The following is a 113318-nucleotide window of genomic DNA, read 5'->3' as shown; positions in this document are numbered from 1 at the left end:
ACAAGGAGAAGCCCGACCTGCTGGTGATTGCCCGTCACAGCCACCAGCCCGACCCCAGCTTCATCGCCAAGTCACTGAATGCCATCTTCGATGAATTCGACTACATGACCTTCGGCAGCGTCAGCTCCTTCCTGACGCGCCGTGCCGAGTGTCCCCTGTTGATTCTTCCCACCGGCGATTCGGCAGCACAGGAATAAACGACCATGAAAGTCTCTTCCGTCTTCAAGGTGAAGAGTCCCGAGATCCGGGCCCTGCACCTGACCTGGATCGCCTTCTTCATCACCTTCTACGTCTGGTTCAACATGGCGCCGCTCGCCTCGAGCATGCTCAAGAGCGTCGACTGGTTGACTGCGGACGACCTCAAGCTGTTCGCCATCTGCAACGTGGCCCTGACCATCCCGGCCCGCATCATCGTCGGCATGGCACTGGACCGCTTTGGCCCGCGGCGGGTGTTCTCGATACTGATGGTCTCCATGTCGGTCCCGGCCCTGGCCTTCGCCTTCGGCGATACCATGACCCAGCTGCTGGTCTCGCGGCTGGTGCTCAGCTCCATCGGCGCCAGCTTCGTGGTCGGTATCCACATGACCGCCCTGTGGTTCAAGCCCAGGGACATCGGGTTCGCCGAGGGCTTCTATGCCGGCTGGGGCAACTTCGGCTCCGCTGCTGCCGCCATGTCGCTGCCGACCATCGCCATCACCATGTACGGCGGCGCTGACGGCTGGCGCTGGGCCATCGCCCAGAGCGCCATCGTGATGGCCGCCTACGGCGTCTACTACTGGTTCGCCATCACCGATGGCCCGGACGCCAAGGCCCACCGCAAGCCGCGCAAGGCCGCCGCCATGGAGGTCAGCAGCTGGGCCGACATGATCAAGCTCATCCTCTGGACCATCCCGCTGGTCGGCGTGCTGGGGATCCTGGTGTGGCGCATCCAGAACATGGGCTACCTCTCCACCACAGGCGCCGTCATCGCCTACCTGGCGATCGTGGCGGTGGTCATCTACCAGATCGTGCAGATCCTGCGCGTCAACGTGCCGATCCTCAAGCAGGGGGTCCCCGAGGACGACAAGTATCCCTTCAGCAGCGTGGCGGCGCTGAATAGCACCTACTTTGCCAACTTCGGTGCCGAGCTGGCGGTCGTCTCCATGCTGCCGATGTTCTTCGAGGAGACCTGGGGGCTGAACGCGGCCACCGCCGGCCTGATCGCGGCCTCCTTCGCCTTCGTCAACCTGGTGGCACGCCCCATGGGCGGGCTGGTCTCCGACCGCATGGGCAACCGCCGCTTCGTGATGCTCAGCTACATGTTCGGCATCGGCATCGGCTTCGTGCTGATGGCCATGCTCGACGCCAGCTGGCCGCTGATCGTGGCCATCGCCATCACCATCTTTACCTCCTTCTTCGTGCAGGGGGCGGAAGGCGCCACCTTCGGCATCATCCCGTCGATCAAGCGCCGCATCACCGGCCAGATCTCCGGCATGGCCGGTGCCTACGGCAACGTGGGGGCAGTGGTCTACCTGACCATCTTCACCTTCGTCACGCCGACCCAGTTCTTCTACATCATTGCCACCGGGGCCTTCCTCAGTTGGCTGATCTGCCTCATCTGGCTGAAGGAGCCCGAGGGCGCCTTCGACGAGGAGTATCACGTCTCGTCGGTGGATCGCATGATCGAGGAGCAGGCGGCGCTGAAGGCCGGCCAGGCCGCCCGCTGAGGCACACCCACCCCGGGCGGCACGACGACCGCCCGGACCATCCGAAAGCCGCAGGAAGTCAGAAGGGGGACGCAATATGGCCTCGCAACGCTTCAAGCAGTATTCGGTGCTGATCGCCAATACCTTCGCCTTCACCATGTGCTTCATGGTGTGGACGATGTTCGGCGAGATCGGCGTGCCCATCGCCGAGCAGCTGGATCTCAACGGCACTCAGTTCGGCATCCTCACGGCGGTGCCCATTCTCACCGGCTCCCTGACCCGCCTGCCGCTGGGTGCCATGACCGACCGCCATGGCGGTCGCCCGGTGTTCTTTGCGATCCTGGTCTGCGTGGTGCCGGCGATCTGGCTGGTACAGTTCGCCACCCAGTACTGGCAACTGCTGGTGCTCGGCGCCTTCATCGGCCTGGCCGGCGGCGCCTTCTCGGTGGGCATCACCTACACCGCCAAGTGGTTCGAGAAGGATCGCCAGGGTCTGGCCATGGGCATCTTCGGGGCCGGCAACGCCGGGGCCGCGGTGACCAAGTTCGTCGCCCCCACGGTGATCGTGATGCTGGGCTGGCAGGCCGTGCCCAACATCTATGCGGCAATCATGCTGATCACCGCCATCCTGTTCTGGTTCTTCACCTACTCCAACCCGGCCCATCGCAGTACCAGCAGGATCTCGCTGCGCGAACAGGCCAGGGTGCTCAATGACCCCAGGGTGTGGAAGTACTGCCAGTACTACTCGGTGGTGTTCGGCGGCTACGTGGGCGTCTCGCTGTGGCTGACCCGCTATTACATGACGGAGTACGGCATGGGCATCCAGCTCGCTGCCCTGATCGCCACCATCTTCGTGCTGCCCTCCGGGGTGATCCGCGCCTTCGGCGGCTGGCTCTCCGATCGCTTCGGCGCCCACACTGTCACCTGGACCTGCATGTGGGCCAGCCTGATCGCGCTGTTCATCATGTCCTATCCGGAGACCCAGTACCGAATCGCCGGGGCCGGCGGCAAGGGTGTCGTCGAGTTCGGCTTCGGCATCCCCATCTGGCTGTTCACCACCGCACTGTTCGTGGTGGGTATCGCCTGGGGCATCGGCAAGGCCTCGGTGTTCAAGTACCTCTCCAACGAGTACCACGAGAACCTGGGCCTGGTCTCCGGCATCGTGGGCCTGGCCGGGGGGCTCGGTGGCTTCCTGCTGCCGATCATGTTCGGCGCCCTGGTCGACCTCACCGGCGTGGCCACCACCGTCTGGATGCTGTGCTTCGGGGTGACCCTGGTCTCCATCATCTGGATGTGGTGGACCGAACGCCGCGTGCCGATGCTCACCCGCGACGAGACCCATGGCGGCAAGCCGGCCGAGACTTGATCCAGGCCAGGAAAATCCGCCGCGCCTCGCGCTATAGTGGTATCTGAAATACATCAATAGGCCGGAACCCCCGATGCGGGCTCCGGTCGACTGCCGGATGCGAGGTGTCCCCCCATGTCCCACACCCTGGCCCATGAAGGTTCCGCCAACCCCGACAAGGCCGTCCGCGGCCGCGGTGCCGCCATCGTCGTCTACATGCTCTTCCTGGGCAGCGTGCTCGCCGTGGTCACCGCGCCTGTCGGCGTGCTGATCGCCCACCTCAAGCGCCGAGGCGCCGAGCCCTGGGTGCAGAGCCACCTGCAGTTTCAGATCCGCACCTTCTGGCTGGGCATGCTGGGCGGCGGCCTCTTCGTCGCCACCTGGCATCTGCTGGGGCTGGTGGGCGCCCCTGCCGTGGCGCCCTGGGCGCTGGGCTATGTCTACTTCACCGCCTGCCTGATCTGGATGGTGGCGCGCTGCGGCGTGGGCATCAGCCGCCTGACCTCCAACCAGCCGGTGACCCACCCGCGCAGCCTGGCCTTCGGCGGCGCCCGGGTAACCCTGGCGGACGGATGAACGAGCGGGCACTTCCCAACCCCGGGTGGGGCCCTCTCTCGGCGCTGCCCGGCAACCCGCTGATGTGGGTGCTGATCCTCAGCGAGATGCTGGTCTTCAGCGCCTTCTTCGCCCTCTACGCCGCGGAACGGGTGGCGGCGACGGCACTCTTCGACGCCTCCCAGCGCGAGCTCGACCCGCTGATGGGTGGGCTCAACACCCTGGTGCTGCTGACCAGCGGGCTCTGCGTAGCCCTGGCCGTGGAGGCCGTGAGCGCCGGACGGATCCGTCGGACCCGCCAGTGGCTGGGCGCCTCCATGGCGCTGGGCGTGCTGTTCGGCGTGATCAAGGGAGTCGAGTATGCCGGCAAGTTCGCGGTCGGCATCACCCCGGAGACCAACACCTTCTTCGGCTTCTACTACGGGCTCACCGCCTTCCACTTCGCCCATGTGCTGTTCGGCCTGGCACTGCTGGCGCTGGTGACCTGGCGCACCTCCACCGAAAACGTGGAGACTGCCGCCGCCTTCTGGCACATGGTCGACCTGATCTGGATCCTGCTCTACCCGCTGCTTTATCTATTGCGCTGAAGGCTCCCTCCCGAGGTGACCATGACCGCCCTGCCCGGCACCCGCCGCCTGCTCATCACCTGGGCCACGCTGATGGCCCTGACGGTGCTCTCGATGGTCTCGGCGCGGCTGGACCAGGGCAGCTGGCAGGCGCTGCCGCTGTGGTCGGCGGGCCTGGTGGTCGCCGCCACCGGCTTCAAGGCCCAGCGGCTGCTGATGGTCTATCTCAACCTGCGCGCCGCCACCCCGGCCTGGAAGGGTACCTTCGTGGGCCTGATGGTGCTGACGCTGGCGCTCATCGCCGGCGGCTACCTGGCGGCACGGCTGAGCGGCTGACGCCGACTCCGGCCGCAAGCTTCCCTGCCGCGGATCGAACACGAGAGTCCCCCCCTGGCGCCGCCTCCTGGCAAGCCGCGGGATCGCGTCGCCTCTTGCCGCTGCTCCCCAGCCAGCGAGAACGTGCCCCGCGTCGGGATGCCTGTTATAAGTGGAAGTGCAGGCGGCAAGCATCCTGCCATTCGGTAAGTGACTCACGCGAACGTGGCTTCTGCGTTGGCTCAAAAGCGTCGCTGGGCGACGAAAGGATTATGACCTCGCCACCCTCCTCAACATCCGGCCCTCTCGTGGCCATCGGCGGTGCCGAGGACAGAACCTCCGATCTGGAGATCCTCAACCGGGTTTTTGCCCTGGCCCCCGAGGGCAACCTCGAGGTTGCGGTCATCGCCACCGCGAGCAGCATTCCCGACGAGGTGCTGCCCGACTACGAAGCGGCCTTTGAACGCCTGGGGGCCAGTCGCGTCCATTTGCTGGGTATCCGCGACCGCCGTCAGGCGGCCGACACCGATGCGGTGCGCCGGATCGAGCAGAGCGGCGTCATCTTCTTCACCGGCGGAGACCAGCTTCGCCTGACCAATGTCCTGGGCGGCTCCCCGGTGCTGACTGCCATCCGCGAACGCCTCGACAGCGGCGCCGTGGTGGCCGGGACCAGTGCCGGTGCGGCGGCCATGCCGGGCACCATGATCTATAACGGTGCCGCCACCGACGCCCTGCGCAAGGGCGGGGTCAACATGACCTTCGGCCTCGGCTTCGTCGATGGCCTGATCATCGACAGCCACTTCCTCGAGCGCGGGCGTTTCACGCGGCTGATGGAGGTCGGGGCGAGCAATCCCGAGCACCTGGGGGTAGGCCTTGGCGAGGATGCCGGCGTGATCATCCACCCCCACGGCATCCTCGAGGCCATCGGCTCGGGGCATGTCATCCTCATCGACAGCCGGGACCTGGCGAGCTCGAATATCGCCGACCTCTCCATGGGCGAACCGGTGGCCATCGAGAACATGATCCTCCATGCGATGGTCAGCGGCCACGGGTTCGACGTCGAGGCGCGGCGCTATCTCGTCCCCCACGAACTCGGCGCCATTCTCGCGGAGGGACGATGAACATTCTCGAGCACCGGGCCCTGCGTGGCCCGAACTACTACAGCCGCTACCCGGCCATCTTCTTGCGCCTGGACATCGGCGACCTCGAAGAAAAGCCAAGCGATCTCGTCCCCGGCATCGTCGAGCGGATGACCGCCCTGCTGCCGACCCTGCAGGAGCACCGCTGCTCGGTGGGCCGCCCCGGCGGCTTCCTCGAGCGGCTGGAGCGCGGCACCTGGGCCGGTCATGTCGTCGAGCATGTCGCCATCGAGTTGCAGAACCTGATCGGCTTTTCGGTGGGCTACGGCAAGACCATCGACAGCTATGACACCGGCATCTACAACGTCGTCTACCGCTACCGGGACGAGGCCTGCGGCCTGGCCGCCGGGATCGAGGCCGTCGACCTCGTCGAGCGGCTTTTCGCCGGCGAGGCGATCGACATGCCGGCTATCATCGACCGCCTCAAGCAGGTGCGCGACGCCCACATGCTGGGTCCCTCCACGGCCGCCATCGTCGACGCCGCCAACCAGCGTGGCATTCCCCATACCCGCTTGAGCGAGGAGAACAGCTACATCCAGTTCGGCCATGGCCATCGGCAGCAACGCATCCAGGCGACGGTGACCGGCCACACGGACCTGATTGGCTACGGCATCGCCGACGACAAGGAGTGGACCAAGCAGGTGCTCGGCGATGCCGGCATTCCGGTACCCCAGGGGCGGGTGTGCGGCTCCTTCGATGAGGCGCTCGACGCCGTCCGTGACATCGGCTATCCCGTCGCGGTGAAGCCGGTCATCGGCAACCATGGCCGCGGCGTGAGCACCAACATCGAGGACGACACCTCGCTGCGTGATGCCTTCGATATCGCCGCCCATCGCAACCCCTCGGTGATCGTCGAGCAGTACATCCGGGGCGAGGACCATCGCCTGCTGGTCATCGATAACAAGCTCGTGGCCGCGGCCCGGCGCCGCCCGGCGCATGTGGTCGGCGATGGGGTCGCCACCCTGCAGGCCCTGGTCGACGCGGAGAACCGGGACCCACGTCGCGGCGTCGGGCACGAGAACCTGCTGACCCAGATCCAGCTGGACGAGCAGTCGCTGCGGCTGATCGGCCAGCAGAATCTGACCCTGCAGAGCGTCATCCCGGCCGGCGAGATGGTCTTCCTCAAGCCCACGGCGAACCTCAGCACCGGGGGGACGGCCACGGACGTGACCGACGATGTCCATCCGGAAGTGCGTTACGTGGCGGAGCGCATCGCACGGCTGGTGGGGCTGGACATCATCGGCATCGACCTCCTGGCCGAGACCCTCACCCGCCCCCTGGAGGAGCAGTCCGCTGCCGTGGTCGAGGTCAACGCCGGGCCCGGCTTTCGCATGCACCTGTCGCCCACCCACGGGGAGGGCCGCGAAGTCGGTCGCCCGGTGATCGACATGCTGTTCCCCGACACCGAGGCCACGGGGCGCATCCCCGTCGCGGCGGTCACCGGCACCAACGGCAAGACCACCACCGTGCGACTGCTCTCTCACCTGCTGCGCCAGTCGGGACGCAATGTCGGCATGGCCTGCACCGGTGCCATCGAGGTCGACAACCATGTGATCCTGCGCGGTGACTACAGCGGCCCCCAGGCGGCCGCGATCGTGCTGCGCGAGCCTACGGTCGAGTGCGCCGTGCTCGAGGTCGCCCGCGGCGGCATCATGCGCCGCGGCCTGGGGTTCGACGAGTGCGACGTGGGCGTATTGCTCAACATCGCCAGCGATCACCTGGGTGAGCATGATATCCACACCCTCGACGAGCTGGCGCGCTGCAAGACCGTGGTCATCGATGCCGTGCGCCAGGGCGGGACGGCCGTGCTCAATGCCGACGACCCGCGGGTGCTGGCCGGCCAGGAGTGGGCCCGAGGCGATATCATCTTCTTCACGTTGGACCCCGACTCACGTCCCGTCCGTCGGCATGTCCGCGACCAGGGTGTCGCCTTTACCGTCCACAACGAACGCATCGTGATGCGCCAGGGCCATGTCGAAGCCGAGGTGATACCGGTCGTGGACGTGCCGATCACCTTCGAGGGCCATGCCCGCTTCAATGTCGCCAATGCCCTGGCCGCCAGCGCGGCCGCCTATGCCCTGGGGCTCTCCATCGCCGATATCCAGATGGGCCTGCAGACCTTCCATCCCACCCCCGGACAGAATCCCGGACGCACCAACCTCATCGACGCCAACGGCATGAAGGTGCTGATCGACTACGGGCACAACGTGCCGGCGCTCGAGGCCTTGAGTGAACTGGTCGGCTGCATTCCGGCCCGGCGACGCATCAGTGTGGCCAGCGCTCCGGGGAATCGCCGTGACGAGGACCTGTTCACGCTGGGCACCCTGCTCGCCAGGATGCACGACGTCGTCTTCATCTACGAGACCGACGCCCGCGGGCGCGCTCCCGGTGACGCCGCTCGCCTGCTGCGCGACGGCGCCGAATCGTTGTCGGGAGCCTGCCGGGTGGAGGTCATCATGGACGAAACCCAGGCCGTCGACAGGGCCTTCGATGAGGCAGGTGAAGGCGACCTGCTGGTGCTGCTGATCGATGATGTCGAGGGCGCCATCGAGCGCCTGAAGGGCCGCCGCTTCTCGCCCCCGGCCTCGACTGACCCCACCGATGAGTCGCCATGATGCCCCTCGATGATCGGGATGCCCCCCTGCTGACCCTGCTGCGCGTCGGACGCATCTTCGCGCCGGCCCCCCTCGAGGCCACCGAGATCCTGATCGCCGACGGCCGGATCGCGGCGCTGGGGCGCGATCTCGCCGTGCCGGAAGGGTGGCCCGTGCGCCTGGTGGAGGCTCGCGATCTCACCGCCGTCCCCGCCTTCATCGACCAGCACGTGCATGTGACCGGTGGCGGCGGCGAAGGCGGCTGCGGTACCCGCTGCCCGGAGATCACCGCCCGGGAGATCGCCGCCATGGGCATCGGCACCGTGGTGGGGGTGCTGGGCACCGACGGCATCAGTCGATCGCCGGCGGACCTTCTCGCCAAGGTACGCGGGCTCAGGGCCGAGGGCATCGCGGCCTACATGTACACGGGGTCCTATCGGGTGCCACCCCCGACCCTTACCGGCGACGTGCAGCGCGACCTGGCCTGGATCCCGGAGGTCATCGGCCTGGGCGAGATCGCCATCTCGGACCATCGTTCGAGCCAGCCGCGACAGGACGAGATCGAGCGACTGGTCAGCGAGGTGCGCGTCGGTGCCATGCTGGCCGGCAAGCTGGGCATCTGTCATTTTCACGTCGGCGATGGCAAGCGGGGACTGGAACCGTTGCGCCGCCTGCTCGCCGAGACCGAGATTCCCGCCAAGCAGGTGATTCCGACTCACGTCAACCGCCATCGCGACCTGCTCGAGGAGGCCGCCGACTATGCGCTGACCTTCGATGCCAACCTGGATGTGACCGCCTTCGACGACGCCGACGAGGACGACCTGAGCGGCTTCGGTGCGGTATCGCGGCTGTTGCAGCGCGGCGTCCCGGTCGAGCGCATCACCATGAGTTCGGACTGCAATGGCAGCCTGCCCGAGTTCGACGCCCGGGGCGCCTATATCGGCATGCGGGTGGCGGGCAACACCACCCTGATCGCGGACTGGCAGCGCCTGGTACGCGAAGAGGTGCTGCCACTCGATGAGGCCCTCGGCCTGATCTCGGGAAACGTGGCGCGAGTGCTCGGACTCGATGGCCGGAAAGGCCGCCTGACCGTCGGCCACGACGCCGACGTGACCCTGCTCGACGACGACCTCCAGCCGCAACAGACCTTCGTGGCAGGGAAGCGTCTCTACGCCAGGGACGCCCCGTTGTAGCGCCCTGGATGCGTCACTCTCGAGAGCCCTGAGGACTCGGTGGAGGCGTCGCCCGTGCCCAGCCCTCCAGGACACGCCCCAGGCGCATCAGGCCATAGACAACGAAGGGCACCAGCAGCATCAGCCCGATACCCCAGTCGCGGTTGTTGATCAGCCACACCAGCGGCAGCACCAGCGCAACGGCGACCAGGCACCAGGCCGCCACGGCGAGGATCAGTCGGGTACGGATGGTCATGGCGCGTCTCCTCGATGACAGGCTCAGGTGGCGATGATCTGGCGATAGATGCCCGGCAGCGCCAGGGAGAGGTGTTCGGGGCGCTGCACGATGGCATAGCCACCGCGGCCGAACAGGTGCGGGATATACTGTCCCGCCTCGCGGTCGATGGTCACCCCGAACACCCGCACCTCCTGGCGGCGCGCCTCGAGCACTGCCTTGCGGGTATCCTCGATGCCGTAGCGCCCCTCGTAGTAGTCATTGTCGTTGGGCTTGCCGTCGGTGAGCATCAGCAGCAGCCGATGCCGGTTGGGGCGCTCGCTCAACTGCTTGGTCAGGTGGCGGATAGCCGGCCCCATGCGGGTGTAGCTGCCAGGCTTGAGCGCCGAGATGCGCCGCGACACCCGATCCCCCATGGGCTCATCGAACGCCTTCAGGGTGTTGACCCACACCTTGTGGCGACGCTGGGAGGTGAAGCTGTGGATCGAGTAGTCGTCGCCACAGCCGGCCAGGCCATGGCCCAGCACCAGTAGCGCCTCCTTGGCCACATCGAGCACCCGGCGATCCTGCAGCCACGCCTCGGTGGAGAGCGAGACATCCACCAGGATCGATACCGCCAGGTCGCGGGCCTGGGTGCGGCTGGCCATGTAGAGGCGGTCGCTGGCCTCGCCGGTGGCGGCCAGGTCGCAGCGCGAGCGGATCACCGCGTCCATGTCGAGCTCGCTGCCATCCAGCTGCCCCCGCAGGATCTCGCGCCGCGGGCGCAGCGCCTCGAACTCACGCTGCACCCGGCGGATGCGCCGGCGGGTCGCCTCGTCGGGCGCCCAGTCCTCTCCCTCCTCGCTCTGCACGTCGCTGAGCACCACGCAGTGGTCGGGCAGGTAGGCCTGCTTGCGGTGGTTCCATTCGGGATAGAGATGCCTTCCCTTGAGGCGGCCGCCAACGGCCTCGTCGGGGGCCAGGTCGAGGTCGAGCTTGAGCCGGGAGGCGGCCTTCTTGCGGTTGGAGCTGAGCACGATCTCGTCCATCTGATCGGCCGCCTGACGCGCCTCGTCTTCTTCCTCGTCCTCCACGTGGCGATTGAGATTCACCATCTCCGCCCAGGAGAGCATCTTCTCCATGTTGTTGAGCATCAGCGGGTCGTCACGATCGGCCTGGTCCTGCTCGCGGCGGTCGGCCTTGCGCTTGCCGTGGTCATCGTCGGGCGAGGCGGCGGCGCTGGCCAGTTCCTCGTCGTCGTCCACGCTCTCCTCGCGAGCGCCGTGGCGGGTGCCCAGGGTCACCGCCTGCCCCCACAGCGGCACCGGCAGCGGCGGGCGGTAGCCGCGCGGCGCACGGAATTCGTCCAGCGGAAAGTCCTCCTCGCGGATAGCGCGCTGCATGGCGAGCGCCCAGGCCTCCTCGGGGTCGGGAGCCCCCAGCTCGGCGCATAGCGCCGCCTCCAGGGCCGCCTCCCTGGGCGGCAGGCCCTTGCGCCGGGGGCGGATGGCGAGCAGCTCGCCGCACAGGCGCACGTAGCGCTCGCTCAGCCCGGGGAAGCGCGCCAGGGCGGCACGGGCGGTGCGCCGCGCCTCGCGCAGGCGGGCGAGGTCGGCCTGCAGGGGATCGTCGGGAAGGGCGAGCGGGCGCGCCTCGGCCAGATAGGCGGTCAGCCACAGATAGAGGTCGCGATTGAGGGCGGCCTCGGGAAACAGCGCCAGGCGCGGTGGCAGCAGCAGGTTCTCCTCGTCCCGGCGGGCCTGGTCGAGAGCCTCCTCGTCGAGGCCCAGTCGCTGGCGCAGGCTCAGCCGGTGGGCCGAGGCGCGACGGGCGATGGCCGCCACCTCGATACCCTGTTCCCCACCGCCGGCACGGAAGAAGACGCCGAGCATGGGCCGCAGGCTCTCCAGGCTGACCGCCGCCTCGGGATGATCGGGGTAGCTCGCCGCCCCGGCGGCCCAGCGGTGCCAGAAACGGCCGACGGTCTCCTCGACCTCAAGAAAGTCCAGCATGTACGCGCTCCTGCATGGTAATGGTGGCTATTGTGGGAGCCCTCGGTTCAATGCCTCGACTTGCACGGCGATGTTTACCCTCCGCCTTTCGCGGTGCGAGCACCACTCCTGCACGTTAAGCGGGCCTACCGCCTTGCCGCCGTTCAGCCAAACGTGGCGTGAATGGCCTCCATCAGTCCCTCCTGGACGTCCGCGTCGTCGGAGAGCGGCTCCACCAGGGTGGCGCGGGCGGCATCGAGGATCGGCATGCCGGCCTGGATCAGGGTCGCGCAGTAGACCAGCAGGCGGGTGGAGACCCCCTCCTCCAGGTCCTGGCCCTTCATGTCGCGCAGGCTGGCTGCCAGGTTGACGAGTGCCGCACAGCGCTCCGGCGCGAGGCCGCTCTCGCGGGCCACGATGTCACGCTCCACCTGGGGGGGCGGGAAGTCGAAGGACATCGCCACGAAGCGCTGGCGGGTGCTCGGTTTCAGGGACTTGAGGATGTGCTGGTAGCCGGGGTTGTAGGAGACCACCAGCATGAAGTCGTCCGGCGCCTCGAGCAGCTCGCCGGTGCGTTCCAGCGGCAGCAGTCGCCGATCGTCGGTGAGGGGGTGCATCACCACGGTAACGTCCTTGCGGGCCTCCACCACCTCGTCGAGGTAGCAGATGCCGCCCTCGCGCACGGCGCGGGTCAGGGGGCCGTCGACCCAGCGGGTCTCGCCGCCCTGAAGCAGGTAGCGCCCGGTGAGGTCGGCGGCGGTCAGGTCATCGTGGCAGGAGACGGTGAACAGGGGCTTGCCGAGCTTGGCCGCCATATGGCTGACGAAGCGGGTCTTGCCACAGCCGGTCGGCCCCTTGAGCAGCAGCGGCAGGCGCTGCTGGAACGCCTGCTCGAACATGGCGCACTCGTTGCCGACGCTCTGGTAGTAGGGAATCTCTTGCTCGCTGGCGTTGGCGGCCACGGAGGAAAGGGGCATGGGGTCACTCCCGTCAGGGTGAACGAAAGAGGGCCCCGACCGGGGCCCTCGGGTGGTCAGGCGCGCTCGGGGCCTGCGGTCAGCTGGGTGCCACCGGCCGGTACCTGTTCGCGGGCGGGGCCGAAGAAGGCATAGAGCAGCATCACCGCCCCCACGGCCACGGCGACACCGGCGCCCAGGCGCATCATGTAGAAGAGGCCGAGCTGGTCCTGTACTTCCATGTAGTTCATCCCCAGCACGCGCTGCAGGTGCGTCTGGACGACACCGGCGAAGGTCAGCGTGAAGGTCATGAAGCACATGGCACCGGTCATGATCCAGAAGCCCCACATGTTCAGCACCTGGTTGTAGGGCTGGACGCGGCGCAGCTGCGGCATGGCGAAGGTGATGATGCCGAGGATCAGCATCACGTAGGCCCCGTAGAAGGCCAGGTGGCCATGGGCGGCGGTGACCTGGGTACCGTGACTGTAGTAGTTGACCCAGTGCAGGGTATGCATGAAGCCCCACACGCCGGCGCCGAAGAAGGCCACGGTCGGGCAACCCAGGGCCCACAGCATGGCGGCCTTGTTGGGGTGGTTACGGCTGCCCTTCCAGAACATGGTGAAGGCGAACACCACCATGGCGAAGAAGGGGATCACCTCCAGGGTGGAGAAGATGCTGCCGATGGGCTGCCAGTAGCTCGGCGCGCCGATCCAGTAGTAGTGGTGGCCGGTGCCCAGAAGGCCCGAGAAGAGCGACAGGCCGACGATGATATAGAGCCACTTCTCGATCACCTCGCGATCGACACCGGTCATCTTGATCAGCAGGTAGCCCAGCAGTGCCGCCATGATCAGCTCCCAGACGCCCTCGACCCAGAGGTGCACCACCCACCACCAGTAGAGCTTGTCCACGGCGAGGTTGGTGGGGTTGTAGAAGGCGAACAGCCAGAACACCGCGGCCAGCCACAGGCCCAGCATCAGCACCAGGTTGATCGCGGTCCGGCGGCCCTTGAGCAGGGTCATGCTGGTGTTGAACAGGAACATCAGGAAGGAGATGGTGATCAGCACCTTGACCCAGAACGGCTGCTCCAGGAACTCGCGCCCCTCGTGGATCCCGAACTGGTAGCCGACCAGCGCCGCGGCCCCGGCGAAAGCGAAGATGGCCAACTGGATATAGGCGATGGTGGGACTGTGGATCTCACGCTCGGCCTCTTCCGGCATCAGGTAGTAGGTGGAGCCCATGAAGCCGATCAGCAGCCAGACGATCAGCAGGTTGGTATGGCTGACCCGCATGATGTGGAAAGGCATGACCTCGGCCATGAAGTTGGGCCAGGCATAGACGGTGGCGGCCAGCAGCCCGAAGACGACCTGCAGCGCGAAGAGGGCCATGGCCACCATGAAGAATGGCAGCGCCACCTTCTGGGTTTCGTATTTCATCGGTGTCGTTCTCCTTGATTTATCCGCGGTCCGGCGTTCCGAGGGCTCAGCCGGCGGGGTGCGGCGGCCAATCCTGGTCGTCGATGCCGTCGGTCCACTCCAGGAAATCGATCAGCGATTGCATGTCCTCGTCGCTGAAGTCGTAGGCCGGCATCTGGCGGCGCCCCTCGGCCCCCAGCGGCTGGGCACGGATCCAGGCCTCGAGGCCCGCCCGGGCCGCCTCCGGATTCTGGTGACCCCCGTAGCGCTCCCAGACGTTACCCAGTTCCGGCGCGAAGTAGGCGCCCTCGCCCATGATGCTGTGGCAGTTGATGCACATGTTCTTTTCCCACACTTCCTTGCCGTGCTTGACGGACTCGGTGAGCCCCTCGCTGTCGGTGGACGTGTTGACCATGTACCAGTGGCTGTGGGCCGTCAGCGCGGCAAACAGCAGAAAGAAGAACAGCGACCCGCCGTAGAAGATGTTGCGGGCCGCCGACTTGGTGAGACCGTCGGCCATGGACCATACCCCCCTTGCTCGTGTGGCAGTGCCGCCGCCCTTAGCGGCATGCAGCCCTGCATCCCTTTTAAGATGTATCGCAGATACATGTTAAGCGTAGCAGCAGAGCACGGGGTGGGGCTTTGACGCCGATCAATTTCCGGGGAAGGAAGGCGGGCGACAGCCGAACAGGCTGCCGCCGGGGAGGGGCTCAGTGACTTTCGGTGATGTCCTCGATCCAGGTCAGGGCCGCGACGCCGCTGGGCAAGCCCAGGGTGGGGATGGCCAGCATGGCCACCTGCTTGAGGGCCTCGGCGGACTCGCCCTCCTCCAGGCCGCGACGCACGTGGGAGTGCACGGCCCCCTCGGAGCGCGCACCCACGGCCAGCGCCAGCTTGACCAGGCGACGCGTGCGCGCGTCCAGCGGGCCGGACTCGGCACAGGCGCGGCCCAGCTCGGCGTAGGCCTCCCAGATCTCGGGATACTGCTCGGCTACCTGGCCGGCACCGGCGGGAAGTTCCTGTTTCGTCATGAGTTCATCCTTCTGCACGAGAGTGGCGGGCTCAGTATAGGCCAGCACGCAGGCCCCCTGCGTCACGCCAGCCAGGAAAGCGGGCTGTGGCGGATCGCCGCGCCCAGCATGTAGGCGAAGGTGGCCACCGCGGCCAGGGCGGCGACGGCCCTCGCCCGCGGCGTCCGGCCGCGCTTGATCGCCACCGTGCCCAGGCCGATATAGGCCAGCAGGGCGATCAGCTTGGCCGCCAGCCAGGGATGCTGGTGGGGCCAGGCGGAGAGCATGATCATCAGTACCACGCCCAGTACCAGCAGGGTGGTATCGATGACGTGGGGTGCCACCCTCACCCAGCGTGCCTTCAGCACCGCCGCCTCGCGCACCGACCACCACGCCCTCAGCATGAAGAAGAGGATGCTCAGGGTGGCGGCGGTGACATGCAGGTGCTTGATCAGGGCATAGTGTTCGATCATGGTGCGCTCCCCAGGCCGAGGCTAGCCGTCCTTGCCGTCGGCCCGGGCCGACAGCAGCGGCCCCGTATAGTGGACGAGGAAGATGCCGTAGGCCAGGCACCAGGAGATGATGCCCAGGTTGTAGGTCCAGTGGGTGATCTGCGGAAAGAGCGCCAGCACTGGCGAGCGCAGCAGGGCCGCGACCACCATCAGCCCCAGGGCCACCCCGATGCCCGGCAGGGTACGGATGGGTCGCGCCGTATGGCCCAGCGAGACCCGCGACATCATCGCCAGCATCATGGTGCCCATGCCGCCGATGGTCAGGGCATGCAGTGCGGCATCGGCGCGGCTGCCGGCAAGCAGCGCCAGGGCCCACATCGCCAGGCCCACGGGGATGAAGGCGTAGCTCAGGTGCAGTCCCCACAGCAAGGGCTCGCGCCAGCTGTAAAGGCCTCCCCAGCGCGACAGCCGCAAGGCGTTGGCCAGGGCGGCAAGCCCCATCAGGACCGCCAGCAGGACGTCAGGGATCGCCACGCCGAGCATCACCAGCAGCTGGCCCAGCACCACCGCCATCACGCTGCCGAGGCTGGCGTACTCGAGTATCGGGATCGGAGGCCTGCGGATCAGCCCCAGGCGGTTGGCCGTGAACATGGCGATCACCCGGCCGCCCACCACCACCATCAGCAGGGAGAACAGCAGTACCGCCAGGTAGGCGGCCTGGCGGATCAGCTCGGCGTCGCCGGTCAACACGCCCAGGTGCATGGCCAGGTTGGCGAGGGTCAGCAGCCCCAGGGCCGGCAGGAAGACCAGGTTGCGCCAGCGCTTCGCGGCGATCACCAGCCGGGCCATGACTCCCGCCACCACCGGCAGGAACAGCAGGTCGGCCAGCACCGGCAGCCAGGGCGGCAGGCCCAGGGGAAAGGCCATCAGTACCCGACCGGCCAGCCAGACCCCGACCAGGGCCAGCAGCGGGCCACCCTTGAGGCTGGGCAGCCCGGTCCAGTTCTGCACCGCGGTGAGCAGGAAGCCCGCCACCACGGCGGCGGCGAAGCCGAACAGCATCTCGTGCTGGTGCCAGAACATCAGCCCACCGAAGGGTCGCAGCAGGATGTCGCCATGCCAGAAGGCGAACCACACGCCCAGGGAGAGCACGCTGAACAGCGCCGCCAGCAGGAAGAAGGGCCGGAAGGCCAGGCGCGCCACCGGCAGGCGGGACAGCGTGGAGGAGCGAACGGAAGAGGAGGAGGTCGATTGCATGGCGCCATACCCGACTGAAACGCTTGGTTATGGCCATTGTGCCCCACTCCCGGCGCGCCTTCCATGACAGGTATCAATAATACTTCTTATGAGAAAAGTCGTTCATTCCTGTCGCGAGCGAAGAGAGGCTGGCCGCCGCCGGAGCGGAGCAACCGGAGTTGACTGGCGGCTCAATGAGGATTGTGAGCACCGCCGGTGGCCAGGATATCGAGCGCAGCAAGGAATGACGGCTTTTCGACTCAGTGGCTGGTGCCCTCCTCATACCGCGTCTTGTTCCAGACGTTGTACTTGCCGGAGGGCTTGCTCATGGGAATGCGCTTCTCCTCCTCCAGGGTATCGCCGTCATAGACGATCACGGCGCCGTCCTCTTCCCACAGGCTGAGCAGCAGCTTCTCGCCGTAGCGGTCGAACTCCACGTGGGCGGCGGTCTTGCCGGGTTCGGGAATCAGCGTCTCGACGATCTCCAGCGTGGCCTTATCGATGACGTGGACCCGGTCACGATGGGGGCCGAAGAAGACGTCCACCCAGACATAGGGGGAGTTGGCATGGCTGCGCATGAAGAAGCCGGGGCCATCGGTCTCGAGGGTCTTGATCATCGTCCAGTCCGTCATGTCGATGATCGAGACTGCCGCCCGGGTGAGGTGGGGCGTGGCCATCACGCGGCGCCCCTCGTGCTCCCAGGTGATGCCGGAGCCCAGGTGGGGCATCCCTTCCAGGGGCAGGTCGGCCACCTTCTCGCCACTGTCGAGGTTCACCACCATGCCGCCCTGGCCGTCACTCTCCCCACCTCGGGAGGCGCCGATGACGTGCTCGTAGTCGAGGTCGAAGAAGAAGTCGTCCAGGTAGTCGGGCACCGGGATGCGACGCACCTGGAAGTTGGGCGTATCGTGGCCGCGTTGCTGCTCGAGCGGGGTGGCCATATGGCCGGTGGACACCACCGGCTCGGTGGGCAGCGGCCAGGGAATCTCCCACACCTCCTCGAGGTCCTTGAGGGCGGCGATGAAACTGCCCCGCGGCGGCGCCGCATAGACCGCGCTGACCCGGGAGCTCTCGCCCTCCTCGCCCACCACCGGATAGACCTTCATCAGGTCGAGGTTGTGGGCATCGAACAGCACCAGGCTGTGGGGCAGGTAGTTGGCGGCCATCACGTAGCGGCCGTCGGCGGAGACGGCGATGTTGCGCATGTTGATGCCGGCGCGCACCTCGGCCACCACCTCCATGTTGTAGATGTCGTACTTGGTGATCCAGCCGTCCCGGGAACCGAAGAAGACATGGCGCCCGTCGGGGGTGTACTTGGGCCCACCGTGCAGGGCGTAGCGGGTCTCGAAGCGGTGGATCGGCTCGAAGGTGTCGCCGTCCAGCAGGCTGGCATGGTGATCGCCGGTCTCCACCACGATGAAGAGGTTGAGCGGGTCGGCGTCGAAGCGCGGCACATCCGGCAGGGTTCCATCCGGATGGATGACCTCGTGGCTGGCGAGGATCTCGTCGCGCCCCCAGGTGGGCTCCACCTCGGGCGCACGGTAGATCCATTCGGCCAGGGAGCGGACCTGGCCGTCGTCGAGCTGCCCGCCGAAGCCCGGCATCTGGCTGGCCGGTCGCCCGTCACGGATCACCGCCTCGGCGGCCTGCGGCTTGAGCCGCGAGAGGTTGCCCGGCAGCAGCGCCGGGCCGATGCCGCCCAGGCGCTCCTCGCCATGGCAGGCGGCGCACTGGGCCTGGTAGAGCGCGCGGGTGTCGTCGGCACCGGCCGGCACCATGGCCGTGACCAGCATCGCGGCGGCCAGGGGCGGCAGGCACTTCCGGAGGGAGACGATGCGTTTCACAGGGCAATCCGCTCCCGCACCAGTTCCAGGGTCTCGCCCTCGGCGAAGGTCGCCTCCCTGGGGGCGGGTTGGGCCAGGGTGTCGGCCAGGCGCACCACCTCGCCCACCACGATCAGGGTGGGCGGCTTCAGCTCTTCCCGCGCGATGGTCTCGACCAGCTCGCCCAGGCAGGTGATCACCTGGCGCTGTTCGGGGGTGGTGCCCCGCTCCACCAGTGCCACCGGATGGTCCGCAGGCAGGCCGTGGTCCTGCAGTTTCCGGCTGATCAGCTCGGCGTTGGCCAACCCCATGTAGAAGACCGCCGTATGATGGGGCACCGCCAGGGAGGACCAGTCCAGGGCCAGGTCGCCGTCACCCTTGCAGTGCCCGGTGACGAAGGTGACGCTCTGGGCATGGTCGCGGTGGGTCAGCGGGAAGCCGCCATAGGCGGCACACCCCTGGGCGGAGGTGATCCCCGGCACCACCCGGAAATGGATGCCGTGCTCGATCAGCACCTCGGCCTCCTCGCCCCCCCGGCCGAAGATGTAGGGATCGCCGCCCTTGAGCCGCACGACCCGCTTGCCCTCCCCGGCCAGGCGCACCAGCAGGGCGTTGGTCTCCTCCTGGGTCAGGGCGTGGCAGCGCGAGGCCTTGCCCACGTAGAAGCGCCGGGCCCGGGGGCTCGCCAGGGCCAGCACCTCACGGGAGACCAGGCGGTCGAAGACCAGACAGTCGGCCTGCTCGAGCAGCGACAGGGCCCGCAGGGTCAGAAGCCCCGGGTCACCGGGCCCGGCACCGACGATGGCCACCTCACCGGGCGCCAGCGGCGATTCGGCGAGATCATAGGAAACGCGACGTGACGGCATGGCGGAATTCCTCGCAAGCCTACTGGATTTCGACGGCCTGGATGACCTCATAGGGTGGGGAGACGTAGGGGGCAGAGATACGGCGCTCGCCCGCGTCGGCGACCCCGATCTCGCCGTTGGTCAGGTAGCAGCCGGGATCCTCCTCCCAGGGGTCGCCGGTGACCTTCCAGGCCCGCACCCGGGTGTTGCCGTTGCAGATCGACAGGTAGCGGCACTCGGCGCAGCGCCCCTTGAGCGGACGCGGGCGCTGGCGGAAGCCGACCATCAGCGGGTCCTGCGTATCGCGCCAGATCGCGGAGAAGGGGCGCTCGCGGACGCTGCCCAGGTCGTGGTCCCACCAGAAGGTGTCCGGGTGGACGTGGCCCAGGTTGTCGATGTTGGCGATGTGCTCGCCGGAGGCGTTGCCCCCCCAGTTGAGCAGGCGCTGCTCCAGGGCCTCGGCCTGCTCGGGGAAGTGCTCCCGGGCCCACATCAGCAGGAAGGGGCCGTCGGCGTCGTTGTTGCCGGTGACGTACTCGCGCTCCACGCCGCGCTCGAGCTCCTCGCGGCAGTGGTCGAAGAGCCGGGTCATGGCGTCGCGGGTCATGCGGTACCAGGCGTCCTGCTTGCTGTGGCGCCGGCCCCGGCCGCCGTAGTTGAGGTGCGAGAGGTAGAACTTGTCGACATCGTGTTCGTCGAGCAGCGCCAGGATGTCGCCGAGCTGCTCGTAGTTCTCGCGGGTCAGGGTGAAGCGCAGGCCCACCTTGATGCCGCGCTCCTTGCACAGCCTCACCGCATGCATGGACTCGCGGAAGGCGCCCTGGCGCTGGCGGATGACGTCGTGGGTGGCCTCGAGGCCGTCGATGCTGATGCCCACGTAGTCGTAGCCCACGTCGGCAATGGCGTCGATATTCTCCTCGGTGATCAGGGTGCCGTTGGTGGAGAGCCCGGTGTAGATCCCCAGTGCCCGGGAGCGACGCGACAGCTCGAAGATGTCGGGCCGCATCAGCGGCTCGCCCCCGGAGAGGATCAGCGCCGGCACCCGGAAGGCGTGCAGGTCGTCGAGGACCGCGTGGGCCTCGGCGGTGGAGAGTTCGCCTGCGAAGTCGATGTCCGCCGAGGTGGTGTAGCAGTGCTTGCAGGTCAGGTTGCAGCGGCGGATCAGGTTCCAGATCACCACCGGACCGGGCGGCTTGCGTGCCGGCGGCACCGGGGCCGGCTCCATCAGGCTCTTGATATAGCGGGTGACGCGGAACATGGCGTTCTCCTGCCTTGGTTACCCTTGCCCGGCGCGGCGCGACAGGCGCAGCCCGGTCTTCTTGAGGATGCGCGAGCTGTAGAGGATGCGATGGTCGCGGCACGCCTCGCCCAGGCGCTCGCGCAGTACCGCGGCCTGGCGCTCGACCTCCTCCCGGCTGTGGCCGTGGAGCATGGCGAACAGGTTGTAGGGCCAGTGGGGCAGGTGGCGCGGGCGGCGATAGCAGTGGCTGACGCCCTCGATGGCGGCCACCTCGCGGCCAAGGCGCTCGATCTGGGCGTCGTCGACGTCCCACACCGTCATGCCGTTGGCCACGTAGCCGAGGCGATAGTGGTTGGGCACCGCGGCGACGCGGCGGACCACTCCCCTCGCCTGCATGGCCTGCATGCGCTCGAGCACCGCCTCGCCGCTCATGCCCACCTCGCGACCCACCGCGCCCCAGGGGTCGGGGACCAGCGGCAGGCCGGCCTGGGTGGCCAGCACGATGGCACGGTCGGCAGCGTCGAGTCCTTGAGCGTCGCGATGCTGTTCGTCACGATTCGGGGCCGACCTAGACGGGCAGGTGGAGACGGACATGGAACTCCTCCTCCTTGGGCATGTTGAAGACGCGCAGGCCCGTGGCCGCCTCGATGCCGGCGATGGCCGCGTCGATGGCCTCGGGCGTCTCGGTGGCCAGCACGAACCACATGTTGAGTGCGTGCTCGCGGCGGTAGTTATGGGCCACCTCGGGGAAGGCGTTGACCGCATCACTGACACGATCGAAGTCGGCCTCGGGCACCGCCAGCGCCGCCAGGGTCAGCCCGCCGCCCAGCCGCTCGGCGTGGTACATGGGGCCGAAGCGACTGAGCAAGCCGCCCTCGCGCAGGCGATCGAGGCGGTAGAGCAGGTCGCCCTCGGCGATGCCCAGTTCCTCGGCCACTGCCGCATAGGGCCGTGTTACCAGCGGCAGGCCGTCCTGCAGGCGGTTGATCAGGCGACGATCGACGCCGTCCAGGTCGTCGAGGATCATGCCGCGCCCTCCCGCACGTAGCGGCCGCCGCACTGGCGGTAGGCGTGAGTGCTGAACAGCACCCGGTGCTCCAGCTCGCCCAGCCCCAGGCGCTCGACGATGGCGGCGAGCTCCGCCAGCACCCGCTCGCGACGGGCGCCGTGGATCATGCAGAAGAGGTTGTAGGGCCAGTCGGGCAGGCCCCGCGGGCGACGGTAGCAGAGCGTCACCGCGGTCTCCCGTGCGAGCCGACGGCCCACCAGGGTGACCCGCTCGTCCGGCACGTCCCACACCACCATGGCATTGGCCTGGATCCCCAGGCGACGATGGCGTACCACCAGCCCCAGGCGCTTGATCAGCCCCTCGGCCTGCCAGCGACGCACGCAGGCCATCACTTCATCTTCGGCGAGGCCGGCCTGCTCGGCCAGGGTCTGCCAGGGCCTGGGGGTAAGCGGCAAGCCCTGCTCGAGCAGGGCGCGCAGGCGACGATGGGCGTCCGGCTCGCCGGGCGAGCGGGCGGCATCGAGGGAGAGCGGGGTCGCGGTGCTCATGTGCGCTCCAGTTCGGCCCAGGGAATGGGAAAGGAGAGGTCGATATGGAAGCCCTCCAGCATCGGCAGGCGCAGGATCGGCACGCCCAGCCGCGCCTCCAGGGCCGCGAGCCGCGCCTCGAGCTCGGGCTCGTCCGGCGCGGTCATCACGAACCAGAGGTTGAAGTCGTGTTCGCGGGCATAGTTGTGGTTGACGCCGGGGGCGGCGTTGATGAGCTCTGCGAAGGCATCGCGCTCGACCTCGGGCACGGCCACGGCGGCGAGCAGGCTGGCGCCGGCTCGGGCGTGATCGAAGACCGGCCCCACGCGGCTGAGCACACCCAGCGACTGCAGTCGCTCCAGGCGTGAGATCACCTCGGCCTCAGAGGTGCCAAGGCGCTCGGCCACGCTGTGGAAGGGGCGGGTGCAGACCGGCAGGCCGCGCTGGTAGCTGTCAATCAGGCGGCGATCCAGGGTATCGAAGTCTCGGGCTTGGCAATGCATCGGCACAGCTCACTCGCGTCGGGATTGGCGGCGGGCTTGCGCCCGCCGCCGGTTCCCGATCAGTAGATGTCTTTCTGGGTGTTGATCACGTTGAACTTGCCGGTCGGGGTGACCAGACGCTCGTCCTTGATCACATGCTTCAGCTCGCGGGTCTCGTCATCCACGATCACCAGCGCGGAGGTCTCGTCCATGGTGTTCCAGACGGAGAACCACACCTCGTCGCCGGCCTGGTTGTACTCCGGCTGCACGACACGCTTGACCCCCTCGCCCACGTCGGCCCATTCGGCGATCGGGAGGACCTCATAGCCGGCCTCCAGGTCGTTGATGTCGAAGACCGCCACGCTCTGGCTGGGCCCCTCGCCCGGGTTGAGGGCGGTGTCGACGTAGAGGTTGTCGGACTCCGGATGGGTCTTGATGAACAGCGAGCCGCCGCCCTGGCCTTCCAGGGTACGCACCACCTTCCAGGCGTTATCGGGATGCCCTTCCGGATCCGTGCCGATCAGCTGGATGGTGGCGTCACCCAGGTGGCTGGTGGCCCACACCGGACCATGCTCGGAGTCGACGAAGTTGGCGCCACGACCCGGATGCGGAATCTTGCCCACATCGACGATGGCCTCGAGCTCACGCTCCTGGGCATCGATGACCACGATCTGGTTGGACTCGTTGGCCGCGGTGAGGAAGTAGCGGCCCGAGGCGTCCCAGCCGCCGTCGTGCAGGTAACGGGAGGTGTCGATCTCGACGGTGGAGAGGGCGTCCAGGTTCTCGTAATTCACCAGGCGGACCTTGCCGGTCTCCTTGATGTTGACGATGAACTCCGGGTGCCGGTGGGAGGCCACGATGGCCGCCACGCGGGGCTCCGGGTGGTACTCCTGGGTGTCGACGGTCATGCCGCGGGTCGCCACGATCTTCTTCGGCTCCAGAGTCTCGCCGTCCATGATCACGTACTGGGGCGGCCAGTAGGCGCCGGCGATGGCCAGGTCGTCCTCGTAGCCCTCGAACTTGGAGGTCTCGACGGAGCGCGCCTCCATGCCGATCTTGATGGTGGCGACGATCTCCGGCTCCTCCATCCACAGGTCGATCATGTCAACCTTGGCGTCACGGCCGATGACGAACAGGTAGCGACCCGAGGCGGACATGCGCGAGATGTGCACCGCATAGCCGGTGTCGAGGACCTTGACGATCTCCTTGGACTCTCCGTCGATCAGGGCGATCTGGCCGGCGTCCCGAAGGGTGACCGAGAAGAGGTTCTCGATCGCCAGGTCGTTCATCTGCTCGGTGGGACGATCCTCGGGCGCCACCCGCACCTCCCAGGTGTCCATCATCTCGGGCATGCCGAATTCCGGCGGCGTCGGCGGCTCATGCATGATGTACTTGGCCATCAGCTCGATCTCATCATCGGTGAGATCGCCCGAGGTGCCCCAGTTGGGCATGCCGGCCGCGGAGCCGTAGTTGATGAAGGCCTTGAGGTACTCCAGGCCGCGCTCCTGGGTGATATCGGTGGTCAGCGGCTTGCCGGTGGCCCCCTTGCGCAGCACGCCGTGGCAGCCGGCGCAGCGCTGGAAGTAGATCTCCTTGGCCGTCTCGAACTCGGCCTCGGTCAGGTCCGGCGCCCCGGGGGTGCGCACCGCCTTGGCAGAGCCCGGATCCACGGAGGACTCGGTGCCCTGGTAGGCGCTTTGGGACTCGTCGACGTCCTTGTGACCATCCTGAGCCTGGGCCGCACTGATCCCCAGGGCGACGGTGGTCACCGCCACGGCCAGGGGCTTGAGATACCAGTCTTTCTTCATCATCGTTCCACCTCTGTCATGATCCTTGAATGCGCTGTCGCCAGGTCATGGGCGAGTCGTTGTTGTCGTTCGCCGGATGGCCACCCGAAGCTGTACGGCCGATGACCTTCCTGCGCCAGAGATTGGCCCATTAACGCGTATAATTCATGCATCTTTAACGGGTCCCGCGCCGCTTTCCCCGGCAAGATTGACCTGTGTCAAAGGGGCTCCGGCCTACCTCCAAAGAGACATTGCGAGGCCGAAGGGATCATGCTTCATAAGCCCTGCAGGGCGGCGCTTTGACCCCCGTCAAGGCACGCCCGGCCACCAGCAGAGACACTGCCACCAGCCACGACACCGGGTCCCGCCCCTGAGGAGATGCCATGCCACTGCCCGCTCCCCGCCGTTTGTTGCTGCTGGCGCTCTGCTGGCTGCCGGCGGCCGCCCTGGCCGATGGCTCGCTCTCCGCCGAGCGGCAGCAGGAGCTCGAGACCCTGCTCTACCAGGATTGCGGCTCCTGCCACGGCATGACCCTGCGCGGCGGCCTCGGCCCCGCGCTGCCCGAGTCACGCATGAACGCCTACAGCCGCGACGGCCTGGCCGCGCTGATCCTCAACGGCGTTGCCGGCACCGCCATGCCCGGCTGGGCCGGCCTGCTGACCGAGGAGGAGGCGCGCTGGCTCGCCGACCACCTGCAGAACGACAACCCCCTGGATGAGTGAGGTTTCCATGCCCATGATGCCCCCGGCCCTTCGCAAGCCCCTCGCCGCCGCCTCGCTGCTCGCCCTGCTGGCCGGCTGCCAGGCCACTCCAAACGCGGAACTGCGCGGTACCGGCGACCTCGGCGTGGTGGTGGAGCGCGCTACCGGCAGCCTGGCGGTGGTGGATACCAGCCACCAGCGGATCCTCGAGCGGGTGGAGGGGCTGGGCGACCTGTCCCACGCCTCGGTGAAGTTCTCCCGGGATGCCCGCTACGCCTTCGTTTTCGGCCGCGACGGCGGGCTGAGCCGAGTCGACCTGCTCACCGGCGAGATCACCCACCGGGTGATGCAGTCCGGCAACAGTATTGGCGGCGCCATCTCCCAGGATGGCTCGCTGGTGGCGGTGGCCAACTACGAGCCGGGCGGCGTGAAGATCTTCGATAGCGAGACCCTGGAGGAAGTCGCGGAGATTCCGGCGACCTACCGGGACGAGAACGGCCAGGCGCAGCGCTCCAAGGTGGTGGGTCTGGTGGATGCCCCCGGCAACCGCTTCGTCTACAGCCTGTTCGAGGCCGGCGAGATCCACATGGTGGACATGAGCGAGGGCGCCCCCGAGGTGACCCGCTTCAGCGATATCGGCGAGGCGCCCTACGACGCCCTGATCGGCCCCAGCGGGCGCTACTACATCGCCGGGCTGTTCGGGGAGGACGGCCTGGCACTGCTCGACCTCTGGCATCCGGAGGCGGGGGTGCAGCGCATCCTGCCCGACTACGGCCGCGGCGAGGAGCGCCTGCCGGTCTACAAGATGCCCCACCTGGAGGGCTGGGCGATGGCCGGCGACGAGGCCTGGCTGCCGGCGGTCGGCCGCCACGAGGTGCTGGTCGCCGATAGCGACGACTGGTCGCTGGTGGAGCGCATTGCCGTCCATGGCCAACCGATCTTCGTGATGACCCGCCCCGACGAGCGCCAGGTGTGGGTCAATTTCGCCCATCCCGACAACAGTGTGGTGCAGGTGATCGACACCGAGTCCCGCGAGGTGGTGGCCACCCTGGAGCCCGGCGAGGCGGTGCTGCACATGGAGTTCACCCCCCGGGGCGAGCAAGTATGGATCTCGGCCCGCGACAGTGACCGGGTGGTGGTCTACGACACCCGCACCCTGGAGGAGGTCGCCCGCCTCGACAGCGAATCGCCCAGCGGCATCTTCTTTACCGACCGGGCCCATCGCATCGGGTTGTAAGAGGTCAGCGGCGCACTTGCAGCGGCACTTCGGAGTAGCCACCGGCGGGAATAGAGGGCGCGTAACGCGGGGCGGCCGGGCAGCAGGCCAGGGTAGGCGCGCAGGGGACACGGAAGCTCGGGGTGGCCCGCCAGGTAGCGCATCAGGATGCCGATGCTTGCCGCCCGGCTCCTCGCCGTGTCGATCATGCGTCGGGTAGGGGGGCCATCCGACCACACTTCGACCAAAGGCGCATTGATGCATGTCATCCACTTCAATCACGCGGACGCGACTTGAGACCCAGGCGGCGGGCCTGGCGGTGCAGGTTGCCGGGGTCCAGCGCCAGGTCTCGGGCGGCGGCCGCCCAGTTGCCGCCATGCGCGGCCAGGGCATCACGGATCAGCCGCCGCTGGAAGGCCTCGGTGGCCTCCCGCAGGCCGAAGCCGGCCTCTGTCTCATCGCCGACGATGCCGGGAGCCGCTGAGGTGTCGGCCGCCACGGGGGCGTCCCCGCGCGGCAGCTGGAGATGGCCCGGGTCGATACGCAGGACCGCCGCCCGCTGGCCCGGCACGGTGAGGGCCTCCTGTTCGCCGAGGGCCCGCAGGGCGGCACGGGCCAGCACATGCTCCAGCTCGCGCACGTTGCCGGGCCAGTGCCAGCCGAGCAGGGCCGCCTGGGCCTCGGGAGCGAAGCGCAGGTTGGCCACCCCGAGGCGCACCCGGTTGTCCTCCAGGAAGTGGCCGGCCAGCAGCGGGATATCCTCGGGGCGCTCACGAAGCGGCGGCACCTCAAGCGGGAAGACGCCGAGCCGGTGATAGAGGTCCTCCCGGAAGCGCCCGGCCCCGACCTCGGCGGCCAGGTCGCGGTTGGTCACGGCGATCACCCGGACATCCACCCGCCGCGCCTGCTCGCTGCCCAGCGGCTGGATCTCCCCCTCCTGCATCACCCGCAGCAGCTTGGGCTGCAGTGCCAGCGGCAGTTCGCCCACCTCGTCGAGCATCAGGGTACCGCCATCGGCCATCTCGAAGTGTCCGCGGTGATCCTTCACCGCTCCGGAGAAGGCGCCACGCCGATGGCCGAACAGGGCGCTCTCGATCAGGCTCTCGGGCAGGGCGGCGCAATTGACCTGCACCAGGGGGCCACCACGCCGTGCGGAACGCCGGTGCAGTTCACGGGCCACTCGCTCCTTGCCCACCCCGGTCTCGCCATGCAGCAGCACGTTCATCCCGGTGGGCGCCACCAGATCAACGGCCGTCATCAGCCGTTGCATGGCAGGGCTGCTCCAGTGCTGCAGCCCGCTGCCGGAGGCCTCGCCTCCCAGCACCTCGCTGAGCCGCGAGCGGGTCTCCGCCAGGCGTTCTGCCAGGCGCAGGCAGACGGCCAGCAGCTCGGCGGCGGCCAGCAGCTCCGCCTCCTCCAGATCCCGCAGTGCCCCGGCAGACAGGGCGTCCAGGGTCAGCAGGCCAATCAGTCGCCCCTCGTCGCACAGGGCCACTCCCAGGCAGTCGTGCACCTGATTGAGGTCCTCGTCGAGCAGGCCGTCGAAGGGGTCCGGGAGGTCGCTGTCCGTCGGGAAGCGGCACACGCCGGGATGGGCGGCGATGGCGGCGAGCCGGGGGTGCTGCGCCGGCTCGAAGCGTCGTCCGCGCACCTCGTCGGGCAGGCCCAGTACGGCCACCGGCTGCAAGGCGCCGTCCTCCATCACCATCAGGGTGGCGGCATCCAGCGGATAGCGCCCCACCAGGGCCTGGAGCAGGGCATCCCACTCGCCGGCCAGGGAGGCGTCCGGCGCCCGCTCAGTCAGGCAAGCCAGCAGTTCGCGCAGGGCGCGCAGGAAGTCGGTCATGGCACTGTGTTTTCGACAATGAGGGACATAATGACAACAGAGATCGTGTCAATTTGCCACTATCTCGCTGTCTGGCGTGCCGTGCCCACGTCAGTGCTCCCTGGCGACGGAGGCCTTCATGCTGCACTGCGACATGTTGTCCGGGGACGGGGTGGCACGACTCTTGCTTACGGGGAGGGGCCAATCCAAGAATACCCCCTGACAGAAGGATTCCCATGCTGACGACAGAGCAGGAGCAGTTGATCGCGGCCACCGCCCCCGTGGTGGCCGACCATCTCGATGCCATCACCCAGCGCTTCTACCCGCTGATGTTCGAGCGCTATCCGCAAGTGAAGCCGCTCTTCAACCAGGCCCACCAGCAGGATGGCGGCCAGCCGCGGGCCCTGGCCGGTGCCGTGCTGGCCTATGTGGGGCTGCGCCAGGATCCCCAGCAGGCACGCGGCGTGCTGTCCACCGTGGTCAGCAAGCACGTCTCCCTGGGTATCCAGCCCGACCAGTATCCCATCGTCGGCGAGTGCCTGATGGCCGCCATCGGCGAGGTGCTGGGCGAGGCGGTGACCCCGGAGGTCGCCGCGGCCTGGAGCGGCCTCTACGAGGAGCTCGCCGGCCTGCTCATCGAACTGGAGGACCACCGCTACCGGGAGTTCGAGGGACGCCCCGGCGGCTGGCGCGGCACGCGCCGCTTCCGCATCGCCGACATCCGCCAGGAGAGCGCGGTGATCCGCTCCTTCGTGCTGGAACCCGAGGACGGCGGCCCGGTGGCCGACCACCAGCCGGGCCAGTTCATCGGCGTGAGGCTGACCATCGACGGCGAGCCGGTCTATCGGCACTACAGCCTCTCGGACGTGCCGAACGGCAGCCACTACCGGATCTCGGTGAAGCGCGAGCCGGAGGGGCGCGCCAGCCGTCACCTGCACGATGCCTTGGGCGTCGGCGACACCCTGGAGTTGCTGCCCCCCGCCGGCGACCTGACCCTGGAAGACGGTGACGAGCCCCTGCTGCTGGCCAGCGGCGGCGTCGGCCAGACCCCGATGCTGCCCATGGCCCGCCATGCCCTGACCCAGGGGCGCCGGGTGGTCTACCTGCACGCCGCCCTGGACGCCGAGCATCACGCCTTCCGCGATGAGGTCGCGACCCTGGCCGAGGCCCACCCGGAGCGGCTTCGGGCCGTGAGCATCCACGAGCGCGGCGACGATGCCGACCATGCTGGTCGGATCGACCGCGAGCTGCTAGCCCGCCTGGTTCCCGAAGGGGCCCGCTGCTACTTCGTGGGCCCCCAGGGCTTCATGACGGCCGTGGACCGGGCCCTCGCCGAACTGGGCGTGCCCGGCGAGCGTCGCCACTACGAGCACTTCGGCCCCTCGCGCCCCCTCGGCGCGGCCTGACATTCCTCCTCCTCTCCTACCAAGAGCGCCCCGGCACCGCCGGGGCGTTTGCTTTACTGCTTAGCCTGTTGTCTGAACACGTCGGCAAGGACGACTTCACAGATTGTGATTTTGGTTATATAATTTGTTTTTGCTATTCTATTTAATTATATATCGTCATTCCGGGAGCTCATATGCAGCTGCATTTCGAGCGCGTCGCCAAGTCTTTCGGCGATCTGCAGGTCATCGAGACCTTCGACGACACCATCGCCGACGGCGAGATCGTCGCGCTAGTGGGTCCCTCGGGTTGCGGCAAGTCGACCCTGCTGCACATGGTGGCGGGCCTCCAGCAGGCCAGCGCCGGCGAGGTGCGCGCCGACGGCCAGCCGGTGAGCCATCCGGCGCCCGAGCGCACCCTGGTGTTCCAGGAGCATGCCCTCTATCCCTGGATGACGCTGGAGGCAAATGTCGCCCTGGCCCTGGAGTTCCAGGACCAGCCGGCGCGCGAGGCCCGTAAGCAGGCCAGCGAGTGGCTGGCGCGGGTCAAGCTCGACGGCTTCGAGGGCTACTATCCCCACCAGGTCTCGGGGGGCATGCGCCAGCGCTGCGCCCTGGCCCGGGCCTTCATCGCCCGGCCCAAGGTACTGCTGCTCGACGAACCCTTCGGCGCCCTGGACGCCCTGACCCGCATGACCCTGCAGAGCGTGCTGCGAGACCTCATCGAGGAGGAGCGCCCGACGGTGGTCCTGGTCACCCATGACGTCGACGAGGCGCTCTACCTGGCCGACCGAGTGCTGGTATTCAGCCAGCGACCGGCTCGTGTCCTCGAGTCGTTCACCCTGGGGCATATCCCCAAGACCCACGACCTCACGGCCTTCGCGGACATCCGTCGCGAGGTGCTGACCCTGCTGGGCATCGACACCGACACCCCGAGCGCCGAACCGCGTCGGGTAGAGAGAGGAGAAACCGCATGATCCGTCGCCTGTTCATCCCCCTGCTGGCCCTCGGCCTGGCCGGCCCCGCGATAGCCGAAAATGAGGAGTTCCGCGTCGGCTATGTCCGCGTGATGGACGACGCCCAGGTGATGCTCGCCTACGAGGCCGGCCTCTACGCCAAGCACGGCCTCGACGCCGAGCTGATCGAGTTCAGTTCCGGCACCGACCTGATCAAGGGCATCGTTGGCGGGCAGCTCGACATCGGCGTGCTGGGCTTCTCCAACGCCTTCACCTGGGCCGGCCGCGGCGCCGACCTGAGGATCGTCGGCGGCGCCCAGCGCGGCTATCATGCCCTGCTCGCCCATGACGACGCCGGCATCGACGAGGTGGCCGACCTGGCCGGCAAGGACCTCGCCTCCCAGAAGCAGGGCAGCACCGCCGACATCGTGCTCAAGGGCGTGACCCTGGCCGAGGCGGGCCTGTCCGACGACGACCTCAACATCATGGGCGTGGCGCCCTCGGTGGCGGTTCAGTCGCTGGCGGGCGGCCGCGTCGACGCGGCCTTCCTGTTCGAGCCCTACGCCAGCATCGCCAAGCTGCAGGCCCCGGTGACCGAGATCTACGAGATCGGTGAGGTGTGGCCCTTTCCGTGCATGGTGGTGATTACCGCCGAGGAGACCCTCGAGGAACGCCGAGAGGTACTGTGGGCCGCCCTGGACGCCCAGCGCGAGGCGATAGAGATGCTCGAGAGCGACCCCGAGGAGGCCGCCGGCTACATCACTTCCTACTTCGTCAAGGAGGACGTGATCGAGACCCGCGACCAGGGCGAGATCGCCAGCGAGAAGGTGATTGCCGACGCCATCGCCACCAACGACTTCAGCGCCGAGCTCACCGAGGCGGACATCGAGCGCATGAAAGAACTGGCCGGCATCATGCACGAGCAGGGCATCCTCGAGCAGGCCGACTTCGACGTCGACGCCCTGCTGGATCTCGGCTGGCAAAAAGAGCGCGAGCTGTAAGCCATGAGCACCACCTCCTCCACCGGCGTGGCCAGCAAGAAGGCCTATGTGCTGGCCATCCTCTTCATCCTGTTCTTCTGGCAGGTGGCCGCCTGGTTCCTGCCCGACTTCCTGATGCCCGACGTCCACGTGGCACTCGGCCGGCTGTGGCAGGAACTGGGCAGCGGCGAGTTCTACCAGGGGCTCGGCAACAGCATGGGCCGGCTCGGTGCCGGCTATGGCGCCGCCCTGGTGGCCGGGGTAGTGCTCGGGCTCGTGGGGGGCACTCTCAACGCGGTGCGCAGCACCCTGAAGGCGGCCATCATCATCCTGCAGTCGATCCCCTCGATCGCCTGGGTGCCGCTGTTCCTGATCCTGATGGGTTTCGGCAACCTGCCGATCATCGTGGTGGTGGCGGTAGGCGCCTTCTTCCCCACCGCGCTCAGCGTGATGAACGCCACCGAGAGCGTCGAGCGGGTACACATCGACGCGGCGCGGGTGATGGGGGCCTCGCGCGCCCAGATGCTCAAGCGGGTCTACTTCCCGGCGGTCACCCCCGAGCTGATCACCGGCGCCCAACTCGCCTTCGGCAACGCCTGGCGGGCGCTGATCTCCGCGGAGATGATCGTCGGCTTCAGCGCCGGGCTCGGCAAGTCGCTGGCCTACTCCGGCGAGATCGCCGACATGACCGGGGTGATGACCAACATCCTGGTCATCGCCGTACTGGCGGCGGTGATCGACCAGGTGCTGCTGGAGCGCGTCAAGCATCGGCTGCTGCGCTACCAGTACCTCTGAGCCGGCCCGGCACACGGCCATGACGCCCCGTCCTTGGCGGGGCGTCACCAGTCCCTATCCAACCGGGCCGAATCATGGGGCTGCAGCCACGCCTCGGCCCCCTGCTGCCCGACCGGCTGCGCATGGACATCATGGATCCAGCCAAGCAGGGGAAACGCCATGGTACACCTCATGGCGGTCGTCATGGTTTTTAGCTGCCACGCGCCAGCAGCATCGCCTTGATCTGGCCGATGGCGCGCATCGGGTTGAGCCCCTTGGGACACACCCAGGTGCAGTTGGCGATCTGTCGGCAGCGGAACACGCTGAAGGGGTCGTCGAGCTCGGCCAGCCGCTCGTCGGTGGCGGTGTCCCGGCTGTCGATCAGGAAGCGGTAGGCCTGGATGAGGCCGGCCGGGCCGATGTACTTGTCCGGGTTCCACCACCAGGAGGGGCAGGCCGAGCTGCAGCAGGCGCACAGGATGCATTCGTAGAGGCCATCGAGCTTCTCGCGGTCCGCCGGGCTCTGGCGTCGCTCGGTGGCGGTGGGCGGCTGGTCGTTGATCAGCCAGGGGCGGATCTTCTCGAACTGGCGAAAGAACAGCGTCTGATCGACGACCAGGTCGCGGATCACCGGCATGCCGGGAAGCGGACGCAGGGTCAGGGTATCGCCGCTGCCCAGCACCTCCTCCACCGGCGTGATGCAGGCCAGGCCATTCTTGCCATTGATGTTCATGCCATCGGAGCCGCACACCCCCTCACGGCAGGAACGCCGAAAGGCCAGGGTGGCATCGCGCTGCTTCAGGTGCTCGAGGACATCGAGCACCATCGCCTTGCGGAAACGCTCCTCCACGTCCAGCGTCTCGAGGCGTGGCCGGTCATCCTCATCGGGATGGTAGCGATAGAGCCGTACCTTGATCATGGGTATCTCCTCGCCGGGCCATGGCGTGCCATGGGGCCATGGGCCATATGCCGCCACCTTCGCGTTTCGCGTCACTCCAGCCAGTAGTCATTGGCCGCGGCGACGGTCTGGAAGTGGGTGGCGATGACGTGGGAGGCCGCGATCAGGCTGTCGGGATCCTCCGCGTATTCGGGTCGCTGCGCCTTGCGCACCTCGGCATCCGGCTGGGTGGTGCCCACCCCCTTCTGGGAGAGCGTCACCGCCAGGGCGAAGCCCTCCTGGGGCGTGTCGGTGATCAGGCTCGGCAGCCATACATCGCCGGAATCCATGGCTTCATGGTCATCGGCCAGGGCGGCACTGCCCAGCAGCAGCGAGGCCGCCAGCAGCAGGGCGCCTGCGACCTTGCCTGGCGAAGGTGATACTCGATGATGCGTCGACATGATGGCCTCCTGCGTTGACAAGCGCGAGCCCCGTGGGCCCGCCATTAACAAGCATAAAAGATACTTCTTTAAAGTTAGCCAAGGGCGCAGCGGCGTCAAGGCGGTCCCGGCTGGCCCCGCCCCATGTCGCTACGCCTCGGCGGGCGCCCTGCGCGCCCAGCCCCAGTCGTCGAACAGCACGTAGAGCGCCGGGATCACCAGCAGCACCAGCAGGGTGGCGCTGAGCAGGCCGAACACCACGGCGATTACCAGCGGCTTGATGGCATCCGCCTGGCTGCTGGTCTCGGCCAGCAGCGGCGCCAGGCCCGCGATAGTCGTGGTGGAGGAGATCAGGATGGCACGCAGCCGGTCGCGGCAGGCCTGACCGGCGGCCGCTGCCGCGTCCAGGCCCCGCTCGCGGTGCGTCTTGATGAAGTGGATCAGCAGGATGGCATTGTTGACCACGATGCCGGCCAGCGAGGCGGCGCCGATCAGCGAGGGCATGGAGAGGTAGTAGCCCATGATCACGTGCCCCCAGAGGGCGCCGATGAAGGCCAGCGGGATCGAGAGCATGACGATCAGCGGCTCCACGTAGCTGCGGAACTGGAAGGAGAGGATCAAGAAGATCCCCACCAGGCCGATCAGCAGCCCACGGGCGATGGAGCCGCCGGTCTCGGCGGAGCTGGCCACCTGCCCCTCGAAGGTGACCGCCACCTCGGGATGGCGCGCCTCGAAGTCGGCCAGCCAGCCGCTGCCGACGAGGTCGTCGACGATGGCCTGGCCGCTGGCCTGGCGGGCGTCCACGTTGGCCTCCACGGTGACGGTACGCCGCCCGTCGATGCGGGTGATACGCGCCCACTCGCGGCGCTCGGCGACCTCGGTCACCACCGAGAGCGGCACCCGGCTGCCGTCGGGGAGCATCAGGGTCTGGTCGGCCAGGTCGTCGAGACCGTCGCGGTCGGCCTCGGCCTGGCGCACCAGTACCTCGATCTCCTGCTCGCCGATGCGCTGGGTATCGGCGATCTCACCGAGCAGGCCGGCACGCAGCTGACTCGCCACCTCCTCGGCGGTGAGCCCCAGGCCGTGGGCGCCCGATGCCAGGGAGTAGGCGCGCTGGGGCTTGCCCAGGCGCTGGTCCTCCATGACGTTGTAGACCGCCGAATAGCCCTCGAGGCGCTCGGTCAGCTCGAGCGCCGCCGCCTTCATGGCCTCGAGGTCCTCGCCGGTCAGGCGCACCTCCACGGGCACCCCGGCGGGGCCGAACCCCGGTTCCTGGATGATCAGGCGCTGCACCCCCGCGATCTCGCCGATCGCCTCCCGCCACTCGGCGGTCAGCGCATCCAGGGTCAGGGTGCGCCGCTCGGCGGTGAGCAGGTCGACGCTGACCGTGGCCACGTGGGGACCGGCCTCCCGGGCGCTGAGATTGTGGTTGAAGCGCACCTGGATCGCCTCGACCAGCGCCGCGCCTTCGGGCTGCCCGGGCGAATGGCGTGCATCGAGCTCGCCCATGGCCGCCTCGACCCGCTCGGCCACCGCCTCGGTGCGCTCGAGCGGCGTGCCCTGGGGCATCAGGATGCGTGCCTCCAGGACGTCACCGTCGATATCGGGCATCGCCTCGCTGCCGACGTGACCACCGGCCATAAAGCCGACAGACGCTAATAGCAGGGTAACTACGAGCCCCAATACCGCATGACGGAAACGGATCGCCCGGTCGGCCAGCCGCCCCACGCCCTCGCGGAAGCGCTCGAAGCCGCGGTCGAAGGCGCTGCGAAAGCGGGAATCATGGCCCTGCTGCAGGTGCGTCACACTGCCCTTGAGATGGTGGGGCAGGATCCAGAACGCCTCGACGAGGCTCGCCGCCAGGGCGGCGATCAGCACCACCGGCAGCACCTCCAGTACCGCCCCCAGCTCGCCGGCCAGGAAGGAGAGCGGCACGAAGACCGAGGCGGTGGTCAGGAACGACGACAGCACGCCGGGCAGCACCTGACGGGTCCCCGCCACCACCGCCTCCAGCGGCGTGGCACCCTCCCTGGCGTGGACGGCGATGTTGTCGGTGATCACGATGGCGTCGTCCATGACGATGCCGATGGCCATCAGCAGGGCCACCAGGGTGATCATGTTCAGGGAGAGGCCGGCGAGCCCCATCACCAGGAAGGCCCCCATGAAGGCCGCGGGCAGCCCCAGCACCGCCCACAGCGCCAGCCGCGGGCGGAAGAACAGGCTCATCACCAGCACCACCAGCGCCAGCCCCATGACGCCGTTGCCCACCAGCATCTGCAGGCGGTCGCGGACGATGCGGGTCATGTCCTGGGTCAGGGTCAGCGTGATGCCACCATCGAAGCGGCGGTGCTCTGCCTCGATCAGCCCCTCGAGGCGCTCCTTCACCGCCAGGGCGTCGTCGCGCAGGCTCTTGCTCACCTCCAGCACCACCGCCGGTTCGCCGTTGAAGCGAATCTTCTCCTCCTCGCGTTCGCCGGACTCGGTCAGGCTGGCGATGTCGCCCAGGGTGAGCTCACCGCCGGCCGGATCGGACATCACCACCAGGCGCGAAAGCTCGGCAAGCGAGCGGCGCTGGTCGGTGAAGCGCAGCAGGATATCCTGCTCGGGGGTTTCCAGGGTGCCCAGCGGCAGGTCCAGGCTCTGGGCCGAGATCCGCCGCGCCAGCTCGCGGGCCGAGAGGCCGTGCTGGCCGAGCACCTCGCCGGGCACCTCCACCTGCCACTGGCGCTGGGACATGCCGTGGATCGCCACGTCCGCCACGCCGGGCAGCGCCATGATGCGCTCCTCCAGGCGCAGGGCGTACTCCTCGAGCTGGCCGGCGGGCATGTCGGATGACACCGCGACCGCCGCCACCAGGTCGCTGCGGTGCAGCTCGCGCACCACCGGTGGGTCGGCCCGGGCTGGAAACTCGCTGATGGCACCGACCTCGGTGTCGATCTCGCCGAGAAAGCGCAGGGGATCGCCGCCGGCCTGCATGGTGGCGGTGGCGCTGGCCAGGTTGTCCTGGGCCACGCAGACGAACTCGTCGAGGAACTCCACCCCCTTCACCGCCTCATGCAGGCGGCGGCACACGGCGTCCTCCACGTCCGCGGCGCTGGCCCCGCGATAGACCACCTCGACGCTCGCCTCCACCGGGCGGTAGTCGGGGAAGGTCTCGCGCTTGAGCGACGGGGCGGTGAAGAGCCCGGCGGCGAGCAGCAGCACCAGCAGCAGGTTGGCGGCAGTGGGGTGGGCGGCGAACCAGCGGATCATGGCTGCGCTTCCCTGTGTCCTTCACCCAGCGCCTGCTCGGCGATACGTGTCTCCAGGGCCTCATCGCGACGCGGGGCGAGGGCCATCCCGGCGATCGCCGCGGGCAGGTCATCGACCACCACCCTCTCGCCCGGGGCAAGGCCGGTCGCGATCACCGCCAGGTTGCCCAGCTCGAAGGCCACGCTCACCGCGCGCCGTTCGAGGCGCGCCTCGGCGTCCACCAGCCACACCTCACCCTGATGCACCGCACTGGCCGGTATCACCAGCCGAGGCTCAGGGCTGGGCGCGGACAGCCGCGTACGCACGTACATGTCGCGCTGTAGCGGAGGGCGATCCGGCGGCCGAGCATCGCGGTAGGGATGATCGACCCGCACCACCACGCGTACCGTACGGGTGGCAGGATCCAGCCCGCTGGCCACGCGCACCAGTTCCCCCGACCAGCCCACGCCCTCGGCGCCGGCCAGGAAGAGTTCGGCCTGCACCGCCGAGAAGTCCATTCGCTCGTCCAGGTCCAGCCCCTGGCCGACGGGTTCATCGGGCAGGATCGCGGCCATCAGGCGACGCATCATGGCGATGGGAATATGCGCCTCCACCTCGGCGGCGGCCAGGCTCTCGGCCTGGAACAGCCGCTGCCCGGTGCCGACGAACTGGTGCAGCTCCACCTCCACCTCGGCCAGGCGCAGGTCATAGGGCGCCTCGAAGCGAGTGTCGGCCAGGTCCTGCCGGGCGTGGGCCAGGCGCACCGCGGCGCGCTCACGCTGCGCCTCGAGCACCTCGCGCCGTGCGGGCAAGAGCGCCAGGCTGTTCTCCAGGGAAGCCACCGCCTGGCGCTGGCCCAGGGTGCTGCGGCGCTGCTCGTCGCGTCGTGAGCTGGAGACCGAGCCGCTGGCCGCCAGGCGCTCGATGCGCCCCAGCTCCTGCTCGGCCAGGGCGAGCGCCTGCTGTTCCAGCTCCAGCAGGCGGCGGGTGTTCTCCTCCTCGGCCTCGAGCTGGGCCAGCTCGCCGGCCAGGCTGGCCAGTTCCGCCTCGGCTTCGGCAATGGCCAGCTCATAGCGGCTGGGATCCAGTGCCACCAGCAGGGTGCCCTCGGGCAGCAGGGTGCCGCTCTCCAGTTCCGGATGGCGCTCGACGACGCGCCCCGCCACGTTGGCCGTCGCCTGCCAGGTCTCGGCGGGACGCGCCACGCCGTGGCCGCGCGCTTCCAGGCGCACGTCCAGGGGGCGGACCTCGACGATCCTGACCGGGGTGGCGGAGGCCGCCGCCTCCTGGCGTTCGGGGGCCTGCCGGTTGGCCACGAAGACGACCAGCAACGCCACGCCCATGACGACGCCGATCAGCACCGCCAGCCCCCGCCCCAGCCGCCGTATCGAGGGCCTCATGGATCACCTCCCGCATCCGCGCGAATGCCGTGTCGGTAGAGCTCGAAGGCCGCCGGCGCCCGGTCGACGATGCCTGCCACGTCGTCAGCGATCAGCGACTGCAGCACCAGTCCCTGGACGCAGCCGATGAACTGGGTCGCCGCCGCATCCAGGTCGAGCCCGGGGCGCAGCTGCCCTCGACGCCGGGCCTCCTCGAGCAGGCCCAGCAGGCGCCGGCGATAGCGTTCCAGCAGTTCGCGCACCAGTCGACTGGCGGCCGTGGGCCGCGGGTGCTGCAGCTGGCCCATCAGCAGCCGCGGCACCCCCGGGTGCTCGGCGATGAAGGCCACGTGGGCGAGGAACATCGCCTCTAGGGCAAGCAGAGGGTCCTCGACGCCCTCGGCGGCGGCGGCGATCCTCGCCATCACCCGCTCGGCGACCCAGGCCACCGCCGCCTCCCAGATGGCCTCCTTGCTGGCGAAGTGGCGAAACAGCGCCCCCTGGGTGACGCCCATGCGTCGGGCGATACGCCCGGTGGTCAGGGTGGCGGGTTCCTCACGGCCGCATAGCTCGATGACGGCCTCCACGGTGCGCTCCCGACGCTCGTTGGCGGGGAGATGCTGGCGCTGCGACATGCTCGAGCCTCAAAAGATAGTAATCAGTTACTATCTAGCACTGGGTCGATGCCTCCGCCAGCGGAAAGCCGCCGCGGGATGACCTCGATCAAAGGGCAGTGGAAAGGCTCAGCCCCCCGGTTTCAGCCCCAGTCGCCTGGCCAGCTTGTGCAGGTTAGAGGGGTCCAGCGCCAGGCGCCGAGCCGCTGCCGCCCAGCGGCCGTCGCAGGCGTCCAGCGCCTCGCGGATCGCCCGGCGCTGGGCCCGTTCCACGCTCTCGCGCAGGCTCGATGCGGCGACCTCAGCGGCGTGCTCCGACGCTTCCGGTGCTCCCCCGCCTCCCCCCTCGGGGACGGGCAGGTCGAGCCAGGCTGGCGCCAGGGTGATGATCTCGTCGCGCCGCGCGCCGTGGCTCAGGGCCTTGATCGCAGCGCGGCTGATCACATGCTCCAGTTCGCGCACGTTGCCAGGCCACGCATAGGCCAGCAGCATCTCCTCGGCGTCCGCCGAGAGGCGCAGGCTGCGCACCCCGAGCCGGGTGCGGTTGATCTCCAGGAAGTGGCCGGCCAGTACCAGCACGTCGCTGCCCCGCTCGCGCAGCGGCGGAATGGCCACCGGATAGACCGACAGGCGGTGATAGAGGTCGGCGCGGAAGCTGCCGTCGCGTACCGCCTCGGCCAGTTGCCGGTTGGTGGCAGCGATGATGCGCACGTCGACACGCCGCGGGACATCCTCGCCCAGGCGCTGCACCTCGCCCTCCTGCAGGGCGCGCAGCAGCTTGGCCTGGACCGGCAGCGACAGCTCGCCCACCTCGTCGAGCAACAGGGTGCCACCGTCGGCCGCCTCGAAGCGCCCGGCGCGCTCGGCGGTGGCGCCGGAGAAGGCCCCCTTCACATGGCCGAACAGCTCGCTCTCGGCCAGCGACTCCGGCAGGGCGGCGCAGTTGACCTGCACCAGCGGGGCGGCGTGTCGAGTAGAGCGACGGTGGAGACGGCGGGCAAAGAGCTCCTTGCCCACCCCGGTCTCGCCACTGAGCAGCACCGGCAGGTCCACTCCCGCCACCACATCGAGCTCGCGCAGCAGCCGCTGGAGTTCTGCGCTGTGGCCGAGGATATCGCGCGCCTCGGGGGCCGCCAGCGGCAGGCCGCTCTCCTGCTGGGCCATGCGCAGGGCGCGCAGGTCACGCTCCAGGCGGCTGACCCGCACCGCCGCCTCGACCAGCAGCGCATAGCGTTCCAGGGCCGCCCGGTCGGCGGTACCGAAGGTCCCCGCCTCCAGCGCATCAAGGGTCAGTGCCCCCCAGGGCTCGCCCTCCACGTGCAGGCTGATCCCCATGCAGTCGTGGACATGCAGCGGCTGGCCGGGCTGCTGCTCCACCAGGCCATCGTAGGGGTCGGGCAGGCTGGCATCGGGCGGGAAGAGGGTGGTGCGCCGACTGGCGAGGATGGTGGCGAGGCGTGGATGCTGGGCCACCTCGAAGCGCCGTCCCAGCGCCTCGCGCACCAGGCCGTCCACGGCCAGTGGCACCAGGCTGCCCTCCTCCAGGCGCAGCAGGCAGACGGCGCCGCAGCGAAAGCCTTCGCGCAGGGTCCGTACCAGGCGCTGCAGGCGCACCGCGCTGGGCAGGTCGGCGACCAGGTCCGCCAGCAGGGTCTCGTCGAGCATGGTGATATTCACCTTCAAGGGTTCTATCTACCCTAATCGATTCGGGTATTTTTCACCATCATGGCCGCAAGGCCCCATAAAACAGGCCGCTGGAAAATGGCACGCCGCTTGCTCCATGTAGACCGTCACCTCTCTGACCAAGGAGCTCCTGCCATGAGCCTGATCGAACAGACCGTCGGCCGCACCGCCCTGACCCTGCCGGGTGCCACCCGGGTGTTTCGCGACCACAATATCGACTTCTGCTGCGGTGGCCGCATCAGCCTGCGCGAGGCCGCCGAGCGCATCGGCCTGGCCCCCGAGGCGCTGGTGGACGCGCTCGAGGCGTTGCCGTCCGGGGCCAGCGACGAGCGCGACTGGCAGTCGGCCAGCAACGACGAGCTGATCGACCATATCCTGACCCGCTACCACGACGTCCACCGCCAGCAGCTACCCGAACTGGTGCGCATGGCCCGTCGCGTCGAGCAGGTCCACGGCGAGCGTGACACCTGCCCCAACGGCCTGGCCGACCTGCTCACCACGATCTACCAGGAGATGGAGAGCCACATGCAGAAGGAGGAGCAGATCCTCTTCCCGATGCTGCGCCGGGGCATGGGCGCCCAGGCCCGGGGGCCCATCGCGGTGATGCGCCACGAGCACGACGACCACGGCGAACATCTCGAGCAGCTGGCGACGCTCACCGACGACATCACCCCACCCAAGGGCGCCTGCACCACCTGGCGCGCGCTCTACACCGGGCTGCACGAGTTCCGTGACGACCTGATGCAGCACATCCACCTGGAGAACAACCTGCTCTTCGAACGCGCCGGCTGAGCGCCAGGCGCACCCAACCGCGACGCGTCGCCATGCCGGTGGCGCGTCAGGGAGGCCACCATGAAAGCCATCGTTCTCGAACGCCTGCACGCCGACCACCATCGCTATGCGGCGCTGCTCTGCATCCTCGACCGCCAGCTGCATATCGCGGCCTGCGACGAGTTCCCCGACTACCGACTGCTGGCCAGGCTATGCCACTACCTGACCCACCAGCCCGAGGAGTGGCACCATCCGGTAGAGGATGTCCTCTTCGCCCGTCTGGCCGGCTGCCATGCGCAGAGCGGCGAGCTGCTGGCGGTGCTCAGCGAGGAGCACCGGCGGATCACCCGCGATGGAAACGAACTCGAGGCGAGCTTCCGCCGCCAGGCGGATGAGGTACCGGAGGATGAGCTCGACCCCGGCCGACTCAACCTGGCTCGCGCCTTCAGCGAGCTCTATCACCATCACCTGCACAGCGAGAACCGCCACCTCTATCCGCTCATCGAGCGCTGTATCCCCGCCGCCGAGTTGGATGAGATGTCGCCCCGCATCCCGCTTGCGAGCCCCGCCGAGGGCAGCCCCGGCTTCCAGAAGCTCTACCGGCAGATCGCCGATCACCACACCGGGCTGCGTCTGGGCCACAGTGAACAGGCCGACTTCTGCCCGCTCTGCGACGCCAGGCCGGCGACCGCTTCCTGATTCGCCAATCTGCTGATTCCATGGTATCGGCCCCCATGGACATCCGCCCATGGGGGCTCGTTGCACCGGCCTAGTCGCAACGGGTGCCGCGGTCGTAATGGAAGGTCATGAAGACGATGCCCGGCGTCATCACCAGCCGCCAGGCCAGCTCCACCTCGTCATCGAACTGCTCGTCGAAGGTGCGAACCGTGTCGATCAGGGTCTCGAGCCAGAGGTCATAGAGCGCCGGGGCGATGTCGAGGTGGGCGCGATCGTGGCTGATCGCCACCTGCTGCAGGTAGTAGTCGGCATGGCTCGACGCGTAGAACGCCAGCAGGTGATAGAAGGCCTTCTTGAGCATGGCCCGCTGGCGCGCCATGTCGGTATGGCGAAACTTCACCGCCACCTCCGGGGAGGCCGCAAGAAAGCGCTCATAGAAGGCCTCGAAGAACGCCTGTCCCTCGACCTCCCGGCTCAGGACCCGCACGTAACTCGCATCGAACAGCCGTTCAATGTCCATGACCACCCCGCCTGATGAGCAGGCCTGACCCAAGACTAGGTCAGACACTCGCGCCAGGCCTTGCCGGATGTCGGTCGCATGGCCCCGGCATGACCTGCATCACGCCACCGGCGAATGCCGCCTCGCCATGACGCCAGTCAAGGGCCCGGCTGGGATGGTCGACTAGCATGGTCGGGTTTTCATCGAGAGGAGTCTCGCCATGGAGCTCGTCTGCCCCGCCGGCAACCTGCCCGCCCTGAAGCGTGCCGTGGACGAGGGCGCCGATGCCGTCTACTTCGGCTTTCAGAACACCACCAACGCCCGTCAGTTCGCCGGCCTCAACTTCACCGACAGGCGCGCCCGGGAGGGCATCGACTACGCTCACGCCCGCGGCAAGCGGGTGTTCAGCGCCATCAACACCTATCCCCAGCCGGACGGCTGGGCGATGTGGACTCGCGCCGTGGACCAGGCCGCCGAGCTGGGCGTCGACGCCCTGATCATGGCCGACATGGGGCTGCTCGACTACGCCGCCCGCCGCCATCCGGACCTCGCCCGCCACCTCTCGGTGCAGGGCTCGGCGACGAGCTTTGAGGCGCTGCGCTTCTACCACGAGCAGTTCGGCATCAGGCGCGCCGTGCTGCCCCGCGTGCTCTCCATCACCCAGGTACGCGACCTGGCGAAGCAGAGCCCGGTGGAGCTCGAAGTGTTCGCCTTCGGCAGCCTCTGCATCATGGCCGAGGGGCGCTGCTACCTATCGTCGTACCTCACCGGCGAGTCCCCCAACACTCGCGGCGTCTGCTCGCCGGCGGCCCATGTGCGCTGGGAGGAGACCCCACGGGGCCTGGAGTCACGCCTCAACGGCGTGCTGATCGACCGCTACGCCGAGGGCGAGCGCGCCGGCTACCCGACCCTGTGCAAGGGGCGCTTCGAGGTGGGGGGCGAGACCTACCACGCCATCGAGGAGCCCACCAGCCTCAACACCCTGGAGCTGCTCCCGGAGCTTCGCGAGCTGGGCATCAGCGCGGTGAAGATCGAGGGCCGCCAGCGCAGCCCCGCCTACGTCTCGAAGGTCGCCGGCATCTGGCGCCAGGCACTGGATCGTGTCGGCCGGGCCCCCGGGCACTTCCACCCCGACCCCACCTGGATGGCCGGTCTCGGCGAGCTCTCCGAGGGCGCCACCACCACCCTGGGTGCCTACGAGCGCCGCTGGAAATAGCGTCACCTCACAGGAGCCACCATGCCGACTTCCTCCTCTCCCTCGTCTTCCCTGCAGCTCGCCCTGGGCCCGGTGCTCTTCTACTGGACCCGCGAGCACTATGCCGACTTCTACCGCGAGGCCGCCGACTGGCCCGTGGAGACCGTCACCCTGGGCGAGACGGTCTGCTCCCGGCGTCGCGACATGAAGCTCGACGACTGGCTGGGGCTGGGCCGCGAACTGGCCCAGAGCGGCAAGCGGGTCGTGCTGGCCAGCCAGACCCTGATCGAGTCCGAGGCGGACCTGCGCGACCTGCGCAAGCTGTGCGACAACGGCGAGTTCACCGTCGAGGCCAACGACCAGAGTGCGGTGCAGCGCCTCTCGGCGGCAGGCCTGCCCTTCGTCGCCGGCGCAGCGCTCAACCTCTACAACCCGGCCACGCTCGCGGTGCTCTCCCGTGCCGGCATGCAGGGCTGGCAGGCCCCGGTGGAGATGTCCCGCACCGATCTAGCCCGGCTGCTGGCCGACTGCCGCGAGCAGGGGATTGAGGCCCCCTGCGAGGTGTTCGCCTACGGCCACCTGCCGCTGGCCTGGTCGTCGCGCTGCTTCACCGCGCGGCGCCACCAGAAGCCCAAGGACCGCTGCCGGTTCGTCTGCCAGAAGTACCCCCAGGGCCTGGCACTGCGCTCCCAGGAGTCGAGGGAGGTCTTCACCCTCAACGGCATCCAGACCCTCTCCGGCGCCTGCCAGGACCTGCGCCACGAGGTGGGCGACATGGCTGAGATGGGCGTCGGGATCGCCCGGCTGAGCCCGCGGCCCGAGGGCATGGCCGAGGTGGTCAGCGCCTTCGATGCGGCCCGGCGCGGCGCGCTGCCCGCCCCCGACCCGCTGGCCCTGGTGGACGCCGAGGTCTGCGACGGCTACTGGCACGGGCGGCCCGGCATGGACAACACCCGCGGGGGGGCCGCGCCATGATCGGGCCGCTCCTGCGCCTTGAGCCGGCCGAGGCAACCGACATCCGCCTGCCGGTGGCGAGCCTGACCGCGTCGAGCATGGCGGACTTCCCGGGCCGGCGCGCCGCCGTGATCCATCTCCAGGGCTGTCCCCTGCAGTGCGGCTACTGCGAGGTCAGCGAGATGGCCAGTCCCCGCCGCGGCGAGCCCGGCGAGTGGGAGGCGATGCGCGCCTTCCTGGAGGCCCGGCCCGACGGGCTCGACGCCGTGGTGTTCAGCGGCGGCGAGCCCAGCCTGCATGCCGACCTCCCCCGTGCCATCGCGCAGGCGCGCGAGATGGGACTGGCCGTGGGTCTGCATACTGCTGGCCCCTACCCGGAGCGCCTGGCCGCCCTGCTGCCGCAATTGGACTGGGTGGCCCTGGACGTCAAGGGCCGCGGGCGGGACTTCGACCGGGTCTGCGGTCGCCGCGGCATCTGGCAGCAGCATGCCCGCAGCCTCTCGCTGCTGCTGGAGGGCGACACTCCCTTCGAGTGCCGCACCACGGTGCACTGGCAGGACTTCTCCCTGGAGGACCTGGAGCGCCTGGCCATGACACTCGCCGACTGCGGCGTGCATCGCTATGCCCTGCAGGTGGCCCGCGTGGAGCGCTGCCGCGACCCCGACTACTGCCTGCCGGTGGCCGGCGCCCCGTCCCGTGAGGCCCTGGAGGCACTGGCCCGCCGTCTACGCCCCCACTTTGCCCGGCTTACGCTGCGTCATTGAATGGGCCGAGGCCAGTGATCAGGGAACTCCTCGTCTCCCGTCGCTGCCCACTGTGAGGCGAGCCGTCACCCCAGGCCCCGGGGACGGAACAGACGGCTCGGACACACTTACCGCCAACGCAGCAAGGAGCGATGCATGGAAATCATCATCGAGAACGTCAGCATGGCCGACGAGGAATTTCACCAACTCATCAGCGGTGAGACCGGCGATGCCCTTCGACAGACGGCCAAGAACTACCTGGGGAGCCAGGGTCACACCGAGAACGAACTGGCCCGGCTAAAGGCGGCCGGTGGCGCGGAGTATGAAGAGTTGCGTCGGGCCATGACCGATCACGCCATCGAGGTGGTCAGCCTGCCGCCGACAGACTGGCACATCCGTATGGATATCGACTTCGACGGAGGCAAGAAGGCCTAAACGAGGGCGGGCCTCGCCAGGGGACCGACAACGACCGGCTCCCCGGGGCCGCCAAGGCGGCTCCAAGGGGCGGCCGTGATACCGGGATCCGGCTAACCACACTTGGACCAGCCGCACCCGGAGTAGCAGGTGGGGCAGCCGTCCATCATGATCAGCTCGCCGTTGCACTCGGGGCAGTGGCCCACCACGGTAGGGCCATCACCCTTGGCACGGGAGGCCTCCTGGGCCTTGCGCTCGGCCTGCTCGATCTCCTCCGCAGTGGGCGGCTGCCAGGGATGGCCGCTGGCCAGGCGCTGGGCATAGCGGCTGACCAGTTCCTCCACCGGCACCTGATTGCCGTCCTGGTCGAGGAAGCCGCGGCGAAAGAGGATCTGCTGGATCGACCAGGCGATGGCCGCGACCTCGGAGTCATGGAACATCGGCTTGCCCCAGCGATTCATGCCGCAGCGCACCAGCCCCTTGTCCCAGGCCACCTTGCGCAGGTCGGCCACCGCCTGGGTGACGTAGCCGCCGCGGGCGGCCAGCGACAGGCTGCGCATGGTGGCGGTGATCCACTGGTGCTCGCTGGAGAGCTGGCCGGAGGGGAAGAAGAACTCCACCGGGCGCTCGATCACCACCCGCTTGCCGTTGAGCACGCCTTCCACGGGCATGAACGACACCAGCAGGTAGACCTTCTTGCGCCCCTCGGCGCCGACGTAGGAGATCTTCTCCGACACGGCCTCCAGGGTGCCCTCGGGGCGCGAGGGGATGCGCACCGTGAGCGGGTTCTCCTCGGCCAGGGGCGGCTCTTCCACCGCCTTCTTGACGCTGTAGGACACGATCTTGGAATTGATCTCGACGGCCATCAGGGGGCTCCTCCGGAAAGTTGGTGGTTGACGCTGGGCATCAGGCAGATCGGCTTACCACTTGCCATAGGTGCCTTCCTTCAGCGCGTCGTAGAGGTTTGCCGCGTTGTGCTCCTCGCCGTCATAGATGACCTTCTCGTCGCCGGCCAGCTCCACGGTCTCGCCGTTCTCCAGCTCGAAGACGTAGGTGGTGTTCTTGAGGTCGTCCTCGCGCACCAGCACGCCCTGGAAGGCCTCCGGGTTGAAGCGGAAGGTGGTGCAGCCCTTGAGCTTGCTGGCGTAGGCGTCGAGGTAGAGGTCCTTGAACTCCTCGAAGGGGAACTCGGTGGGCACGTTGACCGTCTTGGAGATGGCCGAGTCGACCCACACCTGGGCCGCCGCCTGCACCGCCACGTGCTGCTTGGGGCTCACCGCGTCGGCGGTGATGAAGTAGTCGGGCAGGTCGCTCTCCACAGCGTCGGCGGCGATGAAGTGGCGATAGGCGGCCAGCTCGAAGGAGACCACCTCGACCTGCTCCTTGGTCTTCTTGCCCGACTGGATGACATTGCGGAAGTAGCGGTGCGAGAAGGAGGGTTCGATGCCGTTGGAGGCGTTGTTGCCCAGCGACAGCGAGATGGTGCCGGTGGGCGCGATGGAGCTGTGGTGGGTGAAGCGCGCGCCGTGCTCGGCGAGTTGCGCGACCAGTTCCGGCTCCACCTCGGCGACCTTCTGCATGTAGCGGCTGTACCGCGCATGCAGGATGCGGCCGGGTACCTTGTCGCCCACCTCGTAGCCGTCCTGCTTGAGCTCGGGGCGCTCGCGCATCATCCGCGGGGTGATCTCGTAGTCCTCGGCCAGGGCCGGCGCCACGCCCTTCTCGCGGGAGAGTTCGAGCGCCTGCTTCCAGCCCTCCAGGGCCAGGTTGCGGCTTACCTCCTCGGTGAAGGCCAGCGACTCGGGGGAGCCGTAGGGGATCTTGAGCATGGTCAGGGTGGAGCCCAGGCCCAGGAAGCCCATGCCGTGGCGGCGCTTGGCCTCGATCTCCTTGCGCTGCCCTTCCAGGGGCAGGCCGCTGATCTCCACCACGTTGTCGAGCATGCGGGTGAAGATCGCCACCACCTGGCGGTAGCGCTCCCAGTCGAAGCGGGGCTTCCTGCCGAAGGGGTCGATGACGAAGCGGGTCAGGTTCACCGAGCCGAGCAGGCAGGCGCCCTCCGGCGGCAGCGGCTGCTCGCCGCAGGGGTTGGTGGCGCGGATCTCCTCGCAGAACCAGTTGTTGTTCATGCGGTTGACCTGGTCGATCAGGATGAAGCCCGGCTCGGCGAAGTCGTAGGTCGAGGCCATGATGGTGTCCCACAGCTCGCGGGCCTTGATCACCTCGACGATGCGGCAGGCCACGCGCCCCTCGGCGTCGACGGTATAGCCCTCCTCGATCACCGGCCAGTCGCGGTAGATCAGCTCGCCCTCCTCGACATCGTCCTTCTCGCCCTCGTGGAGCGGGAAGGCCAGCGGCCAGTCGGCGTCCTGCTTCACCGCCTCCATGAATTCGTCGGTGATCAGCAGGCTGAGGTTGAACTGGCGCAGTCGGCCCGCCTCGCGCTTGGCCTCGATGAACTGACGGACGTCGGGATGGCCGACGTCGAAGGTGCCCATCTGGGCGCCGCGGCGCCCGCCCGCCGAGGCCACCGTGAAGCACATCTTGTCGTAGATATCCATGAACGCCAGCGGGCCGTTGGTGCCGGCGCCGGCGCCGAACACGAAGGCCCCCTTGTGGCGCAGGGTGGAGAACTCGTAGCCGATGCCGCAGCCCGCCTTGAGGGTCATGCCGGCATCCACCACCGAGTCGAGGATGTCGTGCATGGAGTCACGGATGGTGCGCGAGACGGTGCAGTTGATCAGGCTCACCGCCGGCTTGTAGGCCTCGGCGCCGGCATTGGACATGATCCGCCCGGCCGGGATGGCCCCGTTCTCCAGCGCCCAGCGGAATCGGGGCAGCCACTCCTCCGCCTTGTCGCCCTCCACGGCCGCCAGGGCCCGTGCCACGCGATCCCAGGTGGCGGTGACGTCCTTGTCCACGGGGTGGCCGTGACGGTCCTTGAGGCGGTACTTGGCATCCCAGATGTCGCGGGAGGGCAACTGCAGGGGCACCTCGTTGGAGGTCTTGACGGCCTTGGCGGATGTGCTCATGCGGGGGTCTCCAGAGCGGTTTCGTCGTTTTCGGTGTAACGCTTTCGGTCTTCGGATGCCGCGGGCGGCGGGTCAGTGATCGCGGGCCGCGAGGCGCTCCAGGCGGTGGAGCCAGTCGCCGAGGCGGCCCTGGGCCAGGCCCTCCTCGCGTCCGTCGAGGAGGTTCTTGACCATCAGGCCCAGCTCGGTGTCGCCCTCGATCAGCAGGCGACGCTGGAAGAACAGGCTGTCGGGATCCTCGCGCCGGGTGGCCAGGCAGAGGAACTCGCGCCAGCCGCCACGGATGGTGGCCTCGCCTGGCGCGTGGCAAAGCACCAGGCGCTGCGCCTCGAGACTCAGTGTCAGCGTCACGCCGAGATCGTCGATGGCCAGGCTGATCCGGCGCCCCTCCAGGGCATCGAACTCGCCCTCCGCCAGCGGCTCGGCGAAGGTGCGGTTGAGCACCGGCTCCACCAGTCGGCGCTTGGCGGCCAGGGGCACACAGGGGTCCAGGGTGCGGATCAGACGGCTCGGGACGGGCGGGCGCGGAAGCGATAGGGACGGTAGGGGCAGGGACATGGGAGTTCTCCTGATGACGTCGACGCGGCTGGGCCGCCGAACCGCTCATCCTAGGGGCCATCTAAACCGCCTGCACTGACATGCGTCAAGCCGTCGCCAGCACCGTGGATCCCGATGGCTCAGTACCATATATAGACCACTGGCCGGACTCAAGCACAAGATGTGCAAGAACTGTCACCACCGCTCCAAGGCCGGCGCCGGACCCATGACGCCCCGCACCTTCCCCTTGCAGAACGCCGGCATGGCGGGCCGCCTCCAGGGGGCGCGCGCCCCCGTTCGCCCCATCGGCAGAGACAGCTTCGTTGAAACACCATCTATGAAGTTATTTTAATGCATTAATCTGGTGCATAGATTTCCGCGCTTTTGAAGGTATTTCGACTCAATAACCTACCTAATCGCCGCATAGCCCATGCATTTGCTGCATAATGGTGCATTGCCTTATAGTGCTGCCGACCCGTTTCGACCGCACAGGAATCTTCCCATGCCCTACGTCCACGACACCCTCGAGGCCCTGCGCAGGAGCAGCCCGGCCCAGACCGAGTTCTACCAGGCCGCAGAAGAAGTACTGGAATGCCTGCGCCCGCTCTTCGAGCGCAGCCCCCACTACCTCGACCACAGCATCATCGAGCGCATCGTCGAGCCGGAGCGCCAGATCATGTTCCGCGTCTGCTGGACCGACGACGCCGGCAAGGTGCAGGTCAACAAGGGCTACCGCGTCCAGTTCAACTCCGCCCTCGGCCCTTACAAGGGCGGGCTGCGTTTCCACCCCAGCGTCACCTCGGGCACCATCAAGTTCCTGGGCTTCGAACAGATCTTCAAGAACGCCCTGACCGGACTGCCCATCGGCGGCGGCAAGGGCGGCTCGGACTTCGAGCCCAAGGGCCGGTCGGACGGCGAGATCATGCGCTTCTGCCAGGCCTTCATGAGCGAGCTCTATCGCCACATCGGCCCGAACAGCGACGTGCCGGCCGGCGACATCGGCGTGGGGGCCCGCGAGATCGGCTTCCTCTACGGCCAGTACAAGCGCCTGACCGGCCGCTACGAGGGCGTGCTGACGGGCAAGAGCCTCAACTGGGGCGGCTCCATCGGGCGCAAGGAGGCCACCGGCTACGGCGCCGTCTACTTCGCCGAGAACATGCTCGAGGCACGCGGCGAGACCCTGGAAGGCAAGACCTGCCTGGTCTCCGGCGCGGGCAACGTGGCCATCTACACCATCGAGAAGCTCCATGAGCTCGGCGCGATCCCCGTCACCTGCTCCGATTCCCGGGGCACTATCCATCACGCCGGCGGCATCGACCTGGACCTGCTCAAGGAGCTCAAGGAGGTCAACCGCGCCTCGCTGGAGGCCTACCTGGAGACGCACCCCGAGGCCCGCTACCTTCCGGCCGGCGACTACCCGGCCGACGGTCATGCGGTGTGGCGCCTCGAGGGCGACGTGGCCTTCCCTTGCGCGACGCAGAACGAGCTGACCGAGGCCGATGCCGAAGCCCTGCTGGGCAACGGCGTGACCTGCATCAGTGAGGGAGCCAACATGCCTTCCACCGCCGCGGCCGTGGATCGCTTCCTGGCCGCGAAGGTCGCCTACGGGCCCGGCAAGGCGGCCAATGCCGGCGGCGTGGCCACCAGCCAGCTGGAGATGGCCCAGAACAGCAGCATGGAGCAGTGGCCGCTGGAGAAGGTCGACGCCAGGCTCAAGGAGATCATGGCCAACATCCACCGCCAGTGCGCCGAGACCGCCGCCGAGTTCGACGAGCCCACCAACCTGGTACTGGGCGCCAACATCGCCGGCTTCCGCAGGGTGGCCGATGCCATGATCGAGCAGGGCGTCGTCTGAGCCCAGCCCGTTCGGTTTCCATCGAATGCATCACGGCGCCCCACGGGGCGCCGTGTCGTGTCGGCAAGTAATCGAGGATCAGACGGTGCGCGAGTAGCGCCCCGGGCCGTGACTCAGGTAGGCATCGAAGGCCATGGCGGCGTTGCGCATCATCAGCCGCCCGGCCGGCAGCACCTCGATGCTCCCCTCATCGATCGCCAGCAGGCCGTCGTCCGCCATCTCCTCCAGCTCGGCGAGCGCGTCGGCGAAATGGTCGCGAAAGTCGATGTCGTGGTCCGCCTCGATCGCGGCGAAGTCGATGCGGCCATGGCACATCAGGGCGTTGATCACATCACGTCGCAGCAGATCATCGGCGTTCAGGCGGTAACCGCGCATCACCGGCAGCCGTCCCGCCTCGAGGCGCGCCTGGTACTGGGCGGTCTCCTTGACGTTCTGGCTGTAGCTGTCGCCCACCTTGCCGATGGCGGTATTCCCCAGGCCGATCAGGTCGCAGTCGGCATGGGTCGAGTAGCCCTGGAAGTTGCGCTGCAGGGTGCCGTTCTCCTTCGCCAGCGAGAGCTCGTCCTCGGGCAGGGCGAAATGGTCCATGCCGATATAGACATAGCCGGCCTCGGTGAGCCGACGGATGGTCAGCTCCAGCAGCTCGATCTTGCGCTCCGGCGGCGGCATGTCCTCGGGGCGGATCAGGCGCTGGGCCTTGAACAGCTCCGGCAGATGGGCGTAGCTGTAGGCGGCGATGCGGTCGGGACGCAGGGCGATGATCTTGTCCAGGGTGGCATCGAAGCTCGCCACGGTCTGCAGCGGCAGGCCGTAGATCAGGTCGACGCTCACCGACTGGAAGCCGGCCTCGCGGGCCGCGGCCACCAGCTCCACCACCTGGGCCTCGCTCTGGATGCGGTTGACCGCCTCCTGGACCCTGGCATCGAAGTCCTGTACGCCGAAGCTCAGGCGGTTGAACCCCAGGGCATGGAGCTCGTGGATCTGCTCGGGGGTGACGGTGCGGGGATCCACCTCCAGGGAAAACTCCCGCGCCTCGGGCTCGGCGAAGTGGAAGGCATCATCCAGCGCCGCCATCAGCTCGCCGAGCTGGTCGTTGCTCAGGTAGGTAGGGGTGCCACCCCCCAGGTGCAGCTGGGTCATGCGCCGCGAATCGTCGAACAGTGCCCCCTGGAGTTCGACCTCGCGCTTGAGCCAGGCGAGGTACTCCGCGGCGCGCTCGCGGTTGTGGGTGATGATCTTGTTGCAGGCGCAGTAGTAGCAGAGGCTCTCGCAGAACGGGATGTGCACGTAGGCCGACAGCGGCTTGGGCGTCGCAGCCCGGTTGCTGCGCTCGGCGGCGGCACGATAGTCGTCCTCGGCGAAGGCCGCCTGGAACTGCGGCGCCGTGGGATAGGAGGTGTAGCGCGGCCCCGGGCGGTCGTACTTCTCGACCAGGGGGCGGATGAACAACAGCGTGTCTTGCATGATCGAATCGAGCCTCTGGAACCGTAAGGCGGCGGCCGGGGCCGCCACCGCATGGGCGAAGTATGCCAGCCAAGACCGGGCGCGTCGGTACCCTTCAAGGGGTAGCTGACCCAGATCAAGCAGAGGTAGACGGCACCGTGGCGACGGCCGTCCCCCGGCGGCGCCAGTGCACCAGGCGCCACGCCACCAGCAGCCAGGCCAGGCTCCAGGCACCGGCGGCGCCCCAAAGTGCCGGGAGGCCGGCCAGGGGCAGCGCGAGTCGCAGCCCCGCCGCCAGGGTGAAGAGCAGGGCCAGGGGCGTCAGCCACCGCTCCTCCCCGGGGCGACCCCTGGCCCTCAGGATCGCCTGGCGCAGCATGATGCCGCTGGCCAGGGTGCCGAGCGCCCCCACGGTGATCGCGTGGAGCCGGCCCGCCGGCGAGCCCCCCGCCAGGAGATCGCCCGCCACCAGCAGGGCCCCCACGCCCAGCCAGGCATAGCCGAGCAGCAGGCCGAGCAGGTCCGGTCGATCCCGGAGCCTCCAGGGCGACCAGCGCCAGAGTCGCACCAGGATCACCATCCCGGCCAGCGCCAGCAACACGCCGGCCAACGGCCAAAGCGGCGGCCAGATCGCCAGCAGCCCGGCGGCGCCCAGCAGGCCAATCAGGGTCGCCTCGATCCGCGGCTGGACACCGGCCCCTGCCACCCGGTCGCGCGCCATCAGGTGCCCGTTCACCGCCGGGGCGATCACCCGTCCGCCCATGAAGGCCATCAGCAGCAGCAGCCAGAGCACCCCCTGGTGGAGAAGGGGCGAGAGCAGACCCGGGAAGGCCGGACGCGCCGCCAGGCTGGCCACCGCCAGCAGGCAGAGCAGCCCGAGCAGCGGCGAGAGCAGGCGATTGCGCCACTTCTTGGCCGCCAGGAAGCGCGACACCAGCCGGGCGGCGAGCAGCAGGGCGAAGGCGGCATCGGCCAGCAGCAGGGGCCAGGCCGGGTAGCCCGCCAGACCACCGAGCCGCCCGACCAGCCACAACCCCGCCAGGAGCGACAACCGGCGGGGCGGCAGCGGTCCCAGCAGGTAACCCGCAATCACCGCCAGGGCGAAGCCGAACAGCAGTTCGCGACCATGGGCTGCCGGCGTCGCCAGCGCCGGCAGTCCACCGAACATCGCCGCCAGCGACAGCGGCACCGCCAGGGCCGCATGAAGGGCGGCGAGCGGAAAGAACAGCGACCAGGCGGGACGCCGGTCGGCGCGGCGGGTGTGGTCGGTTTGACCTGTGTCATTGGCAACGAACCATAACATGCATATAAATTACATCTTAGGGGTAACCATGCCAATCGTGCGCCAACGGTCACCACGCGACCGAATGCCACAGTCGCGAATCAAACCTAACAGGCATGATGTTAGAATCGCCCGTTTTCTCACCACGCCTTGCGAGGCGTTCGACGCGCCGGGACACCCATGCATCTGACCCGATTCACCGACTATTCACTGCGCGTGCTGATCTACCTGGCCGTAAAGGGCGAGCAGCGCTCGACCATCACCGAGATCGCCGAGCGCTTCGAGATCTCCCGCAACCACCTTATGAAGGTGGTGCAGGACCTCAACCACCGCGGCTACATCACCTCCATCCGTGGCAAGAACGGCGGCCTGCTGCTCAAGCGCGCCCCGGAGACGATCCCGTTGGGCGAGCTGGTCCGCGACACCGAGCGTGACCTGCACCTGGTGGAGTGCTTCGGCGACGACAACGAGTGCGTGATCACCCCCGCCTGCCGGCTAAAGCCGATCCTGGCCGAGGCACTCGCCGCCTTTCTTGCCGTGCTCGACCATTACACCCTGGCCGACCTGCTCGGCCCACAGCGTCCCAGGCTGGTGCGGTTGCTGCAGCTCGACGACGCCCCGCCCGACGCCTGAGCCGCCCTGGCACCTCTGCATTAGCACCCTCTTTTACCTTTTGGGCCTCCGGGTCTAGGCTGAACATGACGCACGTCAAGCCTCGCCCGGGCGACGGCTGGCATCATGACCTCGATCGCCCGGTGCGGCCGTTGCCCGATCCGGGCTTTTTCAAGAACTTAAAGATGCATTTCGGAGGTATGTTATGAAGTCACTGCTCGTTGCCGCCCTGCTGGGCGGGGCCTTCCTGGCCATGGACGCCCAGGCTGCCGGTGACCCGGAGGCCGGTGAAGGCAAGATCGGCACCTGTGTGGCCTGCCACGGCAAAGACGGCATGGGCACCGCGCCGATCTATCCCAACCTGGCCGGCCAGTCCGCCGAATACCTGGTGAGCGCCATGAAGGCGTACCGCGAAGGCCAGCGCGGCGGTGGCATGTCCGCGATCATGGCGCCCCAGGCCCAGGGCCTCTCCGATGAGGACATCGCCGACATGTCCGCCTACTACGCCAACCTCGAGCCCTGATCCCCTGGCCGGCCCGAGGGCCGGCCCCCTGAAGGCTGGCGGCCGGGGTGACGACCGCGCCGCCAGGATTGATGCCCCGCAAGGACTCCGCCATGCCCGCACGACACCCTCGGCCAGTCGGCATTGCCGGACTGCTGTTTGGCCTGTTCCTGCTGCTGATCGCCCCGGCGCTCCACGCCCTGGAGCTGGAACAGGTCCGCGAGGGCTTCCCCACCGCCGATCGCATCGAAACGGCCGAGTCCCAGTGGCCGGTGAGCGAGGTGCGCGGCGGTGACGAGCTGCTGGGCTATGCCTTCGAGAGCGTCGACATCGCACCGATCCCGGCCTACTCGGGCAAGCCGGTCAACCTCCTGGTGGGCATCGACCTGGAAGGCAAGATCGTCCAGGCCGACATCCTCGGCCACGAGGAGCCCATCATGCTGGTGGGCATCCCCGAGTCGAAGCTCGAGGAGTTCGCCGACGACCACGTCCCCGCCCACGTCAACGACCGCATGAAGGTCGGCGATAACCTGGATGCCATCTCGGGTGCCACCGTCACGGTCATCGTGGTCAGCGACACCATCATGCGCGCCGCCCGCCAGGTGGCCGCCGAGCAGGGCCTGATCGCCGACCCCTCCATCGCCCCGCCGGCCCGAGTCCGGGAGGACGTCTTCGCGCCCGGCGACTGGGAGACGCTCACCGGCGACGGCACCATCCGTCGCCTGCACCTGACCCACGGCGAGGTGGATGAGGCCTTCGCCGGCACCCCCGCCGAGGACTACCTGCACTCCCCGCAGCCGGCCGACCGGACCTTCATCGAGCTCTTCTACACTTACCTGAACCCGCCCTCCGCCGGCCGCAACCTGCTGGGCGACACCGGTTACGACCAGCTGATGGCCGAGCTCGACGAAGGCGAGCACGCCATCGCCGTGATGGGCCGCGGCGACTACTCCTTCAAGGGCTCGGGCTACGTGCGCGGCGGCATCTTCGACCGCATCGAGCTCTCCCAGGGCAACGCCACCGTCAGCTTCCACGACCGCGACCATATCCGCCTGGGCGGCCTGGGCATCGAGGGGGCGCCGCCGTTCGACGAGCGAGACATCTTCATCGTTCGCGAAGACGCCGCCTTCGATCCCGGCCAGCCCTGGCAATTGGAACTGCTGGTACGCCGTGCCTCGGGCCCACTGGACACCGAGTTCAGCCGCTTCAGCGCCGACTATAGCGTCCCCGAGGCATATATCGAGCGTCCCGAGCCGCCGGTGGAAGAGCCGATCTGGGTACAGGTATGGCGCGACAAGGCCTTCCAGATCGGCGTGCTGGTGGCCGGCCTGCTGGTGCTGACCGGGATCATGCTGTTCCAGGACGTGCTGGCGCGTCACCCGAGGATCCTGCGTCCCCTGCGCCTGGGCTTTCTGGTCTACACCCTGGTGTTCATTGGCTGGTACTCCCTGGCCCAGCTCTCGGTGGTCAATATCCTGACCTTCACCAATTCGCTGATCAGCGGCTTCAGCTGGAGCTCCTTCCTGATCGACCCGATGATGTTCATCCTCTGGTCCTTCGTGGCGGTGACCCTGCTGCTTTGGGGCCGCGGCGTCTTCTGCGGCTGGCTGTGCCCCTTCGGCGCCCTGCAGGACCTGGTCAACAAGGCCGCCCGCAGGCTCGGGGTGAAGCAGATCGAGGTGCCCTTCGGCCTCCACGAGCGGCTCTGGGCCATCAAGTACATCATCCTGCTGGGGCTGTTCGCCGTCTCCCTGCACTCGCTGGGCACCGCCGAGCGCTACGCCGAGGTGGAGCCCTTCAAGACCGCCATCACCCTGCGCTTCCAGCGTGAATGGGCCTTCCTGCTCTATGCCCTGGGCCTGGTGGCGATCTCGGCCTTCAACCACAAGTTCTACTGCCGCTACGTCTGCCCGCTGGGCGCCGGCCTGGCGATTCCCGCCCGCCTGCGCCTGTTTGACTGGCTGAAGCGGCACCGCGGCGACTGTGGCACCCCGTGCCAGATCTGCGCCAACGAATGCGAAGTGGCCGCCATTCACCCCGATGGCCGCATCAATGCCAACGAGTGCCACTACTGTCTCGATTGCCAGATCACCTACCACGATGACCAGCGCTGTCCGCCGGTGATCAAGCGTCGCAAGCGCTACGAGAAGGCGGCCCGCCTGGTTGCGGGACAGGAAGGCGTCGAGACCCATGACCCCGGCAGCGCCGGACAACACAAGCTGCAGCGAATCCCGACCCATCAGGAGGAGTGAAACCATGAGTGACAAGAAGAAAGCGATCGAGAACCTCGGCCGCCGCCACTTCCTGCGCAACAGCGCGGTGACCGGTGTCGCCGGTGCCGGTCTGGCCGGCGGCTTCGGTGCCGGGGCGCTGATGAGCAGCCACGACGCCCGGGCCGCCGAGAACGGCATCGAGGTCTCGCCCGGCGAGCTCGACGAGTACTACGGCTTCTGGAGTGGCGGCCACCAGGGGGAGGTGCGGGTGCTGGGCATTCCCTCGATGCGCGAGCTGATGCGCATCCCGGTGTTCAACATCGACAGCGCCACCGGCTGGGGCATCACCAACGAGTCGAAGCGCATCATGGGCGACTCGGCGCGCTTCCTCAATGGCGACTGCCACCACCCGCACGTCTCCATGACCGACGGCCACTACGACGGCAAGTACCTGTTCATCAACGACAAAGCCAACACCCGGGTGGCGCGCATCCGTCTCGACATCATGAAGACGGACAAGATCACCACCATCCCCAACGTCCAGGCGATCCATGGCCTGCGCCTGCAGAAGGTGCCGCACACCAAGTACGTCTTCGCCAACGCCGAGCTGCCGATTCCCCAGGTCAACGACGGCCGCGACCTGGAGACCCCGGACAACTACTTCACCATGTTCAACGCCATCGATGCCGAGAGCATGGAGGTGGCCTGGCAGGTGATCGTCGACGGCAACCTCGACAACACCGATGCCGACTACACCGGCCGCTTCGTGGCCTCGACCTGCTACAACTCCGAGAAGGGCATGACGCTGGCCGACACCATGCGCGCCGAGCGCGACTGGGTGGTGGTATTCGACGTCGAGGCCATCGAGGCCGCCGTGGCAGCCGGTGACCACGAGACCCTGGGCGACAGCGAGGTGCCGGTGCTCGACGGCCGCAAGGGCTCCAAGCTGACCCGCTACATTCCGGTGCCCAAGAACCCCCACGGCCTCAACACCTCGCCGGACGGCAAGTACTTCATCGCCAACGGCAAGCTCTCGCCGACCTGCACCATCCTCGCCATCGACAAGCTCCCCGAACTGTTCGACGACGCCATCGAGCCCCGCGACACCGTGGTCGGCGAACCGGAACTGGGCCTGGGGCCGCTGCACACCACCTACGACGGCCGCGGCAACGCCTACACCACCCTGTTCATCGACAGCCAGGTGGCCAAGTGGAACATCGAGGACGCCATCCGCGCCTACAACGGCGAGGAGGTGAACTACCTGCGCCAGAAACTCGACGTCCACTACCAGCCGGGCCACAACCACGCCAGCCTCACCGAGTCCCGGGACGCCGACGGCAAGTGGCTGGTGGTGCTCTCCAAGTTCTCCAAGGACCGCTTCCTGCCAGTGGGTCCGCTGCACCCGGAGAACGACCAGCTGATCGACATCTCCGGCGAGGAGATGAAGCTGGTCCACGACGGCCCCACCTTCGCCGAACCCCACGACTGCATCCTGCTGCGCGCCGACCAGCTCAACCCCTCGCGGACCTGGACGCGTGACGACCCCTTCTTCGCCGAGACGCGTGACATGGCAGAAGCTGACGGTGTCACCCTGGAAAGCGACAACACGGTGATCCGCGACGGCAACAAGGTGCGGGTCTACATGACCTCCATCGCCCCGCAGTTCGGCCTCACCGAGTTCAAGGTCAAGCAGGGCGACGAGGTGACCGTGGTGGTGACCAACCTCGACCAGGTGGAGGACCTGACCCACGGCTTCGTCATGGTCAATCACGGCGCCTCCATGGAGATCGGCCCGCAGCAGACCTCCAGCGTCACCTTCACCGCCGACAGGCCCGGGGTGTACTGGTACTACTGCTCCTGGTTCTGCCATGCCATGCACATGGAGATGACCGGCCGCATGCTGGTCGAGAAGGCCTGATAGCACCCATCGGGGCCGGGCAGACGCCCGGCCCCGCTTCTTCCTGGAGAGACGCATGACCCGACGACTGCCTCGCGTCGTCCCCCGACTATTTCTTGTCGCCTGGTGGCTCGCGTGGCTGCCGGGCGACCTGCTGGCCGCCGAGTGGACGGCCAGCCCCGGCGAGCCGCTGCAGCCGCTGATCGACCAGGCCGACGACGGCGACCGCCTGAAGCTGCCCGAGGGCCGCTATCCCGGACCGCTGACCATCGACCGCACGCTCACCCTGCAGGGCGTGCCGGGCGCCGTGATCGACGGCGGCGGCGACGGACACGCCGTCATGCTCGAGGCCCCCGACATCGTGCTGGACGGCCTCACCATCGAGAACTGGGGCACCAACCTCACCGACATGGACGCCGGCATCTTCGTCGAGGCCAGTGCCACCGGCAGCGTGATCCGCGACTCGCGCCTCACGGGTCCGGGGTTCGGCATCTGGCTCGACGCCGTGGCCGAGGTGCAGGTGCTCGACAACGTGATCCGCGGCGACGCCTCGCTGCGCTCCCAGGATCGCGGCAACGGTGTGCACCTGTTCAACGTCCGGGACGTCACGGTGGCGGGCAACGACATCCGCCATACCCGCGACGGCATCTACATCGATACCAGCAGCCAGAGCCTGCTGCGCAGCAACCACATGCAGGCGTTGCGCTACGGCGTGCACTACATGTACGCCCACGACAATCGCCTGGAGGGTAACACCACCCGGAACACCCGCACCGGCTACGCGCTGATGCAGTCCAAGCGACTCGAGGTGATCGGCAACCGCTCGGAGGATGATCGCCACTACGGCATCCTGATGAACAACATCACCGACTCCACCCTGCGCGGTAACCATGTTACCGGCGTCAACCAGCGCCGGGACGCGCAGGGCCAGGGCCTGGTCAGCGGCGCCGAGGGCAAGGCGCTGTTCGTCTACAACGCCCAGTACAACCGCTTCGAGGCTAACCGCTTCGCCGAGAGCGATATTGGCATCCACCTCACCGCCGGCTCCGAGGACAACGTGCTGGTGGGCAACGCCTTCGTCGACAACCGCCAGCAGGTGATGTACGTGGCGACCCGCGCCCAGGAATGGTCGGAGAAGGGCCGCGGCAATCACTGGAGCGACTACCTGGGCTGGGACCTGGACGGCGACGGCGTGGGCGACATGCCCTTCGAACCCAACGATGCCATGGATCGCCTGCTGTGGCGCTACCCGGTGGCGCGGCTGCTGATGCACAGCCCCGCGGTGCTGGCCCTGCGCTGGGTACAGCGCCAGTTCCCGGTGTTTCGCCCCCAAGGCGTCAAGGACAGCCACCCGCTGATGAAAGAACCCGATCTGAATGAACCCGGCTTGAATCAACACAACCTCGGAGACACCAGCGCATGACCGCGGTGATCGACTTCCAGGGCGTGACCCGCCGCGACGGCGACCTGGTACGCCTCGACGCCCTCGACCTCGAGGTAAGCGAGGGCGAGGTACTGGCCCTGCTCGGCCACAACGGCGCCGGCAAGACCACCACCATGCACCTGATCCTCGGGCTGCTCTCGCCCAGCGAGGGGGGCGTGGCGGTGCTCGGCGGCGCACCCGACGGTGCCCACGCCGAGACCCTGCGCCGCCGCCTGGGCTACCTGCCCGAGAATGTCAGCTTCTACGCGCAGTTGAGCGGCCGCGAGGTGCTCGACTACTTCGCCCGGCTCAAGCGGGTCGACCGAGGCCAGGTGGACGAGCTGCTGGATCGGGTGGGCCTCGGCCACGCCGCCCGCCGGCGCGTGAAGACCTACTCCAAGGGCATGCGCCAGCGCCTGGGTCTGGCCCAGGCGCTGCTCGGGGACCCCCGCCTGCTGCTGCTCGACGAGCCCACCACCGGCCTCGACCCGGCCGCCACCCGCGACTTCTACGATACGGTGCGCGGCCTGCGCGAGCGCGGCTGTACGGTGCTGCTCTCCTCCCACGTGCTGCCCGGGGTGGAGCCCTACATCGACCGCGCGCTGATCCTCGGCGGCGGCCGCCGCCTGGCGCTGGGCAGCCTGGACGACCTGCGCCAGCTAGCCGCCCTGCCGCTCACCGTGCGCGCCCGCGGCCGCAGCGCCGAGGCCGACCTGACCCACTGGGACGACCCGCGCATCGCGGCCACCGCCGTCAACGGCCACGAGGTGGCACTCAGCGTGCCGCCGGACGCCAAGCTCGCCGTGCTGCGCCGGCTCACCGGCACCGCCGGCGTCGAGGACATCGAGCTGCTGCCCCCCACCCTGGAGCACCTCTACACCCACTTCTCCGCCGGCCTCTCGCCCGAGCAACGAGGAGACGCCCAATGAACGCCATCCTGACCATCGCCGGCAAGGAGTTCCGCGACGGCCTGCGCAATCGCTGGGTGCTGGCCATCGCCCTGGTGCTGGCCTTTCTCGCCGTGGGCATCGCCTGGTTCGGCGCCGCCGCCAGCGGCGGCCTGGGCTTCACCTCGCTGGCCACCACCCTGGTCAGCCTGGCGACGCTCGCGGTGTTCCTGATCCCGCTGATCGCCCTGCTGCTGGCCTACGACGCCGTGGTGGGCGAGCAGGAGGCCGGCACCCTGCTGCTGCTGCTCACCTACCCCATCAGCCGCACCCAGCTGCTGCTCGGCAAGTTCCTCGGCCACGGCCTGATCCTCGGCGCCGCCACAGCGCTGGGCTTCGGCGTCGCCGGGGGGGTGATCGCGGTGGGGGCCGAGGGGGTACCGCTCGGCGAGCTGGCCGCCGGCATGGGGCTGCTGATCGGCAGCAGCATCCTGCTGGGCTGGGTGTTCATCGCCTTCGCCTACCTGATCAGCGTCTGGGTCACCGAGAAGGCCCGTGCCGCCGGCCTGGCGCTGGTGGTGTGGTTCCTGTTCGTGCTGGTCTTCGACCTGGGGCTGCTGGCGCTGCTGGTCAGCGTCAAGCAGGGCGGCGACTGGCTGCCCTGGCTGCTGCTGCTCAACCCCATCGAGTGCTTCCGCCTGATCAACCTGGCCGGCTTCGAGGCCGCCCGCGACTATAGCGGCCTGACCTCCATCGCCGAGGGCGGTGCCTTCCGCCCCGCCGTGGTGACCACCTTCCTGGTGGCCTGGGTGCTGGTGCCCCTGGGCCTGGCGCTGCTGCGCTTCCGCCGCCATGCCGCCTGAACCCTCCTTACACGCATCGAGAGACCGCCATGATCCGACTCGCCCTGTTGATCGCCCTGCTCGCCAGCCTGCTGCTGTCCGGCTGCGGCGAGTCCGAACCCGAGGACCTGGCTGCCGCCCAGCCCATCGAGGCCGGCGACAGCTGCCATGTCTGCGGCATGCTGATCGAGGAGTTCCCCGGGCCCAAGGGGGAGGCCTTCCTGGACAGCCAGGGTGAGGCGCTGAAGTTCTGCTCCACCATGGACCTCTTCGCCTTCCTCAAGCAGCCCGAGAACGAGACCCGTCTCTCCCACGCCTATGTCCACGACATCGGCGTGACCCCCTGGGGGGAGCCGTCGGACGAGGCGTTCATCCGCGCCGAGGAGGCCTGGTACGTGGTAGGCCACGACCGGCGCGGCGCCATGGGCCACACCCTGGCCTCCTTCGCCGAGCAGGCTGACGCCGAGATATTCCGCAAGGCGCACGGCGGCGAGCTGGTCGCCTATGAGGAGATCGACCTCGACCTGCTGGGCCGCCTGGGCCGCGGCGAGCTGGGTGGCGATGGCGACGAGGGCATGGAGGACATGCCCGGCCATGACTGACGAGCTCGCGGGGCGTCGGGGATAGGCCAGCCCCCTCCAGCGTGCTAGCCTCGGCGCATCGCCGCCCGAGGAAGCGTCCCGCCATGCCCCGCCTCTCCCGACTCGCCCCCTACCTGCTGCCGTTCTGCCTGATCCTGGCCGGGACGGCGTCGGCCACCGACTACAATACCGGCGACGTCCAGGCCCATGGCGGCTGGCACTCCCTGGTGCTCTCGCTGGGCGAGGAGCGCCACTTCCGCGCCATCGACCAGCAGAGCTACAGCGACGCCATCTTCAGCGTCAACGCCAGCGCCGGGGCCTGCGAGGTGCCCTGGCTGGAGCTGCGCGTGGCGCTCGCCGAGAACCAGGCCGAGAGCGCCACGGTGAACCGCGTGCCCGCCGACCTGCGCGTCGATCACGCGACCATCCACCGCGGCAGCGCCGCCTTCGTCACCGAGCGCGGCGACGATGGCTTCTACGTGCGCTTCGCGCTCCCCGACCTGGCGCTGCTGCTCGAGGAGATGGCCGAGGGCAAACTGCTGCGCCTGCGAATGATGCGCGGCGAGGACGACCCCTGGTTCATGGTCTTCGGCCTGGCGGGCGCCGGCGAGGCGATCGAACGCCTGCATCGCCTCTGCGCCGAGGCCGGGCGCTGAGAAGACCGCACAGGGTTCGCGGAGGTCGAGAGGAGGAGAAGACGTGGCCGTGCTGCTGTTCCACCTGCGCAACGTGCCCGATGAGGAGGCCGAGGAGGTACGCCGGCTGCTCGACGAGCACGGCCTGGACACCTTCGAGACCCGAGCGGGCTTCTGGGGGCTCGGCGTGGCCGCGATCTGGCTGCGTGACCCGCACGAGCTGGCGCGGGCCCGTGGGCTGATCGACGCCTACCAGCAGGCCCTGGGCGAGCGGGTGCGGAGCGAGCAGGATGCCCTCGCCGCCCGCGGTGAGGCCCCCACCCTGTGGCGGCGCCTGGCGCGCCAGCCGATCCGCACGCTGCTGCTCGCCCTGCTCGCCGCCGCCGTGCTCGCCCTCTCTCTGCTGCCCTTCCTGTGGCTGGCCGGCTAATGCCGCCTCAGGCGCGCGGCCGGCGACTCTCGTCGCGCAGCGCCGCAAGCGCAGGCCCCAGGTCCTCGGCCAGCGCGGCCACCGCCGGCCGCGCATGGAAGTAGCCCTGCTGGCGGGTGATACCCGCACGCGCCAGCCAGAGTGCCTCTTCCCGGGTCTCCACGCCTTCGGCGATCAGCAGGATGTCGAGCTCGTCGGCCAGCCGCTTCACGGCCTGCAGCAGGACCTGGCGGCGACGGTCGCCGTCGCAGCCCATGATCAGTTCGCGGTCGACCTTGAGACGGTCGGGCGTGAGGTCGGTGAGCAGGTCCAGGTTGGCGTAGCCGTTGCCGAAGTCGTCCAGCGCCGTGGCGAAGCCCATGGCGCGGTAGGCCTCGATGATGCTGCGCAGGTGCTGGCGGTCCCTGACCCGTTCGGTCTCGGTGATCTCGAAGACGATGCGCTCGGTGGGCCAGCCGACCCGCGCCGAGACGTCCAGGGTCGCCTGGATACAGGCCTCGGGCTCATAGACCGCATTGGGCAGGAAGTTGATCGACAGGTTCTCGCGCATGCCCAGCGCGCTGGCCATCTCGATGGCCCGCACCCGGCACGCCTGATCGAAGCGATAGAGCAGGTCATCGGTAACCTGGGCGAGGACACTCCAGGCCGATTCACCTCCCGGCCCCCGCACCAGCGCCTCGTAGGTGATGATCCGCGCCGCGTCCACGTCGACGATCGGCTGGAAGGCCATGGTGAAGTCGAAGGGCAGCTCCCCTTCGCAGCGGCCGCAGTGCCCCGCGACTCGCGCACAGCTCGACATCGGCGACTCCTTGTCAGTGCTTGTCGGTCTCCTCCCCCGGCAATCGATGCGGGGCGCTGTCGGTCTGGCCGAGGGCAGGCACCGTCGGCCCCACTATCCCAAGCATGAGAGGGTGACGCAATCACCGGTCCGGTGGCACCGGGCAGTTCACGCCGCCCCGGCAAGGGTGTAGGGTCATCGCCAGACCCCACGAGGACACCTCAGCCCTTGAACGCCCCGACATGCTACAGCGATGCCCAGATCGCCGCTGCCCTGGAGGCCTGCGCGCGGGAGCCGGTGCACATTCCGGGGGCCATCCAGCCGGCGGGGTGCCTGATCAGCCTCGATGCCGCCATGCGCCAGGTCCGGCAGGTCAGTGCCAACCTCGAGGAGGTCCTCGGGATCGGCGTCGCCGAAGCCCTTCGCTGCTCGCCCCGCGCGCTTCTCGGTGAACGGCTGTTCGACCGGCTGAAGCGGGAACTGGCCGACCAGGAGCGACTGCCCGCGGCCCTCACCATTCGCCGTCGGGTGAAGGGGCGTGAGTGCTACCTGCATGTGGTCGCCTATCGCAGCGGCGCGCGGCTGGTGGTCGAGCTCGAACCCCTTGCCCGGTCCGATGAGCGACGCCTGCTGGCGCTGGTCAACGAATGGCTGGTCCAGGTGGGCGAGATCGATGACGCCGAACGGCTGCTGCAGGCCCTGACCCGCATGGTCCAGCGACTCACCGGTCACGAGCGCGTGATGGTCTACCGCTTCGACGAGCAGTGGAACGGCCGGGTGGTCGCCGAGCACCGGCTGCCCCTGGCCGAGAGCTTCCTGGGCCATCACTTCCCGGCCAGCGACATTCCCGCCCAGGTCCGCCGGCTCTATGACATCAACCGCGTTCGCAGCATCCCCGATGCCGCCGCGGCGCCGATCCCCCTGATGCCCGCCACGGACCCGCAGGATCCCGCCCCGCTGGACCTCTCGCGGGGCGTGCTGCGTGCCGTCTCCCCCATCCACCAGGAGTACCTGAGCAACATGGGCGTGGCCGCCTCCCTCTCCATTGCCATGCATGACGAGGGAAGGCTGTGGGGTTTGCTGGCCTGCCATGGCCTGTCCCCCAGGCCCCTGGCCGCGGTTGAGCGGGATGCCGCGCGCGCCCTGGTACAGATCGCCGTTCCGCGACTGATGCTGATACGCGCGCGCGACGAGGCCCGACTGCTGCAGAGCATCCACGACAGCCGCGACCTGCTGGCCGGGGAGCGCGGGCTGCTGGTCGACCCCGGCAAGATGGTCAAGCGCCACGGCCAGCAGTGGCTCGACCTGCTGCGTGCCGCCGGGGTGGCGCTGGTCGAGGAGGACCGGGCCCATGGGGTTGGACGGCGGCCGGACGACGGTCGGCTCAAGGCCATGGCGGAGTGGCTCGGCCGCCACCAGCGCCACGACACGCCCTGGTCCACCCAGACACTGGGGGAGACGCCGCTGGCCGACTGGCAGCAGGGCGACCTCTGCGGTCTGCTCGCCGCCCCGCTGCCCACCGACGCGCGTCGACCGGCCTGGCTGATGCTGTTCCGGCACGAGCAGCGCGAGGCTCGCCGCTGGGCCGGCAAGCCCGAGGACGTGCCCACGGAGCGGGACGGCAAGCTGATCATGACCCCACGCCGGTCCTTTGCCCAGTGGCAGGACGAGGTGAAGGGGCGCTGCCCCGCCTGGGGCGCCATCGAGCGCCGTGCCGCCGGGGACCTCGCCGAGGACCTCGCCGTGCTGGCCTCCGGCCACCAGATCCATCGGCTGAACGTGCAGCTGAGCCGGGCAAACGACCAGCTGCAGTCGCTGGCCTTCAGCGACAGCCTGACCGGCAGCTGGAACCGCTATCGCATGGAGCAGGCCATCGACGCGTCCCTGAATGCCGCCGAACGCTACGGCCACCCCTGTGCGGTGCTGCTGTTCGACGTGGATCACTTCAAGCGGTTCAACGACACCCACGGCCATGAGGCCGGGGATCGGGTGCTGGTCGAGATCACCCGGGCGCTGCAGGCCAGCCTGCGCGACAGTGACACCCTGGGGCGCTGGGGCGGCGAGGAGTTCCTGGTGCTGGCCAGCCACTGCGAGGGTCAAGGGGCGCTCCACCTGGCGGAGCGCCTGCGCCGGTGCGTGGAGGGCGTCGACCTGGCCGAGCTGGGCCGGGTGACCATCAGCATCGGCGTGGCCAGCTGGCACCCCGGCGATACCCGCAAGCGGCTGGTCGCGCGGGCCGACGAGGCGATGTACCGGGCCAAGCAGAACGGCCGCAACCGCGTGGAGCAGGCAGCGGACGGCGCCGCGCAGGCATGAGGTACCGGCCATGGACGAAAATGCCCCCGCCGGGCCGACCGGCGGGGGCATGGGAGCGAAGGGCCTGCGGACGTCGACGACGCCCGGGGCGGTGGATCACTGGCGAATGAGGTAGTCGAAGGCGCCCAGGGCGGCCTTGGAGCCCTCGCCCATGGCGATGACGATCTGCTTGTAGGGCACGGTGGTCACGTCGCCGGCGGCGAAGATCCCGGGGACCGAGGTCATGCCGTGGGCGTCGACCACGATCTCGCCGCGCTCGGAGAGCTCGATGGACGAGTCCTGGAGCCACTCGGTGTTGGGCACCAGGCCGATCTGCACGAACACGCCCTCCAGCTCGACCTGGCGGATCTCGCCGCTGGCGCGCTCCTCATAGGTGAGGCCGTTGACCCGCGTGCCGTCACCGTTCACCTCGGTGGTGCGGGCGCCGAGGATGATCTCCACGTTGGGCAGGCTGCGCAGCTTCTTCTGCAGTACCGCGTCGGCGCGCATCTCGTCCATGAACTCGATCAGGATGACATGGCCGACGATGCCGGCCAGGTCGATGGCCGCCTCGACGCCGGAGTTGCCGCCGCCGATCACCGCCACGCGCTTGCCCTTGAACAGCGGGCCATCGCAGTGGGGGCAGTAGGCCACGCCCCTGTTGCGGTACTCGGCCTCGCCGGGCACGCCCATCTCGCGCCAGCGGGCGCCGGTGGCGAGCACCAGGGTCCGGCTCTTGAGGCTGGCGCCGGATTCGAACTGCACCTCGTGCTCCTCGCCGGGCTGGCCGGGCACCAGCTTGACCGCACGCTGCAGGTTCATGATGTCGACCTCATACTCCTTGACGTGCTCCTCCAGCGCCGCGGCCAGCTTGGGGCCCTCGGTGTGGGGGACGGAGATGAGGTTCTCGATGCCCATGGTGTCGAGCACCTGGCCGCCGAAGCGCTCGGCGGCCACCCCGGTGCGGATGCCCTTGCGGGCGGCATAGACCGCCGCCGCGGCGCCGGCGGGGCCGCCGCCGATCATCAGGGTGTCGAAGGTCGGCTTCTCGCCGAGCCTGGCGGCCTCGCGCTCGGCGGCGCCGGTGTCCACCTTGGCCAGGATCTGCTCCAGGCTCATGCGGCCCTGGTCGAAGGGCTCGCCGTTGAGGTAGATGCTGGGCACCGACATCACCTGGCGCTCCTCCACCTCGTCCTTGAACAGCGCGCCATCGATGGCGACGTGGTGGACGCCGGGGTTGAGGATCGCCATCAGGTTCAGCGCCTGGACCACGTCCGGGCAGTTCTGGCAGGAGAGCGAGAAGTAGGTCTCGAAGTTGAGCTCGCCCTCGAGGCCCTTGATCTGCTCGACCACCTCATCCGAGGCCTTGGGCGGATGACCGCCGACCTGCAGCAGCGCCAGCACCAGGGAGGTGAACTCGTGACCCATGGGCAGGCCGGCGAACACCACGCCGGTCTCCTCGCCGGGGCGATTGAGCGCGAAGGAGGGACGGCGCGCGTCCTGGCCATCGAGCTTGAGGGTGATCTTGTCGGTCAGGCCGACGATGTCGGTCAGCAGGCCGTGCAGTTCCTTCGACTTGGCGCCGTCATCGAGGGACGCGACGATCTCGAAGGGCTGGGTGACCTTTTCCAGATAGGCTTTGAGCTGGCTTTTCAGATTGTCGTCCAACATGACAGCGGCATTCCTTCATGTTCGGGTATCGGGGTGGAGGCATGAGGGGACCGGGACGTCCCGCGCGGGAAAGCCCAGTTCGCTCATGCTTCCGGAATCAGGGCCCGGGCAGGGGATACCCGGGCGGGGCAGGCGAGGCCGGAGCGGGCCTCGCCGGCAGGGGCAGGTCGCTTAGATCTTGCCGACCAGGTCCAGGGACGGAGACAGGGTCGCTTCGCCTTCTTCCCACTTGGCCGGGCAGACCTCGTTCGGGTTGGCGCGCACGTACTGGGCGGCCTTGACCTTGCGCAGCAGCTCCTCGGCGTTGCGGCCGATGTTGCCGGCGTTCAGCTCGATGATCTGGATCTTGCCGTCGGGGTCGACCACGAAGGTGCCACGCTCGGCGATGCCGTCTTCCTCGATCAGCACCTCGAAGTTGCGCGAGATGGCGTGGGTCGGGTCGGCCAGCATCGGGTACTGCAGCTTGTTGATGGTCTCGGAGCTGTCGTGCCAGGCCTTGTGGGTGAAGTGGGTGTCGGTGGAGACGCTGTAGATCTCGACGCCCAGCTTCTTGAACTCCTCGTAGTTGTCTGCCAGGTCACCCAGCTCGGTGGGGCAGACGAAGGTGAAGTCGGCCGGGTAGAAGAAGAAGATGTTCCACTGGCCCTTCAGGCTCTCCTCGGTGACGTCGATGAACTCGCCATTGTGGTAGGCAGTGGCCTTGAACGGCTTGACTTCGGTGTTCAGCAGCGACATTCGGTAGTGCTCCTTTCGACTTTCGTTGAATGGGTGACGGCGATACGGGGCGCATGGTAGCCCGTATCTCCCGATAGCGTAAATTGAATGGCGTCATGGACCTGATAATTCAACCCTATGGTCCATGACGGCGGGCGTCAGCCGATGTCCACCGCCTCGCCCTGGCGGTCGAAGGCCAGGAACTGCGAGATGTTGCCCATCTTGAGCGACTCCACCATGCGGTTGAGGTGCTGCTCGGCCTGGGCCTGGGCGTCCTCGCCGGCCAGGGCCGCCACGAAGACGATGTCCCAGTCGACCCCGGTCTCCCGGGATTCCGCCACCAGCGCTGCCATGTCGGAGAGCTCCTCGGGGGCCTTGTCGACGCAGACCACCGGGGTCAGCACGCCCCCTTCGCCCTGTTCGAAGCGGCGCCGCTGCTCCTCGCTGGGATGGTCCGGCAGCTCGGCGCGGGTGAAGACGAACAGCAGGCGCTGCGGCTCTGGCTGGGCACGCGCCTCGTCCAACAGGTCGGCATAACAGGAAATGGCCACGGGCTCTCCTCCGGTTCGGGATGGTATCGTGGCAGGCAGCGTAACGGGCCGGCTCCGCTTCGGGAAGGGGGTTTCGCGGCCCATGCGACCCAGGTCACGTTCCGGAGCGCCGATGAGCCCCCCTACCCCACCGCTGGCCCGTCAGCTGCGCGATGCCACCCGCGACGCCCACCGCGCCCTGGACCACCACCCGGCGCTGCAGTGCCTGCTCGCCCCCACCCTGACCCGGGAGGCCTACGCCGCCTCGCTGTTGGCGCTCTATCCCGCCCATGCAACACTGGAGAACCGCGTCTGCCAGGAGATCGCGCGGCTCGGCCTGCGCCTCCGGGTGCCACGGCGGCTGTCGCACCTTACCGACGACCTCGGCATCCTCGGCCTGACGCCGGAAGCGCCCGCCTCCGAGACCGCACATCCCCCGACCTCCCCCGCCACCCTGGCGGGAGAGCTCTACGTGCTGGAGGGCTCGCGCCTGGGGGGGCAGATGATTGCCGACCGGCTGCGCCGGACCCTGGGCCCCGGGGTGCCGCACGCCTTCTTCTCCCTGGCCATGGCCCCCGAGGAGTGGCCGCGGCGACTGGCCGAGCTCGAGGCGCTCTGCCCACCCGGCCAGAGTGACGCCGCCCTGGCCGGCGCCCACGAGGCCTTCGCCCGCTTCCACCATCAGTTGGACACTCACTTCCGGGCCTAGCCGGCCATATTCAGCGGGAGGTCATCGCCTGGCGCAGGCGTAGCTCCAGGCGCCGCTCATAGAGCCCCTTGGTCACCAGGGTGCCCAGCACCAGCCCGCCCCCGACCAGGGCGATCGGTGCCGGGGTCTCGCCCAGCAGCCACCAGGCCCAGAGGGTGCCGACCACCACCTCCAGCAGCAGCAGCAGGCCGACCTCGGCGGCGGGCAGGTAGAGGGGCCCGCGCTGCAGCAGGGTCACGCCCGTCGGCACGATGAACAGGCACAGCAGGACCACCAGCAGCCAGCGATCGATGGGCGGCATGACGATCCCGCCACCGCCCAGCCACAGCGCCAGGGCAGCGCCGCTACCCACGATGAGGCCGTTGAACACCAGCATCGGGCTCATGTCCACGCCGGGGCGCCGACGGCAGAGCGTGAAGTTGAGCGCCAGGGTGGTGGCGGCCATCAGGGCGAAGGCATTGCCCACCCAGGAGCCGGCCCCGGTGTCATCGATCACGATCATCCCGATACCCAGCATGCAGAGCCCGATCGCCAGCCAGGTGCGGCGCGGCAGCCGCTCGGCGAGGATCGTGCGGGACAGCAGGGCGGCGATCAGCGGCGCCCCCGCGAGGATCAGCAGGACGTTACCCGCCTTGGTGTACTGGTTGCCCAGCACGAAGCCGCAGGTCGTCAGGCTGAAGAGCAGCGCCACGGCGATGCCGGTGCCGCCGCAGCGCCGGTAGGCGGCCAGGGTGCCGCGGCCGTAGCGCGCCAGGGCGATCACCAGAAAGCCCAGCGCCGAGAGGAATCCCCGCCACATCAGGATCTCGGCGTCCGGCAGGGCCGCCAGCTTGATCAGCAGGGCATCCGGCGACATGATCAGCGCCCCGCCCCCGGTCAGCAGCAGCCCCTGCTGGCGGTGGGAGAGCCCGTCGCCCGACCGCCACGCCATCACGGACGCCCCTCCATCAGCCCTTCTCCCGCTCCAGGACGCGGATGACTTCCGGCACCGTCAGGCCCTGGTCGTCGATCCCCGCATACAGTGCCTCCACCGCCTCGGCGACGCTGCGACCGGCCCCCAGCTCGTCGGTCATGGCATGGTAGTAGCCCAGGTCCTTGCTGGCATTGGCCACGCTGAAACGGAAGCCGGATGCGTCGCCCTCGGCGATGAAGGGCCGCAGGCGGTCGAAGACCACCCCGCCACCGCCGCCCTTGCCCACCACCTCGAGGAAGGCCGCATCGTCGATGCCCGCCCGGCGCGACGCCGCGGCCGCCTCGGCCAGCACCGCCGAGAAGCCCAGTGAGACGAAGTTGTGCACAAGCTTCAGGGTATGCCCGGCCCCCACCTCGCCGGCATGTGTGATGTTCTCGGCAAAGCTCTCGAGCAGCGGCCGCATCTGCGAGAACAGCGCCGAAGAGGCCCCCACGATCAGGTTCAGGCGCCCCTCCTCCGCCTCCCGGGGGGTCCGGGTCATGGCGGCATCCATGAAGTGGCCGCCGGCCTGGACCACCCGATCGGCGACCCGGGCCGTGGAGCTGGGCAGCGCCGTGGAGCAGTCGATCACCACGCCCCCCGGCGCCAGGCCCTCCAGGACCCCACCCGGCTCGAAGAGCACCGCCTCGACCTGAGGCGAGCCGGTCACGCAGAGCAGCACCGCATCCGCGGCCTCGGCCACCTCGTGCCCCGTGCTCGCCAGCTGGGCCCCCGCTTGCACCAGGTCATCCACCGGCTGGTTGCCGGGATGCTCGAGGAGCGTCAGCGGATAGCCGCCCCGAAGGATATTGCGGGCGATACCGTGGCCCATCAGGCCAACCCCGACCAGGCCGATACGCAGCGTCTGTGTCATGCTTGCCTCCTTGCTCATCCGTGGTGGATCGCGACGGTCTTGATGCGTGTATAGCTGCGCAGCCCCTCGAAGCCCTTTTCGCGACCATGCCCGGAGCGGCCGACGCCGCCGAACGGCAGCTCGATCCCGCCGGCGGCACCATAGTTGTTGACGAAGACCTGGCCGCTGCGCACGCCCTTGGCCAGGCGCAGCTGGCGACCGCCGTCGCGGGTCCAGATGCCCGCGCAGAGGCCGAAGTCGGTGCCATTGGCCAGTGCCAGGGCCTCGGCCTCGTCGTCGAAGACCTGCACCGCCAGGACCGGCCCGAACAGTTCCTCACGCAGCACCTCGTGCCCTGCCGGGATATCGACCAGCAGCTGCGGCACCGCGAAGTGGCCGCCGGCGGGCGACCCCTCCGCCAGTTGTCCGCGGGCCAGAGTGCGGATGCCGTCGGCATGGGCCGCCGCCAGGCGGGCCTCAAGCTTCGCCTTCTGGCGGGCGTTGATCAACGGACCGCAGTCGGCGTCCGCCTCGCCAACGTCGCAGCGCAGGGCTTCGAAACGCTCGGCCAGGCGCCCCAGCACCTCATCGGCCACCTCGCGCTGCACCAGCAGCCGACTGCCTGCAGAGCAGGTCTGGCCAGCGTTCTGGATGATGCCGCGAACCACGAAGGGCAGCGCCGCCTCCAGATCCGCATCGGCGAAGAGGATCTGCGGCGATTTCCCGCCCAGTTCCATGGTGACCGGGACATGCTGGACCGCCGCGGCCTGGGCCACCAGGGTGCCGGTTTCCGGGGAACCGGTGAAGGAGAGATGGTCGATGGACGGGTGCGCCGACAGCGCGGCACCGGCCTCGCGGCCAAGGCCGGGCACAACATTGAGCACTCCCGCCGGCAAACCGTGCTCCACGGCCAGCTCGGCCAGGCGAAGCACGCTCAGGCAGGCGTCCTCGGCGGGCTTGAGCACCACGGTATTGCCGGCCGCCAGGGCCGCGGCTACGCAGCGACCGAAGATCTGCGCGGGGTAGTTCCAGGGAATGATCTGCCCACAGACTCCGTAGGGCTCGCGCAGGGTCATCACCGCGAAGTCGTTCTCGAAGGGGATCGTCTCACCATGGAGCTTGTCGGCGGCCCCGCCATAGAAGCGGAAATATCGGGCACAGGCGCTAATGTCGCCACGTGCCTGAGTCATCGGCTTGCCGGTATCCGCGCACTCCAGGGCGGCGAGCCGCTCATGATCGTCCTCGATGGCCGTGGCGAAGGCCAGCAGCCACTCGCTGCGCCGGCGGGCCGTCCAGCGAGACCATTCGTCGAGTCGGCCGGAAAAGGCGCGGCCGGCCGCCGACACGGCCTGGTCGATCTCTTCTTCCTGGCAGCGGGCGATCCGCGCGATCGTCTTGCCGTGGGAAGGCGCCTCCACGTCCAGGGTCGAGCGGGTGGCAACCCAGGCTCCACCGATCAGGGCCTGGTGGGAGGGCATCTCGGGTAAGGACTGCACGTCGTGGACTCCTTTTCATTGTTGTGTTTGCCACCCCGACAGGATTCAGGTTACGGCGAACCTTTATTCAATACAGCAGGTCGACCAGTCCCATGGATATCCAGGGCATATAGGTGATCCCCATGAGGCAGGCCAGCACTACCAGCACGAAAGGCACCAGCCAGGGCAGCATCTCGTCGATGGAGATCTTGGCCACCGCACAGGCGGCGAAGAGGTTCACGCCCAAAGGCGGGGTAATCATGCCCAGGGCGAGATTGACGACCATGATCAGCCCGAAATGCACCGGCTGAATGCCGAACTGGATAGCGATCGGCGTCAGGATCGGCGCCAATACCAGGATCGCCGCGGAGGTCTCGATGAACATCCCCACCATCAGCAGCAACCCATTGACGGCCAGCAGGAAGGCCCAGGGGCTCTCGAACACCTGATTCACCCAGGCAGCGATCTCGCCCGGCAGTCCCGAACGGCTGATCAGGAAGCTGAACAGGGCCGCCGCCGCGATGATCAGCATCACCGCCGCTGTAGAGATCACGCTCTGGCGCAGGATCGGCCAGAGATCCTTCAGACGCAGCTCGCGGTAGAGCAGACCGCCCACCGCCAGGGCATAGAAGACCGCCACCGCCGAGGCTTCGGTGGGGGTGAAGATACCGCCATAGATCCCGCCGATCACCACCACCGGCATCAGGATGGCCGCCCAGGCACGCTTGAAGGCCACCGTAAAGTGGCTGCGATCCTCGCGATCCTGCAGGCCATAGCCACGCAGCTTGCAGAAGAGGTAGAGAAACAGCAGCAAGGCACCACCGATCAGCACCCCGGGGCCGATGCCGGCGATGAACAGCTGACCGATGGAGGTATCGGTGCTGACGCCATAGAGGATCAACGGAATGGACGGGGGGATCAGCACGCCCAGTTCAGCGGAGGACGCCTGAATGGAGGCCGCCAGCGGCGTGGGGTAGCCATGGCGAACCATGGCCGGGATCAGGATGGCGCCGATGGCGAAGGTCGTGGCCACACTCGATCCCGAAACCGCGGCAAACATCATGCAGGTCAGCACGCAGGTCATGGCCAGGCCGCCCTGGACACCGCCGACGATGGACTTTGCCAGGTCGACCAGGCGGCTGGATATCCCTCCCGAGGCCATCAGGTTGCCGGCCAGAATGAAGAACGGAATGGCCATCAGGGGGAAATGGTCGATGCCCACGAAGATCTGCTGCGGCACCATCAGCAGAGGCAGTCGCGAGAAGAATTCGATACCGATGATCGAGGCCAAGATGATCGAGATGGCGATGGGAACGCCGAAGGCAAAGAGGATGATCAGCGAGAGGCCGATGACGAGGTTCATGGACGATCACCTCCGTTGACCGATCTGTGGCCGGCCTCTCCCTCGGCCAGGGTGGAGCTCGCCTGCTGAACCACATCGGCATCCACCTCGGGAGCCAGATTGCTGTTCTCCGGGCCCAGTTTCTCCAGCCCGAGGCCCTGGGAAATCAATCGGGCGATCACCGCTACCATGGCGAAGGCACTCCCGGTGGGAATCGCGGCGTAGGACCAGGCGATGGACATTCCCAGGCCCGAGAGCATCTGGCTGCGTACCCGAAGCGTCATCTGGATGCCGTACACCATCAAGACACCGAGGACCAGCAGGCAGCAGGCGCCGATGACTATCTCGAGCGCCAGCAGGGTTCGACGCGGTACCAGCTTGTAGACCAGTTCCACGGCCATCATGTAGCCACCACGGAAGGTAGCCGCCGCCCCCATGAACACGCACCAGATCATGGTGGAACGCGATATCACTTCCGACCAGGTGGAGGGCGCGTTGAAGATGAAGCGCGTCAGAACCTGAAAGAAACCCAGCGACACGGAAATGATGAGCATCACCACCGCGATCACCAGCGCTAGCCGGGTCAGTCGGCTTTCCAGGCGAAGAAACCAGGAGAGCATCGGGATCACCTTGTCAGGAAAAGGAAACCTCCGGCGACCACGCCGGAGGTTGGGTGGGATCAGCAGTCGCTGGCGCGGATACGATCCAGCATCTCGCTGCCGTACTCATCGGTGTAGATCTCGTAGGCAGGTTCGACCGCCTCCTGGAACGGCGCCGGGTCGATATCGGTCTTGACGGTCATGCCCTTCTCACGCAGCAGCGCCACACCTTCTTCCTCGAGACGGCTGACTTCCTCGCGAGTGGCTTCGGCCGACGCTTGAGCGGCCTGGTTGAACCACTCGCGCTCTTCGTCACTCAGGCCGTCGAGCAGGATCGGCGAAGCCAGGATGGCAGCGGGCGAATAGACGTGTCCGGTGAGCGACAGATGATCCTGCACCTCCCAGAAGTTGGTCGCCACGATCACCGTGATGGGGTTCTCCTGGCCATCCACGGTGCCCTGCTGCAGCGCCGTGAAGAGCTCGGGAAACGCCATCGGCGTAGGGCTGGCGCCCATCTGCCTGAAGGCTTCCTGGTGCACCCGGTTCTCCATGGTGCGCACCTTCAGCCCTTCCGCATCCTCCGGCGTATTGATCTCGCGCATGCTGTTGGTCATGTGGCGAAAGCCGTTCTCCGACCAGGCCAGGCCGACCAGGTCATGGTCACTCATCTTGGTCAACAGTTCCTCGCCGATCTCGCCATCGAGCACACAGCGCGCCTGGTCGTAGTCCTCAAAGAGGAACGGCAGGTCGAGCACATAGGTCTCGGGGACGAAGTTGCCCAGCGGCCCGGTGGAGGTGATGACCACATCCACGGTGCCGATCTGCAGGCCTTCGATCATCGCCCGCTCGCCACCGAGCGAACCGGAGGGATGTTCGTTGACCGTGAACTCACCATCAGAGAGCCGCTCCAGCGTCTCCTTGAAGGCATCGGCGCCCACCGAGTAATGAGAGCTGTCCGACAAGGTGTGCCCCAGGGTCACCTCGGTGGCGGCCTGAACCTGGAGGCTAAGCGTCGTGGCGGCCAGACCACCGATGGCGACGGCGAGCGTGCGGCGTGCGAAATGCTTGGTCATAGTGATTCCTCTTTGTTGTTGTCGGGACGACGAGAGCCTCGGCGTTCTCGTCCCGCATCCAGATCGGCACCCTAAAGGATGCCGGTTTCACGAGCGTTCCCGGATGAACGCCTCGATGATCTCCCGGAGATCCCGGTCTCCCTCGAACCCCAGTCGCCGGGCCTTGGCGGTATCGAAACGTGCCGGCCAGTTGGAGACGATGGCGGTGATGGCCTCGTCCGGCTCGTGGCGGACCCTGGACACGGCCTCGGCACCGGCCACTTCGCCCAGGGCCTCGAGCATCTCGGCCACAGTGACCGTGATGCCCGGCAGCATGAAGGCACGGAAAGGGGCCCAGTCTGCCCGTGGCACCTCGGCTCCGTGGATCAACGCCTCGATCACCCGGCCGGGCGACATCACGAATAGCGCCAGGTCGGTGGGGACCGGACAGACGGCCTCCTCGCCGCTCAAGGGCTCGCGCAGGATGCTGGAGGCAAAGCTCGAAGCCGCGGCATTGGGCCGTCCCGGGCGGATGACGATGGTCGGCAGGCGCAGGACACGGCCATCGACGAGGCCGCGACGGCCGTAGTCATTGATCAACAGCTCACACATGGCCTTCTGGGTGCCGTAGGAGTTCTGGGGGTGCAGCGCCGTCATGTCGTCGAGCGTCTCGGGCAGGTCGCCGCCGTAGGCAGCCACCGAGCTGGCCATGATCAGGCGCGTCTCCGCAAGGGCATGGTGTCGGCAGCCCTCCAGCAGTGCCCGGGTGGCATCGAAGTTGACCCGCATCCCCAGGTCCAGGTCGCCCTCGGCGGCGGAACTGACCACCGCCGCCAGGTGATAGATCACCGTCGGCCGCTCGACCAGGATGGCATCCAGTGCCCGGGGCGCGGTGATATCCATGGCCAGGGAGATTATCTCCACATCGGTCGCGGCCGGTACCTGTGGCTCGATCTGGTCGACCAGGGTCAGGCGGCGTATCGCCTGGCCGTCGAGTTCGCCCCGCTCGAGCAGGCGGGCGAGGAGGCGTTGTCCGAGAAATCCGGCGCCGCCGGTGATGACGATATGCATGCTGATCCTGTTCCTGTTGTCGTTGTCTGTCTCTCGAGAGGCGCCGTGGGGTATCAGGGCGCCAACCCATGCTCTCGTCCCCAGCCCAGCCCCTCGCGAGTACCCGCGGCCGGACGGTACTCGCAGCCCACCCAGCCCATGTAGCCGAGCGCCTCGAGTCGCGCAAAGAGCGCGGGATAGTGCACCTCGCCGACATCCGGCTCGTGACGCTGGGGTACCCCGGCGATCTGGACATGCCCGATCCGCTCGAACTGCCGTTCCAGGTGCTTGATCAGGTCGCCGTCCATGATCTGGCAGTGGTAGAGATCGAACTGAAGACGCAGGCTGGGCTGGTTCACCTCCTCCAGCACCGCCATGGCTTGGGCCTGGCGGGACAGAAAGAAGCCGGGCATGTCGCGAGTATTGATCGGCTCGATCAACAGCTCGCGACCCACCCTGGCCGCTTCCCCGGCGGCGAACCGCAGGTTCGCCAGATAGGTGGTCTGGTGGGCCGCCTGGGTCTCGGGATCGGCATCCGGCGGCAGCAGCCCCGCCATGGCATGCACGCGGGGGCAGTCGAGCGCCTCGGCATAGCGCAGCGCCTCGACCACGGAATCGCGGAACTCGGCCTCGCGTCCGGGCAGGCTGGCGATGCCTCGCTCCCCCGCCTCCCAGTCGCCGGGCGGCAGGTTGAACAGCACCTGCTCGAGGCCGGCCTCATCCAGTGCGGTCTTGATGTCCTCGGGGGAATGGGCATAGGGAAACAGATACTCCACTCCACGAAAGCCGGCCTCGGCGGCCGCAGCAAAGCGGTCGAGGAAATCATGCTCGCTGAACAGCATGCTCAGGTTGGCGGCCAGTCGGATCATGGTCGGGTCCTTGTGGAATCGGATCAGTCGCGGGGGAAGCGGGCCTCGAGCTCGGCCACCTGTTCCGGTGTCAGGGCGCGCGGATGTCGGCCGTGCAGCAGCAGATAGAGCTTGGCAGTCTCCTCCAGCTCCTCGGTGGCGTAGACCGCCGCTTCCAGGCTCTTGCCGGCCACCACCGGGCCGTGATTGGCGAGCAGCACGGCACTGTGTTGCCCCGCCAGGCCGCGCACCGCATCGCCCAGGGCGGGGTCTCCCGGCAGGTGGTAGGGCACCAGCGGCAGCTTGCCCACTCGCATCACGTAATAGGCGGTCAGGGGAGGAATGCAGTCACAGGGGTCGATATCGGGCAGGCAGGAGACCGCGACCGAGTGGGTCGAATGCAGGTGCACGATGGCCTCGGACTGGGGGCGTTCGGCATACATGGCCATGTGCAGGAAGTGCTCCTTGGTCGGCCTGTCGCCCTCCTGCCAGCGCCCCTCGCCGTCGAGCCGCGAGATGCGCGCCGGGTCCAGCCGACCCAGGCAGGCATTGGTGGGAGTCATCAGCCAGCCGCCGTCATCCAGCCGCAGGCTGATGTTGCCGCTGGAGCCCATGGTCAGGCCCCTGTCGAACAGCGACTTGCCCAGCGTGGCGATCTGTTCACGCAGTCGCGTCTCGTCGTGGCGGCTCATGCGCTCCCCTCCCCTGCGGTCAGTTCCTCCAGCACGGTGAAGGCCCGGGTAAAGAAATCCTCTGCGCCGAAGTTGCCGGACTTAAGCGCCAGCGACAGCGGTGCCTCTCGGCCGGGCCAGGGCGCCTGGGTCCAGGGCACCCCGGGGTCGATCTGGCCACCGATGCGAAGCTGACGGACGCCCAGCGCAGAGACCACCGCGCCGGACGTCTCGCCGCCGGCGACCACCAGGCGGCCGACGCCTTCGTCGACCAGGGTGCGCGCCAGCTGGCCCATGGCCTGCTCCACCTGCTCACCGGCACGCTCGACCCCGAGCGCCGCCTGGGCCTCCTTGACGCGCTGGGGATCCGCGGAGGCATAGACCAGCACCGGGCCGCCGTCGGCCAGCTGCTCGCGGGCGAAGGCCAGGGCCTCGGCCAGGTGAGACTCGCCCGCCGCCAGCGCCAGCGGGTTCAGGGCGACACCAGGATGGCGCCCGAGGAAGTGATCGACCTGGCCGAGCGTGGCACGCGAGCAGCTGCCCGACAGCACCAGCGCACTGCCGGCAGCCGGCGACAGTCGCCCCGGCTCGGAGACCTCGTCCAGCCAGCCCCGGCGGCGATACTGCTCGGGCAGCGCCTGTCCCAGCCCCGACCCGCCGGTCACCAGGGGATAGTCGACCAGTGCCTCGGCGAGCACCTCGAGGTCCCGTTCGTCGAGGGTGTCGCAGATCACATGGCGTACGCCCTGTTCCGACAGGGCACGAAGATGGTCGCGCGTGGCATCGGCGCCACGGGCCAACACCGACCGCGGCGCCAGGCCCACCGCATGGGGGGTCTGGCGGCTCAGGAAGCGCACCAGGTCGGCATCCGTCATCGGGTTGAGCGGATGGTGCTCCATCCCGCTCTCGTTGAGCAGGCGATCGCCGACGAAGAGGTGGCCCTGATAGACGGTACGGTGATTGGCCGGGAAGGCGGGGACCATCACGGTCTGGGCGCTCCCCAACCGCTCCAGGAGGGCATCGGCCACCGGCCCGATATTGCCGGCGTCCGTGGAGTCGAAGGTGGAGCAGTACTTGAAGAATATCTGTCTTGTGCCCCGGGCCTGCAGCCACTCCAGCGCTGCCAGGGACTCCGTCACGGCCTCGCCTGCCGGGCAGGAGCGGGACTTCAACGCCACCACCACCGCATCGACATCGCCGATGTCTGCCTCGGCGGCCGGCACGCCGATGGCCTGCACGCAGCGCATTCCGGCGCGCACCAGGTTGTTGGCGAGATCCGTGGCCCCGGTGAAGTCGTCGGCGATGGCACCCAGCACGATGGCCATGGTCAGGCTCCTTCGGCGTCGTTGGCGGCCTCGGGCAGCGTGATGCCCGACAGCCGCTCGTAGACCTTGATCACGGCCGCGTCGTCCTCGCGGCCGAAGCCGGCCCCCTTGGCCGCGGTGAACTGCTGCAGTGCCGAAGAGGCGACCGGGGTCGGCAGGGCCAGCTCACGCCCGGTCTCGTGGACGATATTGAGGTCCTTGACGAAGATGTCGACGGCAGAGAGCGGCGTGTAGTCGCCCTTGAGGATATGCGGCACCCGGTTCTCGAACATCCAGGAGTTGCCCGCCGAGTGGGTAATCACCTCGTAGACGGTATCCGGGTCGAGCCCCATGCGGATGCCCAGTGCCATGGCCTCGGCGGCGGTGGCGATGTGCACCCCGGCGAGCAGCTGGTTGACGAGCTTCATGCTCGAACCCACGCCGGGCGTGTCCCCCAGCCGGTAGACGGTGGCGGCCATGGCATCGAGGACGGGCGCCGCCATGGCGAAGGCACTCTCGGCGCCCGAGGCCATGACCGATAGTTCGCCGCTGCGCGCCTTGGCGGCGCCACCGCTGATCGGGGCGTCGAGCATCTTGAGTCCCGCGTCGGCGAGCCGCTCCCCCAGGCGACGCGCGATGCTGGGGGCCACCGTGGCGCATTGCATGATCAGCCCACCGCGGCGTAGGGAACCCACGACCCCCTGGTGGCCGAACAGCACCTGCTCGACCTGATCGGCATTGACCACCACCAGCAGCACGATGTCACTGCGGGCCGCCAGTGCCGCCGGCGTCTCGGCGCTCTCCCCGCCGCGCGCCTCGAAGGCCTCGCGAGCCCCGGCGGAGATATCGCAGCCCATGACCTCCAGGCCGCTCTCGAGCATCGCAGTGGCCGTGCCCATGCCCATGGCCCCCAGGCCAATGACGCCGACGCGGGGCGCCCCTGTGGTTGCATCGCTCACCTTCTGGCCTCCTGATGACGGATTTATTCCCGTGACTGGTAGCGCTAACATGTTAGCGCTAACATCGTTGTAGATGATCCATCATCAGGCAGCAAGGGCCGAGAGGGAGGGTGCGACCAATGTCTAAAAACAAGACACAGTCACGTCAGAGGCGAGGCTCCCACCAACCGACCCTCGCCCAAGTAGCTGAAGTGGCTGGCGTTTCTTCCATCACGGCTTCCCGAGTGCTCAACGACCCCGAACGCGTCAATGCCTCGACGCGGCAGCGTGTCCTGGAGGCCATGGAGCAGCTCGGATACGTACCCAACCTGATCGCAGGCAGCCTGGCATCGGCTCGATCCCGCTTCATCGCAGTGATCGTACCGTCGCTGGCCAACACCGTCTTCATCGAGGTCATCAAGGGGCTTCAGGCCACCTTCGAGGCTGCTGGCTATCAGATCCTGCTGGGCAACACCGACTACGACATCGAGCGCGAGCATCAGCTGGTCAGAACGTTCCTGGGCTGGTCCTGCTCCGCGCTGGTAACGGCGGGACTCAAGCACACCCCGGCGTGCCGTCGATTGCTGAAGGAGTGTGACCGACCCGTGATGGAGGTGATGGAGCTCGGGGAGGCCTTGGATCTCAACGTCGGCCTGGACCATCAGGAAGCGGGCCGCTGCATGGCCAGGCATCTACTGGGGCGCGGCTATCGCCAGCCGGTCTACGTCGGCGCACGACTCTCGGATGACTATCGCGCAAGCATGCGTTATGCGGGACATCGCGAAGTGCTGCAGGCCTCCGGGCTCGAGCCCTTGCTGATCGAACTCGACCAGCTCGGCAGTCTCGAAGAGGGGGCTAGAGGGCTGGAACGTGTTCAAGCGCACTATCCCGGGGCCGACGCTATCCACTTCGCCAACGATGACCTGGCATCCGGCGCCCTGCTGCATGCCCAGCGTCTCGGCCTGCGGGTCCCCGGGGATATCGCCATCGCCGGCTTCAATGGGCTGCCGCTGGGCCAGTACGTCACGCCACGCCTGACCACCATCCAGTCACCCCGCGAGGCCATGGGACGACTGGCGGCAGAGCAGGTCTTGAGGCGACTGGACCACCAGCCGGTGACGCAACCGCAGCAGGATGTGGGATTCACGCTCATGATCGGCCAGAGCACCTAAGGCCGGGAGCCCCGCGGCCGGCCTTTCGCCTCTGCGCTGACGGGGTCGGGTCATGAGTTCTTTCACCCTCTCCGGTTCGGCGGCACCAGCCCATGGCGCTGCATCCGCCGATAGACGGTGGGACGCGACACGCCCAGCCGCCGGGCCACCTGGCTGATGTTCCACCGGGCCTGCTGCAACAGCTCATGGAGGGCCTGCCCATCGTCGTCCACCGCCACGTCGCCTTCCTGCGCCAGGGTCAACGGGGCGGGAGGCGCGTCGATCAGGCACTCCTCCGGCAGGTCATGAACGGTGATCTCGTCCCCCTCGACCGTGGCCAGCGCGAAGCCCAGCGCATTCTTCAGCTGCCGGATGTTGCCCGGCCAGCCATAGGCCAACAGGGCACTCATGGCATCGGCACGCAGGCGAGCGGGTTGCTCGCGCTCGGCGACCAGCGCCTCGTAGACGCTACGGATCACGAAGTGCCGGTCGGCTCGCTCCCGCAGCGCCGGCAGGCGCAGCTGGGCACCGTTGAGCCGGTAATAGAGGTCCTCCCGGAAATGGCCGTCGCCGATCATCTGACTCATGTCGCGGTGGGTCGCGGTGATCACCCGGATGTCGACCTTCACCGGCGTCTCCGCGCCGAGCGGCATCACCTCGCGCTCCGCCAGGACCCGCAACAGCCGGGACTGCAGCGGCAACGGCATGTCGCCGATCTCGTCCAGGAACAGGCTGCCGCCATCGGCCTGCTGGATCAGCCCACGCATGCCCTGGCGGCGGCCGCCGGTGAAGGCACCCGGCAGGTAGCCGAAGAGCTCGCTCTCGATCAGCGACTCGGGGATGGCCGCACAGTTCACCGCGACGAAGGGACCGCTCGCCCGCGTGCCGCTGTCATGCAGGGCCCGCGCCAGCACCTCCTTGCCGGTGCCGGTCTCCCCGGTGATCAGCACGCTCACCGCCTCGTTGCGCAGGCGCCGCGCCAGCTTGAGCACCCGATGCATGGCCGGGTCGTCCGAGGCGAGCCTGTCGAGTGCCGGCACCGGTGCCGGGGATGCCGGCAGGGCGCGCGCAGCGACATGCCGTCCTCGTGGCTCGATCAGGGTGACGAAGCAGGTGGCATCACTCGCGCGGGCGCGGAAGGCGCGTATCTGGTCGCCGCCGGCCGAGAGAATGCCCAGGACGTCGCTGATCTCGCCGTCGAACAGCTGGGTGATCGAGGGCATGCGGTCCGGGGACCAGGGGGGCCAACGGTGAAGGTGCTCCTCGATCAGGGCGCGCCCGCTGCCGTTGGCGGCGATGACGGTGCCGTCCTCCTCGATGGCGATCAGCCCCCTGCCGTTGAGGTGAACGAACTCGCGCGCCGTGTCATAGCGCAGGATCAGGCAGTCCCGGTAGCGGTGCATGAAGTAGGCATCCTCGATCATCCGCGCGTAGAGCGTCACCAGCGACAGGCCGAAATTCTGGCTCTCGTGGGATCGCGGCGACTCCAGGGCCGAGATGTCGAGGACGGCGATCACGTTGCCCTGCGGATCGGTGATCGGCGCCGCCGTGCAGGTCAGGTTGATGTGGGTCGCGTCGAAGTGCTCGCTGTGATGACAGGTGATGGCTCGGGTGTCGTGGATGCAGGTGCCGACGGCACAGGTCCCCGCATAGCGCTCATCCCAGTCGGCCCCGAGATAGAGACCCGCCTTGCGCAGCGCTCGGTCCCGGTGGCGCTGGCCACGGAACTCCACGGTGATGCCACGATGGTCGGTGAGCAGCAGCACATAGCCCAGCCGGGCCACCTGGGCATGGAGCTGGTCGACCCCGGCACGGGCCACGTGCAGCAGGTCGTCCACCGCCTCCTGGTGGTCGCGCAGGGCCTGCTGGGTCAGCACTCGCACCGGGCGGGGCCGGCTGGGATCGAGCCGGTATTCATCGACGCAGCGTGCCCACGAGCGACGGATCACCTCGCGGCAGGCACCCAGTCCCGTCTCACGGCCTTCGCTGAGCTGGATCAGGGTATCGATATGCTGGCGTTGTTCGGTTTGCAGGCTCATGTCTGCCTCCCGGGGTCCCGCTTCGCCAGAAAGGAAGGGGGTGACGGGACCATTGTTGTTGTCTGGCAGGCCAGCTCCCAGCCTATGCCGACCCGGCGGAGTGTCAATCGGCAATGCCTTCGCCCTTGGTCGGGCGTTACAGCTGTCACGTCCTGGCCGCCAGGGACGTGACAGGTGGCACGCCACCCACCGGCCGACAACGGCAATGCTCCGCGGCCCGTCCGCCCGGAATGGAACAATTTCTCCTTATCTTTCAACGCACTGAAGGAAAGCCGATCGTCAACTCCCGCTCCTGGCACGAATGCTGCTTCAGACAGGGTGCATCCCCCCATGACGAGCAGTGGAGAACAATGATGACAACACACACGCCGACCCAAGACGTCACCCAATGGCTGGAGCAGTTCGAGGCCGCCCTGCATGCGCGAGACATCCAGCAGGTCCTGGACCTGTTCGGCGAGGAGTGCTACTGGCGGGACCTGGTCACCTTCACCTGGAACCTCAAGACGCTGGAAGGCAAGGAGGAGATCCAGGCCATGCTCGATGCCACCCTGGCCGAGACGCGCCCCACGAACTGGCGCCTGGACGGCGAGGCCAACGAGGCCGACGGGGTGATCGAGGCCTGGATCACCTTCGAGACGGCGGTGGCCAGCGGCAAGGGGCTGCTGCGCTTGAAGGAGGGCCGGTGCTGGACGCTGCTGACCACCATGCAGGCGCTCAAGGACCATCCCGAGCCCAGCCGGGAGCGCCGCCCCAAGGGGGCCCAGCATGGGGCCAGCAAGTCACGCGAGACCTGGCTGGAGGCGCGCCAGCGCGAGCAGGAGGCGCTGGGCTACACGCGCCAGCCCTACTGCGTGATCATCGGCGGCGGACAGGGCGGCATCGCGCTCGCCGCACGCCTGCGCCAGCTGGACGTCCCCACCATCGTGGTGGAGAAGAACCCGCGACCCGGCGACTCCTGGCGCAACCGCTACAAGTCCCTCTGCCTGCACGACCCGGTCTGGTACGACCACCTGCCCTACATCCCCTTCCCCGAGAACTGGCCGGTCTTCGCGCCCAAGGACAAGCTGGGTGACTGGCTGGAGATGTACACGAAAGTGATGGAGCTCAACTACTGGGGTTCCACAGAGTGCGAGAGCGCCCGCTACGACGAGGCCGCTGGCGAGTGGATCGTCGAGGTCAACCGCGACGGCGAGCGAGTCACGCTGCGCCCCCAGCAGCTGGTGCTGGCCACCGGCATGTCGGGCATGCCGAACGTTCCCCGCTTCCCGGGCGCCGAGCGCTTCGAGGGCGAGCAGCAGCACTCCAGCCAGCACCCCGGGCCGGACGCCTATCGTGGCAAGAAGGTGGTCGTGGTGGGTGCCAACAACTCCGCCCACGACATCTGTGCCGCGCTCTGGGAGAATGACGCCGACGTCACCATGCTGCAGCGCTCGTCGACCCACATCGTGAAGTCCGACTCGCTGATGGACGTGGTGCTCGGCCCGCTCTACTCCGAGGAAGCCGTGCGCAACGGCATCACCCACGACACGGCCGACCTGATCTTCGCCTCGATCCCCTACAAGGTACTGCCCGACGTCCAGAGACCGGCCTTCGACGAGATCCGCAAGCGGGACGCCGAGTTCTACCAGCGGCTGGAGGAGGCCGGCTTCCTGCTGGACTTCGGTTCCGACGACTCCGGGCTCTTCCTCAAGTACCTGCGCCGGGGCTCGGGGTATTACATCGACGTGGGCGCCTGCGACCTGGTCGCCAACGGCGAGATCAAGCTGCATAGTGGCGTCGGCATCGAGTGCATCAACCCGCGCTCGGTGACCCTCACCGACGGCACCGAACTCCCCGCGGACCTCATCGTCTATGCCACCGGCTACGGCTCGATGAACGGCTGGGCGGCCCGCATCATCTCCCAGGAGGTGGCGGACAAGGTCGGCAAGTGCTGGGGCCTGGGCTCCGACACCCCGAAGGACCCGGGGCCATGGGAAGGCGAGCTGCGCAACATGTGGAAGCCCACCCAGCAGGAGGCGCTGTGGTTCCACGGCGGCAACCTGCACCAATCACGCCACTACTCCCGGTACCTGGCACTGCAGCTCAAGGCCCGCCTCGAGGGCATCCCGACGCCGGTCTACGGCCTGCAGGAAGTCCACCACCTGGCCTGACCACTCCCGGAAAGGGCCGGTGCCTGGGGCGCCGGCCGTGTCGCCACGGTCGGCCGCTGGGTCGCGAGAACGGCTATCGCTCGAAGATCACGGTGCGTCTTGCGTGCAGGAAGACGCGCCGTTCCACATGCAGGGTCACGGCCCTCGCCAGTGCCAGGCACTCGATGTCCCGCCCCTTGGCCACCAGGTCCTCCGGATAGTCGGCGTGGCTGACCGGCTCCACCGCCTGGGTGATGATCGGCCCCTCGTCCAGGTCGTCGTTGATGTAGTGGGCCGTCGCGCCGACCAGCTTCACCCCCTTCTCGTAGGCCTGATGATAGGGCTTCGCTCCCTTGAACCCCGGCAGCAAGGAGTGATGGATGTTGATCGCGCGGCCGGCGAGCTTCGCGCACATCGCGCTCGAGAGCACCTGCATGTAGCGCGCCAGGATCACCAGCTCGGCGCCGGTCTCCTCGATCACCCGGGAGACCTGCGCCTCCTGCTCGGGCTTGGTCTCGGGGGTGATCGGGAAATGGTGGTAGGGCAGGCCGTGCCAGGCCGCCAGCGGCTCCAGGTCCGGGTGGTTGGAGACCACCGCACGGATCTCGATCGGCAGCTGGCCGGTCCGGTAGCGGTAGAGCAGGTCATTCAGGCAGTGATCGGCCTTCGAGACCATGATCACCACCGGGATACGCGCCCCCGGCGCGGAGAGCTCGAAGTCCATGCCGTACTCGGCGGCCCGAGAAGCGAAGGCCGAGCGGAACGCCTCGGCATCGAGGTCATGGTCCTGGGGCCGGAACTCGGTACGGATGAAGAAGCGCTCGGCCAGGCGATCGTCGAAGGAGTGCTGCTCGGTGATGTAGCAGCGGCTCTCCTTGAGGAAGCGGGTAACCACATCCACGGTACCCAGACGGCTGGGGCACTGGGCGGTCAGGATCCAGGTGTCGGCACTGCGGCTCATGGGGGAAATCTCCTGTCGAAAAGGGCCGGGGGAACCCGGCCCTGGCAAGCGCCTCGCGGCACGGGGCCCGGCTCAGCCCTTAACGCCGATGCCGTACTCGTCGCCGGCATCCAGCAGCCAGCGGTAGGTATAATCGGCGAAGCTGCGGCGCACCACCAGCTCCCAGCGCAGCTCGTCTGGGCGGCGCAGGATCACCGTGGTCTTGGCGAACACCGTGGTCACGCCCTTGCCCACCGGGAAGTGGCTGGGGTGGACGTCGTAGATCACCGACTTCATCAACAGCTCCCGGGCGGCCTCGCCCTCGAGCTCGACCAGGGTCTGGCCGCCGCTGGCATTGCTGATGGCGAAGTGGGCATCGCCCAGGGCCTCGCGCAGCCGGTTCTCCAGCTCAAACTCCTCGCCACCGGGCACGATGACCAGCCATTCGTCCGGCGACAGCCACTGGATGCTGCGCTCAGCGTCGGCGTCCTGCACCAGGCCCTGGGGCTCGCCCGGCAGCGAGACGCCGAGCACCTGGCGCACCGCCTCATCGAGGACGATGGCGCCACCGCGCAGGATCAGGTGGCCGAGGAAGGGCCGCTCGCGCAGCACCACCCGGCTCTTGCCGGTAGGGGCCGGAGCCCCCGAGCGGCGGTAGGAATAGGCCAGCGGCGACTCCACCGGGATCTTGGCGTCGGTGCGGGTATCGAAGGTTGCGACATTAGACATTCTGACGCTCTCCCTTGGGATCGAGGAAGATGGGGCTGACGATCTCGGCCTCATGGACCTGGCCGTCGGCCATGGGCAGATAGACGGTCTCGCCCATCTTCTGCTGACCGCCCTTGACCACCGCCAGGGCGAAGCCCGAGTCGAGGGTCGGGCTGTAGTAGCTCGAGGTCACGTGCCCCACCATGGGCATGGGGATCGCGTGGTTCGGGTCGAAGACGATCTGCGCGCCCTCCTCCAGCACCACCTTGGCGTCCCTGGGCTTGAGGCCCACCAGCTGCTTGCGGTCGGTGCGCGCGGTATCCGGCCGGGTCAGTGCCCGCTGGCCGATCCAGGAGAACGGCTTGTCGTAGCCGACCGCCCAGTGCATGCCCAGGTCCTCCGGGGTCACCGAGCCGTCGGTCTCCTGACCGGCGATGATGAAGCCCTTCTCGGCGCGCAGCACGTGCATGGTCTCGGTGCCGTAAGGCGTCAGGCCGTACTTGTCACCATGCGCGAACAGCGTCTCCCAGACATGCAGGGCATAGTTGGCCTGGACGTTGATCTCGTAGGCCAGCTCGCCGGTGAAGGAGATGCGGAACACCCGCGCCGGCACGCCGGCCACGGTGCCTTCGCGCCAGTCCATGAACTTGAACGCTTCCTTGTCCAGGTCGATGTCGGTGATCTCGGCCATCAGCTTGCGCGCCTGCGGGCCGGTGACGGTCATGGTCGCCCAGTGATCGGTGACCGAGGTGAAGTAGACGTCGAGCTCCGGCCACTCGGTCTGGTGCCACAGTTCCAGCCACTCCAGCACGCCGGCGGCACCGCCGGTGGTGGTGGTCATCAGGAAGTGGTTCTCGCCCAGGCAGCTGGTGGTGCCGTCGTCGAACACCATGCCGTCGTCCTTGCACATCAGGCCATAGCGCACGCGCCCCGGGGCCAGCTGGGCCCACTTGTTGGTGTAGACCCGCCCCAGGAACTCTCGGGCGTCCGGGCCCTGGATGTCGATCTTGCCCAGGGTGGAGGCATCCAGGATACCCACTGCCTCGCGCACCGCTCGGCACTCCCGGGCCACCGCCTCGTGCATGGTCTCGGTCTTGCCGTTGACCTGGCGCGGGAAGTACCAGGGGCGCTTCCACTGCCCCACCTCCTCGAACTCGGCGCCGTGCTCCACGTGCCACTGGTGCATCGCAGTGTAGCGCTCGGGATCGAACAGCTCGCGGCAGTGACGGCCGACGATGGCACCGAAGGTCACCGGCGTGTAGTTGGGACGGAACACCGTGGTGCCGACCTCGGGGATCGAGCGACCCAACAAGCGGGCGGCGATGGCCATGCCATTGATGTTGCCGAGCTTGCCCTGATCAGTGCCGAAGCCCATGGCGGTGTAGCGCTTGACGTGCTCGATGGACTCGAAGCCCTCGCGGGTGGCCACCTCGATACCCGCCGCGGTGACGTCGTTCTGCAGATCGACGAACTGCTTGGGCCCGCGCAGGGTCGGCTTCTCGTGGGGAACCTGGTAGAGCGCGCAGGCCGTACCGTCGCGACGCGCGGCGACCCGGGGCAGGCTCACCGAGGCCGCCGGGAGGCCGGCCTCGGTGGCCGCCTGGCGGCCCGCCTCGACGCCATCGGCCAGGACCTCAGCGGTGGCATAGACGCCCTGGGCACCGCCGGCCGCGCTCACGCCCTTCACCAGGGTGGGCACGAAGCCGAGGATATCGTCGCGCCAGGTCGGCCGGGCGCCGGTGTGCGAGGCCAGGTGGATCACCGGGCTGTAGCCGCCGGAGCTGGCGATGGTGTCGCAATCCAGGGTCTCGACGGCGCCGGCGACCCGGAAGCCATCCAGGTCGACCTTCGCCACCCGCGCCCCGCTGACCCGGCTGTCGCCCTTGGCCTCGATCACCGCCGCGCCTTCGATGATGCGGATACCCTGGGCCCGGGCCTGCTCGACCAGCTCACCGTCCGGGTTGGCGCGGGCGTCGGCGATGGCCACCACCTCGCGGCCGCTCTCCAGCCAGTCCAGGGCGGCGCGATAGGCATGGTCGTTGCTGGTGGAGAGCACCAGCCGCTTGCCCGGCACGACGCCATAGCGACGGACATAGGTCGAGACCGCCCCGGCCAGCAGGTTGCCCGGCACGTCGTTGTTGCCATAGACCAGCGGGCGCTCGTGGGCGCCGGTGGCCAGCACGACGCGGCCGGCGCGCACGCGGTGCATGCGCGAGCGCACCTGGCGACGACCGTCCTTGAGCGGGGCGGTCTCGGCAAGATGCTCGGTACGCCGCTCGTAGAGGGTCACGAAGTGGTGGTCGTGATAGCCGTTGGCGGTGGTGCGCGGCAGCAGGGTGACGTTGTCCAGGCCGGCCAGTTCCTTCAGGGCCTCGGTGACCCACTGATCCGCCGGCTTGTCGTCGAGCAGCTCGCGGGTATCCAGCAGCGAGCCACCCATCTCCTCCTGCTCATCGACCAGGATCACCCGCGCACCGCTGCGCGCCGCGGCCAGGGCCGCGGTGAGGCCCGCCGGACCGGCGCCGATCACCAGCACGTCGCAGTGCTGGTGCAGGTGGTCGTAGATGTCCGGGTCGTTCTCCATGGGGCTGCGCCCCAGGCCCGCGCTCTTGCGGATGTACTTCTCGTAGGTCATCCACAGCGAGGCCGGGGCCATGAAGGTCTTGTAGTAGAACCCCGGCGGCATGAACTGGCCGCCCAGCTTGCCGACCAGGCTCATCAGGTCGCGCTGGACGTTCGGCCAGCCGTTGGTACTGCGCGCCTCCAGGCCGTCGAACAGCGCCTGCTGGGTGGCCCGCACGTTGGGCACCTGGCCCGCCTCGGTCTTGCCGAGCTGGACCACCGCATTGGGCTCCTCGGCGCCGGCGGCGACGATGCCGCGGGGCCGCGAGTACTTGAAGCTGCGGTTGACGATGTCGACGCCATTGGCGAGCAGCGCCGAAGCCAGGGTATCGCCGGCATGGCCCTGATAGCGCTTGCCGTTGAAGGTGAAGCTCAGCCTGCGGGAGCGGTCGATGCGCCCGCCCCGGGCGAGACGATTGAGCTGACTCATGCGCGGACTCCTTCACGAAGCGGTGCCGGTTCGACGCCGTCCTGGGACGGCCGGCCCTCGGGATGCTCGGCGGTGAACCTCGGCTGCTCGCCCATCTTGTAGGTCTCGAGGATCTCGTAGGTCACGGTGTGACGGGTGATGTTGAAGAACTTGCGGCAGCCCACGGCGTGTACCCACAGCTCGTGGTGGATGCCGCGGGGGTTGTCGCGGAAGAACAGGTAGTCGCCCCACTCCTCGTCGCTGCAGGACTCGGGGTCCTCGGGCCGCGCGATATGCGCCTGGCCCTTGGGATGAAATTCCTCCTCCTCCCGGAGCTCGCCGCAGTAGGGACAATGGATATAGAACATGGCGAAATCTCCTTAGTGGGCCACGCCGGCGGCGCCGTGCTCGTCGACCAGCGCTCCGGTGTTGAAGCGATCGATGGAGAACGGCTCGGCGATCGGGTGCATCTCGCCCTTGGCGAGGCTGGCGGCGAACACATGGGCCGACCCCGGCGTGGCCTTGAAGCCGCCGGTGCCCCAGCCACAGTTGAAGTACAGCCCCTTGACCTTGGTCTTGGAGAGGATCGGACAGGCATCCGGGCAGGTGTCGACGATGCCGCCCCACTGGCGGTTCATACGCACTCGGGAGAAGATCGGGAACATCTCGACGATGGCCTGCAGGGTGTGCTCCACGGTGGGGTAGCTGCCGCGCTGCCCGTAGCCGTTGTAGCCGTCGATGCCCGCGCCGATGACCAGGTCGCCCTTGTCGGACTGGCTGATGTAGCCGTGCACGTGGTTGGACATCACCACGGTGTCGAGCACCGGCTTGAGGGGCTCGGAGACCAGCGCCTGCAGCGGATGCGACTCCAGCGGCAGCTTGAGGCCTGCCATGCCGGCCAGCACGCCGGAGTTGCCGGCGGTCACGCAGCCGACGGTCTTGGCCTCGATGTCGCCGCGGTTGGTGTGCACCCCGTAGACCTGGCCGTCGCGGATCTTGAAGCCGGTGACCTCGGTCTGCTGGAGGATGTCAACGCCGTGGGCGTCGGCCGCCCGGGCGAAGCCCCAGGCCACGGCGTCGTGGCGCGCCACGCCGGCACGCGGCTGCCAGGAGGCCCCCAGCACCGGGTAGCGGGCATTCTTCGAGCAGTCCATGATCGGCACCAGCTCCTGGACGCCCTTGGCGTCGAGCACCTCGCCGTCGATGCCGTTCAGGCGGTTGGCGTTGACCCGGCGCTGGATGTCGCGCATGTCCTGAAGGGTATGCCCCAGGTTGAGCACGCCGCGCTGGGAGAACATGACATTGTAGTTGATATCCTGGGACAGGCCCTCCCACAGCTTCATGGAGTGCTCATACAGGGCCGCCGCCTCGTCCCACAGGTAGTTGGAGCGCACGATGGTCGTATTACGCGCGGTGTTGCCGCCGCCCAGCCAGCCCTTCTCGATCACGGCGACGTTGGTGATGCCGAATTCCTTGGCCAGGTAATAGGCGGTCCCCAGGCCATGACCGCCGCCACCGATGATGATGACGTCGTAGGCCTTCTTGGGCGTCGGGTTGCGCCACTGGCGCTGCCAGTTCTCGTGATGGCTAAGTGCGTGCTTGACCAGCCCGAAGCCTGAATAACGTTGCATAGGGATCTCCTCGAGGGTCCCGCCGGGGCCGGCGGGAACGGGCTCACGCGGTGGCAGTGCCGGCCTGCTCGGCGACGGCCTTGGCATAGACGGGGTGGCGGTTGCACAGCTCGGCGACCTTGCCACGCACCTCGGACTCGACCTCGGTGGTGTCGGCCTCGGCGGCCAGGGTGTCGAGGATGTCGCAGATCCAGCCGGCCAGGGCCTCGCAGTCGGCCTGGCCGAAGCCGCGGGTGGTCACCGCCGGGGTGCCGATGCGCAGGCCCGAGGTCACGAAGGGGCTCTGGGGGTCATTGGGCACCGCGTTCTTGTTGACGGTGACATGGGCCCGACCCAGCGCCGCATCGGCGTCCTTGCCGGTGACGCCTTGGCGGATCAGCGAGACCAGGAACAGATGATCGTCGGTGCCGCCGGAGACCACGTCATAGCCGCGGTCGAGGAACACGGTAGCCATCGCCCGGGCGTTGTCGATCACCCGCTGCTGGTAGCGTACGAAGTCCTGGCTCATGGCCTCCTTGAAGGCCACCGCCTTGGCGGCGATCACATGCATCAGCGGGCCGCCCTGCTGGCCCGGGAAGACCGCGCCGTTGAGCTTCTTGTAGAGCCCCTCGTCGCCGTGGGCGGAGAGGATCAGGCCGCCACGCGGGCCGCGCAGCGTCTTGTGGGTGGTGGTGGTGACCACGTGGGCATGGGGCAGCGGGCTCGGGTAGTGACCGGCGGCGACCAGGCCGGCGACATGGGCCATGTCGACCAGCAGCCAGGCGCCGACCTCGTCGGCGATGGCGCGGAATCGGCGCCAGTCGACCACCCGGGAGTAAGCGGAGAAGCCGGCGATGATCATCTTCGGCTTGTGGCTGCGCGCCAGGCGCTCGACCTCGGCGTAGTCGATCTCGCCGGTCTCCGGGTTCAGGCCATACTGGATGGCGTGATAATGCTTGCCCGAGAAGTTGGGCGCCGCGCCGTGGGTCAGGTGGCCGCCGTGGGCCAGGCTCATGCCCAGCACGGTGTCGCCCGGCGAGACCAGGGCCATGAAGGCCGCGGCGTTGGCCTGGGCGCCGGAGTGCGGCTGGACGTTGGCGTAGTCGGCGCCGAACAGGTCGCAGGCGCGGTCGATAGCCAGCTGCTCGACCACGTCGACATGCTCGCAGCCGCCGTAGTAGCGCTTGCCCGGATAGCCCTCGGCGTACTTGTTGGTGAGCTGGGTGCCCTGGGCCTCCATCACGGCGTGGCTGGCGTAGTTCTCCGAGGCGATCAGCTCGACGTGTGCCTCCTGGCGGGCCACCTCGTCGGCGATGGCGGCGGCGATCTGCGGGTCGGTTGTTGTAAGGTTGTTGGCGTTCATGGCATCACCCTGGTGGTTGGCTTTGTTACGTTAAGAGAAAGAGGCGCACGAGGTATTCTGGAAACGACACCGCCGTCATTGCGCGAGGCAGGCGCCCGGAAGGGACCTGAGGCGCCCCGCAGTTCGAGCCGATACGGCGCGGAGCGGTCAATATTCCACCACCACGTCGCCCAGCGGCTTGCTGCAGCAGGAGAGGATATAGCCCTCGGCGACGTCCTCGTCGGTGATACCGCCGTTGTGCTCCATGTCGACCTGACCGGCGCTGAGGGGCACCCGGCAGGTCCCGCAGATCCCCATGCCGCAGGCCTTGGGAATATGCAGCCCCAACTTGGCCGCCGCTGAGTGCACTGTCTCACCCGGCTGGACGCGTACGCTCTTGCCGCTCGTGCTGAACTCGACACTGAGCATCTCGGCCACGTCGAACTCCTCGGCCTCGACCTCGGCCTGCTCGGCATGCTCCAGTACCTCCTCCTGCACCTCGACCGGCGTGGCACCGAAGGACTCCTCGTGGTAGCGGTTCATATCGAAGCCCTGGGCCCGGAGCAGCTGCTTGATGGCCTGCATGTAGGGCGTGGGGCCGCAGCAGAAGATCTCGCGGTCCATGAAGTCCGGTGCCATCAGCTCCATCATCGCCTGGCTGAGGTAGCCACGGAAGCCGGCCCAGGCCTCGCCCAGCTCGTCGCTGCGCTCACAGACGATATGCAGTTTGAACTCGGGAATCCGCGAGAAGATGTGCTCGAGTTCGCGGTGGAAGATGATGTCGCGCGGCGTCCGCGCGCTGTGCACGAACTGCAGGTCCACCGCCGCATTGGTGTCGAAGAACCAGCGCACCATGGACATCAGGGGGGTGATCCCGACCCCGCCGGAGAGCATCAGGATCTTCTCCGCCGGGTAGTCGATGACGTTGAAGTTGCCGACCGGCCCGTGCACCGCCAGCTCATCGTTGACCCCGAGGTTGTCGTGCAGCCAGTTCGAGACCATCCCCCCGGGGATGCGCTTGACGGTAATCGAGAAGCTGTAGGGCACCGACGGCGAGCTGGAGATGGTGTAGGAGCGCATCACCTGCTGGCCATCGATCTCCAGCTCCAGGGTCACGAACTGCCCCGGTTTGAAGAAGAACATCACGGGCTGCTCGGCCATGAAGCAGAAGGTGCGGGTATCCCAGGTTTCCTGGATCACCTTGACGCAGCGCACCAGGTGACGGCCGTTGGTCCAGGTCTGGGTGCTGACGGGATTGAGGAAGCTCGTTGTCATTTGTCGTATCGCCCGGGCTGCAGCATGAGGGTCTCCGACCGCGGTACCACCGCCTGCCGTTGAGCGCATTCTGCGCAGCCTGAGGCGCCGCGACTTGCCTGCCAGCGACACGGACATGCCCGTGACCTCCTGCCTTGCCTCCCGTTGTTGCCTGTCGCGTCGCTGCCGCATCATCGCGCGTCGCGGCCAGACAATTGCCCGCCGGGCGGCTGATCCACACTCGCCGCAATCCGCCACCATCTTCGTCCGTGAGCGGCCATCCACAGGACCCCGGTTTTCCCTGAACAACCCCGAGGCCGCCCAAGCGGCCCTGCTAGAGGACGTATCGTCATGGACCCCATGTCTCCCGCTCGCCTGGATGACCCCCTGGCACCGGCACGCGAAGCCACCGCCGAGATGCTGCTCCATCGCCGGCGACACTTCTCGCTGCCCCAGCCCTTCTACAACGATGCGCGGCTGTTCGCCCTGGACATGCAGGAGATCTTCGAGAAGGAGTGGCTTTTCGCCGGGATGACCTGCGAGATTCCCGCCAAGGGCAACTTCATGACCCTGGACGTGGGCGACAACCCGGTGATCATCGTGCGGGGCGATAAAGGCGAGATCCATGCCTTCCATAACGTCTGCCGGCATCGCGGCTCCCGGCTCTGCGTCAGCGACAAGGGCAAAGTGGCCAAGCTGGTCTGCCCCTACCACCAGTGGACCTACGAACTGGACGGCCGGCTGCTGTTCGCCGGCAGCGACATGGGCACGAACTTCGACCTCGCCGCCTACGGGCTCAAGCCCGTGAACGTGCGCAGCGCCGGCGGCTACCTCTTCGTCAGCCTGGCCGAGGAGCCGCCGGCCATCGACGACTTCCTCGAGAGACTGGAGCACTACCTCGCCCCCTACGACATGGAGAACGTCAAGGTGGCGGTGGAATCCAGCATCGTCGAGCAGGCCAACTGGAAGCTGGTGATCGAGAACAACCGCGAGTGCTACCACTGCAACGGCGCCCATCCGGAGCTGCTCAACTCGCTGCAGGAGTTCGACGACAGCGACGACCCGCGCGCCACGCCGTCCTACAGGGCGCTGGTGGAGCGCAAGCAGCAGCAGTGGGATGCGATGGGCGTGCCCTGGCAGCTCAGCCGCCTGGGCAAGCGCAACCGCCTGACCCGCACCCCGCTGCTGGAGGGCACGGTGTCGATGACCATCGATGGCCGGCCGGGATGCCGCAAGCTGATGGGTCGGCTCGAGAGCCCCGACATGGGCTCGCTGCGCATCCTGCACCTGCCCAACTCCTGGAACCACTTCATGGGCGACCATGCCGTGGTGTTCCGGGTGATGCCGCTGGGGCCCCAGCAGACGGTGGTGACCACCAAGTGGCTGGTCCACAAGGACGCCGTGGAGGGCGTCGATTACGACCCGACCCAGCTGCGCCGCGTGTGGGACGCCACCAATGAGCAGGATCGTCGCCTGGCGGAGGAGAATCAGCGCGGGATCAACTCCCGGGGCTACGAGCCCGGCCCCTACTCGGAGACCTACGAGTTCGGGGTGATCGACTTCATCGACTGGTACAGCGAGAGCCTGCTGGAGAACCTCGGCCATACCGCCCCGCACCTGAAGGTGGTAGAAAGCTGAGTCCTCCCCTTCGACAGGAGAAACGGCCCCCGGTGGCGATCACCGGGGGCCGTGTCGTTGGCAACCATGCGCCCTGGCCGCGCCGGGTCAGGGCCTGACAGGCGCCGTCGGGTCAGCGAACCAGCGGCAGGAGATGGGTCTCCAGCGCCCGGCGGACCGAGGGCAGCATTATCTCGCGCTTGCCCTCCAGCTCGCCGACCAGCTCGGCAAGCCCGGGCACGTCACCCTCGAGCGCGCAGCGTCGGGCCAGCCGGGCGCTGCTCTCGGGACAGGCGCCCTCCGGGATGCGGATGCCCAGGGCCACCAGGCGATCACGGAAATCGTCGCCATCGATCAGCTCGACGATCATCATGGGCAACCCTCCTCGGTCTCAGTCGCTGTCCGTCAGTGCCGCCGCCGCGCGGCCCAGGCGGCAGGCGGCATACTTGAACTCGGGGATCTTGCCGTCGGGGTCGAGCGCCGGATTGGTCAGCAGGTTGGCCGCCGCCTCCACGTAGCAGAAGGGCACGAACACCATCCCCTCCGACATCAGCGGGTCGACCCGCGTCTTCAAGGTGATGTCCCCGCGCCGGGTGGTGATGGTGATCGGCTCGCCCGGCGTCATGCGCAGGCGCACCAGTTCGGCCGGGGCCAGGCTCGCCACCGCCTCGGGCTCGAGGTCGTCGAGCACCCGGCTGCGACGGGTCATGGAGCCGGTGTGCCAGTGTTCCAGCTGGCGGCCGGTGATCAGCACCGTGGGATAGTCGCCGTCGACGGGCTCGTCCGGCGGCAGCGGCCGGGTCAGGGCGAACGTCGCCCGCCCGTTCCCGGTGGGGAAGGCGTCGGAGAACACCACGTCCGCCCCGGGGGCGTCGTCGGCGGGGCAGGGATAGGTCACCGAGCTCTCGCGCTCGAGACGCTCCCAGGTAATGTGGTCGAGCGAGGCCATGCCCTGCTTCATCTCGGCGAACACCTCGCGCGGATGCGTATAGTCCCAGCCCAGGCCCAGGCGGTTGGCGATCTGCTGGATGATCCACCAGTCGGGACGGGCCTCGCCGGGCAGCGGCACGGCGGCGCGGCCCAGCTGCACCTGGCGGTTGGTGTTGGTGACGCTGCCGTCCTTCTCCGGCCAGGCCGAGGCCGGCAGGATGACATCGGCGAACTGGGCGGTCTCGGTGACGAACAGGTCCTGCACCACCAGGTGCTCGAGCCGGGCCAGGGCCGCCCGGGCATGGTCGAGGTCCGGGTCGGACATCGCCGGGTTCTCGCCGAGGATGTACATCCCCTTGATGGTCCCGGCCGTGATGGCATCCATGATCTCCACCACGGTGAGCCCCGGCGTCGCGTCGAGCGGGGTGTTCCACAGCTCCTCGAAGGCGGCACGCACCTGGGCATCGGTCACCGGCTGATAGTCGGGCAGCACCATGGGGATCATGCCGGCATCGGAGGCCCCCTGGACGTTGTTCTGGCCGCGCAGCGGGTGCAGGCCGGTGCCGGGGCGTCCGGTGTGGCCGCAGGCCAGCGCCAGCGAGATCAGGCAGCGGGCGTTGTCGGTACCGTGCACGTGCTGGGAAATGCCCATGCCCCAGAAGATCATCGCCCGCTCTGCCCTCGCATAGAGCCGGGCGAGCTCGCGAATCAGCTCGGGGGCGACGCCACAGGCGGGCGACATCGCCTCGGGCGTCAGGTCGCGCACATGGGCCTTGAGCGCCTCGAAGCCCTCGGTGTGGGCATCGATATAGGCCTGGTCATACAGCCCCTCGCTGACGATCACGTTGAGCATGGCGTTGTAGAGCGATACGTCGCCGCCGGGGGTGAAGCGCACGCTGTGGTGGGCGTAGGCGTCCAGCGCCTGGCCGCGGGGGTCGAGGATGATCAGCTTGGTGCCGGCCCTCGCCGCCTGCTTGAAGTAGGTGGCCGCCACCGGGTGGTTGATCGCTGGATTGCAGCCGGTGAGGATCACCACGTCGGACTGCAGCGCCTGCATGAAGGAGGCCGTCACCGCCCCCGAACCGATGCACTCCATCAGCGCCGCCACCGAGCTGGCGTGGCACAGCCGGGTACAGTGGTCGACATGGTTGGAGCCGAAGCCGGTACGCACCAGCTTCTGGAACAGCCAGGCCTCCTCGTTGGAGCACTTGGCGCTGCCGAAGCCGGCCAGGGCGTCGGGGCCATGGGCCGCCTTGAGCTCGGCGAGCCCCCGGGCGGCAAGGTCCAGCGCCTCCTCCCAGCTCGCCTCGCGGAAATGGGTCAGCGGGTCGAGGGGGTCGAAATCGGGATCGAGCCCCTTGGGCACCCCCGGCCGGCGGATCAGCGGTCGGGTGAGCCGGGTGGGATGGTAGGGGTAGTCGTAGCCGAAGCGCCCCTTGACGCACAGCCGCCCCTCGTTGGAGGGGCCGTCGCGCCCCTCGACGAAGAGGATCCGCTCGTCCTTGATGTGGTAGGTGAGCTGACAGCCCACCCCGCAGTAGGGACAGACCGAGTCGACGGTGCGATCGGCCGCCTTCGAGTCGCCGCGCCCCTGCGCGTCCACCAGGGTCGCCGGCATCAGCGCACCGGTGGGACAGGCCCGGACGCACTCGCCGCAGGCCACACAGGTGCTCTCGCCCATGGGATCGTCGAAGTCGAAGACGACCTTCGCGGCCGCGCCGCGATGGGCCAGGCCGATGACGTCGTTGCCCTGCACCTCGCGACAGGCGCGTACACAGAGGTTGCACTCGATGCAGGCATCGAGGTTGACGTTCATCGCCGAATGGGTGGCGTCATGCCCGTGGGCATGGGGGAGCGCGGCGGACCGTTCGGCGACATGGTGCACCGTGGGTGCGGCTCGCTCGGCCCGCGCCGGCAGCCGCTCGCGCACCGCGCTGGCGTCGATGGCCAGTTGATCGGCCATGGCCCAGAAGTGGCTCGAGCGGTCGGGGCCCGCCTCGCGCACGGGCTGGTCGGCGATCAGCAGTTCCATGACGCCCTCGCGGGACACCCGGGCCCGCTCGGAGGTGGCGCTCTTGACCACCATGCCGGGCGTCGCCTCGCGCAGGCAGCTCGCCGCCAGCACGCGCTCACCCTCGATCTCCACCATGCAGGCGCGACAGTTGCCGTCGCTGCGGTAGCCGGGGGCATCCTTGAAGCACAGATGCGGAATGGTCTCGCCGGCGCGCCTGGCCACCTGCCACAAGGACTCGCCGGGCTGGGCGCGCACCTCGGCGCCATCCAGGGTCAGGGTAAAGCTGTCGTTCAAGCTCTGGTCAGTCATGGTCTGCCTCCCTACCCCTTGACGATCACGTTCTGGCTGGCGAGCTCACCGCGGAAGTCCTTGAGCAGCCCAAGCACCGGATTGGGCGCCGCCTGGCCCAGGCCACAGATGGAGGCGTCCATCATCACCTGGGACAGCCGTTCGAGCTCCTCGACTCGCCACTCGTCACGCTCGAGCAGTGTCAGCATCTTCTCGGTCCCGACACGGCACGGCGTGCACTGGCCGCAGGATTCGTCGGCGAAGAAGGCGAGCAGGTTGGTGGCCACCGCCCTGAGGTCGTCCTGATCGGAGAGCACGATGATCGCCGCCGAGCCGATGAAGCACCCCGCCTCCTGCAGGGTATCGAAGTCCAGCGGAATATCGGCCTTGCTCGCCGGGAGTATCCCCCCGGAGGCGCCACCCGGCAGGTAGCCGGCCAGGCGATGCCCCTCGGCCATGCCGCCGCCATACTCCTCGACCAGCTCGTTCAAGGTGATGCCGGCGGGCGCCAGGTGGACCCCGGGTCGCCGGACCCGGCCGGAGAGCGAGAAGCTGCGCAGGCCCTGGCGGCCATGGCGACCGTGGCCGGCGAACCAGGCGGCGCCCTTCTCGTGGATCAGCGGGATCCAGTAGACGGTCTCGACGTTGTTGACCAGGGTCGGGCGGTCGAAGAGCCCCTTCTGGGCGACGAAGGGTGGGCGATGGCGCGGCTTGCCGGGCTTGCCCTCCAGCGACTCGATCATCGCCGACTCCTCGCCGCAGATGTAGGCGCCGGCCCCCCGGCGCAGCACGACGTAGCCCGGCGGCGCAAGGCCTTCGGCCTCGAGCTCGGCGATCGCCTCATGCAGCACCCGGTGCAGGCCGGGGTACTCGTCACGCAGGTAGATATAGAGCGCCTCGGCCTCCACCGCCCAGGCGCTGACCAGGGCTCCCTCGAGGAAGCGGTGCGGCGAGCGCTCCAGATAGTAGCGATCCTTGAAGGTGCCGGGCTCGCCCTCGTCGGCGTTGATCGCACAGTAGCGCGGCCCGGGTTCCTGGCGCACGAAGTGCCACTTCTTGAAGGTGGGAAAACCGGCGCCGCCCAGGCCGCGCAGGTTGGCCCGCTCGAGCGTCTCCTTCAGCGCCTCGACCGTGACCCGTCCCTCGCGACAGTCGGCGAGCAGCCGATAGCCGCCCGCGGCGCGATAGTCCGCCAGGCGCTGCCAGACGATCGCCTCGGGATGGAAGTGGCCGGTATCCACCACCGCCTCCACGCCCTCGACAGTGGCGAACAGCACATGGTGGTGCCCCACTTCCACCACCGGCGCCGTCTCGCAGCGCCCCATGCAAGGCGCCCGCACCACCCGCACCGCCTGCGGGTCGACACCGGCCTCCAGTTGCGCCTTGAGCGTCGCGGCGCCGGCCAGCTGGCAGGAGAGCGAATCGCAGACCCGCACCGTCACCTCCGGCGGCGGCGCCTGGTCGTCATGCACCACGTCGAAGTGGGCGTAGAAGGTCGCCGTCTCGTAGACCGCCGCCATGGGCAGGTTCATGTAGGCCGCCAGCGCCCGCAGCGCCACCAGCGGCAGGTGGCCGTGGGCGTCCTGGATGGCGTGCAGGTGCTCGATCAGCAGGTCACGGCGCCGCAGCCCGGGATCGCTTCGCTCGTCGCCCAGCAGCTGGCGCAGCGAGGCCAGGGCAACGGGGGGCAGGTCACGGCCACGGGGCCTGCCGCGGAAACGGCGCTTGGGGGTGACGGTCTCGACGGTCATGGCGTGCTCGTTGAAGTGCTTGTGAGGTGACCCGATATCGACAGCTTCCTGCCCCTTCGCGGGCGACGACGGGCATCATCGGCATGGTGTCACTCGCCCGTCATCAGGACAATGGCCGGGCGCAGGGCCGGTGAGCGGATGGATACGAGGATGTCGCTCTCAGCATGCCTCGGCGTCGGCTGTCTCCTGAATGACAGCATAGGCCACTATCTCGACGAGCATCTCCTCCCGGGCGAACCCCGAGACGATGATCGCGGCGCGATTGGGATAGGGCGCGCTGACGTACTCGGCATAGAGGCGATTGACCGTGGCAAGGTCCTCGCGACGGGTGACATAGATCAGCACCTGGGTCAGGCTGGACATGCCTCCCCCGGCACAGGCCAGGGTGTGGCGCAGGTTCTCCAGGGTCTGGCGGGCCTGGGCCTCTATCCCGCCATCCACGACGGCGCCATCGGCGCCGATGGGGATCTGGGCGGTGAAGAGGATGCCATTGCCGATGACGGCCCACTCCAGCGGGGCCTTGGCGGCATAGAGGTCGGTGGCGACGGGTTGGATCATGGAAGAGTCTCGCGAGGAAAGTGGGTCAGTCGTTGTCGTGGTCGCCGGCACCGGCACCGCCCCGGGAGGCCTCGGTGGATTCCACCAGGATGCGATGGGCCAGCGTCTTGAGGCGCGCCCAGATGGCGTCGTCCACCTCGATGCCTTCCTTGAGGGCCAGCTGTCGGCAAGCCAGCAGTTCCGACTCGGGATGATGGGCCAGCAGGTCGAGGTCGTGGTCGGCACCCAGCGACGGCAGCAGCTCCACATGATTGGCCATCACCAGGGTGATGCCGTCGTTGGGCTCGTTCTCCTCGGGTACGTCGCGTACCGAGTAGACACGCACCTCGGGAATGGCATGGCCCGCGCGAAAGCCCACCACCTGCTCGGTGAGGGGCACCTGGGCATTGCGCCAGAAGGCGGTGATGTTCATGCCACGCCCGGCAAGCCGCGAAAGGTAGCCCATGATCAGCTGTCGATTGTGGCAGCGGCGGATCTTGACCACCGAGAGACCGCGGGCCCGTGCCTTGGCAAAGCCAAGCTCGGTGGCCAGACTGATGCTTCGCAGCACGCTGTGGCCCTGGCCGTCGAGCACCGCCAGGTCACCGTCCTGGTAGATCAACCGCGGCCTCGCCTCGGGATCCTCCTCGAGCAGGTAGTCCAGCCCCCGGTTGAGCTGCTCGACGCCGTGCAGGCCGTGACACTGCATCCAGGCGACCATGTCGGCCGCATCGGCGGCATCCCCCTCCTCGAAGCCGATGCCGCTGAACGCCTTGCGGCACAGGCCCTGAAGTTCGTTGTAGGACACGTTCATTCGGCTACTACTCCCGAACGCCCATGGAATGACCTTGCATCCCCCTCCCGGGCGGGCTCGAGGGGGAAGCTCCAGTCGTCGAAGTCGGCGAGGTCCTGCGGCTCGGCATTGAGCTCCTCGACCAGCGGTGCTCCCTGGAACAGGGTGATCCGTACCCAGCGGTCCGACTTGGGATCGAAGCGACTGGCCCCGAAGAAGGAGAGCTTGGTGCGCAGCAGGTGCATCGGTTTCATGTCGCGATGCCAGAGGTTGGCGTGGATATCGCCATAGGGCGCCTTGATCAGCGTCTGGATGCGGCGCACCACCTCCTTGTGGCGGGGATGCTCGAGCAGGAAGTCGACCACCGTGGCACGAGGATGATCCTCGAGGAATTCGCAGACCCCCTGGTGGGTGCGCGCCACGCGTGGGCCGATGGCAATCTGCATCTCCTTCTCGGCGCCGGGCTCGGCATGGCGCACTCCCAGCCTCGGCTCCTCCTTCTCGGCGGAGCGATACCAGAACCAGTAGGCGCCCTCGCGGCTCTCGTAGTCATGGGCCAGCGCCCAGCCATAGTGGGTCTCGATCAGCTGGCGCAGGCGCATCAGCGGCATGTCCGGCGCGAGGTCGAGGTTCTCCGCCACCCCCATCTGGTCCTCCAGGGCGTCGACCTGGTCCGGATAGAGCTCGATCAGCAGGGTGTTGATCAGTTCCTGGGCCTCCAGCGGCAGCGTCCTTGCGCTCCACTCCACCAGCTGCTGCCAGATACCGGCCTCCAGCGGCACGCTGGCAAGCCAGGTCAGCACGTCTGGGAGCGCGGCCACCGTGACGGCATTGCGTTCGGCCTGTTCGGCGTCCTCGGTGACGGTCTCGTCGAGATGGTGCATGGCGCGGCGGGTCAGCGCGATGAGACGCTCGCGCTCGGCCTCCTCCGGTGCCTGACGCAGGGCGAGCGTCAGGGCCGTCTCGCGCTGGGTGACCCACTGGGCAATCAGCTGCGGATGGTTGATCAGGAAGGGCGCCATGCCGAGCCCCGTGGAATTGCCGATGCCCAGGTAACGCCGCAGTTCGGTGGCAAGTGGGCAGGCGGTATCCGGTGAGCGGCAGGCCGCGAGGTGCTCGACCTGCTCGATGGAAAAGTGCCTCAGGAGATAGACGCCGGCCATCTGCGCCGAGAAGGGCCGTCGGAAATCGGGGTTGTCCAGCAGGCGGGCGAAATCGGCGATGCCGAACTTGCCGTTACCGTAGACCGCCGTGGTCCGGTAGAGATAGCCGACCCGGGTCAGCCAGGCGGGATCGGGCTGCTCGCCATCCGCCAGGGCCTCGACGAAGTGGGCGAAGTTGCGCAGGCTCTTGTTGGCCCGCGACAGCACCAGCACCTTCGGGTGCTGACGTCCCGCCTCCTGCAGCGGCACGTTGGCGGCCATCTGCGCCAGCAGGCTGTCATCGACGTCCCCCTCCACCAGGCCGAAGGTCACGTCCCAGGCCTCGGCGATGACCCGGTCGGAGCGCCGCGCGTCATCCAGCGGCTGGGCGAACATCACGCCATGGTAGCGGCCATGGGGCGTCTGCAGCCGATAGATGGCCGTACCATGGCCGTTGGCATCCAGGTCGAAGCGCTCCCTGCTGATCTGCCACCGCTGACGGGCCATCTGGCGTACCAGGCTGCGCACGAAGCTCAGCCGGGTGGCATGCAGGCTGCCGAGCCGCTCGAGTCGCATCACCTCATCGGCGGGACGCAGGCCGAGCGGCGCTGCCGAGACGAGATCCGCACTAGTCATTGACGATCACCTTGGGGCGGGTGGTGAGGCCCTGCTGGCGCGCCATGGCGTAGGCCGCCTGGGGCCCGGTCCACAGCGAGGGCAGCAGGATCAGGGAGACGGGGATCGCGGTGATCACGATGAACTGCTGGAGCACGCCGATCTGGCCGGCTCCCATGTAGAGCAGGATGGCGGCCATCAATGACATGGCCACGCCCCAGAAGACACGAACACCGACATGGGGCCGATCATGCCCGGTGCAGACCACGGCGATGGCATAGCTCATGGAGTCCCCGGTGGTGGCGACGAAGATGGTGGTCAGCAGCAGGATGGCGAGCGCCATCAGGGTACCGCCCGGCAGGGCCTGGGCCACGGTAAGCGTCGCCACGTCGAACTGGAAGTTGTTGAGCGCCTCCGTGAGGTCGATCGCGCCGGTCAGCTGGAAATGGATCCCCGAACCGCCCAGCAGGGTGAACCAGACGGTGGTGGCGATGGGCGCCATGACCGCCACGGCAAGGATCATCTGGCGGATGGTGCGTCCCCTAGAGATGCGCGCCACGAAGATGGCCATCAGCGGGCCATAGCCGATGAACCAGGCGAAGAAGAACACCGTCCACCACTGCATCCACCAGGCGGGGGCGGTTTCCGAGGTCATGGTGGCCATGGCCAGGAAGGAGCTCATGTACTCGCCGAACCCCTGCAGGTAGGCGTTGGTGAAGAACAGGGTAGGACCGAACAGGAAGATAACGGCGGCAATGGCCAGCGCCAGGAAGACATTGAACCGGCTGAGCAGCTGGATGCCACGATGGATGCCGGTCGCCGCCGAGGTGACGTAGAGCGCCCCCAGTACCACCAGGATCACCAGCTGGGTGCCATAGCCCTCGGCGACGCCCAGCAGTTCATGCAGGCCGAAGCTGACCTGGGTGGCCAGGAAGCCGATCGGACCCACGGTGCCTGCCACGACGGCGATCACGCAGCAGGCATCGACCACACCGCCGAGCCAGCCGCTCATCACCCGCTCGCCGAGGACCGGATAGAGCAGCGTGCGCGGCTGCAGCGGCAATCCCTTGTCGTAGTGGGAGTGGGCCAGCACCACGGCGGTCAACGAGCCCAGCACCGCCCAGGCCAGGAAGCCCCAGTGCATGAACGACTGCGCGAGCGCCCCGGCCACCGCCTCCACGGTACCCGCCTCGGTATCGAAGGCCGGCGGCGTGACCACGAAGTGATAGACCGGCTCGCCGGCGGCGAAGAAGACGCCACCCCCGGCCAGCAGGGTGCACATGATGATCGATAGCCACTTGAAGGTGCTCAGCTCGGGCGTGTCGAGACCACCGACCTTGGCGCTGGCCGCCGGCGAGACGGCGAGCCCCATGGCGATGAAGAAGGTCAGCAGCAGCAGCAGCTGGAAATAGGAGCCGAGCATGGCGGCGGTCCAGGCGAAGCCGGCGCCGATGGCAGCCGCCACGCCCTCGACGTCGATGATCGACAGGACGACGAACAGCACGACGAAACCGACGCTGAGCCCCAGGACGACGGGGTCGCCGAAGCGATTGACGTGACCGGGGATCGGCCTTTCCGAGGAATGGTTGTCAGGCGTACTCATGATATTTTCCTTGTTATGGGATGAACCGTCGGAGGGGCGTTCAGGCGGCGACGGGGGTAGCGGCGCGCTCGAGCAGTGCCACCCAGTTGCGGCCCATGATGCGTTCGACCTCGCCCTCGTCGAAGCCGCGCTGGCGCAGCCCGTTGATCAGGTTGGGGAAGTCCCGGCTGTCGCGTAGCCAGGGCAGCGGGCGCGGCCAACCGGCATTGCTGGCACTGCCCTCGCCGTAGTCCATCTCCTTGGACCAGCGTCCGTTGCGCATCCATTCGAGCACCGCGACGGGCTGCGCCTGGCAGAGGTCGGTACCCAGGCCCACATGGTCGATGCCCATCAGGTCGACGGTCCGCGCGATCATCTCGCAGTAGGCCTCGAGGGTGCAGTCCGGGCCGTCCTTGAGGTGGAAGGGGTAGGCCGAGAAGCCCAGCAGGCCATCGCACTCGGCGATCGCCGCGAGCACGCGGTTCGACTTGTTGCGCTTGGCCGGGTGGAAGAACTCGGGGTTGGCATGGGAGATGATCACCGGACGCTCGGAGAGCTCGATGGCCTCGAGCGTGGAGCGCTCGGCACTGTGGGACATGTCGATGACCATGCCGACCCGATTCATCTCGCGAATCACCTGCCGGCCGAAACGCGTGATGCCGCTGTCCTCGCTCTCGTAGCACCCGCAGGCCAGCAGGCTCTGGTTATTGTAGGTCAGCTGCATGATCAGCAGGCCCAACCGGCGCATCACCGCCACCATGTCGATATCGTCCTCGATCGGCGAGCAGTTCTGGGCACCGAGGAAGATCCCCACCTTGCCGGCGGCGCGGGCACGTGCGATGTCGCCCGGCTCGCGCACCGGCATGATCAGGTCATGATGCTGCTCGAAACGGCGATTCCACTCACCGAGCCGCGACAGGGTCTCCCGGGTGTTCTCGTGATAGACCAGCGTCGCATGCACGGCATCGAGGCCGCCCTCGCGCATCTGCTGGAAGATCTCCCTTGACCAGTTCGAGTACTGCAGGCCGTCGATGGTCAGCATTTGCTTGGACATGGAGCGCTCCTCAGGCCTTGACGTAGCAGGTCTTGACCACGGTGTAGAACTCGCGGGCATAGCGACCCTGCTCGCGGGGACCGAAGCTCGAGTCCTTGCGGCCCCCGAACGGCACGTGGTAATCGGTGCCGGCGGTGGCCAGGTTGACCATCACGCAGCCGGTATCGGCGCGGGCCTTGAAGGCGTTGGCCAGTTTCAGGGAGTCGGTGATGATGCCGGCGGTCAGGCCGAAGTTGGTGTCGTTGAGGGTCTCGATGGCCGTCTCGGCATCCGCGACCTTGATCACACAGGCGATGGGGCCGAAGACCTCCTCACGGTTGATCGCCATGTCATTGGTGGTGTCGGTGAACAGGGTCGGCGCCATGTAGTAGCCCGGGGTCTCGCGCTCGAGACGCTCGCCCCCGTAGGCCAGCAGGGCACCCTGTTCGCGGGCCCGCTCGATCCAGGCCAGGTTGGATTCGAGCTGGCGGGCATCCGCGACCGGGCCGATCTGCACGCCCTCCGCCAGGGCATGGCCCACCGTCGCCCGGTCCAGCCGGGCGATGAGCTTCTCGACGAAGGCGTCGTGTACCGCCTCGGTGACGATCAGCCGCGAGGACGCCGTGCACTTCTGCCCGGTGCCGGAATAGGCGCCGGCGAAGGCCGCCTCCACGGCCAGGTCGAGGTCGGCATCATCGGCCACGATCAGCGCATTCTTGGAGCCCATCTCCAGCTGGCATTTCACCAGGTTCCCGGCGGTAGCGGCCGCCACACGCCGCCCTACGTCCAGCGAGCCGGTGAAGCTCAAGGCATGGATGTCGGGGCTCGAGATGAGGGCATCGCCGACGCTGCTGCCGGGGCCCATCAGCAGGTTGAAGGTGCCGGGCGGCAGCGCCTGGCGGCTGATGATCTCGGTCAGCGCCCAGGCACTGGCCGGCACCAGGTTGGCCGGCTTGAAGACCACCGCGTTGCCGAAGGCCAGCGCCGGGGCGATCTTCCATACCGCCGTGGCCAGGGGGAAGTTCCAGGGGCTGATCACGCCCACCACCCCGACCGGCTCGCGGCGGGTATCGATCTCGACACCGGGGCGCACGGAGTCCACCCGCTCGTCGAGCTGGCGCAGCACCTCGGCGGCGTAGTAGTGAAAGAACTGTGCCGAGCGATAGACTTCGCCCACACCTTCGGCCAGCGGCTTGCCCTCCTCGCGGGAGAGCAGGCGACCCAACTCGTCCTTGCGGGCGACCAGCTCGTCGCCGATCGCCATGAGAGCCGCATAGCGCGGCTCCAGGCCACTCTTGGCCCACTCGCGCTGGGCCTGTCTTGCTGCGTCGATGGCCTCGCCGACCTGGGCGACGCTGGCCTGGGCGTAGTGGCCGACCAGGTCGTCGGTGTCCGAGGGGTTGTGGTTGGCGATGGTGCTCTCGCCCTCGCGCCACTGGCCAGCGATGAAAAGCGGATAGGAATGGGACATGGGATACCTCCTGGATAGCGTTGACGCCATCCTAGGAGAGCCCCCAGGATAAGGATAATCAATAAATCCGATAAAATGATCAGGAAGCCTTACCATGCTGCCCGAGCTGAAGCTCCAGCCGCTGCGCTGCGTGCTGGCCATCATCGACCAGGGCGGTTTCCATGCCGCGGCCAGGCACCTGCATCGCAGCCAGCCGGCGATCTCCATGGCGGTGCGCGACCTCGAGGAGCGCCTCGGTCAGCCCCTCTTCGAGAAGGGCAACGGCAAGGCCACGCTGACCCCCTTCGGGCAGTGGTGCCTGCCGCGCTTTCGCGAACTGGTTGCCCACCACGACCGGGTAAGCCGCGACGCCCTGGCCATGGCCAGCCACCAGGCCGGTCGGGTGGATATCGCCACGGTGCCCTCGGTGGCCAGCCGCGTCATGCCCGGCATCCTGGCGAGCTTCGTGATCGACTTCCCGGGCATCGAGATCAACCTGCAGGATGGCCACTCCGAGCTGGTCAGCCAGATGGTGCTGGCCGGCGAGGTGGAGCTCGGCATCACCAGCCTCTGGCAACCCGAGGAGGGGCTGGAGTTCATCCCGCTGCTGCACGATGAGATCGGCGTGGTGTGCCGGGACGATCATCCGCTGGCCGGCCATGCGCGCCTGCACTGGCGCGAGCTGGCCGGGCAACCCCTGATCCGCAACGGCACCTCGCGGCTGCTCGAGGGCTCACCCGCCGCCGAACTGCTCGAGCGCAGTGCCCTGTACATCTCCAACATGATCTCACTGACCGCGATGCTCGAGGCGGGCATCGGCATCACGACCCTGCCGCGCCTGGCCTTCCAGGAGGAGCATGCCCGGCTACGCTTCGTGCCGCTGTCGGCCCCCCGCCTGGAGCGCCGGATCGGGCTGATCTGCCGGGCCGGCGTCAGCCTGTCGCCGGCGGCAGCGGCCATGCAACGGCATGTGAGGGCCTACCTGGCAGACCGGGGGGCGTGAGGGAAGGCGCCGGATGCGCGCCGGGCGTGCATCCGGCGCGGCCGCTTAGGCGGCCACGCTGCCGTGGGGGTCGATGACGAATTTCTTCGCTGCACCGCCGTCGAAATCGGCGTAGCCCTTCGGGGCGTCGTCCAGGGTGATCATCTGGACATTGACCGCATCGGCAATATTCACCTTGCCGAAGAGGATCGCCTGCATCAGCGGACGGTGGTACTTCATCACCGGGCACTGACCGGTGTGGAAGCTATGCGACTTGGCCCAGCCCAGGCCGAAGCGCATGCTCAAGGCTCCCTGCTTGGCCGCATCGTCGGCCGCGCCGGGATCCTCGGTCACGTAGAGGCCCGGGATGCCGATCTGGCCGCCGGCACGCGTCATCTGCATGGCCGAGTTGAGCACAGTAGCGGGCGCCTCCTTGCCATGGTTGCAACCACAGGCATGGGCCTCGAAGCCGACACAGTCGACGAAGGCATCGACTTCACGCTCGCCGAGGATCGCTTCGATCCTGTCGGCCATGTCCCCCTCCTGGGTCAGGTCGAGGGTCTCGCAACCGAAGCTGCGGGCCTGAGCCAGGCGCTCTTCGATCATGTCGCCCACGATCACGCAGGCGGCCCCCAGCAGCTGGGCGGAAACCGCGGCAGCGAGGCCCACCGGGCCGGCGCCCGCAATGTAGACGGTACTGCCCGGCCCGACACCCGCGGTCACACAGCCATGGAAACCGGTAGGGAAGATGTCGGAGAGCAGGGTCAGGTCACGGATCTTCTCCATGGCCTGATCGGCATCCGGGAACTTCAGCAGGTTGAAGTCGGCATAGGGCACCATGACGTACTCTGTCTGGCCGCCGACCCAGCCGCCCATGTCGACATAGCCGTAGGCCGCTCCGGGCCGCGCCGGATTGACGTTGAGACAGATCCCGGTCCGGCCTTCCTTGCAGTTGCGGCAGCGCCCGCAGGCGATATTGAACGGCACGGACACCAGGTCCCCCGGCTTGATGAACTCGACGTCGCGGCCGGCTTCGATGACCAGGCCGGTGATCTCATGGCCCAGCACCAGGCCGGACGGCGCGGTGGTGCGGCCGCGCACCATGTGCTGGTCGCTGCCGCAGATATTGGTGGTGACCACCTTCAGGATCACGCCGTGGTCGCATTTGCGATTGCCGAGGGCAAGTTCCGGATAGGCGATGGATTCGACGGCGACGTTACCCGGACCCTTATAGACGACTCCGCGGTTGGCTGCACTCATGGCTGGCTCCTCGATGTTGTTGTAACGGACTGCGTTGTAGCGTGGCAGATGCTTCCGCTGCTCCAGCCTAGGCACTCCGGGGCGGCCCACTTGCCCCAGAGAGGCACCCGCATGCCTCTTCAAGACATCGCCTCGACCCCAGGGGCCGACAGGTAACCGAAGGTCGCTTTCAGGACACCGCCCTCCTCGCCCCGCGCCAACAATGCTCGGGCCCCGGGCAGCGATGCCGGGGCTTCCCTCAGCCATTCCAACAACAACAGCGAGATCCCTTGATGCGCGACAACAGCGACGATGGGGTCCTGTCCCCCGGACAGGACAATACCCAGATACTGGGACTGGACTTCCACAATCCCGTCTTCCCCCTCTCCGCCCTGGCCATCCTGGCCTTCATCCTCTACGCCCTGATCTACCCCGATGCCGCCAACACCCAGCTGACCGCGGCCCGAGGCTGGTCCATCGAGCACTTCGACTGGCTGTTCATGATCGCCGGCAACCTCTTCGTGCTGCTCTGCCTGGCCCTGATCGTGCTGCCGGTGGGGCGGATACGGCTGGGCGGCGACCAGGCGCGGCCCGAGTACTCGACGATCTCCTGGTTCGCCATGCTGTTTGCCGCCGGCATGGGCATCGGCCTGATGTTCTGGAGCGTGGCCGAACCGGTGGCCTACTACACCGACTGGTACGGCACGCCGCTGAACGCCGCCGCCGGCACCCCGGCGGGGGCGAATGCCGCCATGGGGGCCACCATGTTCCACTGGGGCCTGCACCCCTGGGCCATCTACGCCGTGGTGGGCCTCTCCCTGGCCTTCTTCGCCTACAACCGCGGCCTGCCCCTGACCCTGCGCTCGGCCTTCACCCCGCTGCTGGGTGACCGGGCACGCGGCTGGGCCGGCCACCTGATCGACATCACCGCGGTACTGGCGACCATCTTCGGCCTGGCCACCTCCCTGGGCTTCGGGGCCTCCCAGGCCGCCGGCGGCCTCAACTACCTGTTCGACGTCCCCAACACCCTCGGCACCCAGCTGGCGATCATCGTCGGCGTCACGGTGGTGGCGCTGTTCTCGGTATGGCGGGGCATCGACGGGGGCGTGAAGCTGTTCTCCAACATCAACATGGTGATCGCCTTCGCCCTGCTGGCCTTCGTGGTGATCACCGGCTCCACCCTGCTGTTCCTCAACGGCCTGTGGGACACCACCCTGGCCTACGCCAGCCATGTCGTGCCGCTCTCCAACTGGATCGGCCGAGACGACACCACCTGGTACCACGGCTGGACGGTGTTCTACTGGGCCTGGTGGATCTCCTGGTCGCCCTTCGTCGGCATGTTCATCGCCCGGGTCTCGCGCGGGCGCACGGTCCGCGAGTTCCTGACCGCCGTGCTGCTGGTACCGACCGTGGTCACCATCGTCTGGATGAGCGCCTTCGGCGGCACCGCCCTGGCCCAGTCCGCGGCCGGCGTCGGCGAGCTGGCCCATGGCATCAGCGACGTCTCCCTGGCGATGTTCCA

The 113318-nt window shown here is 68.1% G+C and carries 101 protein-coding genes (1 of these 101 running past the window's edge); 39 read left to right on the top strand and 62 right to left on the bottom strand.

Annotated elements, in window-relative coordinates:
• The 9 genes from QLQ86_RS15995 to iadA all read left to right on the top strand — a co-directional run.
• Positions 1 to 197, top strand: partial view of a universal stress protein gene (locus QLQ86_RS15995; RefSeq protein ID WP_282735135.1) — the 3' end only. 280 nt of this gene lie to the left of the window's left edge; 197 of the gene's 477 nt are visible here — the last part of the coding sequence; its start codon lies off the left edge, out of view; its stop codon occupies positions 195 to 197.
• Positions 198 to 203: 6 nt separating this feature from the next.
• A complete protein-coding gene (locus QLQ86_RS15990) occupies positions 204 to 1706 on the top strand; it encodes an MFS transporter (protein WP_282817617.1) in 1503 nt (500 codons plus the stop codon).
• 76 nt (positions 1707 to 1782) lie between these two features.
• A complete protein-coding gene (locus QLQ86_RS15985; RefSeq protein ID WP_282817616.1) occupies positions 1783 to 3051 on the top strand; it encodes an MFS transporter in 1269 nt (422 codons plus the stop codon).
• 114 nt (positions 3052 to 3165) lie between these two features.
• The gene (locus QLQ86_RS15980) at positions 3166 to 3606 is read left to right on the top strand and encodes a DUF4870 family protein (protein WP_282817615.1); all 441 of its coding nucleotides are present in this window, start codon (positions 3166 to 3168) and stop codon (positions 3604 to 3606) included.
• Entirely contained in the window at positions 3603 to 4172 is a 570-nt protein-coding gene (locus tag QLQ86_RS15975) for a cytochrome c oxidase subunit 3 family protein (protein WP_282735139.1), read from the top strand. Before QLQ86_RS15980 ends, QLQ86_RS15975 begins: the two co-directional genes overlap by 4 nt.
• A 21-nt stretch (positions 4173 to 4193) precedes the next feature.
• Positions 4194 to 4487, top strand: a complete 294-nt coding sequence (locus tag QLQ86_RS15970) for a hypothetical protein (RefSeq protein WP_282817614.1) — start codon at positions 4194 to 4196, stop codon at positions 4485 to 4487.
• Positions 4488 to 4738: 251 nt separating this feature from the next.
• Positions 4739 to 5587: a cyanophycinase gene (locus QLQ86_RS15965; protein WP_282817613.1), complete on the top strand. Its 849-nt coding sequence runs from the start codon at positions 4739 to 4741 to the stop codon at positions 5585 to 5587.
• Entirely contained in the window at positions 5584 to 8220 is a 2637-nt protein-coding gene (gene cphA / locus QLQ86_RS15960) for a cyanophycin synthetase (protein ID WP_282817612.1), read from the top strand. Before QLQ86_RS15965 ends, cphA begins: the two co-directional genes overlap by 4 nt.
• Positions 8217 to 9392: a beta-aspartyl-peptidase gene (gene iadA, locus QLQ86_RS15955; protein WP_282735143.1), complete on the top strand. Its 1176-nt coding sequence runs from the start codon at positions 8217 to 8219 to the stop codon at positions 9390 to 9392. Before cphA ends, iadA begins: the two co-directional genes overlap by 4 nt.
• 13 nt (positions 9393 to 9405) lie before the next feature.
• On the opposite strand, the gene QLQ86_RS15950 is transcribed toward iadA, so the two are convergent.
• The 16 genes from QLQ86_RS15950 to QLQ86_RS15875 all read right to left on the bottom strand — a co-directional run bounded on the left by QLQ86_RS15950 (position 9406) and on the right by QLQ86_RS15875 (position 24379).
• A complete protein-coding gene (locus tag QLQ86_RS15950; RefSeq protein WP_282735144.1) occupies positions 9406 to 9627 on the bottom strand; it encodes a hypothetical protein in 222 nt (73 codons plus the stop codon).
• Between the two features lie 23 nt (positions 9628 to 9650).
• Complete coding sequence (locus tag QLQ86_RS15945; RefSeq protein WP_282735145.1) at positions 9651 to 11597, bottom strand: nitric oxide reductase activation protein NorD; 1947 nt, start codon at positions 11595 to 11597, stop codon at positions 9651 to 9653.
• A 143-nt stretch (positions 11598 to 11740) separates the two neighbouring features.
• Entirely contained in the window at positions 11741 to 12553 is an 813-nt protein-coding gene (locus QLQ86_RS15940) for a CbbQ/NirQ/NorQ/GpvN family protein (protein WP_282735146.1), read from the bottom strand.
• Positions 12554 to 12609: 56 nt separating this feature from the next.
• Complete coding sequence (locus tag QLQ86_RS15935) at positions 12610 to 13965, bottom strand: cbb3-type cytochrome c oxidase subunit I (RefSeq protein WP_282735147.1); 1356 nt, start codon at positions 13963 to 13965, stop codon at positions 12610 to 12612.
• A gap of 46 nt (positions 13966 to 14011) precedes the next feature.
• Positions 14012 to 14464 (bottom strand): c-type cytochrome, encoded by a 453-nt coding sequence (locus QLQ86_RS15930; RefSeq protein WP_282735148.1) that lies wholly within the window; start codon positions 14462 to 14464, stop codon positions 14012 to 14014.
• Between the two features lie 190 nt (positions 14465 to 14654).
• Positions 14655 to 14975, bottom strand: a complete 321-nt coding sequence (locus QLQ86_RS15925) for a carboxymuconolactone decarboxylase family protein (RefSeq protein ID WP_282735149.1) — start codon at positions 14973 to 14975, stop codon at positions 14655 to 14657.
• 62 nt (positions 14976 to 15037) lie between these two features.
• Positions 15038 to 15424, bottom strand: coding sequence for a SirB2 family protein (locus QLQ86_RS15920; protein ID WP_282817634.1), 387 nt, complete (start codon positions 15422 to 15424; stop codon positions 15038 to 15040).
• Positions 15425 to 15448: 24 nt separating this feature from the next.
• A complete protein-coding gene (locus tag QLQ86_RS15915; protein WP_282817611.1) occupies positions 15449 to 16663 on the bottom strand; it encodes an NnrS family protein in 1215 nt (404 codons plus the stop codon).
• Positions 16664 to 16902: 239 nt separating this feature from the next.
• A complete protein-coding gene (locus tag QLQ86_RS15910) occupies positions 16903 to 18486 on the bottom strand; it encodes a nitrite reductase (RefSeq protein ID WP_282817610.1) in 1584 nt (527 codons plus the stop codon).
• Positions 18483 to 19331, bottom strand: coding sequence for a uroporphyrinogen-III C-methyltransferase (gene cobA, locus QLQ86_RS15905; RefSeq protein ID WP_282817609.1), 849 nt, complete (start codon positions 19329 to 19331; stop codon positions 18483 to 18485). Before cobA ends, QLQ86_RS15910 begins: the two co-directional genes overlap by 4 nt.
• A gap of 19 nt (positions 19332 to 19350) precedes the next feature.
• Complete coding sequence (gene nirJ, locus QLQ86_RS15900; RefSeq protein WP_282817608.1) at positions 19351 to 20568, bottom strand: heme d1 biosynthesis radical SAM protein NirJ; 1218 nt, start codon at positions 20566 to 20568, stop codon at positions 19351 to 19353.
• Positions 20569 to 20586: 18 nt separating this feature from the next.
• Positions 20587 to 21144, bottom strand: coding sequence for a siroheme decarboxylase subunit beta (ahbB, locus tag QLQ86_RS15895; protein WP_282817607.1), 558 nt, complete (start codon positions 21142 to 21144; stop codon positions 20587 to 20589).
• Positions 21119 to 21577: an Lrp/AsnC family transcriptional regulator gene (locus QLQ86_RS15890; protein ID WP_282817606.1), complete on the bottom strand. Its 459-nt coding sequence runs from the start codon at positions 21575 to 21577 to the stop codon at positions 21119 to 21121. The genes ahbB (QLQ86_RS15895) and QLQ86_RS15890 overlap by 26 nt, the downstream gene beginning before the upstream one ends.
• Positions 21574 to 22107, bottom strand: coding sequence for a siroheme decarboxylase subunit beta (gene ahbB / locus QLQ86_RS15885; protein WP_282817605.1), 534 nt, complete (start codon positions 22105 to 22107; stop codon positions 21574 to 21576). The genes QLQ86_RS15890 and ahbB (QLQ86_RS15885) overlap by 4 nt, the downstream gene beginning before the upstream one ends.
• Positions 22104 to 22589 carry an AsnC family transcriptional regulator gene (locus QLQ86_RS15880; RefSeq protein WP_282735157.1) on the bottom strand — a complete coding sequence of 162 codons (486 nt, stop codon included), beginning with the start codon at positions 22587 to 22589 and terminating at the stop codon, positions 22104 to 22106. Before QLQ86_RS15880 ends, ahbB (QLQ86_RS15885) begins: the two co-directional genes overlap by 4 nt.
• A 59-nt stretch (positions 22590 to 22648) precedes the next feature.
• Positions 22649 to 24379 carry a nitrite reductase gene (locus tag QLQ86_RS15875; RefSeq protein ID WP_282735158.1) on the bottom strand — a complete coding sequence of 577 codons (1731 nt, stop codon included), beginning with the start codon at positions 24377 to 24379 and terminating at the stop codon, positions 22649 to 22651.
• Positions 24380 to 24738: 359 nt separating this feature from the next.
• On the opposite strand from QLQ86_RS15875, the gene QLQ86_RS15870 reads away from it, so the two are divergent.
• Both QLQ86_RS15870 and QLQ86_RS15865 read left to right on the top strand, forming a co-directional pair.
• Positions 24739 to 25077, top strand: a complete 339-nt coding sequence (locus QLQ86_RS15870; RefSeq protein ID WP_282735159.1) for a c-type cytochrome — start codon at positions 24739 to 24741, stop codon at positions 25075 to 25077.
• Entirely contained in the window at positions 25070 to 26293 is a 1224-nt protein-coding gene (locus QLQ86_RS15865) for a cytochrome D1 domain-containing protein (protein WP_282735160.1), read from the top strand. Before QLQ86_RS15870 ends, QLQ86_RS15865 begins: the two co-directional genes overlap by 8 nt.
• Positions 26294 to 26546: 253 nt before the next feature.
• On the opposite strand, the gene norR (QLQ86_RS15860) is transcribed toward QLQ86_RS15865, so the two are convergent.
• Positions 26547 to 28118, bottom strand: a complete 1572-nt coding sequence (gene norR / locus QLQ86_RS15860) for a nitric oxide reductase transcriptional regulator NorR (RefSeq protein WP_282817604.1) — start codon at positions 28116 to 28118, stop codon at positions 26547 to 26549.
• 215 nt (positions 28119 to 28333) lie between these two features.
• Here norR (QLQ86_RS15860) and hmpA point away from each other — a divergent pair, with 215 nt between their 5' ends.
• The 4 genes from hmpA to QLQ86_RS15840 all read left to right on the top strand — a co-directional run bounded on the left by hmpA (position 28334) and on the right by QLQ86_RS15840 (position 32210).
• Positions 28334 to 29503, top strand: coding sequence for an NO-inducible flavohemoprotein (gene hmpA, locus QLQ86_RS15855; RefSeq protein ID WP_282817603.1), 1170 nt, complete (start codon positions 28334 to 28336; stop codon positions 29501 to 29503).
• A gap of 173 nt (positions 29504 to 29676) precedes the next feature.
• Complete coding sequence (locus QLQ86_RS15850; RefSeq protein WP_282735163.1) at positions 29677 to 30456, top strand: ABC transporter ATP-binding protein; 780 nt, start codon at positions 29677 to 29679, stop codon at positions 30454 to 30456.
• Complete coding sequence (locus tag QLQ86_RS15845; protein ID WP_282817602.1) at positions 30453 to 31436, top strand: ABC transporter substrate-binding protein; 984 nt, start codon at positions 30453 to 30455, stop codon at positions 31434 to 31436. Before QLQ86_RS15850 ends, QLQ86_RS15845 begins: the two co-directional genes overlap by 4 nt.
• Positions 31437 to 31439: 3 nt before the next feature.
• Complete coding sequence (locus tag QLQ86_RS15840) at positions 31440 to 32210, top strand: ABC transporter permease (RefSeq protein ID WP_282735165.1); 771 nt, start codon at positions 31440 to 31442, stop codon at positions 32208 to 32210.
• Positions 32211 to 32400: 190 nt separating this feature from the next.
• Here QLQ86_RS15840 and QLQ86_RS15835 read toward each other — a convergent pair whose 3' ends face one another.
• The 6 genes from QLQ86_RS15835 to norR (QLQ86_RS15810) all read right to left on the bottom strand — a co-directional run bounded on the left by QLQ86_RS15835 (position 32401) and on the right by norR (QLQ86_RS15810) (position 40395).
• Positions 32401 to 33105, bottom strand: coding sequence for a succinate dehydrogenase iron-sulfur subunit (locus QLQ86_RS15835; RefSeq protein WP_282817633.1), 705 nt, complete (start codon positions 33103 to 33105; stop codon positions 32401 to 32403).
• 74 nt (positions 33106 to 33179) lie between these two features.
• The gene (locus QLQ86_RS15830; RefSeq protein WP_282817601.1) at positions 33180 to 33527 is read right to left on the bottom strand and encodes a hexameric tyrosine-coordinated heme protein; all 348 of its coding nucleotides are present in this window, start codon (positions 33525 to 33527) and stop codon (positions 33180 to 33182) included.
• A 129-nt stretch (positions 33528 to 33656) separates the two neighbouring features.
• Complete coding sequence (locus QLQ86_RS15825; protein ID WP_282817600.1) at positions 33657 to 36758, bottom strand: efflux RND transporter permease subunit; 3102 nt, start codon at positions 36756 to 36758, stop codon at positions 33657 to 33659.
• Positions 36755 to 38137 (bottom strand): efflux RND transporter periplasmic adaptor subunit, encoded by a 1383-nt coding sequence (locus QLQ86_RS15820; protein ID WP_282817599.1) that lies wholly within the window; start codon positions 38135 to 38137, stop codon positions 36755 to 36757. Before QLQ86_RS15820 ends, QLQ86_RS15825 begins: the two co-directional genes overlap by 4 nt.
• Positions 38134 to 38751, bottom strand: a complete 618-nt coding sequence (locus QLQ86_RS15815) for a TetR/AcrR family transcriptional regulator (protein WP_282817598.1) — start codon at positions 38749 to 38751, stop codon at positions 38134 to 38136. Before QLQ86_RS15815 ends, QLQ86_RS15820 begins: the two co-directional genes overlap by 4 nt.
• 108 nt (positions 38752 to 38859) lie before the next feature.
• Complete coding sequence (gene norR / locus QLQ86_RS15810; protein WP_282817597.1) at positions 38860 to 40395, bottom strand: nitric oxide reductase transcriptional regulator NorR; 1536 nt, start codon at positions 40393 to 40395, stop codon at positions 38860 to 38862.
• A gap of 153 nt (positions 40396 to 40548) precedes the next feature.
• Here norR (QLQ86_RS15810) and ytfE point away from each other — a divergent pair, with 153 nt between their 5' ends.
• Complete coding sequence (ytfE, locus tag QLQ86_RS15805; protein WP_282817596.1) at positions 40549 to 41205, top strand: iron-sulfur cluster repair protein YtfE; 657 nt, start codon at positions 40549 to 40551, stop codon at positions 41203 to 41205.
• A 60-nt stretch (positions 41206 to 41265) separates the two neighbouring features.
• Positions 41266 to 41883 carry a hemerythrin domain-containing protein gene (locus QLQ86_RS15800; RefSeq protein WP_282817595.1) on the top strand — a complete coding sequence of 206 codons (618 nt, stop codon included), beginning with the start codon at positions 41266 to 41268 and terminating at the stop codon, positions 41881 to 41883.
• Positions 41884 to 41953: 70 nt separating this feature from the next.
• Here the strand turns inward: QLQ86_RS15800 and QLQ86_RS15795 are convergent, their stop codons facing one another.
• Positions 41954 to 42382 carry a globin gene (locus QLQ86_RS15795; RefSeq protein WP_282817594.1) on the bottom strand — a complete coding sequence of 143 codons (429 nt, stop codon included), beginning with the start codon at positions 42380 to 42382 and terminating at the stop codon, positions 41954 to 41956.
• Between the two features lie 199 nt (positions 42383 to 42581).
• Between QLQ86_RS15795 and ubiU the strand changes: the two genes are divergently transcribed.
• The 4 genes from ubiU (at position 42582) to QLQ86_RS15775 (ending at position 45688) form a co-directional block, all read left to right on the top strand.
• On the top strand, positions 42582 to 43577 hold the full coding sequence (gene ubiU / locus QLQ86_RS15790) for a ubiquinone anaerobic biosynthesis protein UbiU (RefSeq protein WP_282817593.1): 996 nt from the start codon (positions 42582 to 42584) through the stop codon (positions 43575 to 43577).
• Between the two features lie 21 nt (positions 43578 to 43598).
• Positions 43599 to 44531: a U32 family peptidase gene (locus QLQ86_RS15785; protein ID WP_282817592.1), complete on the top strand. Its 933-nt coding sequence runs from the start codon at positions 43599 to 43601 to the stop codon at positions 44529 to 44531.
• Positions 44528 to 45274 (top strand): anaerobic ribonucleoside-triphosphate reductase activating protein, encoded by a 747-nt coding sequence (locus tag QLQ86_RS15780; RefSeq protein WP_282817591.1) that lies wholly within the window; start codon positions 44528 to 44530, stop codon positions 45272 to 45274. Before QLQ86_RS15785 ends, QLQ86_RS15780 begins: the two co-directional genes overlap by 4 nt.
• Before the next feature lie 135 nt (positions 45275 to 45409).
• Positions 45410 to 45688, top strand: coding sequence for a hypothetical protein (locus QLQ86_RS15775; RefSeq protein ID WP_282817590.1), 279 nt, complete (start codon positions 45410 to 45412; stop codon positions 45686 to 45688).
• 92 nt (positions 45689 to 45780) lie between these two features.
• Here the strand turns inward: QLQ86_RS15775 and QLQ86_RS15770 are convergent, their stop codons facing one another.
• The 3 genes from QLQ86_RS15770 to ubiT form a co-directional block, all read right to left on the bottom strand.
• Positions 45781 to 46533 (bottom strand): ribonucleoside-diphosphate reductase, encoded by a 753-nt coding sequence (locus QLQ86_RS15770; RefSeq protein WP_282736695.1) that lies wholly within the window; start codon positions 46531 to 46533, stop codon positions 45781 to 45783.
• Positions 46534 to 46587: 54 nt separating this feature from the next.
• Positions 46588 to 48699 (bottom strand): adenosylcobalamin-dependent ribonucleoside-diphosphate reductase, encoded by a 2112-nt coding sequence (locus QLQ86_RS15765; protein ID WP_282817589.1) that lies wholly within the window; start codon positions 48697 to 48699, stop codon positions 46588 to 46590.
• A 72-nt stretch (positions 48700 to 48771) separates the two neighbouring features.
• Positions 48772 to 49257 carry a ubiquinone anaerobic biosynthesis accessory factor UbiT gene (ubiT, locus tag QLQ86_RS15760; RefSeq protein ID WP_282736693.1) on the bottom strand — a complete coding sequence of 162 codons (486 nt, stop codon included), beginning with the start codon at positions 49255 to 49257 and terminating at the stop codon, positions 48772 to 48774.
• 481 nt (positions 49258 to 49738) lie between these two features.
• Here ubiT and gdhA point away from each other — a divergent pair, with 481 nt between their 5' ends.
• Positions 49739 to 51091 (top strand): NADP-specific glutamate dehydrogenase, encoded by a 1353-nt coding sequence (gene gdhA, locus QLQ86_RS15755; RefSeq protein WP_282817588.1) that lies wholly within the window; start codon positions 49739 to 49741, stop codon positions 51089 to 51091.
• Positions 51092 to 51169: 78 nt separating this feature from the next.
• Here gdhA and hemN read toward each other — a convergent pair whose 3' ends face one another.
• Positions 51170 to 52555 carry an oxygen-independent coproporphyrinogen III oxidase gene (gene hemN, locus QLQ86_RS15750; protein ID WP_282817587.1) on the bottom strand — a complete coding sequence of 462 codons (1386 nt, stop codon included), beginning with the start codon at positions 52553 to 52555 and terminating at the stop codon, positions 51170 to 51172.
• Positions 52556 to 52670: 115 nt separating this feature from the next.
• Positions 52671 to 53837 (bottom strand): NnrS family protein, encoded by a 1167-nt coding sequence (locus QLQ86_RS15745; RefSeq protein WP_282817586.1) that lies wholly within the window; start codon positions 53835 to 53837, stop codon positions 52671 to 52673.
• Positions 53838 to 53996: 159 nt separating this feature from the next.
• On the opposite strand from QLQ86_RS15745, the gene QLQ86_RS15740 reads away from it, so the two are divergent.
• The 10 genes from QLQ86_RS15740 to QLQ86_RS15695 all read left to right on the top strand — a co-directional run bounded on the left by QLQ86_RS15740 (position 53997) and on the right by QLQ86_RS15695 (position 63838).
• Positions 53997 to 54449 carry an Rrf2 family transcriptional regulator gene (locus QLQ86_RS15740; protein WP_282817585.1) on the top strand — a complete coding sequence of 151 codons (453 nt, stop codon included), beginning with the start codon at positions 53997 to 53999 and terminating at the stop codon, positions 54447 to 54449.
• A gap of 184 nt (positions 54450 to 54633) precedes the next feature.
• A complete protein-coding gene (locus QLQ86_RS15735; protein ID WP_282817584.1) occupies positions 54634 to 54951 on the top strand; it encodes a c-type cytochrome in 318 nt (105 codons plus the stop codon).
• Positions 54952 to 55043: 92 nt separating this feature from the next.
• Positions 55044 to 57182, top strand: coding sequence for a transcriptional regulator NosR (nosR, locus tag QLQ86_RS15730; protein WP_282817583.1), 2139 nt, complete (start codon positions 55044 to 55046; stop codon positions 57180 to 57182).
• 4 nt (positions 57183 to 57186) lie between these two features.
• Complete coding sequence (nosZ, locus tag QLQ86_RS15725; RefSeq protein ID WP_282817582.1) at positions 57187 to 59061, top strand: TAT-dependent nitrous-oxide reductase; 1875 nt, start codon at positions 57187 to 57189, stop codon at positions 59059 to 59061.
• 55 nt (positions 59062 to 59116) lie between these two features.
• The gene (locus tag QLQ86_RS15720) at positions 59117 to 60463 is read left to right on the top strand and encodes a nitrous oxide reductase family maturation protein NosD (protein ID WP_282817581.1); all 1347 of its coding nucleotides are present in this window, start codon (positions 59117 to 59119) and stop codon (positions 60461 to 60463) included.
• Entirely contained in the window at positions 60460 to 61392 is a 933-nt protein-coding gene (locus tag QLQ86_RS15715; RefSeq protein ID WP_282817580.1) for an ABC transporter ATP-binding protein, read from the top strand. Before QLQ86_RS15720 ends, QLQ86_RS15715 begins: the two co-directional genes overlap by 4 nt.
• On the top strand, positions 61389 to 62213 hold the full coding sequence (locus QLQ86_RS15710) for an ABC transporter permease (protein WP_282817579.1): 825 nt from the start codon (positions 61389 to 61391) through the stop codon (positions 62211 to 62213). Before QLQ86_RS15715 ends, QLQ86_RS15710 begins: the two co-directional genes overlap by 4 nt.
• 29 nt (positions 62214 to 62242) lie before the next feature.
• Positions 62243 to 62794: a nitrous oxide reductase accessory protein NosL gene (locus tag QLQ86_RS15705; protein ID WP_282817578.1), complete on the top strand. Its 552-nt coding sequence runs from the start codon at positions 62243 to 62245 to the stop codon at positions 62792 to 62794.
• 83 nt (positions 62795 to 62877) lie between these two features.
• Complete coding sequence (locus QLQ86_RS15700) at positions 62878 to 63429, top strand: hypothetical protein (protein ID WP_282817577.1); 552 nt, start codon at positions 62878 to 62880, stop codon at positions 63427 to 63429.
• Positions 63430 to 63472: 43 nt separating this feature from the next.
• Positions 63473 to 63838 (top strand): DUF6164 family protein, encoded by a 366-nt coding sequence (locus QLQ86_RS15695; RefSeq protein ID WP_282736680.1) that lies wholly within the window; start codon positions 63473 to 63475, stop codon positions 63836 to 63838.
• Between the two features lie 7 nt (positions 63839 to 63845).
• Here the strand turns inward: QLQ86_RS15695 and QLQ86_RS15690 are convergent, their stop codons facing one another.
• Entirely contained in the window at positions 63846 to 64637 is a 792-nt protein-coding gene (locus QLQ86_RS15690) for an EAL domain-containing protein (protein WP_282736679.1), read from the bottom strand.
• 207 nt (positions 64638 to 64844) lie between these two features.
• On the opposite strand from QLQ86_RS15690, the gene QLQ86_RS15685 reads away from it, so the two are divergent.
• Entirely contained in the window at positions 64845 to 66932 is a 2088-nt protein-coding gene (locus QLQ86_RS15685) for a sensor domain-containing diguanylate cyclase (RefSeq protein ID WP_282817576.1), read from the top strand.
• Between the two features lie 96 nt (positions 66933 to 67028).
• Here QLQ86_RS15685 and ahpF read toward each other — a convergent pair whose 3' ends face one another.
• The 3 genes from ahpF to QLQ86_RS15670 form a co-directional block, all read right to left on the bottom strand.
• A complete protein-coding gene (gene ahpF, locus QLQ86_RS15680) occupies positions 67029 to 68582 on the bottom strand; it encodes an alkyl hydroperoxide reductase subunit F (protein WP_282817575.1) in 1554 nt (517 codons plus the stop codon).
• 171 nt (positions 68583 to 68753) lie between these two features.
• Positions 68754 to 69317 (bottom strand): alkyl hydroperoxide reductase subunit C, encoded by a 564-nt coding sequence (gene ahpC, locus QLQ86_RS15675; RefSeq protein ID WP_282736676.1) that lies wholly within the window; start codon positions 69315 to 69317, stop codon positions 68754 to 68756.
• Positions 69318 to 69454: 137 nt separating this feature from the next.
• Positions 69455 to 69847, bottom strand: coding sequence for a ribonucleotide reductase subunit alpha (locus tag QLQ86_RS15670; RefSeq protein ID WP_278032227.1), 393 nt, complete (start codon positions 69845 to 69847; stop codon positions 69455 to 69457).
• A gap of 112 nt (positions 69848 to 69959) precedes the next feature.
• Here QLQ86_RS15670 and QLQ86_RS15665 point away from each other — a divergent pair, with 112 nt between their 5' ends.
• Positions 69960 to 70535, top strand: coding sequence for a biliverdin-producing heme oxygenase (locus QLQ86_RS15665; protein ID WP_282736675.1), 576 nt, complete (start codon positions 69960 to 69962; stop codon positions 70533 to 70535).
• 10 nt (positions 70536 to 70545) lie between these two features.
• Here QLQ86_RS15665 and QLQ86_RS15660 read toward each other — a convergent pair whose 3' ends face one another.
• From QLQ86_RS15660 to ltnD, 11 genes are all read right to left on the bottom strand, one after another.
• Complete coding sequence (locus QLQ86_RS15660; protein WP_282817632.1) at positions 70546 to 71466, bottom strand: DMT family transporter; 921 nt, start codon at positions 71464 to 71466, stop codon at positions 70546 to 70548.
• 16 nt (positions 71467 to 71482) lie between these two features.
• Entirely contained in the window at positions 71483 to 72361 is an 879-nt protein-coding gene (locus QLQ86_RS15655; RefSeq protein WP_282736674.1) for an NAD(P)-dependent oxidoreductase, read from the bottom strand.
• 14 nt (positions 72362 to 72375) lie between these two features.
• A complete protein-coding gene (locus tag QLQ86_RS15650) occupies positions 72376 to 73836 on the bottom strand; it encodes an aldehyde dehydrogenase family protein (RefSeq protein WP_282817574.1) in 1461 nt (486 codons plus the stop codon).
• A 67-nt stretch (positions 73837 to 73903) separates the two neighbouring features.
• Positions 73904 to 75178, bottom strand: coding sequence for a TRAP transporter large permease (locus QLQ86_RS15645; protein ID WP_282817573.1), 1275 nt, complete (start codon positions 75176 to 75178; stop codon positions 73904 to 73906).
• Positions 75175 to 75777 carry a TRAP transporter small permease gene (locus tag QLQ86_RS15640; RefSeq protein ID WP_282817572.1) on the bottom strand — a complete coding sequence of 201 codons (603 nt, stop codon included), beginning with the start codon at positions 75775 to 75777 and terminating at the stop codon, positions 75175 to 75177. The genes QLQ86_RS15645 and QLQ86_RS15640 overlap by 4 nt, the downstream gene beginning before the upstream one ends.
• Before the next feature lie 59 nt (positions 75778 to 75836).
• On the bottom strand, positions 75837 to 76829 hold the full coding sequence (locus QLQ86_RS15635; protein WP_282736670.1) for a TRAP transporter substrate-binding protein: 993 nt from the start codon (positions 76827 to 76829) through the stop codon (positions 75837 to 75839).
• 87 nt (positions 76830 to 76916) lie between these two features.
• A complete protein-coding gene (gene denD, locus QLQ86_RS15630; protein ID WP_282736669.1) occupies positions 76917 to 77879 on the bottom strand; it encodes a D-erythronate dehydrogenase in 963 nt (320 codons plus the stop codon).
• A 53-nt stretch (positions 77880 to 77932) separates the two neighbouring features.
• A complete protein-coding gene (gene otnI, locus QLQ86_RS15625) occupies positions 77933 to 78727 on the bottom strand; it encodes a 2-oxo-tetronate isomerase (RefSeq protein WP_282817571.1) in 795 nt (264 codons plus the stop codon).
• Positions 78728 to 78750: 23 nt separating this feature from the next.
• Positions 78751 to 79398 (bottom strand): 3-oxo-tetronate 4-phosphate decarboxylase, encoded by a 648-nt coding sequence (otnC, locus tag QLQ86_RS15620; protein WP_282736667.1) that lies wholly within the window; start codon positions 79396 to 79398, stop codon positions 78751 to 78753.
• Positions 79395 to 80702 carry a 3-oxo-tetronate kinase gene (otnK, locus tag QLQ86_RS15615; RefSeq protein ID WP_282736666.1) on the bottom strand — a complete coding sequence of 436 codons (1308 nt, stop codon included), beginning with the start codon at positions 80700 to 80702 and terminating at the stop codon, positions 79395 to 79397. The genes otnC and otnK overlap by 4 nt, the downstream gene beginning before the upstream one ends.
• A gap of 2 nt (positions 80703 to 80704) precedes the next feature.
• Positions 80705 to 81640 (bottom strand): L-threonate dehydrogenase, encoded by a 936-nt coding sequence (gene ltnD, locus QLQ86_RS15610; RefSeq protein WP_282817570.1) that lies wholly within the window; start codon positions 81638 to 81640, stop codon positions 80705 to 80707.
• 119 nt (positions 81641 to 81759) lie between these two features.
• Between ltnD and QLQ86_RS15605 the strand changes: the two genes are divergently transcribed.
• The gene (locus QLQ86_RS15605; protein WP_282817569.1) at positions 81760 to 82791 is read left to right on the top strand and encodes a LacI family DNA-binding transcriptional regulator; all 1032 of its coding nucleotides are present in this window, start codon (positions 81760 to 81762) and stop codon (positions 82789 to 82791) included.
• 62 nt (positions 82792 to 82853) lie between these two features.
• Here QLQ86_RS15605 and QLQ86_RS15600 read toward each other — a convergent pair whose 3' ends face one another.
• Complete coding sequence (locus tag QLQ86_RS15600) at positions 82854 to 84809, bottom strand: sigma-54-dependent Fis family transcriptional regulator (protein WP_282817568.1); 1956 nt, start codon at positions 84807 to 84809, stop codon at positions 82854 to 82856.
• A gap of 353 nt (positions 84810 to 85162) precedes the next feature.
• Here QLQ86_RS15600 and QLQ86_RS15595 point away from each other — a divergent pair, with 353 nt between their 5' ends.
• Entirely contained in the window at positions 85163 to 86959 is a 1797-nt protein-coding gene (locus tag QLQ86_RS15595; RefSeq protein ID WP_282817567.1) for an NAD(P)/FAD-dependent oxidoreductase, read from the top strand.
• A gap of 73 nt (positions 86960 to 87032) precedes the next feature.
• Here QLQ86_RS15595 and purU read toward each other — a convergent pair whose 3' ends face one another.
• From purU to QLQ86_RS15560, 7 genes are all read right to left on the bottom strand, one after another.
• Entirely contained in the window at positions 87033 to 87899 is an 867-nt protein-coding gene (purU, locus tag QLQ86_RS15590) for a formyltetrahydrofolate deformylase (RefSeq protein WP_282817566.1), read from the bottom strand.
• Positions 87900 to 87971: 72 nt separating this feature from the next.
• On the bottom strand, positions 87972 to 88607 hold the full coding sequence (locus tag QLQ86_RS15585; RefSeq protein WP_282817565.1) for a sarcosine oxidase subunit gamma: 636 nt from the start codon (positions 88605 to 88607) through the stop codon (positions 87972 to 87974).
• Entirely contained in the window at positions 88600 to 91638 is a 3039-nt protein-coding gene (locus QLQ86_RS15580; RefSeq protein ID WP_282817564.1) for a sarcosine oxidase subunit alpha, read from the bottom strand. Before QLQ86_RS15580 ends, QLQ86_RS15585 begins: the two co-directional genes overlap by 8 nt.
• Entirely contained in the window at positions 91635 to 91985 is a 351-nt protein-coding gene (locus QLQ86_RS15575) for a sarcosine oxidase subunit delta (RefSeq protein ID WP_282736658.1), read from the bottom strand. The genes QLQ86_RS15580 and QLQ86_RS15575 overlap by 4 nt, the downstream gene beginning before the upstream one ends.
• Positions 91986 to 91997: 12 nt before the next feature.
• The gene (locus tag QLQ86_RS15570; protein WP_282736657.1) at positions 91998 to 93248 is read right to left on the bottom strand and encodes a sarcosine oxidase subunit beta family protein; all 1251 of its coding nucleotides are present in this window, start codon (positions 93246 to 93248) and stop codon (positions 91998 to 92000) included.
• Positions 93249 to 93291: 43 nt separating this feature from the next.
• Positions 93292 to 94590 carry a serine hydroxymethyltransferase gene (glyA, locus tag QLQ86_RS15565; protein WP_282736656.1) on the bottom strand — a complete coding sequence of 433 codons (1299 nt, stop codon included), beginning with the start codon at positions 94588 to 94590 and terminating at the stop codon, positions 93292 to 93294.
• Between the two features lie 147 nt (positions 94591 to 94737).
• Entirely contained in the window at positions 94738 to 95844 is a 1107-nt protein-coding gene (locus tag QLQ86_RS15560) for a hybrid-cluster NAD(P)-dependent oxidoreductase (RefSeq protein ID WP_282736655.1), read from the bottom strand.
• Positions 95845 to 96174: 330 nt separating this feature from the next.
• Between QLQ86_RS15560 and QLQ86_RS15555 the strand changes: the two genes are divergently transcribed.
• Entirely contained in the window at positions 96175 to 97461 is a 1287-nt protein-coding gene (locus QLQ86_RS15555; RefSeq protein WP_282736654.1) for an aromatic ring-hydroxylating oxygenase subunit alpha, read from the top strand.
• Between the two features lie 112 nt (positions 97462 to 97573).
• On the opposite strand, the gene QLQ86_RS15550 is transcribed toward QLQ86_RS15555, so the two are convergent.
• The 9 genes from QLQ86_RS15550 to QLQ86_RS15510 all read right to left on the bottom strand — a co-directional run bounded on the left by QLQ86_RS15550 (position 97574) and on the right by QLQ86_RS15510 (position 109596).
• Positions 97574 to 97813: a hypothetical protein gene (locus QLQ86_RS15550; RefSeq protein ID WP_282736653.1), complete on the bottom strand. Its 240-nt coding sequence runs from the start codon at positions 97811 to 97813 to the stop codon at positions 97574 to 97576.
• Positions 97814 to 97831: 18 nt separating this feature from the next.
• Positions 97832 to 100693 carry a formate dehydrogenase subunit alpha gene (fdhF, locus tag QLQ86_RS15545; protein ID WP_282736652.1) on the bottom strand — a complete coding sequence of 954 codons (2862 nt, stop codon included), beginning with the start codon at positions 100691 to 100693 and terminating at the stop codon, positions 97832 to 97834.
• Positions 100694 to 100704: 11 nt separating this feature from the next.
• On the bottom strand, positions 100705 to 102423 hold the full coding sequence (locus QLQ86_RS15540; protein WP_282817563.1) for an NADH-ubiquinone oxidoreductase-F iron-sulfur binding region domain-containing protein: 1719 nt from the start codon (positions 102421 to 102423) through the stop codon (positions 100705 to 100707).
• 159 nt (positions 102424 to 102582) lie between these two features.
• Positions 102583 to 102981 carry a RidA family protein gene (locus QLQ86_RS15535; RefSeq protein WP_282817562.1) on the bottom strand — a complete coding sequence of 133 codons (399 nt, stop codon included), beginning with the start codon at positions 102979 to 102981 and terminating at the stop codon, positions 102583 to 102585.
• A gap of 25 nt (positions 102982 to 103006) precedes the next feature.
• The gene (locus QLQ86_RS15530; protein WP_282817561.1) at positions 103007 to 103774 is read right to left on the bottom strand and encodes an Ldh family oxidoreductase; all 768 of its coding nucleotides are present in this window, start codon (positions 103772 to 103774) and stop codon (positions 103007 to 103009) included.
• A complete protein-coding gene (locus tag QLQ86_RS15525) occupies positions 103771 to 105531 on the bottom strand; it encodes a hypothetical protein (protein WP_282817560.1) in 1761 nt (586 codons plus the stop codon). Before QLQ86_RS15525 ends, QLQ86_RS15530 begins: the two co-directional genes overlap by 4 nt.
• The gene (locus QLQ86_RS15520) at positions 105524 to 107113 is read right to left on the bottom strand and encodes a BCCT family transporter (protein ID WP_282817559.1); all 1590 of its coding nucleotides are present in this window, start codon (positions 107111 to 107113) and stop codon (positions 105524 to 105526) included. The genes QLQ86_RS15525 and QLQ86_RS15520 overlap by 8 nt, the downstream gene beginning before the upstream one ends.
• 40 nt (positions 107114 to 107153) lie before the next feature.
• Positions 107154 to 108146 carry a dipeptidase gene (locus QLQ86_RS15515; protein WP_282817558.1) on the bottom strand — a complete coding sequence of 331 codons (993 nt, stop codon included), beginning with the start codon at positions 108144 to 108146 and terminating at the stop codon, positions 107154 to 107156.
• A 10-nt stretch (positions 108147 to 108156) separates the two neighbouring features.
• A complete protein-coding gene (locus QLQ86_RS15510; RefSeq protein ID WP_282817557.1) occupies positions 108157 to 109596 on the bottom strand; it encodes an aldehyde dehydrogenase family protein in 1440 nt (479 codons plus the stop codon).
• A gap of 94 nt (positions 109597 to 109690) precedes the next feature.
• Here QLQ86_RS15510 and QLQ86_RS15505 point away from each other — a divergent pair, with 94 nt between their 5' ends.
• Positions 109691 to 110578: a LysR family transcriptional regulator gene (locus QLQ86_RS15505; protein WP_282817556.1), complete on the top strand. Its 888-nt coding sequence runs from the start codon at positions 109691 to 109693 to the stop codon at positions 110576 to 110578.
• 45 nt (positions 110579 to 110623) lie between these two features.
• On the opposite strand, the gene fdhA is transcribed toward QLQ86_RS15505, so the two are convergent.
• Positions 110624 to 111817, bottom strand: coding sequence for a formaldehyde dehydrogenase, glutathione-independent (fdhA, locus tag QLQ86_RS15500; protein WP_282817555.1), 1194 nt, complete (start codon positions 111815 to 111817; stop codon positions 110624 to 110626).
• Between the two features lie 272 nt (positions 111818 to 112089).
• Here fdhA and QLQ86_RS15495 point away from each other — a divergent pair.
• On the top strand, positions 112090 to 113318 hold a 1229-nt coding region (locus tag QLQ86_RS15495; protein WP_282817554.1), incomplete at its 3' end, for a BCCT family transporter.

This window comes from Halomonas rhizosphaerae (assembly GCF_030012485.1).
In the GTDB taxonomy this organism is placed as follows: Bacteria; Pseudomonadota; Gammaproteobacteria; order Pseudomonadales; family Halomonadaceae; genus Halomonas; species Halomonas rhizosphaerae.
The sequence above is the reverse complement of the archived record's forward strand: the minus strand, read 5'-3'. Positions and strand labels throughout refer to the sequence as shown.

Excerpts from the sequence above, each read along its gene's own strand:
- QLQ86_RS15765 (WP_282817589.1), bottom strand. The coding sequence starts at position 48,699 with ATGAGCACATCCGCCAAGGCCGTCAAGACCTCCAACGAGGTGCCCCTG.
- QLQ86_RS15850 (WP_282735163.1), top strand. The coding sequence starts at position 29,677 with ATGCAGCTGCATTTCGAGCGCGTCGCCAAGTCTTTCGGCGATCTGCAG.
- otnC (WP_282736667.1), bottom strand. The coding sequence starts at position 79,398 with ATGAGCCGCCACGACGAGACGCGACTGCGTGAACAGATCGCCACGCTG.
- QLQ86_RS15800 (WP_282817595.1), top strand. The coding sequence starts at position 41,266 with ATGAAAGCCATCGTTCTCGAACGCCTGCACGCCGACCACCATCGCTAT.
- QLQ86_RS15580 (WP_282817564.1), bottom strand. The coding sequence starts at position 91,638 with ATGAGTCAGCTCAATCGTCTCGCCCGGGGCGGGCGCATCGACCGCTCC.
- QLQ86_RS15745 (WP_282817586.1), bottom strand. The coding sequence starts at position 53,837 with ATGTTATGGTTCGTTGCCAATGACACAGGTCAAACCGACCACACCCGC.
- QLQ86_RS15780 (WP_282817591.1), top strand. The coding sequence starts at position 44,528 with ATGATCGGGCCGCTCCTGCGCCTTGAGCCGGCCGAGGCAACCGACATC.
- QLQ86_RS15950 (WP_282735144.1), bottom strand. The coding sequence starts at position 9,627 with ATGACCATCCGTACCCGACTGATCCTCGCCGTGGCGGCCTGGTGCCTG.
- QLQ86_RS15655 (WP_282736674.1), bottom strand. The coding sequence starts at position 72,361 with ATGACACAGACGCTGCGTATCGGCCTGGTCGGGGTTGGCCTGATGGGC.
- QLQ86_RS15840 (WP_282735165.1), top strand. The coding sequence starts at position 31,440 with ATGAGCACCACCTCCTCCACCGGCGTGGCCAGCAAGAAGGCCTATGTG.
- ubiT (WP_282736693.1), bottom strand. The coding sequence starts at position 49,257 with ATGTCCCTGCCCCTACCGTCCCTATCGCTTCCGCGCCCGCCCGTCCCG.
- glyA (WP_282736656.1), bottom strand. The coding sequence starts at position 94,590 with ATGAACGCCAACAACCTTACAACAACCGACCCGCAGATCGCCGCCGCC.
- QLQ86_RS15865 (WP_282735160.1), top strand. The coding sequence starts at position 25,070 with ATGAGTGAGGTTTCCATGCCCATGATGCCCCCGGCCCTTCGCAAGCCC.
- fdhF (WP_282736652.1), bottom strand. The coding sequence starts at position 100,693 with ATGACTGACCAGAGCTTGAACGACAGCTTTACCCTGACCCTGGATGGC.
- ahpF (WP_282817575.1), bottom strand. The coding sequence starts at position 68,582 with ATGTTGGACGACAATCTGAAAAGCCAGCTCAAAGCCTATCTGGAAAAG.
- QLQ86_RS15870 (WP_282735159.1), top strand. The coding sequence starts at position 24,739 with ATGCCACTGCCCGCTCCCCGCCGTTTGTTGCTGCTGGCGCTCTGCTGG.
- QLQ86_RS15925 (WP_282735149.1), bottom strand. The coding sequence starts at position 14,975 with ATGACGAAACAGGAACTTCCCGCCGGTGCCGGCCAGGTAGCCGAGCAG.
- QLQ86_RS15830 (WP_282817601.1), bottom strand. The coding sequence starts at position 33,527 with ATGTCGACGCATCATCGAGTATCACCTTCGCCAGGCAAGGTCGCAGGC.
- QLQ86_RS15985 (WP_282817616.1), top strand. The coding sequence starts at position 1,783 with ATGGCCTCGCAACGCTTCAAGCAGTATTCGGTGCTGATCGCCAATACC.
- QLQ86_RS15930 (WP_282735148.1), bottom strand. The coding sequence starts at position 14,464 with ATGGCCGACGGTCTCACCAAGTCGGCGGCCCGCAACATCTTCTACGGC.
- nirJ (WP_282817608.1), bottom strand. The coding sequence starts at position 20,568 with ATGTTCCGCGTCACCCGCTATATCAAGAGCCTGATGGAGCCGGCCCCG.
- QLQ86_RS15880 (WP_282735157.1), bottom strand. The coding sequence starts at position 22,589 with ATGCATTGCCAAGCCCGAGACTTCGATACCCTGGATCGCCGCCTGATT.
- iadA (WP_282735143.1), top strand. The coding sequence starts at position 8,217 with ATGATGCCCCTCGATGATCGGGATGCCCCCCTGCTGACCCTGCTGCGC.
- QLQ86_RS15740 (WP_282817585.1), top strand. The coding sequence starts at position 53,997 with ATGCATCTGACCCGATTCACCGACTATTCACTGCGCGTGCTGATCTAC.
- QLQ86_RS15815 (WP_282817598.1), bottom strand. The coding sequence starts at position 38,751 with ATGTCGCAGCGCCAGCATCTCCCCGCCAACGAGCGTCGGGAGCGCACC.
- QLQ86_RS15990 (WP_282817617.1), top strand. The coding sequence starts at position 204 with ATGAAAGTCTCTTCCGTCTTCAAGGTGAAGAGTCCCGAGATCCGGGCC.
- purU (WP_282817566.1), bottom strand. The coding sequence starts at position 87,899 with ATGAGCCGCAGTGCCGACACCTGGATCCTGACCGCCCAGTGCCCCAGC.
- cphA (WP_282817612.1), top strand. The coding sequence starts at position 5,584 with ATGAACATTCTCGAGCACCGGGCCCTGCGTGGCCCGAACTACTACAGC.
- norR (WP_282817597.1), bottom strand. The coding sequence starts at position 40,395 with ATGCTCGACGAGACCCTGCTGGCGGACCTGGTCGCCGACCTGCCCAGC.
- QLQ86_RS15585 (WP_282817565.1), bottom strand. The coding sequence starts at position 88,607 with ATGTCTAATGTCGCAACCTTCGATACCCGCACCGACGCCAAGATCCCG.
- QLQ86_RS15605 (WP_282817569.1), top strand. The coding sequence starts at position 81,760 with ATGTCTAAAAACAAGACACAGTCACGTCAGAGGCGAGGCTCCCACCAA.
- QLQ86_RS15560 (WP_282736655.1), bottom strand. The coding sequence starts at position 95,844 with ATGACAACGAGCTTCCTCAATCCCGTCAGCACCCAGACCTGGACCAAC.
- ahbB (WP_282817605.1), bottom strand. The coding sequence starts at position 22,107 with ATGAGCACCGCGACCCCGCTCTCCCTCGATGCCGCCCGCTCGCCCGGC.
- QLQ86_RS15875 (WP_282735158.1), bottom strand. The coding sequence starts at position 24,379 with ATGATGAAGAAAGACTGGTATCTCAAGCCCCTGGCCGTGGCGGTGACC.
- QLQ86_RS15595 (WP_282817567.1), top strand. The coding sequence starts at position 85,163 with ATGACAACACACACGCCGACCCAAGACGTCACCCAATGGCTGGAGCAG.
- QLQ86_RS15690 (WP_282736679.1), bottom strand. The coding sequence starts at position 64,637 with ATGTCGAGCTGTGCGCGAGTCGCGGGGCACTGCGGCCGCTGCGAAGGG.
- nosZ (WP_282817582.1), top strand. The coding sequence starts at position 57,187 with ATGAGTGACAAGAAGAAAGCGATCGAGAACCTCGGCCGCCGCCACTTC.
- QLQ86_RS15535 (WP_282817562.1), bottom strand. The coding sequence starts at position 102,981 with ATGATCCAACCCGTCGCCACCGACCTCTATGCCGCCAAGGCCCCGCTG.
- QLQ86_RS15945 (WP_282735145.1), bottom strand. The coding sequence starts at position 11,597 with ATGCTGGACTTTCTTGAGGTCGAGGAGACCGTCGGCCGTTTCTGGCAC.
- QLQ86_RS15890 (WP_282817606.1), bottom strand. The coding sequence starts at position 21,577 with ATGATCCTCGACGACCTGGACGGCGTCGATCGTCGCCTGATCAACCGC.
- ahpC (WP_282736676.1), bottom strand. The coding sequence starts at position 69,317 with ATGTCGCTGCTGAACACCGAAGTCAAGCCGTTCAAGGCCACTGCCTAC.
- denD (WP_282736669.1), bottom strand. The coding sequence starts at position 77,879 with ATGCATATCGTCATCACCGGCGGCGCCGGATTTCTCGGACAACGCCTC.
- QLQ86_RS15820 (WP_282817599.1), bottom strand. The coding sequence starts at position 38,137 with ATGAGGCCCTCGATACGGCGGCTGGGGCGGGGGCTGGCGGTGCTGATC.
- ubiU (WP_282817593.1), top strand. The coding sequence starts at position 42,582 with ATGGAGCTCGTCTGCCCCGCCGGCAACCTGCCCGCCCTGAAGCGTGCC.
- QLQ86_RS15540 (WP_282817563.1), bottom strand. The coding sequence starts at position 102,423 with ATGACCGTCGAGACCGTCACCCCCAAGCGCCGTTTCCGCGGCAGGCCC.
- QLQ86_RS15940 (WP_282735146.1), bottom strand. The coding sequence starts at position 12,553 with ATGCCCCTTTCCTCCGTGGCCGCCAACGCCAGCGAGCAAGAGATTCCC.
- QLQ86_RS15525 (WP_282817560.1), bottom strand. The coding sequence starts at position 105,531 with ATGACTAGTGCGGATCTCGTCTCGGCAGCGCCGCTCGGCCTGCGTCCC.
- QLQ86_RS15715 (WP_282817580.1), top strand. The coding sequence starts at position 60,460 with ATGACCGCGGTGATCGACTTCCAGGGCGTGACCCGCCGCGACGGCGAC.
- QLQ86_RS15660 (WP_282817632.1), bottom strand. The coding sequence starts at position 71,466 with ATGGCGTGGCGGTCGGGCGACGGGCTCTCCCACCGCCAGCAGGGGCTG.
- norR (WP_282817604.1), bottom strand. The coding sequence starts at position 28,118 with ATGACCGACTTCCTGCGCGCCCTGCGCGAACTGCTGGCTTGCCTGACT.
- QLQ86_RS15520 (WP_282817559.1), bottom strand. The coding sequence starts at position 107,113 with ATGAGTACGCCTGACAACCATTCCTCGGAAAGGCCGATCCCCGGTCAC.
- QLQ86_RS15980 (WP_282817615.1), top strand. The coding sequence starts at position 3,166 with ATGTCCCACACCCTGGCCCATGAAGGTTCCGCCAACCCCGACAAGGCC.
- QLQ86_RS15705 (WP_282817578.1), top strand. The coding sequence starts at position 62,243 with ATGATCCGACTCGCCCTGTTGATCGCCCTGCTCGCCAGCCTGCTGCTG.
- QLQ86_RS15735 (WP_282817584.1), top strand. The coding sequence starts at position 54,634 with ATGAAGTCACTGCTCGTTGCCGCCCTGCTGGGCGGGGCCTTCCTGGCC.
- QLQ86_RS15505 (WP_282817556.1), top strand. The coding sequence starts at position 109,691 with ATGCTGCCCGAGCTGAAGCTCCAGCCGCTGCGCTGCGTGCTGGCCATC.
- QLQ86_RS15700 (WP_282817577.1), top strand. The coding sequence starts at position 62,878 with ATGCCCCGCCTCTCCCGACTCGCCCCCTACCTGCTGCCGTTCTGCCTG.
- QLQ86_RS15935 (WP_282735147.1), bottom strand. The coding sequence starts at position 13,965 with ATGAAATACGAAACCCAGAAGGTGGCGCTGCCATTCTTCATGGTGGCC.
- ahbB (WP_282817607.1), bottom strand. The coding sequence starts at position 21,144 with ATGTCCGTCTCCACCTGCCCGTCTAGGTCGGCCCCGAATCGTGACGAA.
- nosR (WP_282817583.1), top strand. The coding sequence starts at position 55,044 with ATGCCCGCACGACACCCTCGGCCAGTCGGCATTGCCGGACTGCTGTTT.
- QLQ86_RS15915 (WP_282817611.1), bottom strand. The coding sequence starts at position 16,663 with ATGCAATCGACCTCCTCCTCTTCCGTTCGCTCCTCCACGCTGTCCCGC.
- QLQ86_RS15775 (WP_282817590.1), top strand. The coding sequence starts at position 45,410 with ATGGAAATCATCATCGAGAACGTCAGCATGGCCGACGAGGAATTTCAC.
- QLQ86_RS15510 (WP_282817557.1), bottom strand. The coding sequence starts at position 109,596 with ATGTCCCATTCCTATCCGCTTTTCATCGCTGGCCAGTGGCGCGAGGGC.
- QLQ86_RS15845 (WP_282817602.1), top strand. The coding sequence starts at position 30,453 with ATGATCCGTCGCCTGTTCATCCCCCTGCTGGCCCTCGGCCTGGCCGGC.
- QLQ86_RS15550 (WP_282736653.1), bottom strand. The coding sequence starts at position 97,813 with ATGATGATCGTCGAGCTGATCGATGGCGACGATTTCCGTGATCGCCTG.
- QLQ86_RS15975 (WP_282735139.1), top strand. The coding sequence starts at position 3,603 with ATGAACGAGCGGGCACTTCCCAACCCCGGGTGGGGCCCTCTCTCGGCG.
- QLQ86_RS15575 (WP_282736658.1), bottom strand. The coding sequence starts at position 91,985 with ATGTTCTATATCCATTGTCCCTACTGCGGCGAGCTCCGGGAGGAGGAG.
- gdhA (WP_282817588.1), top strand. The coding sequence starts at position 49,739 with ATGCCCTACGTCCACGACACCCTCGAGGCCCTGCGCAGGAGCAGCCCG.
- cobA (WP_282817609.1), bottom strand. The coding sequence starts at position 19,331 with ATGCCGTCACGTCGCGTTTCCTATGATCTCGCCGAATCGCCGCTGGCG.
- QLQ86_RS15635 (WP_282736670.1), bottom strand. The coding sequence starts at position 76,829 with ATGACCAAGCATTTCGCACGCCGCACGCTCGCCGTCGCCATCGGTGGT.
- QLQ86_RS15785 (WP_282817592.1), top strand. The coding sequence starts at position 43,599 with ATGCCGACTTCCTCCTCTCCCTCGTCTTCCCTGCAGCTCGCCCTGGGC.
- QLQ86_RS15530 (WP_282817561.1), bottom strand. The coding sequence starts at position 103,774 with ATGAACGTGTCCTACAACGAACTTCAGGGCCTGTGCCGCAAGGCGTTC.
- hemN (WP_282817587.1), bottom strand. The coding sequence starts at position 52,555 with ATGCAAGACACGCTGTTGTTCATCCGCCCCCTGGTCGAGAAGTACGAC.
- QLQ86_RS15710 (WP_282817579.1), top strand. The coding sequence starts at position 61,389 with ATGAACGCCATCCTGACCATCGCCGGCAAGGAGTTCCGCGACGGCCTG.
- QLQ86_RS15515 (WP_282817558.1), bottom strand. The coding sequence starts at position 108,146 with ATGTCCAAGCAAATGCTGACCATCGACGGCCTGCAGTACTCGAACTGG.
- QLQ86_RS15795 (WP_282817594.1), bottom strand. The coding sequence starts at position 42,382 with ATGGACATTGAACGGCTGTTCGATGCGAGTTACGTGCGGGTCCTGAGC.
- QLQ86_RS15720 (WP_282817581.1), top strand. The coding sequence starts at position 59,117 with ATGACCCGACGACTGCCTCGCGTCGTCCCCCGACTATTTCTTGTCGCC.
- QLQ86_RS15965 (WP_282817613.1), top strand. The coding sequence starts at position 4,739 with ATGACCTCGCCACCCTCCTCAACATCCGGCCCTCTCGTGGCCATCGGC.
- otnK (WP_282736666.1), bottom strand. The coding sequence starts at position 80,702 with ATGGCCATCGTGCTGGGTGCCATCGCCGACGACTTCACCGGGGCCACG.
- hmpA (WP_282817603.1), top strand. The coding sequence starts at position 28,334 with ATGCTGACGACAGAGCAGGAGCAGTTGATCGCGGCCACCGCCCCCGTG.
- QLQ86_RS15555 (WP_282736654.1), top strand. The coding sequence starts at position 96,175 with ATGGACCCCATGTCTCCCGCTCGCCTGGATGACCCCCTGGCACCGGCA.
- QLQ86_RS15825 (WP_282817600.1), bottom strand. The coding sequence starts at position 36,758 with ATGATCCGCTGGTTCGCCGCCCACCCCACTGCCGCCAACCTGCTGCTG.
- QLQ86_RS15640 (WP_282817572.1), bottom strand. The coding sequence starts at position 75,777 with ATGCTCTCCTGGTTTCTTCGCCTGGAAAGCCGACTGACCCGGCTAGCG.
- QLQ86_RS15970 (WP_282817614.1), top strand. The coding sequence starts at position 4,194 with ATGACCGCCCTGCCCGGCACCCGCCGCCTGCTCATCACCTGGGCCACG.
- QLQ86_RS15770 (WP_282736695.1), bottom strand. The coding sequence starts at position 46,533 with ATGGCCGTCGAGATCAATTCCAAGATCGTGTCCTACAGCGTCAAGAAG.
- QLQ86_RS15645 (WP_282817573.1), bottom strand. The coding sequence starts at position 75,178 with ATGAACCTCGTCATCGGCCTCTCGCTGATCATCCTCTTTGCCTTCGGC.
- QLQ86_RS15665 (WP_282736675.1), top strand. The coding sequence starts at position 69,960 with ATGAGCCCCCCTACCCCACCGCTGGCCCGTCAGCTGCGCGATGCCACC.
- otnI (WP_282817571.1), bottom strand. The coding sequence starts at position 78,727 with ATGATCCGACTGGCCGCCAACCTGAGCATGCTGTTCAGCGAGCATGAT.
- QLQ86_RS15570 (WP_282736657.1), bottom strand. The coding sequence starts at position 93,248 with ATGCAACGTTATTCAGGCTTCGGGCTGGTCAAGCACGCACTTAGCCAT.
- QLQ86_RS15600 (WP_282817568.1), bottom strand. The coding sequence starts at position 84,809 with ATGAGCCTGCAAACCGAACAACGCCAGCATATCGATACCCTGATCCAG.
- ytfE (WP_282817596.1), top strand. The coding sequence starts at position 40,549 with ATGAGCCTGATCGAACAGACCGTCGGCCGCACCGCCCTGACCCTGCCG.
- fdhA (WP_282817555.1), bottom strand. The coding sequence starts at position 111,817 with ATGAGTGCAGCCAACCGCGGAGTCGTCTATAAGGGTCCGGGTAACGTC.